The following is a 114,561-nucleotide window of genomic DNA, read 5'->3' as shown; positions in this document are numbered from 1 at the left end:
AGATCCGAGGGGGAGCTGTGCCGTTGCCGCCGGAAGCGTTGGCGAACCTGCGCCGCGCCGCAGAGCGTGGTGACGGTACCGCTATGCACAACCTCGCCCACTTCTACCATGACCACAGCGATTTCGAGGCTGCCGACCACTGGTTTCGGCGCGCCGCCGCCGCGGGGCACACGCGCTCGATGAACAACCTCGCCGTCCTGCTCGATCAGTTCGGCGAACTCGACGAGGCCGAATCCTGGTACCGCCGTGCGGCGGCCGCGGGCAACTGCAACGCGATGTTCAATCTGGCCACCATGCTCTACCAGTGTGGCGAGGGCCGCGACGCCGAAACCTGGTACCACCACGCCGCGATGGCGGGCCACGTCGACGCCATGTACAACCTCGCCCGCCTGTTCGAAGACCAGCACCGCCTCGACGATGCCGAAGCCTGGTACGGCGAGGCCGCCGACCACGGCGATATCGACGCCGTCAACAACCTCGGCATCCTGCTGCGCCGGCGTGGCGCCACCACCGAGGCCCGCCGCTGCTTCCGTCGCGCGGCCGACCTCGGCCATCCCCGCGCCATGGCCAACCTCGCCGCGCTCCTGGAATCCCAAGGCGCGCACCGCGAAGCGGAGGCCTGGTACCGCCGCGCCGCAGGCTGACCAGAGCTGCCGAGTGCCCGTCCCGGGCGCAGTTCCCCGACCGGCACCGGAACGGGTAAACGCCGTATGTCTCTGCCCAAAGGGGCCCGCCCCGATCTGGACTGACCGGAGGGTGCGACGAAGGAGTGCCCGGAGGGAGGGAAGATCGGGGCCACCAGGGGCCCCGCTCGAGCGCGCCAGCGCTCCAAAAATCCAGCGAAGTCTGCGAAGACGCTGATTCGGATATTCGCGCGATGATCGCTGGCTACCGGAATAGGCGAGTGATCACCTGTTATAGCGGTATGCAGCGAATGGGTTCCCAGGTTACTGAAAAGTAGTGATACCGAGCGGTTTTCCAGCAACCATCAGCAAACATATTGTGCGGCAGCAATTTTCCGGCGCTCGAGATGCGAAGGATAGCCGAGAGGTATAACGTCACGTTTCGATCAATAGTCGATGACGGTCGGGGGGCTCGGTGAATTCGCTGGATGGGTGTCTGAAACGCATCATGGATATTCCCGGGGCGCGCAGTGTGACGCTGGTGGACGGGGCGAGCGGGTTGGCTGTCGCCCGTGCCGGGGAGCATCAGGGCGTCGACGAGCACGAGGACGCGGCGGGGACCACCGATGTGGTGCGGGCCGCGCTCGGGTGCCGGGCACTGGGGAGTGCCGATGACGACCTCACCGAGATCGTGGTGTGCCGGACCAGCGGGTTTCACCTCTTACACCTGGTCGACGGTGACTTCGACGGCAGGTTGTTCATGCATGTCGTATTCGACGGCGGCACCGGAAATCTCGGGATGGCGCGCTATCAACTCAGGTCGGCACTGGAAGAACTGACGGGCGGGGATCGATGAGTGTCGCGCTCGCCGATGCATTGCATCGGCTCGGCGAAGAAGGCTCGACCGGGGTACTTCGCGCAGGCGATGGCGAATTCCATTTGGTCCGTGGCACTATCGCCTCGGTCGGTTGCGGACGCACCATCGGACTCGACCGACTGGTGGTCGAAGCGGGCGTAGCAACGGCGGAGGATTGGCGCCGCGCCGGGGCCGGTGACCCGGGCGGGTTGCTGGACCGACCGCAACTGGAAACCCTTGCGCTGCTGTCGGTTTTCGACGCTGCCTACTTTCTGCTGGCTTCCGCGGGCGAGCCGGAATTCCGCCCGGCACCCGAACATTGGCTGGCCCCGGTCTGCCACATCGCCCCGCGCGCACTTGTGCACGAATGCGAACGCCGCAACGACAACGAGCACGGTCCGTGGTCGGCCGACTTCGTCACCAAGGTCGCGGTGGTACCGGCCCGGCGCATCCGGCGAAACCAGGTGGTACTCACCGGAAGTCAGGCCGAGGTACTCGCCGCCGCCGACACCCGCCGCAGCATCGCCGAAATCGCGCGCGATCTGGGCCGCACCACCTACGGCTGCCTCGTCGCCGTCCGCGACCTGACCACAGCGGGCCTGATCGAGACACCGGAGCCCGTCCGGACCGAACAACCACAGCGCGGGCGCCACCTCGCCCTCGCGCCGGACTTGGCCGACCACCGAACCTCGACACCGTCGACAACATCCGTGCCCGCGCTGCCCAAACGCATTCCCGGCAGCGCGGGACCGACCCGTCCCCAACTGGAGACAGGTGCACGACAGGGCAGGCACGCGATCGAGGAGGAAGCGACCGCGACCGCCCGACACCGCGGAAATCGCTCCGGCACAGCGGAACCCGAACGCTGGCAACAGGTCGACCGCGAAATACTCATCCGGCTCAGGGCGGCGTTGGAGGAGCTTGCGTGACCGTGCGGAAGAAGCTGCTCGGTGAATGGAGGGGAAGGTTGACCAAGGTGCCGATGACCGCGCCCGAACCCAGGGCGTCCGAACACAGAGCGCCCGAACACTACCCGGCTGTGCAGGCCGAGCTGAAGTCGTTGCGCGAGCGGCTACCTCAGCTCACCGGGTCACTGGTGGCGTCCAGCGACGGACTGCTCATCGAACACGACCTGCCCTCCCATCTCGAACCCGCGGGCCTGGCCGCGCTGTCGGCCGCGCAGTTGTCGCTGTCGTATCGGCTGGCGCACACCGCGCACGGCGGCGGTTTCAGTGAGGTCGTCGTGCACGGCACGGAGGGGCAGGTGGTGATCTACGCCGCCGGCTACACCTCGCTGACCGTGCTCGCCGGATCAGAAGTGAACCTCGGCCGGCTCCATCTGGAGTCGCGACCGGTAGCTCGCGCCATCGCCGGCCATCTGGCGGCGGCGCACTCGCCTGGAAACGACCAGGTGAAGATCGACGAATGAAAGGCAGAACATGTCGAATATGGATCTGGCTCTGAAGGACATGATGGTGATCGAAGGCGCGGTCGGCGCCGCGATCGTCGACTACAACAGCGGGATGGCGCTCGGAATGCTCAGCAGCAGCAAGGCGCTCGACTTGCAGGTCGCCGCGGCGGGCAACACCGAGGTGGTGCGGGCGAAGATGCGCACCATCGAGCAGCTCGGCCTCAACGAGGAGATCGAGGACATCCTCATCACCCTCGGCTCGCAGTACCACGTGATCCGTCCGATGACGGGGCGCAAGTCCAAAGGGCTTTTCCTCTACCTCGCCCTCGATCGCGGCCGGGCCAATCTGGCGCTGGCGCGGCACAAGCTCAAGGGCATCGAAGAAGACCTGGAGGTGTGAGTTACGCGAACGGGGGCGTGTCGGCGGTGTCGTGCCGCCGACATCTAGTCACTCCAGTGCGGCACCCGGTGCGAACGGTCACCAGAATCGAGAGGTTGTGTGGCGCGGGATGACTAGTACGCCTATTGTGATTCGCGGCGAGGTCTGGGGCCACAACGTCCGTAATCGGGGTTGCTCTCACATCGACGAGCAAGGGTGAACTGGAGCGGTATGCAGTTGAAGAAGGTTGTCGCGGCTCTGGGAGCGTCCGCGGCAATGATGTCCGGAATTGTTGTCGGCAGCACGAGCGCCAGCGCGGCGCCCGCCTGCCCGAGTCTGTATGTGGTTGCCATTCCCGGCACTTGGGAAACCGGCCACGAGAAGGAAACCGGCCCCGGCATGCTCGCCGGTGTCACCAGAGGACTACCGGGGAACACCGACGTCGACTACGTCACCTATGCCGCCACCGCGTTCCCCTGGGAGGGCGATGTCTACGGCAATTCCAAGAAGGAAGCGGTGGATGCCGCTCGCGGACTGATCAGCGCGAAGCTGGCTTCCTGCGGCAACACCAAGGCCGCCCTCGTCGGCTACAGCCAGGGTGCCGACGCCGCAGGCGATCTGGCCGCCGAGATCGGCACCGGCATCAGCCCGATCGCGCAGGACCGGATCGCCGCCGTCGGCCTCATCTCCGATCCCCGGCGCTCGCCGACCGATATCCAGGTGGGCCCGCATGCCACGGGCGCGGGTGCCGGTGGCGCTCGGCCGGGCGGGTTCGGCTGGCTCAGTGACCGCACGCGCACGATCTGCGCGGTCGACGATCTGTACTGCGCCACCGCCAATGATGATTTCGTGACGCGGTTCGCGGGATTCCTCGCTCAGAGTTCGGATGCGAACCCGGCCAATCTGTGGCGCTACCAGCTCGAGGCCGGGGCGATCATGAACGACCTGATGTCGGCCGGTGGATTCCCGACGCTGGGGGCGCAGCTCACGGATGCGGCCAACCAGCAGCGGGCCAAGGATCTGGAGCAGTTCTACCGCTCGCAGGCGCACACCTTGTACGGCAGTTACTCGGTGGGTGGCGGGCAGACGGCTATCAGCTGGATGCACAACTGGATCGCTCAGCAGGCCTGAGTAGGTTCGTGAGAGCCCGGTATCGCTTCGGCGGTGCCGGGCTTTTTTGTACTCGCCGAACAGCTGTCATGGTGTGGATCGGGAAAGCGACCTCGGCAGCAGGTTCCAGACGTGGCCGTTCTCGTTGATGGTGGCGGCTGTGCGGGTGCCGGTGCGGGAGTACAGGATTCGGGTGATCGAGCAGTAGTCGATGGGGAAGGTGAGGGGGCGGGGGAGGCCGAGGATGTCGGCCAGCAGGACGTTGACTACGCCGCCGTGGGCGAAGGCTACGACGGTGTCCGCGGGTGCTGTGGTGGCCACGAGGCGCTCGACCGCGGCCAATACTCGCGCGGTGAACGCCGGGCCGTCGATCTGGTCGGGGAGGTGGCCGGCCTTGATGCGGGCGTAGGCGTCGGCGAGCTCGGTTTTCGCGTCTTCGATGGGGATGTAGGCGGGCAGGTCGCGGTCGTATTCGGCCAGGTCGTCGATGACGTCGACGGGCAGGTCGCGGGCGGTCGCGGTGGGGAATGCGGTGTCGCGGGCGCGGCGCTGGGGGCTGCTGACTATGCGGGTGATGTCGTGCGCGGCGAGCGCGGCGGGGACGCGGTCGGCTTGGAGTTTGCCGATCGCGGTGAGGCCGGGGTCCGCGGCGGCGGTGTCACCGACTACGCGTTCGGGTTGGGCATGACGCACGAGTATCAGCTGCACGCTCACACTCTGCCGTATCCGCACCAGCGGGAACAGCCCGAGGACCCGCGGGATCGCCTCGTCGAGGCGAGGGGTATCCCCGCGAGTCCTCCGGTCAGCTCAGGACTGGCCGTAAGGCGGCTGCCCGTACGGCGGCTGACCACCCTGCGGGCCGTTGAACGGCGGCTGACCACCGTTGTACGGCGGCTGGTCGTCCTTCTTCTTGTTCTTGAGCAGGTAGATGCCACCGACGATGAGCACCACGATGACCAGGCAGCAGATGCCGCCGATGATCAGGAAGCTGCTGTTCTTCTTTTTCTTCTTCGCCGCGAGTTCCATCGCGGTGTTGACCGCGTCCGAACTCGCCAGGGTGTCGAAGCTGCTGGTGAGCATGTGCGGATCGACGAGTGCGGCCGTGGTCAGCAAGTCCAGATACATGTAATCCCCATCCGATGTGTTGTGGCCCGACATCCTCCCGGTGCCGGAACTCCGAGACTAGCCGTCTCGCTGCGGCTTTCGGTACGAAAGCCTTACGCGCGCCAGGCGGAGTAACTATTGATCGCGAACGCGTCGCGATCCGTATACATCTGTACCCGTTCTCACCGCGGTTTCACCAAGGGGAACGGAAGTGTCTCGCGGATGCTGCGTCCGGTGATCAACATGACCACCCGGTCCACGCCCATTCCGAGGCCGCCGGTGGGCGGCATCGCGTGTTCGAGTGCGGTCAGGAAGTCCTCGTCGAGTTCCATCGCCTCCGGGTCGCCGCCCGCGGCCAGCATCGACTGCTCGGTGAGTCGGCGCCGCTGTTCCACCGGGTCGGTGAGTTCGCTGTAGGCAGTACCCAATTCGACGCCCCAGGCCACCAGATCCCAGCGCTCGGTCACCCCGGCGATGCTGCGGTGTGAGCGGGTGAGCGGCGAGACCGAGGTGGGGAAGTCCAGGTAGAAGGTGGGGTAGGTGGTTTGCGATTCCACCAGGTGCTCATACATTTCCAGCACCACCTGGCCCGCGTCCCAACCGTGTTGGTAGGCCACGCCCGCCTCGTCGCACAGTTCGCGCAGCCGGGCCAGTTCGGTGCGCGCGGTCACCTCGGTGCCGATCGCCTCGGAGACCGCGCCGTGCACGGTCTTGACCCGCCACTCGCCGGAGATGTCGACGGTGTCGTATCCGCCGTCGTCGTTGGGGCGTAACGCCACCTCGGCCCCATTGGCGGCCATCGCCGCGTGCTGGATCAGCCGACGGCACAGGTGCATCATCTGCAGGTAATCGCTATGGGCCTCATAGGCTTCCAGGATCGTGAACTCGGGATTGTGGCTGAAGTCGACGCCTTCGTTGCGGAAGGTCCGGCCGATCTCGAACACCTTCTCCATGCCACCGACGCACAGCCGTTTGAGGTACAGCTCGGGAGCGATGCGCAGGTAGAGGTCGAGATCGTAGGCATTGATGTGAGTGCGGAACGGGGTCGCGTTGGCACCGCCGTGCACCTGTTGCAGGATCGGCGTCTCCACCTCGAGAAAGCCCCAGACAAAGAGGGAATCGCGCAGCGAATGCAGTACCGCGCTGCGCTTGGCCATCACCTCGCGCGTCTCGGGATTGATCGCCATGTCCACATAGCGCTGCCGGACCTTGGCCTCCTGATCGGCCAGCCCACGCCACTTGTCGGGCAGTGGATGCAGGCACTTGCCGTTCATCCGCCAGTCCTGCGCGAGCAGCGAGAGCTCACCGTTGCGGCTGGTGCCGATCTGCCCGCTCACCTCGATGAGATCGCCGAGGTCGAAGAATTCGGTGAACTCGTTGCTGCGATCGGCGCCGACCCGCTCGCGATCGATCACCAACTGGATCTCGCCGGTCCAATCGCGCATCAACGCGAAGATCACGCCACCGTAGTCGCGAATCCGCAAGAGCCTGCCCGCGATGCGCACCGTGGTGCCCTTGGGGCAGCGCCTCGCCGCGGCGATGTCGTGGGTCGGCGGGTAGGCAACCGGATAGGGGTCGATGCCGGCCGCGGTGAGCCGGTCGAGTTTGTCCAGGCGCACCCGCACCTGCTCGGGCCTGCGCGGACCCTGCTCGGCGTCGTCGCCCTCGGGTGCTTCCGGCGGGCTGCCGTCGGCGTGCAGGCCGGTGACGGTCGCGGGAACAGCCGACTTCGTGCCGGTGTGCACGCCCGCGTCGGGCGCCTTGCCGATGCGCGGCAGGAAACCTTCGGCCAGCCCGCTCGCCGTGGCCACCCGCGGCAGCTGCCTGCGTTCCTCGAACAGGAAGAACCGCGGCACCCAGCGCGGGTGGTACTTCACATTCGACCGGTACAGCGCCTCGAGCTGCCACCAGCGCGAGAAGAACAGCAGCACACCGCGCCAGGCCCGCAGGATCGGACCGGCGCCGATCCGGCCGCCCTCCTCGAACACCGAACGGAACACCGCGAAGTTCAGCGACACCTTGGTGATGCCGTACTGGTCGGAGTTCAGGGCGAGCTGCGAGATCATCAGCTCCATCACGCCGTTCGGGCTCTGCGGGTCGCGGCGCATCAGCTCGAGCGAGACGCCGGTGCGCCCCCACGGGACGAGCGAGAGCATGGCGTGCACGCGGTCATCGTGATCGACGGCCTCGACCAGCAGGCAGTCACCGTCGAGTGGATCGCCCAGGCGGCCGAGCGCCATCGAGAAGCCCCGCTCGGTCTCGGTGTCGCGCCAGGCATCCGCGCGGGCCACGATTTCGGCGAATTCGGCGGCGGGGATGTCGCGGTGCCTGCGCACCCGCACGCCGAAACCGTTCTTGCGCAATCGGTTCGCTGCCTGCCGAACCTGCTTCATCTCCGGGCCTGCCAGCGAGAACGTGCGGGTATCGAGGATCGCCTCGTCGCCCAGCCGCAGCGCCGACAGTCCCGCCTTGCGGTACGCGGTGGCACCGACCTCGCTCGCGCCCATCACCGCGGGCTGCCAGCCGAACCGGTCGGCTTGCTCGAGCCACGCCTGAATTGCCTGCGGCCAGGCCTGTTTCGCGCCGATCGGATCGCCACTGGCCAGGCACACACCCAATTCGACGCGATAGGTGATCCCCGCCTTGCCGTTCGGCGCGAACACCACCGCCTTGTCGCGGCGGGTCGCGAAGTAGCCGAGCGAGTCCTCCACATCGCTGCTCGCCAGCAGCCCGCGGATGGCCGACTCGTCCAGACCGGTCATCGCGTTGTCGGCGCGTTGCGAGCGCAGCAGCACGATCACCGCGGCCAGCAGCGCGAGGGCGCCGAACAGGCCGAGCAGGAAGTTCACCCAGGCCCGCGGATGCCCGTCGAAATGCTCGTTGTTCACCAGCACGGCCGCGGTGACCCGATATACCGCCCACAGCGGACGCTGCACGCCCGCGGGCAGCGAACCGGGGAACAGCTCGACCAGTCCCCAGCCGAGCAGGCAGCCGAGCGCGAGCCCGGACACCAGCACGCCGAGCGCCTTCCACAGCGCGCCGGGCCGAACCCGGGTGTAGAACTCCTTACGCGCGGCCAGCAGTATCCCGATTACCACCACCTGCACGATGAAGGCGACCAGCGCGTCGACATCGTCTTCGGCGAAGAACTCCAGGATGTTGGCCACCGCGTACAGCAGCAGGTACGCGACCAGCAGCCACCAGGCGATCCGCTTGCGGGCCGCGGTCGCCCCGGCGAGCAGGCCGACCACCAACGCCCACACCAGGCTGGTGTCGGGGGCGTCGAAGTAGTAGGTGTCGACATAGTGCCGCGGCACCTGGGTGAGGATCCGCAGGCTGGGCGAGAGGCTCCACAGGAACAACAGCACCGCGAACACACCGAGAACCAACCCGGCGATGTGCGGTACCTCGGATAACCGGCCGTGCGCGCGATGGGGCACCGGCGTGCGGTCCTCGACGGTTGGGTGCTGCTCGGCCTGTGTGGGAGTCACCGATCCAGTGTGCGTCCAAACGCGCCGGATCCATACGGCGGTGACCGCGGCGTGTTCGTCACCGGCCGCAACGCCGGGGCCGGTGGTGTCCGGTTTCGCGCGACGGGGTAAGTATTAGTGCATGTCGGAACCAGTTGATGTGCCGATCGATGACGTTGTCATCCGGCTCGGGCAATTCCTGAAACTGGCCAACCTGATCGATTCGGGTTCCGAGGCCAAGACGGTGATCGCGCAGGGGTTGGTGCGCGTCAACGACGAAGTGGAGTTACGCCGGGGCAGGCAGCTCGAGATCGGCGATGTTGTTGTGCTCGCGGGGAACAAGGTACGGGTGTCTCAGTAGATGGCGGCTGGCGCCGCTGGTTCTCGGCGCTTAACTCCGCCTCTTCCCTCCCTACGGGCACTCCTTCGTCGCACCCTTCGGTCAGTCCAGAGGCGGAGGCGCGCCGAGAACCTCCGGGGCGCTCAGTCCTCGGCGCGTACGACCACGCCGTCGGAGTCGCTGTAGAGCATCTCGCCGGGGATGAAGGTGATGCCGCCGAATTCGACGGGGACGTCCTGCTCGCCGCTGCCGGTTTGGGTGCTCTTGCGGGGGTTGGTGCCGAGCGCCTTGACTCCGATGTCGAGGGTGCGCAGGATCGCGGAGTCGCGTACGGCGCCGTTGACGATCACGCCGGCCCAGCCGTTGTCCACGCCACGGCCGGCGATGATGTCGCCCACCAGTGCGGTGTGCACGCTCGCGCCGCCGTCGACGACGAGCACCTTGCCCTCGCCCGGCCCGCTCAGGGTCTGCTTGACCAGCAGGTTGTCCTGGAAGCAGCGGATCGTGGTGATCCGGCCCGCGAATTCGGCGTGGCCGCCGAACTGGATGAACTGCGTATCGCAGCTACGAATCTCGGGGCCGATCTCGTCGGCCAGATCGGCGGTGGCCACAACATTCGCTGATTCGGTCATGATCAGATTGTGTCAGGCCCGCCCGGACGCGCCATTCGTAGGTTCTCGGCGGTGCGCTCGACCTGTCAGGCCTGCTGTTCGCGGTAGGACTTCTCGATCTCGTTGATGAGGGCGTCGGTGGTGTGCTTGACCGCGATCTTCACGAACGGCTCGATTGTCTTGCCGAGCATCTTGCCCGCGATGCCGCCACCGACGGAGTAGTCGATGACCGCGTCGACCGTGCAGGTGTCCGCGCTCTTGGGGATGAACTTGAAGGTCGCGACGATCTCGAAGCCCTTGATCGACTTGGTGGCGATCAACCGGCCCTCTTCCCAGCCGACGACCTCGATGCGGGAGGTCAGCGACGCGGGGCCCAGTTTCATCTTCCCGTCGAACTTCGCGCCGATGCCATCGGTCTGCGCGGTGACAGGAGTGAAGGACTCGATGCCGTACCAGAATTTCGGCAGGTTGCGGTAGTCGTTCATGAAGGCGAACGCCGCCTCGGCGGGCGCGGCGCCACCCTCAACAATCCTCACTTCGGTCATAACGATCACTCTAATCGGTGCCTATCGGCGTCGAATGGCACTCGATCCCGAACGTGACCGAGGTGACTATGCGGTGACGGCCAGCGTCGCTGCCAGGCCGAACGCCACCGCCATCACCAGCACCTCGGCTGCCGCGTTGCGCAGGGAGATCTCGGCGGTGACGCGGTGATCGGCGGCCTTGCGGACCCAGGTTCGGCGCCACCACCAGCCCAGTGCGACGAGGCCGCACGCGATGGTGAGCTTCGCCAGCAGGATTCGTCCGTAGCCGCTCGTCAACAGCCCGGTGATGCCGCCGAGTCGCACCACCCCGTTGACCAGGCCGGTGAGCGCGACGACGCACACCAGGGGTGCGGCGAACGTGGAGTAGCGGGGCAGGGTCGCGGCCCATTCGCCGCGGGTGCGCAGGACCAGGACCATGGCCAGCAGCAGGCCGAGCCAGCAGGCGGCGGCCAGTGCGTGGATGGCGGCCAGTACCGAACCGAACATCTGCTGGGACATGTGCCCGGTGATCGGCCGCAGCGACAGCGCGACCGCCGCGAACACGAGCACCAGATCGGCCGACGCGGTATCGGGCCGACGGAAGGCCAGCGCCGCGTAGCAGGCGATCGCGCCGGTGCAGAACAGGATCGCGATGCCGATCTGACCGCCGCTGAGCCTGCCGAGGAAGGTGATGAAGTCGCTCGCGCCGAGCTGGGCCACAGGGACACCGACGATCTCGGCGGCCTCGCACACCAGCACGGTGAACTCCGCGGCGAACCAGATACCGGCGAGGGCGGCCAGTGGTCGCCAGGTGACCGTCAGCCGGTCGTTGAGCCGTGGCAGCGCGGCGAGGCCGATCACGACCGCGCCCGCGCAGTCGGCGAGCACACGCGCGAGCGCCACCCACGCGAACCCGCCGGATCGGCGCAATATCAAGGCCAGCGCCACCCCGACGAGCGCGGCGACGACGACCGGCACCAGGACACGCCACTGCCGCAGCGCGGCGCCGGGTGCCCGGCGACCGGTCGTCATCGTCGATTACTTCTTGCGACCGGATCGGCCGCCGAGCAACGCCACCGCGAGGCCGGCGCCGAACAGCACCACGCCGCCGACGATGAACACCCACACGGGCACACCGCCGTCGCCGCCGCCGTCGGCCTTGTCCTCACCCGGGCGCGGGCCCGGCGTACCGGTGCCTGCCTTGCTCAGCGTGAAAGTCCTTGTCCCGCTGACAGGGTGACCGTCAGCTGAGGTGACCCGGAACGCGATCGTGTACTCACCGACCGGCCCGAGCTCACCCACTTCCACACTGACACTTCGCCCTTCGACCAGCGCCTTGCCTTTGGACCACAGCCTGCCGTCCGGACCGACCACGGTCAGTGACGGAAAGTTCTGCTGCAGTTCCTCATTGAAGGTAACGCTGACCCGCGCTGGTCCGGCCTCGATGGTCGAACCGTTCTCGGGAACGCTGCTCACCGCGCCGGAATGCGCACTCGCCGTGCCGGCCGCGGCGAACGCGCAGGCGAAGAGCACGGCGAACAGCGCGACGAGCATCCGCCGGGGCCGACGCGATGAATTACCAACGGCGAGTGGATCGATCGCCGAGGCGCGCGTCACGACGACCGCCGGGAGCGGAACACCAGGCCGAGGCCGAGCGCCGCGGCGAACAGGCCGAGGGCCAGGCCGATGCCGCCCATCCAGCGGGCCACGGTGTCGGTCTCCGATGCGGCGGTCGCGCCCGAAGCGACCTGGTGATCGCCGCCCTCGGCACCGCCCTTCGCGGTCAGCGTGATCGCCGGCGCGGGGTGCTCGGGTTCGGCACCGTCGGTGGACGGCTGGTCCCAAGCCACGACCTTGCCGTCGCTGTAGGTCTGCTGGGTCGGGAAGTTCACGGTGTCCTGCGAGGGCAGCGGCCCGAGCGAGAGCACGAACCGCTGGAACTGGCCGGGCCCGACGCCGGGGTTACCCGGATCAGCCGACCATGCGACGGCCACCGCTTCGCCCTTGTCATTGCGTTCGACCTTCGACGTCCAGCCCGGCATCGGCTCGGTCCGAACACTTTTCAGGTTCGGCACGGTGACGCGCAGCGCGGTGGTTGACGCGGTTTCGGATTCGGTCGGCACCTTGAAGGTGGCGACGGTGTACTTGCCCTGGGCGGCGCCCGGCGCGTCGACGGTCACATGGGCGGCCGCCGAGCCGCAGGCCGCGAGCACCAAGCCGGCCGCGAGTGCGGCGGTACCGGTGCCGCGGGTGATGAAGTTGTGCATGGAATGCCTTCTGTCCGAGTTGTGCTGATGTCGTGGCGAATCAGGCCAACAGCGGCGGTGCGCGCGGACATCGCGCACCCCTCGGACGAGCACCGCGCGCGACGGGGACCGTGGCGAACCAGCCGACAGCACGGTGGGCGACAGCAGCGGGACTGCTGAGCACCGCCCGAACCACCGTCGACGCAATGAGATAGAGCCGCTCGGCAACGAGAATCAGTGCGGCACAGGCAAACGCCGCCACCAGGTGCGCGGCGATCATCGGCAGACTCGGCAGATGCAGCAGCCCACCGTGATGGTCGAGCGTGGCCGACAGCGCGAAGTGCCCGGCCCACTGACCACCGATCAACGCCGCGGCCGTGCGCACCGCGGCGGGCCGACGTGAATTCGCGGACGAGTGCGGCCGTAGCGCAGCACCTGCGCCACCATGGGCGAACATCCCGGCCGTCAGCGAAACCAGCAGCAGCAGTGCGATTTCCGCCGACCGAGGTACCCCACCACCGCCGAGCCCGTGCGCGGCCACAGCCAGCCCACCCACGAGTACGCCGCAGCCACCACCGCGCAAGCGGGAGGTGAGCTGCGGCGTGGTCACGACAGGATCAGCGAACGCCCAGGCGGGCGAGCACGTCGTTCTCGAGCACGGCCAGCTCGGCCGAGATCGACGCGTGCACAGCCTTGCGACGCGCGGCGGGCATCTGCTCGGCAGTGCGCACCGCCACGGTCAGATCGGCCAGGCGCGAGCGCGCCGCGTCGATGAACTTCTTGGTATCGACATCGCCCGCCTTGTCGGCGGCGATCTTGTCGAGGGCGTCCTCGGTGTTGGTGATGCGGGCCTGCAGGCGCGCACCGTGCCCGCTGAACTCGCTCAGCTGGTCCATGCCGATCCCGAGCTGCTGCGCCTTGCGTGCGTCGAGCTGCCCGCGGACCATCGTGGCGCCGCGGTAAGCCAGCGGGGCGAGCACGGGGATCAGGACCCGGGCGACCCCGATGTACTTGCGGATCTGACTCGCGCTGAACAGTTCACGGTCGGCTTTCGCGGCGGCTTTCTGGGCGGCCTTCTCCTCGGCCTGCAGGGTCGCGATCTGTGCCTTGGCTACCTTGTCGGCCGTGCGTGCCTGTGCCTTGGCCGAGCGGCGGGTCACGCGCTCGCCCGCCTTTGCTGCCTTGCGCTCGTTCTTGGCGCCCAGCTTCGCCTCCACCACGGCTTTGTGCTTGAGTGCTTTCGCCTCAGCGCGTCGGCTCGGCCGCCGCTTCCGCTTGCTGAACAACCCCATGGGATCAGGCCCTCCGTCATGCTCGCCAAGTCATGAGGCAGCACCGCCTCCAAGCGGCCTGCCGTTCTTCGTAGCGTAGTGCGATCAGGGTAGCGATTGGGCATTGTGTCGGGGGTAAGGCCCATACTGCTTGCGTGCGTGCAGCCGAGGACAACTTCGACGGCGGGCCGGTGCGTAGCCCGGTCCCCGCTTCCGCTGCGGATTTCCGCACCGCCTTCCTGGACGCGCGCTCGCTGATCGGATGCAGGCACCGCCTGCGCCTCGATGCCGAGAATCCGGGCGTGCTCGCCGAGGTCCGGGAGGATCCGGGCGTGCAGCAGCGTCGCGACGCCGCCACCGCCCATCGCACCAAGATCCGCGACGAACTGGTCGCGGCCGCCCCCGCCGACTGGGTGGTGATCGACCCGGACTTGCGTGGTGGGGCCAAGGCCGCGGCGACGATGGCCGCCATCGAGGCGGGCGCCCCCCGGATCTGGGGCGGACTGCTGCCCCAGGAAGCCGATACCGGTCGACGCGGCGGTGTCGAGATCCTGCTGCGCGACGACGATCGCGGCGGCTATATCCCCATCATCGTGGTCAACCACAAGGTCACCGACCCGCGCAGGCCAGACCCGGCCGACTTCCACCCACTGACCTCGGACCTGTTCCGCTGGCAGCCCCGCCGCGACAAGCACGTGAAACTGCGTCCGCAGCCGCGCGACCAGCAGCGCCTCGCCCACCTGTACCGCATGTTGCAGCGCTACGGCATGGCCAGTCCCGCGCTGATCGGCGGCGCGATCGGCCTGGTCGCCGACCGCATCCTGGTGCACGACCTGACGAGCGTGCTGGCCGATTACGACCTGCGCTACGCCGACCGCATCGCGGTGGTGCGCGGCGAACTGCCGACCCAACCGTCGAAAGTGCCCGAGTGCAGGCAGTGCCCGTGGTGGGTGCGTGGACCTGATGGGGAGTCCAGTTGTGAGGCCACGCTGACGCAGATGCGCGATGTGAGCCTGGTCGCACCGGGTTCGCGTGCCGACGTACTGCGCCTGCACGGGATCGAGACAGTCGACGAACTGGCCGCTTGGGAGGGTGCTGACCCCGACGATTGGCAGCACGGCCCGTTCACCGAAACCGTCGTCACCGCCCGCGCCTGGATCGACGGTGCCCCGCTGGTGCGCCGGTTCGAGCAGGTGAGCGTGCGTCGCGCCGATGTGGAGATCGACGTCGACCTGGAGAGTTACCAGGAAGACGGCGCCTACCTGTGGGGCACCCTGCTCGACGACGTCTACCGCCCGTTCGTCACCTGGGATCCGCTGCCGACCGAGGACGAGGGCCGCTCGTTCGGCGAGTTCTGGACCTGGTTGATGGAGCGGCGCGCCGAAGCCCACGCCGCGGGCAAAACCTTTGCCGCCTACTGCTATTCGCGCACCGCCGAGGACAAGTGGCTCTACGAATCGGCCCGCCGGTTCGCCGGGCGCCCCGGTATCCCGACCCACGAACAAGTGCGTGCCTTCGTCGACTCGAAGGAATGGGTCGACATGTTCCAGGCCGTCACCGAGCAGTTCATCTGCCCGAACGGTAAGGGACTCAAGAAGATCGCGCCCGTCGCCGGCTTCGGCTGGCGTGATCCGGAAGCGGGCGGCGAGGCGTCGATGGGCTGGTACCGCCGCGCCGTCGGCTACGACGACGCCATCGACATGTCCCAGCGCACCCGCCTGTTCGTCTACAACGAAGACGACGTGCGCGCCACCCAGGTGCTGCGCGATTGGATGTCGAAGCGGGCCGTTGCCGAGGTGCCCTCACTGGCAGATTTCGGCGCGGTGTGACCGGCGGGCCCGGAGGAGGTAGCGGAGCGTAACCACGCAGGGTCCTCGGGAGCACCGCAATAGCTGCCGTAATACCATCGGGGGCGTGACTGAGCAGCACGTCGAAACCCTCGAGTTCCAGGCCGAAACCCACCAGCTCCTCGAGCTGATGATCCATTCGGTCTACTCCAACAAAGACACCTTCCTCCGGGAGCTGATCTCGAACGCTTCCGATGCGCTTGACAAGCTCAAACTGGCCGCCTACCAGGACAAAGACCTGGGCGCGGACACCTCCGACCTGCACATCGAGCTGGAGGTCGACCAGGACAAGCGCGTCCTGACCGTCCGCGACAACGGCATCGGCATGTCCCGCGCCGAAGTGATCGACCTGATCGGCACCCTCGCCAAGTCCGGCACCGCCGACCTGCGCCGCAAGCTGACCGAAGCCAAGTCCGATGCCGCCGCCGAGGAGCTGATCGGCCAGTTCGGCATCGGCTTCTACTCCACCTTCATGGTCGCCGACCGGGTCGTCCTCACCACGCGCAAGGCAGGCGAGACCGAAGGCACCCGCTGGGAAGCCGCCGCGGGCAGCTCCACCTACTCCATCGACACCGTCGCCGACGCACCGCAGGGCACCTCGGTGACCCTCGAGCTCAAGCCTGCCGACGAAGAAGATCACCTCTTCGATTACACGCAGGAATGGAAGCTGCGCGAGATCGTGCGCAAGTACTCCGACTTCATCGCCTGGCCGATCCGCATGCAGGTCGAGCGCACGGTGACCGAGGGGGAGGGCGAGGACAAGGTCGACAAGACCATTGTCGAGGACCAGATCCTCAACTCGCAGAAGGCGTTGTGGACGCGGCCGCGCAGCGAGGTGAGCGAGGAGGAGTACAAGGAGTTCTACCACCACGTCTCGCACGCCTGGGATGAGCCGCTCGAGATCATCCCGATGAAGGCCGAAGGCACCTTCGAATACCAAGCGCTGCTGTTCATTCCGTCGATCGCGCCGTTCGACCTGTTCACCCGTGAGCACAAGCGCGGTGTGCAGCTCTACGTGCGTCGCGTGTTCATCATGGACAACTGTGAAGAGCTGATGCCGGAGTATCTGCGCTTCGTCAAGGGAGTCGTCGACGCGCAGGATCTTTCGCTCAATGTCTCGCGCGAGATCCTCCAGCAGGACCGCCAGATCCAGATGATCCGCAAGCGCCTGGTGAAGAAGGTGCTCTCGACGGTCAAGGATATGCAGGGCGCCGAGGATCAGACCAGGTACCAGACGTTCTGGGGGCAGTTCGGCCGAGTCCTCAAGGAGGGCTTGCTCTCCGACACCGACAACCGCGAAACCCTGCTCACCGTCTCGTCTTTCGCCTCCACCGCCTCCGAATCCGAACTCACCACGCTCGCGCAGTATGTGGAGCGGATGAAGGACGGCCAGGACTCGATCTACTACATGACCGGCGAAAGCCGTGCGCAGGTGGAGAATTCGCCGCACCTGGAAGCCTTCACGGCCAAGGGTCGCGAGGTGCTGATCCTCACCGATCCCGTCGACGAGATGTGGGTCGGTTCGGTACCCGAATTCCAGGGCAAGAGTTTCCAGTCCATCGCCAAGGGCGAGGTAGACCTGGAAACCGAGGACGAGAAGAAGGAAACCGAAGCCCTGCGCGAACAGCAGGACAAGGACTTCGGCGACCTGCTCGGTTGGCTGGGCGGCACGTTGACCGATGTCGCCAAGGAGGTCCGCCTCACCAACCGCCTCACCACCTCGCCCGCCTGCCTGGTCGGTGACGTCTACGACTTCACCCCCATGCTCGAGCGCATGTACCGCGCCTCGGGTCAGGCCCTGCCGGAGTCCAAGCGCATCCTCGAGCTCAACCCGACCCACCCCCTGGTGACGGGCCTGCGCGACGCCTACGACGCCCGCAAGTCCGACGCCGACGAAGGCAAGGTCCCCGAACTCGCCGAGACCGCCGAGCTCCTCTACGGCACAGCGGTTCTCGCCGAGGGCGGCGAACTCAAGGACCCCGCCCGCTTCGCCCAGCTCCTCACCGAACGCCTGACCCGCACTGTCTAATAGACCGACGTTTCCGCCTCCCCACGACCGGCAAAAGTCGTGGGGAGGCGGAACAGTTCACCGGAATTCAGGTGTCGAGGCTCTGGGTTCAGGTCACCATTGGGGGATGGTGGGGCACGAAATCCGTCGGGCGAGACCCGACGACTACGACAGCATCATCGGCGTAGTCGACAGCTGGTGGGGCCGAGCCGCCGTCCACCACCTCCCGAGGATGTTCCTCGACCACTTCCACCGCACCAGCCTCATAGCCGCCGACGGCGACGGAATCTCTGGCTTCCTGGTGGGCTTCGGCTCACCGTCCGACCCGTACACGGCCTACATCCACTTCGTGGCCGTCCGCCCCGACGCCCGCAAATCCGGCCTCGGCCGAACCCTCTACGAAGCCTTCTTCACCATCGCCCGCTCCGACAACCGCACCACCGTCACCGCGATAACATCCCCCGCCAACTACACCTCGATCGACTTCCACCGCAGCCTCGGCTTCACAGTCACCGGCCCCATTCCCGACTACAACGGCCCAGGCCGCGCCCTGATCACCTTCACCCGCCCGGTGTGAGGACATCCGCACCCTCGACCACCGCGACTTTCGCGTGTTGACCACCTGCCGGCACCCGGTATGAATGTTGTTATGTCAGAACAGTTGTCGTCCGGTGTCAGCCCATGGGATCTCGTCGCCGAGGGATACGCCGCGACCGGCGCGACCGTGCTCGCTCCCTTCGCCGCTCACGCACTCGAATACGTCACCATCAGCTCGGAATCGAAGATCGTCGACGTGGCGGCGGGTACCGGGTTGTTGAGCATCGCGGCCGCCGAGCTCGGGGCCGAAGTGCGAGCCGTCGATCTCTCGGCGTCGATGATCGACCACCTGGTCGCGGCCGCCGCCGACCAGCCCACGATCACCGCGCAGGTCGGTGACGGACAGGCATTGCCCTACGACGACAACCAATTCGACGCGGCCTTCTCCCTGTTCGGCCTGATGTTCTTCCCCGACCGGGCCAAGGGCTTCGCCGAATTGCACCGCGTCCTGCGCCCCGGCGGCACCGCGGTCGTCGCCGCCTGGGCGTCTGCGGCCGAATCCTCCCTCATGCGCGCGTTATTCGGCGCGCTCGTTGCGACTGATCCGACAGCCGCACTGCCACAACCGAATCCGCGCAGCCTCGAGAACCCCAGAGTCTTCGACGCGGAGATGCGCGCGGCAGGCTTGCTCGACGTGCGGATCGAGCAGCACACCGTCGAGGTGCACTACCCGGATGCCACCGCCCTGTGGGAATCGCTGACCCGCAGCAGCGCCAACCTCGCCGTCGTGAGAGACGAAGTGGGCGAGCAGGAATGGCAACGTCGCACGGAAGCGGCCGTCGACCATCTCACCGTCACCTACCGCCCGAACACTCCACTGCGCACCACCGCACTCTTCGGCATCGGCACCGCGCCCTGAGACGCCGACGGCGCCCTGCCCGGGTGGACAGGGCGCCGTCGATCGGCGTACCGCGTGACTAGCGCGGTGCCATGCGCAGGGCGCCGTCCATGCGGATGGTCTCGCCGTTGAGGTAGTCGTGCGCGGCGATGTATTCCACCAGCTGGGCGTATTCGTCGGGGCGGCCGAGGCGGGAGGGGAAGGGGACGCCGGCTTCGAGGCCCGCGCGGTATTCGGGGGTGACGCCGGCCAGCATCGGGGTGTCGATGATGCCGGGGGCGATCGTGTTGACGCGGATGCCGAACTGGGCGAGGTCGCGCGCGGCGGGGACGGTCATGCCGTGGACGCCACCCTTGGAGGCGGAGTAGGCGATCTGGCCGATCTGGCCTTCGAACGCCGCGACCGAGGCGGTGTTGATGACCACGCCGCGCTGGCCGTACTCGTCGACCGGTTCGGTCTTGGCGATCACGTCGGCGGCCAGACGCATCACGTTGAACGTGCCGAGCAGGTTCACGGTGATGACGGTGCGGAACAGCTCCAGGTCGTGCGGGCCGTTCTTGGACAGGATGCGACCCGCCCAGCCCACACCGGCACAGTTGACCACGATGCGCAGCGGCGCCGGGCCCTCGGCGATCGTGGCGATCGCGGCGGCGACCTCGTCACCGCTGGTCACGTCGGCCGCGATCAGGGTGACGCCGGCGGGGACGTTGTCGCCCGCGCGCTCGATGGACTGGGGGACATCCAGGCCGAAGACGGTGGCGCCCGCGTCGGCGAGCCGCTTGGCGGTGGCGGCACCGAGGCCGGACGCGCCTCCGGTGACAATGGCGGCGGAACCCGAAATCTCCACTGATGGTCCTCTCTGTGTTGTTTTGCGGCTGGTGCCGCTGTTCTCGGCGCTTAACTCCGCCTCTTCCCTCCCTACGGGTACTCCTTCGTCGCACCCTTCGGTCAGTCCATCGGCGGAGGCGCGCCGAGAACGTGCTCCTTCGTCGCACCCCCAGGTAGGGCGGGGTACGTCGAGAACATGCTCTTTCGTTGCACCCCCAGGTAGGGCGGGGTACGCCGAGAACATGCTCTTTCGTCGCACCCCCAGGTAGGGCGGGGTACGCCGAGAACATGCTCTTTCGTCGCACCCCCAGGTAGGGCGGGGTACGCCGAGAACGTGCTCCTTCGTCGCACCCCTGAGTGTTCGCGGGCGGGGGTACGCCGTGAATTCTATGGGTTGCGGCTTATTGTGCCGCTTGCCAATAAGGGCACCTTAGCGCGTGGGGGGTGTGGTCTGGAACACCCATATCGGGCAGTGCGGAAATCGTCGTGAACACCGGTGTTTGCCGGTGGTAGCGTGCCGTCATGAGATCGTTCGCCGGTCCTTCTGTGGCCGGACGCAAGGTCCTGATCACCGGGGCCGCACGTGGGATCGGTGCCGCGCTGGCTCGGCGATTGGCCGCTCGCGGCGCCCATGTCGCCCTGCTCGGGCTCGAACCGGAACTGCTGGCCGAAGTGGCCGCGGAATGCGGTGATGTGCCCTGGCGGTATTGCGATGTGGCCGATCGGGGGCAGGTCGAGCGGGTGGTCGAGGCGCTGGTCGCCGAACTCGGCGGGCTCGATGTGCTGGTGGCCAATGCGGGGGTCGCCAAGCAGATGGCGATGATCGGCGGGGATCCGTCGGTGCTCGAGGAGACCCTCGCGGTGAACGTGCTCGGGGTCGCCTACGCCGTGTCGGCGGCGGGCGCGCATCTTTCGCATCCGGGCGGGTATGTGCTGATGATGTCGTCGATCTCCACGTCCGTGCAGTTACCGCTCGGCGGGGCCTACAGTGCCTCGGCCGCGGCGGTGGCCTCGCTCGGCGCCACGCTGCGCGCGGAACTGCGGTCGAGCGGGGCGAAGGTCGGGGTCAGCTATTTCGCCGGGATCGACACCGACATGACGGTGCGCGGATTCGGGACAGCCGCCGCGCACACCGTGCTGGGGGAGACCAGCCTGACCGGGATCTCGCCGGTCGGACCCGCGGTCGAAGCGCTGGAACGAGCCATCGCGCGACGACGCAAGACCGTGGTCTCACCCTGGTGGGTGGCGCTGGTCCGGCCGTTTCGGCTGCTGGCCCAGCTGGTCGTGCAGCGGGTGCAGGGCGACCGCCTGGCCCGCGCCATCGACATCGCCCGCACCGAGGACGCTCCCTTCACCACCGAACAGCCGGCCCGACCCCGCAGAATGGAACGGCAACCATGAGCGATTCGACTCTGCGGCAACAACTTCCGCGTGGCCGGCACCACCTGTCGCGTGCGGAAGTCATCGCCTCTCAGCGTGAGCGCATTCTCGTCGCGATGGGCGAGGCGATGACCGTCGGCGGCTATGTCGGAACGCCGGTCGCGGCCGTGCTCAAGCGGGCCGGGGTTTCACGGGAAACGTTCTACGAGTTGTTCCGCTCGAAGGAGGACTGCTTCAACGCGGCCTTCGATCGGGTGTCGGGCGCGCTGGCCGAGAAACTCCAGACGGTGATCGCCGACTGCGCCGACACCGACGCGCTCACCAGGATGGACCGCATCCTCACCGCCTACTTCGACCACATGATCGACGACCCGGCCTCGGCCCGCCTGTTCCTGGTTGAGGTCTACGCGGTCGGCCCGTCGGCCATCGAGGCGCGGATGGCCTTGCAGCATCGTTTCGTCGACGTGGTCGCCACCATGCTCGGCGCCGAATCCTCCGACCAGCAGTTCGCCTGCGCCACCCTGGCGGCCGCCATCGGCGCCATGGTCACCGGCCGGATCGCCGCCGACGACCCGGACAGTCTGCGCGGCATCAAGGACCAGCTGATCGCACTGGCCGAGCGTTCCGGCACGCTCTACGGCAACGCCTTCGCTTAACCGAGGTCAGCAGGTTCGCGAGGTCTGCCGCACGTACTCAGCCCGCGATTTCGGCGAGCTCGCTGTCGGCGGACTTCACCCGCTTACGCCAGACCGCGACACCGAGCCCGAACAGGACGGGTGCGATCAGGGCGACTCCCACCGAACCCCAACCACCCAGCGAGGGCACGAACGCGTCGAGCACGGTTTTGCCCGCGAAGAACAGGAACAGCAGGCCCGAAGCGATGGCGATGCCGCGCTCGGGCAGGTGCTTGCCCGCGATCTTGCCGACCAGGATCGCCAGTCCACCCGCGGCCACCATGCCGGCGACCGAGCCGATCCAGACGGCCAGCCAGTTGTTGTTGGAGGCGAGGGCGGCGGCGGCGAACATGGTGCGGTCGCCGAGTTCGGCGAGGGTGAAGGCGGAGATGACGACCAGGAAGGCGTTGCGAGCGCTCGGCGCCGCAGGAGCTTCTTCGGAGTCGTCAGTGCTGGTCAGTGCGTCACGCAAGGTCCAGAGGCCGACCACCAGCAGGGTGAGCGCGGTGATGACGGCGATCGCGTTCGCGGGGAGTGCGGTGCCGAGGAAATGGCCGACGCCCGCGGCGATGAGGTTCACGGCGACGCTGGCGACGCTGATGCCTGCCAGCACCACCCACCAGCGGTAGCGCAGCGAGAAGGTCAGCGCCATGAGTTGCGATTTGTCGCCGAGCTCGGCGAGGAAGAGCACGCCGAAGCTCAGCAGGATCGTGGCGATCATGAAGTCAGCTCCCAGGAAATACTCCGGCCTGTGGCTGAAAGACGGGTGCGCCTCCAGCCACACCGGTCTACGGATCGGTTCGTGGCCGAAGGTCTCGCCCACCGGTGATGGCCGGTTCGCGCAGCCGGACCGCACCGAGTTCCGGCGGACGATCAGTATGTCGACTGGGCGATTGCGGGCTACTCCCCTTCGCTGTTGTCCACTGTAGCCCGGTTGCTCCGGGTATGCCAACTCCTGGTAATCCAAATCTCAATGGGCACAATAAGTTTGGCTATGCGGCGGTGATAGTTCGGTTTCCCTGATTTCAGTCGCACGCAGACCCGTTGCCGGCCGTTCGCCGACCGCGATACGAGCGAAAGATTCAGGCCGCCAGCAGCATCGCGAGCACGGCGGTGTCGGGATCGCTGATCAGATCCATCCCGACCCGGCTCACCAGCGAGGTGATCGTGCCGTCGAGTTCGGCCTCGGCCCACGCCGCGCGGTGCTCCAAGCCGAGATGCGGCACGCCCGGCAGCAGCACGCAGCCCGAGGCCGCGCCCGCGCATTCGGGCAGCGACGGACGGGTCTCCGAAGGCGGATGCAGCATCAGCAGCGCGGGTGGCACGTGCGCGGCGAACCGGCCGGGTTCGATCGCCTCGTCCCCGATTACCGGCCCTTCCGCCATCACCAGCCCCACCGTGCCGGGTTCCGGGTCGTCGGGCAGCTCCTCGCGCACCCCGAACACCGTGGTGGTCACCAGCAGCCCGGGCATCGACGCCACCCGCACGGCCAGCACCAGCACCTGCGCCCATTCCTTGGTGGTATCCGGCCACCGTCCCGAAACCACGAACCCGCTCAATCGCCCACGCGCCTGAAAGGGCGTGATCCCGATCGGACCCTGTGTATTCATGATGGCCTCCCGACTAACGGGGGCGACTGTGCCCGTATATGACAGGAATAGCCCCTAACCCGTCTGGCACACAAGTACCAAAGAGTGCTAATCGGGCAAAACGACAACGGGCCCGCATGCGAAAGTCGCATGCGGGCCCGTTGAAAAGGCTTAGATCACCCGAAGATGAGGCCCTTGCCCTGCGAGACTGCGCGGGAGAAGCGGTCCTGCACGTCGGCCCAGTTGACGACGTTCCAGAACGCCGTCACGTAGTCGGCCTTGACGTTCTTGTACTGCAGGTAGAAGGCGTGCTCCCACATGTCGACCTGCAGCAGCGGGATGATGCCGATCGGCACATTGGCCTGCTGGTCGTACAGCTGGAAGGTCAGCAGCTTCTGGCCGAGGGTGTCGTAACCCAGGACGGCCCAGCCGGAGCCCTGCAGGCCGTTCGCGGCAGCGGTGAACTGCGCGCGGAACTTGTCGAACGAACCGAACTGGTCGTCGAGCGCGGCGGCCAGGTCACCGACCGGCTTGTCGCCACCGTTGGGCGAGAGGTTCTTCCACCAGATGGAGTGGTTGGTGTGGCCACCCAGGTGGAACGCCAGGTTCTTCTCGTTCAGGAAGATGGCGGCGTGGTCGCCGGCCTCACGGGCGGCTTCCAGCTTCTCCAGTGCCGCGTTGGCGCCGGCGACGTAGGCGGCGTGGTGCTTGGTGAAGTGGATCTCGTTGATCTGTCCGGAGATGTGCGGCTCCAGTGCGCTGAAGTCCCAATCGAGTTCGGGCAGTGTGTAGACGGCCACGATGTCCCTTTCCGTGTGTCGGGCTGTGTGCGCCCAGTTCGGACGACAACACCAACCATCATTCGTACACCCGCCCGGTGCAACCCGCGCACCTTGCCCCCGCATTCCCCAACCTGGGTAGGTAATCCTGATGTGTCTCTACCCGGAGGGGCCCGCCCCGATCTGGACTGACCGGAGGGTGCGACGAAGGAGTGCCCGGAGGGAGGGAAGATCGGGGGCCCGAAGGGCCCCGACTCGAGCGCGTCAGCGCTCCAATAAACACAGCAAGGTTCACCGCCCCGGGCACGGTGAACCCCGACGTCTTTCTACAGCGGCGGCGCGATATCGGCCTTGGTTGTCCTGGCATCACCCGCGGCATGCGCATCCCACCAGCGCCGCCCGCCTTCGATGAACTCCTTCATCGGGATCTCGCTCCCCGCGGTGTCGGTGACAGCCATCTTGTCGAACCACACCCGCACATCGAGCTCACGCGGATCGATCCCCTCTTCCTGCGAGAACTCGATGACATGGGCGGCGATGCGCTGATCGAGCACGGTGTCGAAGCTGAGCAGCTCACTCCACAGCGTCCACCCGCTGTCGTCGAGGTCGATGAACTCCCACCCGTGCAGCCCGCCGCCGCCGAAGCTCGCGATGGCCTCGTCGAGCTGGTCGAGGGTCAGCGGAAGCACGCGGGCGTCGACATCGTCCCAGCGCTGGATGCGCAGGGAGGCCGCCACCCGGGTGACTCCGGTGAAGGTGAGCAGGACTTTCGTGTCGATCGGCGTTGGTCCATCCGTTGGTAGCGTCAGCACCTCCAGAGCGAGTTGCAGCCGGCCCGCCGCGGCATCCACTTCTACCCCTAGACACGTGGATTCAGACAAAGCGGTATTCAAGCCGTTGATGTCGAAACTGTCGAGTAGCCCCCTGCTCACGTTCATGCGCCCAGGCTACCGATCTGGCCGCCCAGATCCCAGGATTTAAGATTTTCTCTAGTGTTCTCGTTTTTATGGAACCGAATCGGTCCCGCTTGCGTCCAAGTAGATGTCGGGACAGAACGCACTCCACGAATCCCGACGTCAGCGGCGAACGACCGCTCCGGGATGACATGGAGGGGAGTCCCGGATCGGTCGTTCTCGGCTGGTTCCACCCGGGGAGTCGGCGTCGCCGGCAGCCGGTCCCGTTGAATGTGTGCTGACCGATAGCTGGACCCCGTGCGACACCTCGTCCTCGCACAGGCTCGCCCGGCGATCCGCGCGGCATGGCAGGATCGAGGCGTGACGAGCTCCGATGTCCCCACGGTGCCGGTGGGTGCGGTACCCGCCGCGTTCGACCACGCGGCCCCGGTGCCGGGCGCGCAGCTGCTCGACGTGCGCGAACCCGACGAATGGAACCTAGGGCACGCGCCGGGCGCGATCCACATCCCGATGGTCGACGTGCCTGCCCGCCTCGACGAGCTCGATATCGACGCCGAGCTCTACATCGTGTGCAGACAGGGCGGCCGGTCCATCGAGGTCGTCCGGTATCTCGCCCACATCGGGTACGAAGCGGTCAATGTCGCGGGGGGCATGGTGGCCTGGCAGCAGACCGGCCGCCCGGTGGTCGCCGACGGCGACCACGAAGCCAAGATCTACTAGTCCGGAAGCGGGGTGCGCGGGTGAGTTCGGTGGTGCAACCATGTGCACGCTGTGGTGCGCGGTGGGCCGTGCAGGGCGCGCCGATGCACTGGTGCCCGCGCTGCCGAGGGGTGCTGCTCTCGCCCGGCAAGGTCGACGCACCGGCCACCCAGCGCAACTACCGCTGGGTCGCGCGCAGGCCCGACCACCGCACCCGTAAAGCGGGCGCGACCACCTCGGCCCCGCTCGGGCCGACTCCCCGCTACACCCAGACCCCGCGCTGGGGCCTGCTCGATCCGCCGCCGTCCGCGGCCCGCACGCCCGAGCGCCCCCTGCGTGGCATCGCCGCCCACCGCGACCGGCTGCTGATCGGCACCACGATCGCGTTCCTGCTCGCCGGGCTGGCCGAGTACGGCCGCTACCTGATCCTGTTGCAGAACCGCGTCCGGCTCATCCCCGGCTGGCTGCTGTCGATCTCCGACGCGACGGTGCTGGTGTTCGGCATCATCGCGCCGATCTACGCGCTGGTGACCGCGGTGGCGCTGGTCGCCTGGCTGATCGAAGCGCGCACGATCGTGTTCACGGCCTACGGCAGGCGCGACCCGCGCACACGGTGGTCGCTGATCGCGGGATGCCTTGTGCCGGGCGTCAATCTGATCTGGCCCGGCGTGTTCATCACCGAATTACTCGGTGCCGACCCCGATCCGCGTTCGCACCGGGCCGTGCGGATCTGGTGGGCCGCTTGGGTATTGAGCGGGCTGCTGTTGGTCGCGGCGACGCTGTGGCGTGACGCGTCGACCTTGCAGGCCGAGGCCGACGGCGTCTCGTTCACCGGGTTCACCAACCTGTGCGCGGCCGGGTTCGCCGTGCTCACGCTGTGGATGGTGCGCACGCTGGAAGGTCGTGACCTGCGCGGGGAGATCAGGTCGGCGCATCGCTGGGTGATGGCGGCCGATCCCGCCGAGGTCGTCATCGCGCCGGTCGAGCCGGGAGCTGTCGCTGTGCGCGATGCGGTCGGGCACGATGAGGTCGAACGCGCGAATTCTGACCGGACAGGCGAGAATACGCAGGAGGAGGTCGTGGCCAAGTGAGCCAGAGCAATCGCCCACCCTTCGTGGTGGCGCATCGTGGCGCGTCGGCGGCACGACCCGAGCACACCCTCGCCGCGTACGAGCTAGCGCTGCAGGAGGGTGCCGACGGTGTCGAATGCGACGTCCGGCTCACCCGTGACGGCCACCTGGTCTGCGTGCACGACCGCACCGTCGACCGCACCGCCGACGCCACCGGCCTGGTCAGTGAACTGACGCTGGACGAGTTACGCGACATGAACTTCGGCTCCGACGAAGAGCCGCAGGGCGTGCTCGCGCTGAGCGACCTGATCGGACTCGTCCTCGACTGGCGCACCCGCCCGACGAAACTGTTCATCGAGACCAAGCACCCGGTGCGCTACGGCGCCCTGGTGGAGAACAAGGTGCTCGCCGAACTCCAGCGTTTCGGCATCGCCACGCCCGCCTCGGCCGATCATTCTCGCGCGGTGGTGATGTCGTTCGCGGCGACCGCGGTCTGGCGGATCCGCCGTGCCGCACCGCTGTTGCCCACTGTGCTGCTCGGCGAATCGTCGCGGTTTCTCGGCGGGGGCGCGGCCACCACGGTCGGCGCGACCGCTGTCGGCCCTTCGGTGAAAACCCTGCGCGAGCATCCCGAACTCGTCGACAAGGCCGCCGCGGCGGGACGGGCCACCTACTGCTGGACCGTTGACGATCCCGAGGACGTGACGTTGTGCGCCGACCTCGGCGTCAGCTGGGTCGCGACCAACCACCCCGGCCGCACGAAAGCGCTACTGGCCGGAGTCTGACACCGACGCGGCCTCCGGCGAGCCTGGACAGGGGGCGCGGTAAGCGAACTCGCTGCTCGGCCATAAACTCCACGCGTGGGTAAAAGCAAGCGGAACAGTCCGAAGCCCGACAGTAATCGGGCTCAGCGTCTCGCGCAGCGGCGTGCGGCGCAGGAGCAGGCATCCGCGGCCGTGACACGGCCGTTCGAGGGTCTTGCCGCCGAATGTGATCTGGTGGCGCTGCGGGAGTTCGTGCCGTCGGCGACCGCGACCTTGAAGCTCGCGCCCGGTGTGGCCGCGCAGCGTGAGGTCACCCTGGCGACGGTGCTACCCGGCGCGGTGGCCGCGCTGGTGCGGGCAGGCGACGAGCCGGTCGGCTTCGTCGGCACGCAGATGCAGTTCCGCGGCGACGACCCGTCGGCCGATATCGCGGCGGCGATCCTGTGGACCCAGTCAGCCGAGCCCGGTGAATCGCTGAACTCCGCCGACGCCATCGACGGCGGTCCGCGCCTTGCCGATGTCATCGATCCCGGTGCCGACCTCGAGCTCACCGTGCACCAGGACTTCGACTGGTGGGTGCCCGAGGGTGTCACCCCGGATCCGCAGGTGGCGGCGACGATCGAGCAGGCCAAGCAGGCCATCATGCCCTCGGCACGCCTTGACCTCGGCCCGGATTCGATCGGCGCGGCCTGGTGGGTCGACGCGGGCGAGAAGGCACACGTGCGCTGGGTGCGTCCCGAGGACGAGGACGCGCTGATGCTGGCCCTGGCTCGCGTGCACGCCACCGGTGGCCTGCACCTCGGTGAGGGTTCGCGCTTCGCGGGTTCGTTCCGCACGCACGGTCTGCTGGTGCCGGTGTTCGACCTCGATCCCGAGCGGCACCCGGCCGAATGGGAAGCTCCCGCACGGGAATTCGGTGCTCGCCTGGCCGAAGCGCTGGCGTCGGATGCGCCGATGACCACCGAGGAACGTCGTTCGCGTGATGGTCTGCGTTCGCGTCAGGTCACTCTGCGCTGAACTTAATGAAACATGCTTCTTTCACAGATGCGGTCGGCTAGGTTCACGACTCAGCCGACCAATCGGTGATGACGAAAGAAGAGGCATCGTGGAATTTCTCGGATCAATCGCCGGTCTCGCCCAGATTCTGATCGGCACTGTGCTGGCCAACACCGGCTCGGGTGGCTCCGGCTCCGGATGGTAGACGCGCAGGAAGGATTCGGCTCGCTGCCCGCGAGCCGAATCCTTCCGCGTTCGAGCTAGACGCTGCCGCCCGCGACCGACGGTGCGCCGGACGCCTCCTTCGTGGTGCTCAGCTCACGCCACATGAACGCCTCCAGGTCGAACAGGTTCGACCCGGCGCGATCGGCGATCGTGAGCAGCGTGGTCATGTGCGCCACTTCTTCGACCTGTTCCTTCAGGAACCACTGCATGAACTGCTCGCCGAGGTAATCGCCCTCTTCGCGGGCGGTGCTCGCCAGCTGCACGATCTGGTCGGTGACCGTCTTCTCCTGGGCCATCGCCAGCTCGATCGGCTCACGGGCGGACTCGAACTTCGACTTCGCCGCATCGATGCCCGAGATTTCTACGGAGAGGTCACGGTCGACGAAATACTGCACGATCATCATCGCGTGATTTCGTTCTTCCACCGACTGTGCGTAGAAACGCTTGGCCAGCTGCGGCAGGTCGTTGTTGTCGAACCACACCGCGATCGCGATGTACTGGTGCTCGGCATTGAACTCATGCCGGATCTGATCTTGGAGCAGAGTATGGAACTTGCTACGCGGGGCTTCCGGATGAATCGACATGTCGGCAACATTAATGCTGGTCATAGGGGGTTGTCATCCAAGTGCAGCCTTATTGAGGACAGTATTCCCTAACCAAGCATTTCCTAAGTCGCACCGGCCATTCGGGGTGCGGTGGTATCTACGCGCACCGTGCCACGCAGTTCGCGGCGAATGAATTCCTCGACGTCGAACAGGTTGTCCTGGCGGTCGAGCACGGTAAGCAGTGTGGTCATTCCGGCGACATCGTCGACCTGTTCACCCAGGAACCACTGCATGAATTGTTCGCCGAGGAAATCATTCGTGTCGCGCGCGGCCGCGGCGAGCGCGCTGATCTGCGCGGTGGTGGCCTGTTCACGGTCGAGCAGAAAGGCGATCGCGGCGCGCGGGGAATCGAATTCCGAGCGCACTTCGTCGAGCCCGCCGATCATGATCGGCACATCGCGGTCGAGTAGGTACTGCACCATGCGCATCGCGTGCCCGTGGTTCGCCGTCGAGCGCGCGTAGGTTTGCCCGGCCAGCTCGGGTAAATCCTTGGCGTCGAAATAGACGGCGGCGGCCAGATACTGATGAGCCGCGGTGAGACCGGCTCTTACCTGGTCACGCAGGAGTTCGGTGAACGACAGGTTCTCGGACATACCTCGACGTTACCGCGTGAGCAGCTCCTCCGGAATCTGCTGATCGGTGGCGAGCGCCTCGAAGAACCCGGAGGCCTTCGACTTGTCCCAGAGCAACACGTTGCCCACGTCGGTGTCGTCGAATCCGCCGATCGGGACGCTGGTGGTAACGGTGTCGCCGCGCATCGCCCAGCCGAGCGCGGCCAGGTTCCAGATGTGGTCGCCGTCATCGACCTTCAGCGAAGCCGCGACCCCGGTTGCCATGGGCCACAAGGCGAACGGATTCACGAGGGTGCCCACGCTCGTGGCCTTCTTCAGTAGCGCCGCCATGAACTTCCGCTGGTTGTTCATCCGGTCGACATCGCCCATCGGGGTGGCTCTGGTGCGAACGAAACCGAGTGCTTGCGGGCCGGTCAGCTCCTGACAGCCCGCGGGCAAGTCGAGCCCGGCCAGCGGGTCGACGATCGGATCGTCCAGGCACATCTCGAGCCCGCCCAGCGCGTCGACAACGCCGGCGAAACCACCGAAGCCGATCTGGGCGTAGTGGTCGATCCGCACGCCCGTCGCTACCTCCACAGTCTGGACCAGCAGTGACGCGCCACCGATCGCGAACGACGCGTTCAGCTTGTCCTTGCCGTGGCCGGGGATGCTCACGTAGGAATCGCGCGGGAGGCTGACCATCGTGGTCGGGCCGGAGGACGGGATGTGCACCATCATGATCGTGTCGGTGCGTTCGGATCCGGTGTCGCCGCCGGTCGCCAGTTCCTGTTCCTGCTCGGTCGAGAGGTCGCTACGGCCGTCGGAGCCGACCAGCAGCCAATTGGTGCCGGGGGTATCGCCCACGCGGTCGCTGTAGGAGGACAGCGCGGTGATGCGGGTGAGCGAGTTGTCCAGGTGCACGACCGCGGCGATGAGGCCGGCGATCAACAGCACCACGATCACCGTGAACCACCGGAACGGATGACGTCTGCGCCTGCGCCGCGGCGGCCGCGGCTGCCTGCCCCCGTTGACCGGCGGGGGAGTGCGCCGGGGTGGCACACCGTCGTGATGGGGGACCGGTCGCTGGGTCGGCGCGTGTCTGACCTGCTCACGTGGTCTTTGCGGCGGTGACTGACGCGGCTTCTCGCGCTCGTACGGCATCTGCGAATAGGCCAGCGGCTGGTCGCCGGAATTGCGGTGCAGCACCTGGGTGGGTTCCACGTGCGACGCGCCGCGCCGAGGTGCCGGGTTGTAGCGAACCGTCGGCCCATCCTCGGGATGCGGACGCCGATCGTTGCCGGGCGGACGGCCGTATCGCGGATCGGGTGGCACCGCGCGACCCTGGGGTGGCACAGGACGACCTTGTTGGGGCACCGAGGGACCGCCGGGGCGGCCGGACGTCGGCGGCACCCGGCGTCTACGGGGGTCCTCGCGGGGATCGTCGCCGTTCATCACCGTCAAACTCTACTGATCGTGGGGAGCGCGAGTCGGTTCTGCGCGCTCGGTCACTACTGGGATACCCCGCGTGCGGGCCATTGTTAGCGCGAAACGCGGTGATGTGGTGAAACTCGCCGCGACACGCCGTTCAGGTCATGGCCGCAATGGCGTGTCGGGGCAATTGCTGGTGCGCCCAGCTTCACTCACGGCAGCCAGCCGACGCGCCCGCGCAGCACGTTGTAGCCGAGATAGGCGACAGCGTCGATCGTCGCGTGGGCCAGGATCAGCGGCCACAGGCGGTTGGTTCGCTGCCAGTAGCGGCCGAAGATCAGGCCCATCACGATATTGCCCAAGCCGCCGCCGATCCCCTGGTACAGGTGATAGCTGCCGCGCAACAGCGCCGACGCGGCCAGCGAGGAGTTCTCCGACCAGCCGAGCCTGCGCAGCCGGGTGATCAGATAGCCGACCACCAGCACTTCCTCGGCGACGGAATTCGCACACGCCGACAGGATCAGCACCGGCAGCCGCCACCAGTGTTCCGACAGCGAACTCGGCACGATGGTGACGCTCACTCCCATCGCGTGCGCGACCAGATACAGCGCGAGTCCCGGCAACCCGATCACCGCGGCCAGCGCAAGACCCGCCACGATATCGCCACGCCGGATCCGTGCCAGCCCGATCAGCCGCGGCCCGATCCCGCTGCGCCACAACAGGTACAGCCCCAACGCCGCCCACGCCATCAGCCTGGTCACCCCGACGAGCTGGAACAGCAGATCGAGGAACGAATTGTTCGACCGCGACGCGTTCAACGCCACCGTCCGCCCACCGACCCCACCCGGCGCCAACGCCGAATCGAGCAGGGACAACCCGGCACTGATCCCACTCAACCCGAAGGTCACGAGCAGCACGACCGCGATCTCGACGCGCAGCCCGAACCTGTCGCGCTCGCTCAGCTCGGTCTGGGGAGGATCGACACGCATGCCGCGCAGTGTAAACAGCGAACACGCCGCAGTCTGTTCCCGCCGGGCCCGGCGACCCGAAGTGAGACGCACCCCCCACGTGATCCAAAGTCACCCGAGCCCGCAGGGCAGACGGCGTCCACAACCTGGGCCGGGTAGCCCCGAACTGTCACCACCTACGTAGACAGCCTGGGCCGGGCGATCCTGATGTGTCTCTACCCAAAGGGGCCTCAGGGGCCCCGCTCGAGCGCGCCAGCGCTCCAAAAACACAGCCGATCAGATACGCCGCATACCGTTCAAGAACGGGCAGCCCGCCAGCACGCGAACCGCGCGGCTCAACGATTCGACGCTATCGGCAGGGGTGGGAAAGGGAAGGCGCACATCATGATCGCCATCGTTGCTCTCGACCCGCAGCGTGAGCCCGTAGCGGTCGATGGCGAGCGGATGCACGAGCCCCCCGCGCAGCCGGGTCGGCAGATGACGAGCCAGCTGGGCGACGATGTCGGCGTGATCCTCCGACATGTGTTGCAGCCAGGCGCTTTCCAGCTCGCAGAACGGATCGGCCGTCGCGGCGCGCAGGTCCGCGTGGTCGACGGATTCCGCGCCTGCGGTGTCGGCCAGTACCGCCGAATTCACCACGATCCGCAGCAGCGTGACGCCGTGCCCGACATCGAGCAGCCCCGGATGCGGGAACTCCTTGGCGATTTCGACGGCGAGCGCGCGCTGCGCCTGCTCGGGTACCTGGCGCACCCATCCGCGCAACCACACCAGCGCCCGGACCGGCTCACGCAGCGGTAGCGGCGCGTGATCGGTGAGTTCGAGTACCGCGGAGGTCTCGTTGGCGGTGGCGGCCAGCGCCGCCGCGAGTGAGGACGCGGGCACCGCGATCACCGCGTCGCCGCAGCGGCGCAGGTGGTGCAGCGTAGTGGGAACCGGGTCGATACCGGGGAGCGCGAGCACCGCTGTCTCGGCGTGAGCGCACGCGCTTCGCACCCGCTCGGCGGTGGTCGGCGCGAGGATCGTGGTGGGGCTCGACATGACAACCTCCGCGAACGTTTGATTAGGTAAACCTAAGCTAAGTTACAAACGCCCGACGCGCAAGAGGACACCACGATGAATCGAGCCGATACGGTGGACGGATGACGCACGACGACCACGGCGACGACCATTCCGCCCCCGCCGAACCCGTCCTGCTGAACCTGTCGGCCCCCGCCCGCCGCAGCCTCGTGGCCGACCTGGTCCGCCCCGACGGCAGTTCCCCCACCCCCGTCGACGTCGACATCCCCGACCCCGAGCTCACCGCCTTCCTGGCCGGCATCGCCCACGCCGACCACGGCTTCACCGCCCGCACCACCAGCGGCCCCCGCGCCCTGGCCGTGGTCGCAGGCACCGTAGCGGCCCTCTGCGGCGAAGACATCCCCACCGCCCTCACCACCCCCGACCTCCCCTTCCTGAAGGCACTGAAGCCCGCGGCGATCGAGGCCACCCGCACCGTCCTCTTGGCCATCGAAACCCCCAACGAACAGGCAATCACCGAAGCATTGCGCGTACTGGGCCACTAATCCCAAGCCCCGATTGGGTAGCCCTGATGTGTCCCCACCTGCGTGCACAGCCTGGGCCGGGTAACCCTGATGTGTCCCCACCTGCGTACACAGCCCGGGCCGGTAACCCTGATGTGTCTTCACCCGGAGGGGCCCGCCCCGATCTGGACTGACCGGAGGGTGCGACGAAGGAGTGCCCGGAGGGAGGGAAGATCGGGGGCCCGAAGGGCCCCGACTCGAGCGCGTCAGCGCTCCAATAAACACAGCAAGGTATACCGCCCCGGGCCCGGTTTTGCCTGAGTGGCAAGGTCCACCGCCCTCCGACCACCACTCGTTTCCCGCCGCACCATATGCCTGACCTTCGAGTCCGAAACCCAGCCGACACCAGCCGCTAAAGTTGCTGTGTGCCGCGTATTGCGTATTTCGGGCCGTCCGGGACCTTCACCGAGATGGCGCTGGCTAAGTTCGAGAACTCGGGGGCCTTCGACGGGCCGGTCGAGCGGGTCGCCGCGCCGAGCCAAGGGGCGGCGCTCGACCTGATCCGGGCCGGGCAGGTCGACGGTGCGGTGGTGCCGATCGAGAGTTCGGTGGAGGGCTCGATCCCGGCGACCCTGGATTCCCTCGCCATCGGACCGCGTTTGCAGATCATGGCCGAGACCGAGCTCGAGGTGACCTTCACGGTCCTGGCGCGACCCGGAACCTCGCTGGCCGATGTGCGCACCCTGGCCGCCTATCCGGTGGCGGCGGCGCAGGTCAGGGAATGGGTGGCGCGCACTATGCCCGATGCGCGCCCGTTCACCTCGGCATCCAACGCGGCCGCCGCTGAAGACGTGGCGGCCGGAACAGCCGACGCCGCGATCTCGACCGCACTGGCGGGCGAACGACTCGGCCTGGTGACCTTGGCGGGCGGCGTGGCCGACCACGACCAGGCCATCACCCGCTTCGTTCTGGTCACCCGGCCGGGTGTGGCACCCGGCGCCACCGGCGCCGACCGGACCTCCGTCGTCCTGGAACTGCCCAACGAGCCTGGTTCGCTGATGCGCGCGTTCGCCGAATTCGCCACGCGTGGAGTTGATCTCACGCGCATCGAATCGCGACCAACCCGCACCGGCATGGGCACCTACCGGTTCTATCTCGACTGCGTCGGACACATCGATGACCCGGCGGTGGCCGAAACTTTGAAAGCCTTGCACCGCACCGCCCATATCCGATTCCTCGGATCATGGCCCGCGGCAGCGGCCATCGGCTCACCGCCGCCGTCGGACGAACCGGCCGCGGAATGGTTGACGCAATTGCGAAAGGGGGTCGCGGACCTATGACTACCCGCGCGAAACTGATTCTGGTGCGCCACGGCGAGACCGAGGGCAATGTCGCGAAGATCCTCGACACCGCGGTGCCGGGCCTGCCGCTGACCGAACGTGGTGTGGCGCAGGCGAAAGCGTTCGGCGCGGGCTTGACGCGAGCGCCCCAGGTACTGGTGTCGTCGGATGCGCTGCGCGCGCGACAGACCGCGAGCCACATCGAAGAAGCCACCGGCACACCGGCACACGTCCTCGACGGCCTGTACGAAGTGCAGGTAGGCGAGCTGCACGGCCGCTCCGACCGGGAAGCGCACGAACTCTTCCAGCAGATATATCGTGGCTGGCACCTCGGCGAGCTCGACGTCAGAGCCCCCGGCGGCGAATCCGGCCACGAAGTGCTGGCCCGCATCCTGCCCGTCCTCGACGGCCTGCGCGAGGAATTCCTCACCGACGACGCCGACGGTGACGTAGTGGTGGTGAATCACGGCGCCGCCATGCGCCTGATCGGCAAGGCACTGGCCGGGGTGGCGCCGCCGTTCACGACGAACAACCACCTCGACAACACCGAGACCATCGAACTGCTCCCCACCGAAGACGGCGGCTGGGAATGCCTACGGTGGGGCAAATTCACCCCACCGTTCACCGTCCAGGCAGACCCATCCGCCGACGACCCCATGGGTTAAACCAGGTTATTAGCTGTCGCGGTGGGGAATTCGGTGCGCACCGGGAGCGACTCGATGAGGTCGGCTACCGCGGTGCGCAGGCGGGCGTTGGTGCCGCTGGCGATGGACGACCACTTCACCCCGTCGTCGGCGACGCTGGCGGTGATGATGAATCTGCCTGCGCGCGTGTTGAAGACGGCGATGTGGTTGTCCTGGATATCGCGGGTGCCGTCGCCGTAGGCCACGCCGACGATCTCGGCGTAGGAATGGATCTCCACCAGTGCCGAGGACAGTGCCTGCGCGTCGGTGGCCGGATTGCCCACCTTGTTCAGGCGCTGCGCGGTGGCGGCCGCGTCGCCGGTGTCGCCGAAGATCGGCGCCAATTGTTCGGTGGGAGCGTTCATTCCGTACAGCTCGAGCGCTTCGACCGGCCCGAGCGCCTGCAGCACCGCGCCGGGTAGATCGAGACCGGCGTCGTCGATGACGTAGGACTCCGGCCCGCGCAAGGCGACGACCGCACGGTCGTCGCCCTGCGCCAGACAGAATCGGTTGACCTGGCCCGCCACCACCCACCGCAGCGCGATGATCCACTGCGGCCGGTAGAGCACCCGCAGCCGTTCGGCGAGCTCGGGTGCCACCACCTGGCCGAACAGCAGCTCGCGTTCGGCCAGGGCGGCCTGCGCCACGTTCATGGCGGCGTCGTGCGCGGTGACGTTGTCATAGCGGCCCATGGCGTCGAGCACCACGGGCATCTCGTCGAACTCCAGTTTCTCCAGGAGGAACTGCATGTCGTCGAGCGAGAGCACGACGGCGCCGAGCAGCGAACCTCCGCTGCCCGTGCCGAGAACCGTCACTTGGCCGATCCGGTGAGGTCGGCGCCGATCACGCCTTCGGCCGCGTAGCGACCATCGGTGAACTCGTCGGAGCGCACGTAGTCGACGCCATCGTGCTCGTCGTCTTCCTCGCCCTTCTGCCGGCTGCCCATCAGCGGGTTGCCGCCGGTGCTGTTGTTGCGCACAGGTGCGCTCTCGACCCGGTTGATGACCGATTCCGAGACCGGCGCGCTCGCGGTCGCGGCAGCCGGCGCACCCCAGCCATCGGGCATCTTCAGCGAGCCCGCGCTGACGCCGCCGAGACCGGCCGACGTGGTCGCCATGCCACCCATAGCGGCGCCTGCGGCACCGACACCTGCCATGGCGGGCGCGACGGCAGCGGTACCAGCGGGCGCGGTGACCGCGGAGATCGCGGAAGCGCCGATGTTGCCGACCGTGCTGACGCCGCTGGTGAGCACGCCACCGGCGGTGTTGGCCGCCTGGGTGGCCGCGCTGACCACACCGGGGTTGGACACGAAGGCCTGCGCCGCGGCGACCGCGGTCTGCAGCGGATCGCCACCACCGAAATCACCCTGCGACGCGGAGCCCGCACCGCTGGCGATGGCGGGCGGCATGGTGAATTCGCTGGGGACGGCGACGGTGGCCGACGTGGCGGCTTCGTAGGTCTCCATCACCAGTGCGGCGCGGATGTCCATGGCGTGGCGCGCGACCTCGGCGACCTCGAAGGCGCCGGAGACGACACCGGGCGGGTTGGCCGAAGCCGCGACCGCGGCGTTGGTGCCGACGATCTCGGGCAGGCTCGGCATCGCGATCGAGGCGACGGTGTAGGCGGTGGCGTTGGCCGCGCACTTGGCACTGGCCGCCGCGGACGCGATGCCCTGCTGGCTGGCCCAGCCCGCGAACGGGGCCAGACGCGCGAGCACGGCGATACCGTTGACGCCCTGGAGGCCGACACCGACCTCCGCGATCACGCGGGTGACGGTGAAGGCGGCGTCGCCCCACGCGGCCGCCAGCGTGCCCCACGAGGTGGCGGCGGCGCTGATCGGGATCGCGTGTGCGCCCGCGTTGAGGGTGGTGGAGTTCATTTCGGCCATACGAGGCAGCCAGAACACCCCGGTGATCCCTGCGGTCATGCTTGTTTCTCCCCTGAGTAAATGATCGTCGACGAGTTCGGTGCGACTACACCTGGACGGCGTTGATCGTCGCCGCGCGAGCTACGTCTTCCCCGATATGAGTGGTCAGCTGCGAGCGCAGGGTCGCGGCCGCGTGATGCAGCTCGAGGATTGCCTGGGCGACCGAACCGTCGTGCTTGGCGGCTGCGGTGTTGAAGTGCGACGCCGCGAGCAGCGACACCTCTTCGGCGCCGGACGGCAGCACATGCGTCGTCGGCCCGGCGAGCCCGGCCGCGATGGCGAGGCGCTCGGCGAGCAGATCCAACTCCGCGGACGCGGCGAGGACGATTTCAGGTGCAACGAGAACGTGTCCAACCATGACCCGACTCCTTCTGGTGGCGGCTATCGGGAACCACGAGAATTCCCCCTACGAGTACTAGGACGCGAGAGCGGGTCATTCGGTTCCCCCGATTCCCCACCCAGTTTCGCTAACCCCATCCCAGCTCATGCAACCGGTCGTCGTCAATCCCGAAATGGTGTGCTATTTCGTGGATCACGGTGATCGCGACTTCCTCGACCACCTCGTCGTCGGTGTTGCAGATGTCGAGAATAGCTTCTCGATAGATCGTGATGGTATCCGGCAACGATCCGGCGTAGTAGCTGTCGCGCTCGGTGAGGGCGATCCCGTGGTACAGCCCCAGCAACGAGGGTTCCTCGTCATTTCGGGGCTCCACCAGCACAACAACGTTGTCTATGGCACTGGACAGCTCCGCCGGGATCTGGTCGAGGGCATCGCCGACCAACTCCTCGAAACGCCACTGCGGCATCCGCTCGGACAACATCACCGCGGCTGGGGCTGGGGCGGCAGCGGCGCGGCGCCCGGCAGCGGAGCCGGCGTGGAGCGTCCGGAGTTCGGCGGGGGCACCGGTGCCTGCCCATCGATCAGGATCTCGCCGCGGGCCGAGCCGACGATCGGCGCGAAACCCTCACGGTCGGCACCTTTTCCGAGCCAGCAGTCCAGTTTGTGGCTGCCCGCGAGCCAGCTGGCCGGCTCCAGGTAGTCGAAGAACAGGGTCAGCGTCTTGTTGCGGATGGCGTCGGGGCTGCCGAGGTAGTCGCCGGAGAGCCGGTTGCATTCGGCTTCGACGAACTTGTCCTGTTCGGCCTCCGACGGGGGTCCGCCGGTGAAGGCGGTGGCCAGGTCGACGGTGCCGACGATCTCCACCGAGTGCGGTTGGGCACAGTCGACCGGGTCGGTCGGCAGATTCTGATTGATGCCGAGGCAGGTACCGGTGGCATGAATCTTGGACTGATCGCTGTCGGCCAGGCTGCCGATGCTGGCCGGGCTCGTTGCGGTGGCGGCGACCTGGACACCACAGCGCAGCGTCCGGTCGCCGTGCTGCCAACCCGCGGGGCTCGGCGACATCACATTCACCATGAACTTGCCGCGCGGATCGAATCGCCCGCCCAGATACTTCTGGACGGCGGTCACGCAGTGTTCGTCGCGCAGTTCGGTCATGCGCAGCGAATCGGGGTGACGGGTGCCCTCGGCGAACTCACGCCCGGGATAGGCACTGAGGTCGATGACACCCGCCACCTCGAAGAGGTGCTTGTCGGCGCAGCCCACCTTCACCAGGTCGCTACGGTCGGGCTTGGACCAGGTCAGACAGTCGCCCTGCGCCGCGCTGCTGAACTCTTTGTCGCGCACCACCGGGGCGGCACCGGGCTGGTGCGCTTCCACCTTGTCGGTGTCGAAGCCTGTCACGGCCATGGTGACCATGGCCGCGACGACCGCCCCGAGGGCGCCTATCAGCAGCCCCCAACGCAGTTTCGTCGCGGACAGGTGCAGGGCGCCGCCGCGATTGGGCGCGGCGGGTCCCTCGGCTGGGTTGCTCTGCTTCTTCGACATCGACGACGAGTGTATTTGTCGTGGCGGACTGCCGGGTCAGCCCCGCAGAGCTGACACGAAGATGCCCGGAATGCGGCGCAGTTTGCCGTCGCCGTAGAAATCGGTCAGTTTGCGGCCGGTGGCGGTGCCGGTCTTGTTCGAGACGAACCACGGCGGCTTCGGGGTGAGGGCGAATTCGCCGCGCAGAATCGAGCGCGGAGCGGGGCGGAAGGGCCCGCGGACCACCGTGCGTTCGACGTCGTCGAGGAGGAAGGCGTTGTGCACGACGCCGATGCCGCTCTGGATGTCGTCGATGGTGTGGCCGGGGTAGGCGCCCCAGCTGGCACGCGGTGTCAGGAACGCGAGACCGGTCCACGCGTTGAGGGCGACGGTGCCGTACCGCAGGTTCTCGATCGCGGTGTCGAGCTTCGCGCCGAGCTCGGCGATGGTCGCGGGAGCGGCGACGATGTTGGCGCCCAGGGTGCCCATCAGCTCGTCATTGGCGAAGTCGACCGCGTTGCTGAGGAATTCGGCCCCGGTGCCGGGCAGTTCGACCACGCCGAGAACGGGCGAGAAGTACTCGGTGCGCAGCAGGGGAGTGTCGCCGGCGGGCAGGTTCTCGACCAGGAGGCGGCCGTTGGCGCGGGCGGCGTCGGGGTAGGACTCGAGTGCGCCCGCCACGCGGTTGTCGCTGCCCGGGTAGTAGGCGGTGCGCGCGGGAGCGTTGTCGATCGCGGCGCGCAGTTCGGTGAGGAACTGCTCCTTGAGCGGCCAGTCCGCGGCGAGCACCACGGTCTGCGCGGCGACACAGTTGTAGCCACCGTTGTGCAGGCGCTGGGTGGCCACGTGCTCGGCCTGGAACTTCAGATCGGCGGCCGCCCAGTCACCGGGAACCACGATGCACGGCGCGACTCCGCCGAGTTCGCTGGTGATCGGCTTGTCCAGGATGGGCTCGCCGGTCTTGTCGGCACCAGGGCCCCACACGATCGCGTCGTGGGTCGGCGCGCCGCCGGTCATGTGCACGTGCGCCACCAGCGGATGGTTCACCAGGTAGCCGCCCTCGGGGGCACCGCCGGTGAGGATGCGCACCACGCCGAGCTCGATGAACGGCGCGAAGATCGCCTGGAACACCGGCAGCAGCGGATCGGTGATCGGGTTGAGCTTGAGCGCGACGACCCGGTTGTTGGCGTAGAGCTCGTAGAGGGTGTCCAGCGGCGCGATCGACATGATGTTGCCCGCGCCGAGTACCGCGCCGACACCATTGGTCTTCGCGGGGTCGCGCTGGGCCAGGCCCGCCTTGCGACGCGCGGTCGCGGCGTCGACACCGGGCTTCAGCCACACATCGGCGCTGAACCCGCTCAGCAGCAGCTTGTCGTAGATGCCGTGCGGCAGCGCGGGCACCGCTACCCGGCCGCCGGGCGCGGTGGTGAGTTCGACGCCGTCGAGCGGGCTCGCGCCCTTTTCGAGCGCGGCCATCGACTCGCTCAGCGCCTGCGCGCCCGCGAGCATCGTCATCGGGCCCGACATCCACTCCTCGCCGAGCAGCGGGCTGTCGGCATCGAGCTTCTTGATGGTGCGGGCGGCGGCGACCCAGGCCTCGGCATCGCGGGCGGTGAGCGCGTGCAGTTCGTCGAGCAGTTCGCGGCGGCGACGCAGGTCTGTCGCGGCCCAGGTCTTTTCCCCTTGGGTGAGATCGTCGAGCGCGGTATCGATGACGGCGGTGTCGAAAGAGGTACTCACACCGTAACTATGCCCCTGTGATGCCCGATTGGCATAGGCCGAGAGATGAAGACTTGCGTAAACAACTAGGCTGTTTTCTCATGATCGACCTCCGATTCCTGCGCGAGAACCCGGAAGCTGTCCGTGCCTCGCAGCGGACCCGCGGTGAGGACCCCGCACTCGTCGACGCCCTACTCGAAGCCGACGCCGCGCGCCGGGCCGCCGTGGCCACCGCCGACAACCTGCGCGCCGAGCACAAGGCCATGGGCAAGGTGATCGGCAAGGCGAGTAAAGAGGAGCGCCCCGCGCTGCTGGCCGCCGCCACCGACATGTCCGCCAAGGTCAAAGAGGCCGAACTCGCCCAGCACGCCGCCGACGCCGATCTCGACGCCGCCCAGCGCGCGATCTCCAACGTGGTCCAGGAAGGCGCGCCCGCGGGTGGCGAGGACGATTACGTCGTGCTCGAAACCGTCGGCACCCCACGGGTTTTCGACTTCGAGCCCAAGGATCACCTCGAGCTCGGCGAGGCGCTGCACCTGATCGACATGGAGCGCGGCGCGAAGGTGTCGGGCTCGCGGTTCTACTTCATGACCGGTTACGGCGCGCTGCTGCAGCTGGGCCTGTTGCAGCTGGCTGCGCAGAAGGCCGTCGCCAACGGCTTCACCATGATGATTCCGCCGGTGCTTGTTCGCCCGGAAATCATGGCGGGTACCGGTTTCCTCGGCCAGCATTCGGCCGAGGTCTATCACCTCGAAGAAGATGATCTCTACCTCGTCGGTACCTCGGAGGTGCCGCTGGCCGGCTACCACTCGGAGGAGATCCTCGATCTGAGCGGCGGCCCGAAGCGCTACGCGGGCTGGTCGTCGTGCTTCCGCCGCGAGGCCGGGAGCTACGGCAAGGACACCCGCGGCATCATCCGCGTGCACCAGTTCGACAAGGTGGAGATGTTCGTCTACACCACCCCTGACCAGGCCGAAGCCGAGCATCAGCGGCTGCTGGCGTGGGAACGCGAGATGCTGGACGCGATCGATGTGCCCTACCGGGTGATCGATGTAGCCGGTGGCGATCTGGGTAGCTCGGCGGCGCGCAAGTTCGACTGCGAGGCCTGGGTGCCCACCCAGCAGACCTACCGCGAGCTCACCTCCACCTCGAACTGCACCACCTTCCAGGCCCGCAGGCTCTCGGTCCGCTACCGCGACGAGAATGGAAAAGCGCAGGTCGCGGCCACATTGAACGGCACGCTGGCCACCACGCGCTGGATCGTGGCGATCCTGGAGAACCATCAGCAGGCCGATGGTTCGGTGCGCGTGCCCGCGGCGCTGGTCCCGTTCGTCGGCACGGATGTACTGACGCCGTAGGATGCTCATTGTTTGCTGAGATCCATTTGTCGGATGTGGCAAACACCCTGACCCATCAACATCTAGGCTGGTGCTCGTGCGAGGAATCGGGGCGCGCGGCGATACCCGAACCCGGGTACGGGCGGCATCGGCGTTGGCGACGGCAAAGGTCATGGCCAGGACAACGGGGGCGTTCTACGTTCTCGGTGGTGTCCTCGGCCTGACGATCACTGCCGTCGCGCCGGGCGAGGACGGTAATCGCGCTGTGGTCGGCACCGCGGCGGCCATCTCGGTTCTGCTCGGGCTCACGATGCTCGCGTGGGGCCCGCGGATGCCGCACCGCCTGCACCACGCCTACCTCGCCACCGCGGCCGTGCTCGTCGCGATCGCGGTCTACGACTTCCCCGATGTGGTCGGCGCCATCACCCTGGCCTCGTTCTTCGTGTTCGTCGCCTGTGACGCGGCGCTGTTCTTCGCCTGGCCCCAGGCCGCCGCGCACATCGGTTTCGCGATGGTGCTGTGTTTGCTGGTGTTGCCGACGCGCGGGTTGCCGTGGTGGTCCGGGTTGATCCCGGCGGGTGTCACCTTCGGCGCAGGCGTAGTGGTCGGCATCCTGACCAGGATGGCGTCGGAAGCCGATATCGATGTGCTCACCGGCCTGCTCAACCGTCGCGGTTTCGAGAAGCAGCTCAATCCGGCGATCGATGCGGCCGGTCGTGGCGGTCAGGGCATGGCCCTGGTGCTGGTCGACCTCGACCGATTCCAGAAGATCAACGACCACCTCGGCCACCGCGCGGGCGACGCCGTCCTCCAGCGGGTCGCCGATACCTGGCTCGACCTGCTCGCTCCCGGCCAGGCGCTGGCCCGTTTCGGCGGCGATGTGTTCGCGCTGCTGTTGCCGGGGACCACCGAGCAGGCCGCGATCCTGCTCACCGAGCAACTGCGCGCCGCGGTGACCATGGGCTGTTCGGCCGGTGTCACCTCCTGGCAGCCGGGCGAGTCCGGTTCGCTACTGGTCAGCCGTGCCGATGTGGGCCTGTACCGGGCCAAGCAGGCGGGTCGCAACCGCACGGTGCTCGAATCGTCGCGTCAGCTCCCGCTGGCGGTGGAGCTGCGCGAGGCCATCGACCGCGGCGCGCTCGACGTGCACTACCAGCCGATCGTCAGCCTGACCGAGGACGGCGGCCAGGCGGTCGGCGTCGAGGCGCTGCTGCGCTGGTCGTCGAGCGCGCAACCCGAGGTCACCACCGAGGGCCTGATCCGCGTCGCCGAGGAATACGACCTCATCTCCGACCTGGACGAGCTGGTCCTGCGCCGCGCCTGCGCCGACGCCGCGCGCCTCCAGGAGAGCTTCGCCTCGCTGAACCTCACCCTCAACGTGAACGTCTCCGGCCTCGAACTGGCCGAAACCGAATACGCCGAGCGGGTCGCGACCATCCTGTCCGATACCGGCTGGCCCGCCGACCAGCTCGTCCTCGAGGTGACCGAAAGCGAACTGGCCGCGGAATCCCAGACCGCGATCACCAACCTGCACACCCTGCGCGACCGTGGCGTGCGCATCGCCATCGACGATTTCGGCACCGGCTACTCCTCGCTGAGCCGCCTGGCCACCATCCCCAGCGACATCCTCAAGGTCGACCAGTCCTTCGTCGCCGCCATCCGCTCCGATTCCCCCGCCCCGCCGCTGCTGAGCGTCATCGCCGCACTCAGCAAATCGCTCGACCTGCAGGTCATCGCCGAGGGCGTGGAAACCGAATACCAGGCCGCCGTCCTCACCGAACTCGGCTTCGCCCTGGCTCAGGGCTACCACTACAGCGACTCCCATCCGGTGTCCGAACTCATCAACGACCTCAACGACGGCCGCCCCCTGGTTGGCGCCACCGACGAAGACGATTCCCTCGCCGCCAACGGCTGGATCCCGCTCGGATAGCCGGATGCTCGCCGTACAGTAAACCTGTACAGTTTGTACTTATGAGGCAGATCAGCTACACCGAAGCACGTGCGACTCTGGCCAGCGTGCTCGACGCTGCCACCGATGACCTCGAGGAGGTCGTCGTCACCCGAGCGGGCCACGAGGCGGCGGTGGTGGTGTCGCTGCGTGAGTACGAAGCGTTGAAGGAGACCGCGCATCTGCTCGGCACGCCCGCGAATGCCCGACACCTTCAGCGTGGCTTGGAAGAGTTCGCGGCCGGTGGTTTCGCTCCGCGGGAGCAACTCGAAATCCCTGACGACGACGGGACCGGCGAGACGGCCGGTGTGGCGTGAAACTGGACTTCTCCAGCGAGGCATGGTCCGACTACGCCTGGACGGTCACCAACGACCGTGCGGCCGCTCGAAAGATCAACCGCCTGTTCGATGACATCGCGGTCAACGGGCAAGCGGGCGGAATCGGCAAACCCGAGCCCTTGCTGCACAACCTCGCCGGCTGGTGGTCACGCCGGATTACGCAGGAACACCGGTTGGTCTACCGCGTCGACGAGGGGGTCATCCGCGTACTGTCGTGCCGTTTCCACTACGAGTGATCGCGTGCGGATAATCGCTTGACGATGGCTCGTGCGCGGCGAAATATTGGCTGCATGCGGATGCTCTACTACGGCTGTTGACCTTCCCCGCTCCGGCACGCGGTGGCCTGGTTGAGGCGTGAACCGACCGGTGTCCGCGACCTCACGGTGCGCGCGGTCCTGTTCAAGGGCACGCGCGACCTGTTACCGATCTATGCGCTCTACGGCGTTCTCTTCGCCGACCACGGGCTGAGTACCGCACAGATCTCGCTGCTGCTGGCGATCTGGTCGGTGACCGCGTTCCTGCTCGAGGTGCCATCGGGTGCTTGGGCCGACACAGTGTCCCGCCGCCGCCTGCTTTTCCTGAGCTCGCTGTTGCAGACCGCGTGTTTCGTCCTGTGGATGCTGGCACCGTCATTCGCCGGCTTCGCGCTCGGCTTCCTCGTCTGGGGTATCGCGGGCGCCCTGGAATCGGGGACCTTCGAAGCGTTGATCTACGACGATCTGGTCGCGCGTGGTGAACCGTCCGCCTATGCGCGAATCATGGGCTGGGCGCGCGGTGCGCAGGAGAGCACCGTCCTCGTGGCGATCCTCGCCGCCGCACCGCTGTTCGCCGTCGGTGGCTATGCGCTGGTCGGTTGGGTCAGCGTCGGTGTCGGTCTCCTGCACGCGCTCACCGCGCTGGCTCTGCCCAGCGCGCCGGTCGCTATCTCCGCCACCGCCGTCGACGATCTGGACGATGAGCCCACCCCCGGACCGTTGGGTCCGCACGTCAAGTCAGGAGCGGTGTCGGGCGTCGACCCGGGAACCAGCGGTTCCACACCGTCCCGATACCTGTCGATGCTCAAAACCGGTATCTCGGAGGCATTCCACGTCCGCCGGGTCCGCCGCGGTGTGCTGCTCGGCGCTCTCCTCTACGGCGTCACCGCCTTCGACGAGTACTTCGGGCTGCTCGCAGTGTCCGGTGGAGCGTCTACCAGCACCTCGGCCCTGCTGGTCGGCGTCACCGTCGCGGGATCGCTGATCGGTTCGCTGCTGGCGGGCCGCACCGAATCCCTCTCGTCCCGAACCCTGGCAGCCGCCCTGTTCCTGGCCGGAATCCTTTTCATCGCAGGTGCACTCGCCGTCGGTGCGACTGGGGGACCGGCCATGATATGGATCGGATTCATCAGCATCGGCGTCGCCTACGGAATCGACTTCAACGCTGAAGTCGTCGCGGGCGCGCGCCTCCAAGACGCCATCGAAGGACCAGCCCGAGCCACCGTGACCTCGGTCTCCGGCTTGCTCTCCGAGATCGTCGCCCTAGCTGTCTTCGCGTTCGTAGCGGCTGCGACCCACTACCTTTCGATGTCCACCACCATCGCCCTGCTCGGCACGGTCCTACTCGCGGCCGCTCTACTGACCCCCACCTGGATGCCGCCGCGGCGACCCGAGTAGCGGGGTCCGGTGTTAGATTCGGGACGCACGGCCGGTGAGCGGTAACCCTGCCGTGGTGAGCGCGATCGGGGGAGTCGGACAGCAGTGATCAAGGCGCTATCTGTCGATGACCCGAATACGGTGTCCCACTACCGGATTCTCGGATTGTTGGGTGCGGGCGGAATGGGGCGCGTGTTACTCGGCCTCGGTCCGGACGGTCGCTTCGTCGCGATCAAGCAGATCCATTCGAGACTGCTCGACGACGGCGACTACCGGGCCCGATTCCATCGCGAGGTCGCCATCTCGACGCGGGTTTCCGGTGCGTTCACCGCCGCTGTGGTTGATTTCGACACGACCGGCGAAATTCCCTGGCTCGCTTCGGTATTCATTGCCGGCGTACCCCTCGAAAGTGCGATTCAGCAGTACGGTGCGCTGCCCGTCGCCAGCGTACGAATCCTGGCCTCCGGGCTCGCTTCGGCGCTGCATTCGATTCATACGACAGGCCTGATACACCGAGACCTCAAGCCCGCCAACGTCATTCTCGCGAAAGACGGCCCTCGGGTGATCGATTTCGGCATCGCGCGAGCCGCGGAATCGGATGAGTCGCTCACCGAGGTAGGCAGCGTCCTCGGTTCTCCGGCGTTCATGTCGCCAGAGCAAGCGGGCGCCGACTCCATCACCGCCGCCAGCGACGTCTTCTCCCTCGGTTCGCTGCTCTACATGGCGGCAACCGGCGTGAGTCCCTTCGCCGCGGCCTCGGCGCCGTTCACCCTGTTCAACATTGTTCATGCCGAACCCGACCTCGCACCGGTTCCCGAGCCACTGCGAGAGCTCATCGCGGGCTGCCTGCGCAAGGACCCCCGCAATCGTCCGACCGCTGCTCAAATCCTGGATTATCTAGGCGTTCTCGCCATCCACGCCACCCCGTGGCCGGTGCCGATACATCGGGACATCGAGGCGCAGGTAGCAAGGATGCGGGAGCTGACCGCCGATCCGGAACGCACCCAGATAATCTTGGCCGGACCGCGACGTGGTGGGGTGCCAGTCGATCAGCCGAAACGCCGCCGTGGACTCGTCATCGGCACGGCTTGCGCTGTCGTCATGATGATTCTCGCCGCCTCCGTGGCGGTGGTGCTGTTTCGCGGCACCACACCCGCATCACCGAAGGTGGCAGGCCCGGCGGCGGTCATGCCCACGTTGGCGCAATTGCGTGAAGTCGATGCCTGTGCGTGGTTGCGACAATCGCTCGGCCCGACACTGCCTGAAGCGGTCGCCACCGGTGTTCGCCGGGAAACCAGCGCTTGGATGTGGACGACGACATCGTCATGGGGATGTGATGGCAGTTCGGGGACGGGTCGAATGACCATCGAGATAGGTCGAACCCTCACGGGGTTCCTGTCGACACAGCGCGAAGTCGGCCAACTCGACCTACTCAGACGCGGTCGCGACTGCGCGTTCGCCGTCGCCGGAAGCGGGCCCGCGTCATGGGGAATCAGTGTCGATACCGGCGTGGCCGTCGACTGCGCACTGGCTGAATACTCCATCGAGCGCCTGGTCGCGGCACTGCCAGCTCTTGTTGTGGATCAGGCCACCGCACGCTCGTTGGCATCGGTCGACCCCTGCGCCCTCGTCACCGAAGACGAGATCAGGGCCGCAGGCTCATCGGGGCCGGGCGTGCCGACGGCGCATAGCTGTACGTGGGGCGGGGCTGGGCGAGTCCAGGTGGACCTCGGTCGGCCGAATGACATGGACTCCGGCACGATTTCGTCCCACAATGCGGTCGATATCGGCGATGGCACAGTGGTTTACAACGCGGACCTATACCAGGCAGGCAGTGATCGAGGCTGTGCCAGCACCTACCGGTTCCGCGCGGTCGACTCGAACCATCACGAGTCGGTCACCGTGCAGGTATCCGGTGCCCTGCCCAAGGACCGTCGGTGCCCGGCGGGTGAGGCGATCATCGCGGCATTGATCACCCGGCTGCCGAATCGGTAGCCGGCTCCGGCGCGAGATGCTAACTTTCGCAACAGGTTTGACATGGCCAGTTACGTTTGACCACTGGTTATAGGGGGAGCGATCGTGCGGTTCGAGCTGCACCGCACAGCGGTGCTGTCACTACTCGTGGTCGGCTTGCTTGTCGGGTGTGGTGACGCTCCCGTCCAGCCGGATCATGGCAGTTACTCGACGGAACATATCCCGGCTGACTACGACGCGGGCACGAGCCGTGCCCGCGGAATCTTGGTGGAGTCGCTGCGACTGGGTGAGCGAGTGAGCTTCGCCGACCGGATAGATCCCGACCTCACCTGGACGCGTGGTGGTGGGGTGCTGGGCGATCACCGAGGCCTGGTGCCCGGCATGAACATTCTCTCCGGTGTCCAGAGCAATGCGGCGGGCAAGCACGGCGTACTCGCCTCGTTCGGTGCGATCGCCAGCAACGGTCAAGCGGCAGGTATGAACGAGAAGCTCGTCTCGATTTCGCTGCTGGCCTTTTCGAGTGAGGACGTCGCACGAGCAGCCGCAGCGGACATGGCCCGCGCGGACTTCGAGCAGGGCACCGATAATGTTCCGATCGCGGTTCCGGATTACCCCGGGGCACTGAGTCATTGGCGTCCATCGGTGCCGACCGTCGGCAGCTGGCTGACGTGGAAGAACCTGGTGATCCGCGTGTATGCCAAGGTCCTCGAACCACGCGCCGAGCTCCTGGTCGACGTATTGACCAGGACCTACCGGACCCAACTCGCCGATCTCGAAGGGTTCGTCCCCACCGCCGAGGCAGATCTGCCGAATCTGCACATCGATCCGGACAAGCTGCTCACCCGAATCGTGCAGACCGGGGAACCACAACTCGATGGCAAAACCGGACCCGACACCTTCTCGGTCTACGGTCCGCGCGCGTTCGCGTTGCTATCGGAACGCCCGGCCGCGTTCTTGGCGGCGCTGCGTGCCGCCTCGGTGTCGCAGATCGCGGTGGCACACAACCAGTACCTGCGTCGCACGGCCAGCGCTGAGGCCGCGGCAGCGGAAGCTGGCCGACTGGCCAGCGAAGGTGAACGCGACTACGCCTCGATACCAGGCATAGCCTCGCTGCCGAAAGTCTCCTGTTGGCAGGCGAAACTTCCGAACGCCCGCGGTGTTCTCCCGGACCGCTTCAAATGCATTGTCTATCGCGGCGCTGACGTGGTTGTCGTATTCAGCTACTTGGAAGCCGACGTCCGACACCTCGCCGCGGCTCAATACGCGCTACTCGCCCAGGATCGGTGACCGGCCATGCAACTTCGCGATCGGACAGACCCCGAGCTGCTCGGCCGGTATCGCATCCTCGCGGTGATCGGCAGCGGCGGGATGGGTCGAGTGTTTCTCGGTCAGGCACCCGACGGCCGACTCGTCGCGGTGAAGCAGGTCCATGCCGATTTGACCGACGACGCGGAGTTCCGGGCTAGGTTCGAACGCGAAGTCCTCGCCACCGGTAGGGTGACCGGCGCCTACACCGCCGGCGTCGTCGGTCATGATGTCGCTACCGAAAAACCCTGGCTGGCTTCGGAATACGTGCCCGGTCCGTCGCTGCAGGAGGTGATGAACGACTTCGGGCGACTCACCCCGAGCGGACTCAAACTGCTGGCCATCGGGCTGGCGATGGCTCTGCTCGAGATCCATCGCACAGGGTTGGTACACCGTGACCTCACACCGAGCAATGTGTTGCTCACCAACGAGGGGCCACGACTCATCGACTTCGGCATCGCGCGTGCCCTCGATGACGACATCGGCTTGACGGCCACCGGTGCGGTGATCGGATCACCGGCCTATATGTCACCGGAGCAGGCCGAGTGTCGCACGCTGACAACGGCATCCGATGTGTTCTCGGCGGGTGCGGTCCTCGCGATGGCCGCGACGGGGTTCAGTCCGTTCGCGGCGGGGTCGACCCCGCAGACGCTGTACAACGTGCTGTACATCGAGCCGGATACCAGCGCGGTGCCACAGCCGATTCGCGGCATCGTCGATGCCTGTCTGGCCAAGGATCCGGCCGAGCGCCCGACCCCGAGCGAATTGCTGGCCGCGGCGCAGCAGCTCGAGACCGAACCGGTGTGGCCGGTGCGGGTACGTCGGCGGGTGGCCGAGTACGAGCGCGATGCGATCGCCTGGGCCGCGGGCAACGCCGTGCTGACACCGGAGTTGCCGCAGAAGCCTCAGCGCGACAAACGCGCGAGGGGGATCCTGGCAACCGCTGCCGTCGCGATGGTTTCAGTAGCGATATTGATCGGTTCGATGCTGGTTGGCATCGGCGTGCGGGGGAACGCGGTCGCGATGGCCGATCCGCCCCTCGCGCTCACCGAGCGGGAGTCGATGCTGCTCGACATGTGCGCGCTGTTGGGCCCCGAAGTGTTGGGCGACCTCGGGACGTATCGGTCGGCCCCGAATGGGATCTATGAGAGCACTTGCTCGGTGGGGATGACCGATCCCGCCGGAATGAAACTGAGTCTCGAGCTGTCCATCGGGTACGGGTGGGCATTCGACGACCCGTCTCCGATGGGGAGCACGATCGCGTGGCTGCCGGTTCAAGGAAACCGTAAGGAGGGCAAGTCGTGTGACCGCTTCGTCGAGACGCAGGTCGGCCTGCGGATGCCGCTGAACATGCAGGCATCAGGCCTGACCGACAGTTGCCCGCTGGCGGAGCGCGCACTGGCCGCGGTCGTCCGCCGCCTCTCGGTCAACCCACCGCTGCGGAAGGTCGCTGCCGGCTCCATCCACCTGCTGAACGCCTGCGCGATCATGGACCGCGACACGAACCTCCGGATCGTCGGTGACCCCGCGAAGAAGAACCCAACCGGCAGTAGTAGTTGCTGGGTCAGCGGGGCCAACGGAGAATTCCACCTGAACCTGCACGAACAGACTCGAAACGACAACCAGATGCCGAACAACAGGTTCGAGAAGCTGACCACCATCGACGGTTGGCCAGGCACCATCGACGACCGTGACGGCTGGTGCGAGTTCACGCTCACGATTCGGCCGACACGTGACGACCTGGCCGAGGTGGCCCGCGCTACCTACATCCCTTACGACAAAACAGCGACCGGCGGCTGTGACCGTCTACGGACTCTGCTGACCCCGGTCCTCGCGAAGTTGCCGAAACCATGACCCGGCCGTCGTCGACCGATCCAACCCAATTGGGCCGCTACCGAGTGCTCGGCCTGCTCGATCCGCAGCCGAACTTCCGCCTGCTGTTGGCCGCCGCGCCGGACAATTCGCTGCGGGTGGTCGAGCAGTCGTTGCCGCGCTTGCTCGAATTGCCCGATCTGCGGCTGCGCCTTCGACACGGTGCGGTATCGGCGATGCGGGTCAGCGGTGCAGGTAATGCCACGGTGCTCGACGTCGATGCCGACGACGAATTACCTTGGCTGGCACGCACGTACGAGCCGTCATTGCGGCTCGACCGTGCTGTCGCGGATTTCGGTCCGCTCCCGATCGAGGCCGTTCGCGGGCTGGCGACGGCGCTCGCACATGCGCTGCAAGGCGTGCACGCGGCCGGACTTGTCCATCAGCGGGTGCGACCCGACACGGTGGCACTGACCAAGGACGGCATCGAGCTGGCCGGAATCGATGTCCTCGCCGGTGAGCGCGGCACACTGCTGGCGCCACCCGACTACTTGTCGCCCGAACAGTCCGTGCACGGTGAGTTGACTGTCGCGTCGGATATTTTCTCGCTCGGATCGGTGCTCGCCTTCGCCGCGGGCGCGAGCGCACCGTTCGCTGCCCCGTCGGTTCCGTACACGCTGTTCAATATCGCGCAACGGGACCCGGATCTGTCCGCGGTCCCCCAGGCGTTGCGCGAACTGATCGCAGCGTGTCTGCGCCGGGACCCGGCCGCGCGACCCTCGCCCGCGCAGATCGTCGCCTACGTCGGTGCTCGGCGCCAGCCCTGGCCCCCGGCAATCGTGGACGAGATCGACCGTACGGAACGGGCAGCGGCGGCACTGCTCGCGGCTGCCCCCGCCGCTGCCTCCGTCGCACCCGTGCGCCCGCCTTCAGTCGGTTCCGCGCTCGCGGTGGCGGCCAGGTTCGGTCGCGACCGGTGGATGGGCCTGCGTAGCCGGGTCGAGGGTTCCTCGGTGCGGACTCGTGGAGTGTTCGCGGCGGCGCTCGCCGTTGCCGTGGTCGCGTCGGGATCATTGTGGTTGTCGAGAACCGGCGACCTCGTCGACACGGCGCAACCGAAGGCCCTTTCGCCGGCCGAGATCCGCCAACTCGATTCCTGTGCGTGGCTGCGGTCGGCACTGGGCGAGAGCGTCGCATGGCGAGAAGGGCCGACTCGGACCGAATCGTGGCAGTTCGAGCTCGATAAGAACTGGAATTGCGAGGCGGATCAGCAACAACAGGTCTACGGCGACGGAATCCGGCTGAGCCTCGGCGTCGACCTGGGGGAAATCCCACCCAATCGCAAGCTCGTCGAGGGAATCGCTGTGCTCGAAGGCGATGCCGAACACTGCCGCCGGGCGATCGCGAGTGCCGACAGTGGCGGCAGAACCGGAATTCTGATCGAGTTCGACACCGGCCTCGCCGAAAAGCAAGGGTGCGCCGTCGCGGATCACGTGGTCGCGCAGCTCGCTCGGACTCTCCATACCGCACCGCGCAGGCCGGACGCCGCGATCTCGCTCTCGTCGATAGACCCGTGCGCGATCTTGGTCCGCGCCGAATTATCGGCGGCGGTCGCTCGATTGACCCCGGAACCGGCCACCCCGGAATACACGCACGCCTGTGAGTGGTACGGCAGCGCGCGAGTGACATTGCAGGTCGTGCGGACGTCCTTCGAGCCGGTGAGGTCTGTCACCGTAGACGGCATAACGCTGCTCACGGGAAAGGAACCAGATGGTCCGGTACTGGGGTGTTCGCGGATCTATCGACACCGAACGATCGATGAAAAGATTTATGAAGCAATGGAGTTGGTGATTCAGGGCCCACATGTCGACAGTGACTCGATCTGTCGGACCGTGGAATCGCTGATCGTGAAGGCGGTGCGGCAACTGCCCGAGGCGTGAGGCGCGGCTGGCATGCTCTTACCGACATGCGGGACGTGGATCGGGGTGAGGAGCGGGCAATCGGGCGCAGTGGTGTCGGGCTGGTGTTCGGGTTCTGTATCGGGGCAGGTGTCGCGGTGCAGGGTCGGATCAATGGGGCGTTGGGGGCCCGACTGGCTGATGGGATCGCGGCAGCGACCATCAGTTTCGGTACGGGTCTCATCGTCTTGCTGGTTGCGTTCGCTCTCAGCCCCGCGCTGCGAGCGGGTGTCACGAAGGTGCGTTCCGCGGTGTCAGAGCGCAGGTTGCCGCCGTGGCAGTTGCTCGGCGGGTTGTGCGGCGCGTTCTTCGTGGCGGCGCAGGGGCTCACGATCGCCGCGATCGGTGTCACCGCCTTCACTGTCGCGGTGGTCGCGGGTCAACTGCTGAGCAGCCTCGTTGTCGACCGTCTCGGCCTCGCTCCGAACGGCCGAACCCCGATCACCGGGTGGCGGATCTTCGCGGCTGCCCTCGGCATCACCGGGGTCGTGCTCTCGGCCGGCGGCAGTTCGATCCCGACCACGGTCGCCACCGGCGTCCCGGACATCCCCGCCCTGCTCATCGTCCTTCCTGCCCTCGCGGGTATCGGCCTGGCCTGGCAACAAGCGATCAACGGCCGCGTCGGCGCAACCGGCGGTCCCTTCACCGCCACCCTGATCAACTTCGCGGTGGGCCTGACAGCCCTGCTCCTCCTCGACCTCTACACCCTGTTCACCACGGGCCTGCCCACCGAATTCCCCACCGACCCTTGGCTTTACACCGGCGGCCTGATCGGCGTGGCTTTCATCGCCCTGGCTGCCGTCACAGTCGGCATGATCGGCGTTCTGCTACTCGGCCTCACCTCGGTGGCGGGCCAGCTCGTCGCGGCGATGCTGCTCGACGCGGTCGACGCAAAGCTCTCGCCCATTGCGATGATCAGCTGTGCGATCGTGCTGTGCGCTGTGGTCGTAGCGAGCAGAGCGGGCCGCTAGCGCCTTCCCGCCAATCGGGAGACCGCGCCCGCTCGTCGCCGACCGAGTACGGAGACGTCGACCGGCAACCGGAACCGGGATGCTAGGTTGCTGGCGGACCGGGCGCTCGTCGGATGAGCGTCTCGGGCACGCCCGCCGTGGTGGGTATGGACCGGGGGAGTACCGCATTGATCGAGCCGCTGTCGACGAGTGACGCGCCGATGATCGGGCGCTACCGGGTGCACGGTGTGCTCGGTGCGGGCGGGATGGGCCGGGTTGTGCTGGCCACCGGGCCCGACGGGCGGTTCGTCGCGATCAAGCAGATTCATTCGCATCTGCTCGACGATCGGGAATTCCGGGCCAGGTTCGAGCGTGAGGTGGCCATCTCCGCCCGGGTGTCGGGGGCGTTCACCGCGGCGGTGGTCGACTTCGAGACTACTGGCGAAACGCCCTGGCTCGCTTCGGTATTCATTGCGGGGGTTGAGCTGGACAAGGCGGTGCGCGAGCTGGGTCCGCTGCCGATGCCCGCGCTGCGCACACTGGCCTCGGGAATGGCCTCGGCACTGCATTCGATCCACAGCACCGGCCTGGTACATCGAGATCTCAAGCCCGCCAACGTGATTCTGGCCGCCGACGGGCCGCGCGTGATCGACTTCGGTATCGCGCAGGCAATCGGCACCGGTGCGCAGCTCACCGAAGTGGGTGCCGTGGTCGGCTCGCCCGCGTACATGTCACCGGAACAGGCGAACGGCCAACCGGTGACCTCGGCGAGCGACGTTTTCTCCCTCGGCTCGCTGCTGTGCATGGCCGCGACGGGAACTGCCCCGTTCGCGGCCTCCTCCGCGCCTTACACCCTGTTCAATATCGTCCACAGTGAGCCGCAACTCGATCAGGTCCCCGCACCGCTGCGCGATCTGATCGCGGGCTGTCTGCGCAAGGATCCGATGGCCAGGCCCACACCCGCGCAGATCCTGGACTACCTGGGGGTTCTGCCCGTTCAGTCGCAGCCGTGGCCCGCACCGGTGCACGCCGAAATCGCCGACCAGACCCGGAAACTTGTCGCGCTGACCTCGGATCCTGAAGCGACGCAGATTATTCCAGCGCACACCCCGATCGCAGCGCCGCCCGCCGGAGCGCCGGTCGAGAAACGGCGGACCGCGCTCCGGGTGGGGATCGCCGCGGCGACCGCGGTGGTGATCGCGGGAGCGCTCACGGCCGTTGTGTTGCGCGGCGGCGAGTCCGCGACAGGACCTGAGGACACCCCGCAGGCGATCCCGACCGCGACCCTCCCCGGTCTGGACCGGATGCGTGGCACCGACGGATGTACCTGGGTGCCAAAGGCTCTCGGCGAGACACTACCCACCGAGGTCGCTGAGAAGGCATCGACGGACGTCTCGTCCTGGCGCTGGCAGCCGACCTCGAGCTGGGGGTGTGACGGCAGCTCGGGTGGCGCGCGCGTCGTCGTCGAAATCGGCACCGCGCTGGATGGATTCGAGTCCGGCAAGCAGGTCGTCAACGGCTATGCGGTCGCGCGCCGCGGCGATGACTGTGCATTCGCTATCGAGGGCGGCGACCAGGGTAGCCGCTGGGGGATCATCGTTGACACCTTCTCCCGCGCCGAGTGCCCGCTCGCCGATCACGTCGTCGAACGGCTCACCACCGCACTCGACGACCTGCGCCCCGACCCCGCCGCACAGCAGTCCCTGTCGTCGGTAGATCCCTGTGCCCTGGGGGACAATTCGGCCTTCGCTGCCCTCGGCCCAGCCGTCGCGAAGTCCGCGCACACCTGCGAATGGGCGGGAGATTCCACCGTGCGGATCACCTTGTCGCAGCCACGGCAGCGGGCGACCTCCGCGTACCAGAAGATGATCGACATCGGCGATGGCGTGATGGTCGAGGAACTCGGTATCGGCATGGTGGGAGCGCACGAATGCCGCCGGGTGTATTGGTTCCGTAAGGTGGGCGAGACGTATCGCGAGGAGGTCGAAGTGCTCGTCAGCAACCCAGCACAGCGCGAAGACCAACTGTGCGCGATCGCCGATCCGCTCGTGAAACAGGCGGTCGCACGATTGCCCGCGCGGTAGCGGCGCCGAACAGGCAGGTGATAGTTTCACGGCAGAGTTCGGGAGGGGCCCGGCGTTTCACGCCGTGGTCGGAGGGGAATGTTCGTGCGTAACCGGTTGTGTTGGCTGGCGGCGTTGGTGTCGCTCACCCTGCTCACCGCGGCATGTGGTGACAGCGCCGCCCTCGATCACGGCGACTATGCCCTCGAACCGGTGGCGGGCGATTACGACGACGCACCGAACCGGGTGCGGGGAACGCTGGCGGAATCGGTGCGCATCGGCGAGCGGTTGCTGTTCGCCGACCGCATCGACCCGGAGCTCACCGAGGGCAACGGCGGCGGCCTGATCGTCGGGGTGCGTGGCGTCGACGACATGCTCTCCGGCGTACAGCGGACCGCGCTCGCGCCGTTCGACGTGCTGGCAGGCTACGGCGCGATCGCCGGCAACGGCCAGCAGGACAACGAGCCCAAGTACAAGCTCCTGTCGATCTCGATCCTGTCGTTGCCCGATGAGGCGCAGGCGACGGCCGCCGCGCAGGCGATGGCTGCCGCCGACTTCACCGCCAACACCGAGAACGCGCCCCTGGCGATCCTGGAATACCCTGCGGCGCTGACACATTGGCGACCCGGCGTGCCGACGGTCGGGAGCTGGCTGGTGTGGAAGAACCTGGTGATCAGGTTGTACGCGAAGATCATCGATCCGCGCCCTGAACTGTTGACCGATCTGCTCGCGCGCACCTACCGCGCGCAACTGGCCGAACTGGATACCTTCGTTCCCACGCCCGCCGCCGACCTGCCGAAGTTGAAACTCGACAGCGACAAGCTGCTCACCCGCGTGGTGAAGACCGGCGACTACTGGCCGGACAAGTGGGATTTCATGGTCTACGGCCCCCGTTCCTTTGCCCTGCTGCGCGATAAGCCCTCGGTCGACATGCGCGAGTTCGAAGCGAGCTCGATCGATGCGATCGCGGTGTCGTACAACAAGTTCCTGTACCGCGCGGGTAACCACGATGCTGCGCGGATCTTCGCCGACGCCGAGGAAAAGCTGTCGCTGGCAGCGGATTACACGCCGATGACGGGAGCACCGGAACTCGCCGGTGTTTCCTGCTATCGCGCGGCCAGGCCGAACAACACGTCGGTTCCCGCCCGGCGGTTCTCCTGCCTGGTCCGCCACAACGAATTCGTGGTCCGCCTCTACAGCAACCAGGAAATCGATATCCGCCAGCAGGCGGTCGCGCAGCATGCGCTGCTGAGTGGGTCACAGTGAGTGCGGGAGACGCGACGATGAAACCGCTTGGTCCGCAGGATCCCGATCAGCTGGGCCGCTATCGCCTGCTGGCAGTGATCGGCCGCGGCGGAATGGGGCAGGTGCTGCTCGGCCAGGGGCCCGACGGCCGGCTGGTCGCGGTGAAGCAGATCCACCGCCAGTTCACCGGAAACCCGGAGTTCCGCGCGAGGTTCCGGCGGGAGGTGCTGGCATCACAGCAGGTCACCGGTGCCTACACCGCGGGTGTGGTCGACCATGACGCGGAATCCGAAACACCCTGGCTGGCCTCGGAATACATCGCAGGCCCCGGCCTGCAGGACATGATCGGCGAGTTCGGGCGCCTGAATCTGAACGGGCTGAAACTACTCGCCACCGGCTTGGCGATGGCGCTGCTCGAGATCCACCGCACCGGCCTGGTGCACCGCGACCTCAAGCCGAGCAACATCCTGCTCACCAATGACGGTCCACGGGTGATCGACTTCGGTATCGCCAGGGCGCTCGAGGACGACGTCGCCCTCACCGCGACCGGCACCGTGATCGGCTCGCCCGCGTACATGTCGCCGGAACAGGCCGAATGCCGCACGCTCACACCGGCTTCCGATGTCTTCGCGGTCGGCGCGATCCTCGCGATGGCGGCTACCGGAGCGAGTCCGTTCGACGCCGCGTCCACCCCGCAAGTCCTCTACAACGTGCTCTACAGCGCCCCGAACACCACCGGCATTCCCGAGCCGATCCGCACTCTGGTCGATGCCTGCCTGGCGAAGGACCCGTCGGCCCGCCCGACTCCGGAACAGCTGCTCGATGCGGCGAGCCGGATCCAGGCCGAACCCGTCTGGCCGGTCCGCATCCGCAGGCGCATCGCCGAGTGCCGTGCCGAGGCGGGTCGCTGGGCCGACGGGACTGCCTCGGCCGCACCGGCGGTCGTGCCCGAGCGGCCGAAGAGTCTGTGGTCGCGCCTGATTCCCGCCGCCGCGGTCACCTCGACGCTGGTGCTGGCCGCTATCGCGTGCTGGGGGATCGGTGTCGAGGGCAATGCGGTGGCGATGGACGACCCGCCACTCGCGCTGACCGACGACGAATCCCGCCGACTCGACATCTGCGCCTTGCTCGATCCCGCGGTGCTCGGCGAGCTGGGCACCGCGACAGCTGAATTCGTGCCGGGCGGGGTCGGCGGTTGCGCCATCGCCTACCGCGATCGGGCGGGTCGCAAGGTGTCTTTCAACTTGGACACGAGTTCGACGGTCGCCGAGATACGTGATGACAAACTGCCGTTGGGCAGCACCATCAACTGGATGCCGGTGCTCGGCACGTACAAAGAGGCCGACTCCTGTGACCGCATGGTGGTGACGCAGAGCGGCCTGCCGATGGTGGTGAAGATGAATGCGAGCGCCTTCCCGCAGGTGGGCGACCTCTGCCCGTTGTCCGAGCGCGCACTCGCCGCGGTGGTCCGGCGGCTGTCGGTCAACCCGCCACTGCGAACCTTCCAGCAAGGCTCACTGCTCGGGCTCGACCCCTGCACGCTGATCGACGTCGCTGCCACTCGTTCGGTGGTCGGCGACCCGGTGCGCTCCTCGAGGCCACACGGCTGTGCGTTGACCGGTGCCGATGGTTCGTACACGATCGATATCGACGAGCGCATCCGGCCGGACAGCCTGGCGGGCGGAAAGATCCGCCCGACGAGGAAGGTCGCGGATCGCACCGTCTACCTCGACGGCAGCGGCCCCAACTACTGCACATTCGTCGTCATGGTCCAGCCGACCGTCGACGACGAGGCCGAGCAGGTGCGGGCCACGTACTTCTCGGGCCGACCGCAGGCCCGTGACCACTGCGACACCGCAGCCACTCTGCTCGAACCCGTACTCGAGAAGTTGCCCCCATCATGACGATCCATCCGCCCGGTCCCGGCGATCCGTCTACCATCGGCCGCTACCGGGTGATCGGTACGCTCGAAGCCGAGGCCGGATTCCAGTCGGTGCTCGCCATCGGCCCCGATGACTCGTTGGTCGTGGTGCGGCAGCCGCAGCCGGAACTACTCGACGAGCCGGAGTTCCGGATCAGGATGCGGCACAGCGCGATTGCCGCGATGCGCGTCTCCGGTTCTGCCAACACCACCGTGATCGATGTCGATGCTGACGCCGAAAGGCCTTGGCTGGCTTCGGTATTCGTGCCGAGCGTGCGACTCGACGTCGCGGTAGCCGAACACGGACCACTGCCCGGGCCGGCCGTTCGCGCCCTCGCCGCGGCACTGGCCTCCGCGCTGCGGACCGTGCACGGTGCGGGTCTCGTGCATCAGCGCCTGCGCGCCGACAGCGTGCTGTTGGCAAGGGACAGTGGCCGTCTCGGCGAAATCGGTATCACGCCGGTCGCCGGACCCGCGACCACCGGCACCGCGGCAACCCTCGGCACGCCGGACTTCCTGTCACCGGAACAGTCGCTCGGGCACACTGTGACGGCTGCTTCGGATGTGTTCTCCCTCGGTTCCGTTCTGGCCTTCGCCGCCTCCGGCGTCGCACCGTTCGCCGCGCCGTCGGTGCCGTACACGCTGTTCAACATCGCCCAGCGCGAACCTGACCTGAGCCGGGTGCCCGAGCCGCTGTTCGAGATGCTCGCCGCCTGCCTGCGCAAAGATCCGGCCGCTCGCCCGACGCCCGGGCAGATCCTGGACTATCTCGGTGCCCAGCCGAGCGGACCGCCGCCGTGGCCCGCCCCGGTGCTCGACGACATCGGACGGCAGCAGCACGAGGTCTCGGCGCTGCTCGCCGCCCTGCCCGCGGTCACCGCGCCCGCGCCAACGCCCGGACGCCCGGTGCCGGAGGTCATTGCCGCGGCTGCGCGAGCGGCGATCGAATATGGCAGGCGCACACTGGAGTCCGGCCGCAGTCGGTGGAGCGCGGCAAGCCCGCGGGCACAGCGCGGCCTGGCGGGTGGGCTGGCGGCGTTGCTCCTCGCGCTCGCCGGCATCACCTACTTCGCGACGCGTGCGGGAACCGAGCCCGAACCGGTCACCGGGTTGACGCTCGCCCAGTTGCGGCAGCTCGACTCCTGTGCCTGGCTCACCTCGGCCATCGGCGACGCGGTGCCTGTCGCCCCGACACCGCTGGCCGCCGATGCGTGGAAGTTGAATCCGTCCCTGAACTGGGGTTGTATTGCCAGCTCCAAGAAGTACAGCATCAGGTTGGACCTGGGGCAGGAATACGAATACCTGACACCGAATCGCACGATGGTCGATGGCGTCCCGGTCACCGACGGCAGCTCGGCGGGCTGTACGCGAGCCATCGCCAGTCCGGGAGCCGAGCGTGACGCGGGCATTGTCGTTGTCCTCAGCAACCCGTCCGAGGTGAAGGAATGCGCGGGCCTCGACTACCTCGCGGCCAATCTCGCCCGCTCGCTCACTACCGCGCCACGCGCTGAGCGCCGGGAGTCTTCGCTGGCACTGCTGGAACCCTGCGCCCTGCTCGACCGCGCTGCTGTCGCCGAGAAGATCGGCATACTTGCGCCCGAACCCACGATCGCCGACGCGCATACGTGTCAGTGGGACGCCCGCGTGCGATTGAGCGTGAAACTGGTGCGTACCAGCACGATCACCAAGGGCAAAGCCCTGGAGATCGTCACCGTCGACGGGCTTCAGATTCACCTCGGCAAGGATGGTTCGAAGGCGATGTGCACCCGCGCCTACCTGATGCCCGATGAAGGGGAGGAGACCATCGAGGTCGAGGTGTACGGCTCCGAGGCTGCCCGCGACGAGAACTGCGCCATCGCCTCGGCCCTGCTGCGCCATGCGGTCGGGAACCTGCCCAACAGCTGACCGGCTACGGAGCGAGCGCCTCGACCTGCACGGCGACCACACCGGTGAGGATCGCCCTGGCCACCGCGAGCAGTTCGGCGACCTGCGGCGAGGTGAGCGCATAGGTCACCGCGAGCCCTTCCCGGCGGGCGGTGACCAATCCGGCCCGGCGCAGCACCGCCAGCTGCTGGGAAAGGTTCGCCGCCTCCACGCCCACCTCGGGCAGGATCTCCGAGACCGCGTGTTCTCGCTGGCTCAACAGCTCCAGTACCCGGATACGCACGGGGTGCCCGAGGGTTTTGAAGAAGTCGGCCTTCATGTGATAGAGCGGCTGCTGTGTCCCCGGCATTCCGGCTGGCACTTCCCTTCCCCGACTTCACTTCTCGCATCGACATCGGTGGCGGGACCGGCCGAGTGCGACCGAGCCTAGTTGAAACCCCGTGCGGGAAGAGATGATACGAGCGTCTAGATTTCCAGCTGGGCGTCGATGTCGGCGAGGCGGCGGCGCGCGAGCGCGAGATTGCCGCGAGTGCGGTCCAGCGCGAGGTAGAGGAACAAGCCCTTGGCCCGGCGGGCCTGGGCGGGCCGGATCAGGTGGTACTGCTGGCCCAGGGTGATCAGCATGTCCTCGATGTTCTCTTCGAGTCCGAGCTGCTCCATGGTGCGCATCTTGGCCCGCAGCACCTCGGTATTGCCCGCGGCGGCGATCTGCAGGTCCAGATTCTTCGACCCGCCGATCGCGCCGAGCGTCATTCCGCTGGTGTAGTCGACGATGCAGGCCCCCAGCGCGCCGTCCAGCAACATCATTTCCTTCAGCGCGATATCCATGTCCGCCATGGGTTTTCCTCTCGAGTTCAGATCCCGTTGATCGTCGATCGTGAGGTTACCGAGCGCGATGGTCCCCATCGCCGGAATCGATCCGGAATTCTCCGAAGATTGGCAATTTGCAAGTTATGCAAACAGTGAAGACGAAAAAACGGCCGGTACGAAAGGCGTACCGGCCGTTCTGTTCTGGGTGTCAGAGCTTGCGCGAGCGCAGCTCGTGTCCCTTGGACGTCTTGCAGCGACCCGATTCCAGGTCCCACTGCCAGCCGTGCAGGTTGCAGGTGAGGTTATTTCCTTCCACCACACCGAATGTGGAGAGGTCGGCCTTGAGGTGGGGGCAGCGGCGCTGGACTTCCCAGCCGTCGAGTTCGGTGACGGCGGAGTCGTCGTGTGCCTCGGAGAACCAGCCGTCGGCGTAGGCGATCCGCTCGTCGGTGAGGCACTTGAAGAAGGTGTAGAGGAACTCGTTGTAGCCGCCGATGCGCCATGCCTGGAAGCGGGTGGACAGGAAGATCGTGTTCACCCAGTCCGGCTCGTCGTCACGCAGCACGGTGCGCACCAGTTCCGGGGCGATCCGGAAGCCGTAGCGGTAGCGGCCTTCGCTCTCCAGCGGCGCGCGCACGGTGCGGTGCGGGAAGTCGAGAACGATGGTCTCCTCGCCGATCACCAGGCCAACCGGGTAGCCGATGCCGTCGCTGATCAGCGCGCTCTGCTTCATGATCGGCTCGAACAGCTCACGCAGCGGCTCGAGCAGCGAACCCTCGCCGGTCTCCCACGATGCCTTCTCCGCGGCGAGCACCGGCGCGAAACGCTGCGCCATCTCCTCGATGTAGGCGGCCTTGTCGCCGTAGATCCGATCCGGGTCGAACGGGTGCGCGAGGTCGAGCTCCTTGCCACGCACGTCGGCGACCGAACCGGGGATCATCAGGATCCCGCCGTCGTTGCCGTGGATGTTCATCTGGTCGAGGAACACCATCTGATCAGGGAAGATGTTGCCTTCGTCGCCGCGATCGTCGTTGAGATAGCGCAGTTCGGCGTCGAGGAACACCGGCGGACCGGCCGAGGGCACCACCCAGGTCGCGCCGACCTGCTCGATGTAGGAGCGCGCGCGATCCATCCCGCGCTGACGCTTCTGCTTGCCGAAGTTGGCCTTGGTCCGGGCCGGGATGTCGTACACCGCCGGGTACCAGATCGCGCCCGAGTACTGCAGCAGGTGGATGTCGATATCGCCGAACGCGTCGTGGATGACGTCCATATCCACCGGTCGGGCGTCGTTCATGTTGAAACAGGTGGTCTCACCGTCGGAGATGAGAATGCCGGAGTCGCCGATCGGACCGTCGGCGGGCGCGCGCAACGCCACGATCATGATGTCGACGGACCCCTTCGGCCCGGTGATCGTGTGCTTGACCGAGTCCTCGGTCTCGAAGAACTTGGTGAACCCCAGCGCCTCGAGCTCACGGCGCAGGTCGAGCACCGGGTAGTCGGGCAGCAGGATCGTCGCGTCCTTGTTGACGTACTTCGCCAGGTGCGCGGCGTCGAAGTGATCGCGGTGCAGGTGCGAGACGTACAGGTAGTCGACATCGCCGAGGGACTCCCAGTCGAGCTGAGAGTTGTCCGGGAACGGGAACCACGACGCGAAGTACGCGGGGTTGACCCAGGGATCGCACAGGATCGTCCCGGCCTCGGTTCGGATATGGAAGCCGGCATGTCCGACGCTGGTGATCTGCACGAGCTGTTTCCTCCTACCAGGATCTGATTCGCCGGATCAATGGCGAGCTACCGCCTCAGGCCCCCTGACTGCTTCGGCGTACCAGCCAACCAGGGTAGTGGCTAAATCGTTACGTCACCGATGCAATAGCCCTCAGCGGTCGCGACAACCGTGAAAGTGCGTGTCCGCGTGCCCCCCGGTGAGGTGGTCACCGGGACGTGAACTGCCAGGTAGTCGCCACGAACCTGCTCGGATCGTAGCTCCTCGCCGGTGTAGGAGGTGACATTGCCTACTTTGCCCGAGTCGCCTGTCAAGGGGGCTGCTGTGGGGTTGCCGGTGCCCTCTGGATCCCAGTTGGCGGGCGAGGCCTTGCAGGTCAGTGGATGGTCTGCTTCGATGTCGGCCGGGTCGAGGGGTTTGCCGGTGGCGCGAGCGAGGTAGCGGCGGACGGTGTGGCGCGCGTCCGCGTCGTCGTAACCGGGCTCGACGCCCGCCGCGGACACCCGTCCGCAGGCATATCCGGACGCGACGGACTCACGGTCGACGGTGACAGTGACGGTTCGGTTACGCCAGGTCACGGTGTCGGCGGTCGCGGTGCCCGGCGCGGTGAGGGCGGCCAGCACCGACTGCGGATCGGCGTACATCTCGGCGACGGTGGCCGGTGGGATGGTCCAGCATTTCGCTTGGAGTTCGGCGGTGGTGCCGGTGGCTAGGTCGGCGGCCCAGCGGCGCACGGCGGTGACGGCGTCGGCATGCCCCGCGACTGTGCCGACCTGCGGTGCGTCGGCGGGGAGCGGGCTGGTCGGTGCCGGTTCGCCCGGTGCGATGGCCTGGGTCGCCGTAGTCGTCGGCGCGGTCGTCGTGGTCGGCGCGGCGGTGGTCGCCTCGACCGGATCTCCCGGGATGCCCGACACCGAGTCACACCCGGTGACCAGGGCCGCGGTCACGGTGAGTCCGGCAACCAGCGCGTAGGCGCGGCGCGGACGAGCCGCGGCGATCGGGGTCGACTGAGCGCGTTCCACTTCGACGTTCCTCAATTCCTAGGTCGTGGCACCCGCGGGCGATGCGGGCGGTGACTGTCGGGGCGAGCGGACTCGCCGGGTGTAGACCGGTGTGCGCGAAGCGGATTGGCTGCGCGGGCGAACGCCGCGATTCTACGGTGACCGCGCCCACCGGGCGCACCCCTGCCGACGAGGGGATCTAGGACTACGCTTGCGTAATTGTGGAACCCCTCTACTTCTCGATCATCGGCGTGGCCCGAACCCTGTTCTTCCTCGAAGGTCTGAAGTTCACCGTCAAGGGAGCGGAAAACATCCCCGCCACCGGCGGTGCCGTGCTGGCGGTCAACCACACCGGCTACATGGACTTCACCTACGCGGGTCTGCCCGTTCGCACCCCTCGTCGCTACATCAGGTTCATGGCCAAGCAGGAGGTGTTCGACAACAGCATCTCCGGCCCGATCATGCGCACCCTCAAGCACATCCCGGTCGACCGCACCGCGGGCGCCGACTCCTACCAGTCGGCGGTGCAATACCTGCGCGACGGCGAGCTGGTCGGCGTGTACCCCGAGGCCACGATCAGCCGCAGCTTCGAGATCAAGGAATTCAAGTCCGGCGCGGCCCGCATGGCGCTGGAAGCCGATGTCCCGATCATCCCGATCACCATCTGGGGCGCCCAGCGTGTCTGGACCAAGGGCTTCCCGAAGCGTCTCGGCCGCACCAACACCCCCATCTCGATCGCCGTCGGCACTCCCATCCAGCCCTACGAACCCGCCACCGACCTCACCGCACAGCTCCGCTCCACCATGCAGGAAATGCTCGCCGACCTCCAGGAATCCTACGAACACGAGCCCGGCGCCTACTGGGTCCCGAAGCGGCTCGGCGGCAGTGCCCCGTCCCTCGAAGAGGCAACCGCCCTCGACGAAGCCGAAGCCGCCGAGCGTTTCGCCCGCAAGGCCGAGAAAACACAGGAGTCCGAGGGCTGACTCCGGCAGCATTTGCACGGTGCGGATCTTCGCTGGGCGGGTTCGCTCGCGAAGGTCCGCCGCTGTCCCGAGCGGCCGATCGCTGAGCCCCTACTCAGCGTGGCAGCTGGCAGCGGGTCGGTGCGGGCAGCTTGCCGCGGAGGTAGGCGGCGGGTGGGACGCCCATGAGGGTGCGGAAGTCGGCGGTGAGGTGGGATTGGTCGTAGTAGCCGGTGTTCGCGGCCAGGTGCGACCACGGGCTGTTGCCCGCGTACGCCAGGACGCGGCGCAGGCGTTGGATGCGGGCGAAATGCTTGGGGGACAGGCCGATTCCCGCGGTGAACAGGTTGCGTAGCTGGCGTTCGCTGACGGCGAGGCGAGCGGTGAGTTCGGGGAGTGCCGGGGCGTTGTCGGCGGTGAGCGCGGTGATCGCTTCGCGCAGCACGATCCGGTGCGCGCGATCGGTGTCGGTCTCGGAAAGGCGCTGCGGCAGTTCGTCATCCAGATAGCCGATCGCCTGTTCGGCGGGGAGCTGGGTGAGTTCGGATGCGAAAGTTCCCAGTGGGCCGGGCAATTCGTCGAGGCGGACTGCGCGGTCGGTGAGTTCGGCCGCGGCCACACCGAGAAGTTGGCGTGTCACACCGGGTTCCAGTCGCAGTCGCACGCATCCGGCAGGCTCGTCTGGCCGCGAATAGGAAGCCTTGGTCTGCGCGCCGACGACGAATGCCGTACTCCTGCCTGACTGTTCGGTGCGCAGCACCACCGTGGTCGTCGCCATGGGTGGGTGCGCGAACGGCTGGGCGAGATCGTCGAACACCGGCGTGCTGGTGAGTTCGGTGAGCCATGGGCGCAACGATTCCGGCGTCGTCATGGGAGTCTCGAGCTGCGCCGAGGTCAGGTACCGCACCCGATCAACAGTAGGCGTCGCGGGCCGCGATGTCCGTGCCGATTTCTCCTATATTCGCAGGCCGCGCGCAGTCAATGCTCATTGCATGATCCTGATCACCGGTGCGACAGGCACCATCGGAAGCGACATCGTTCGACAGCTGGTAGCCGAGGGCGTCGCCGTCCGCGCGGCCACCCGCGACCCGCGGCAGGCCGAGTTTCCGGCCGGCGTGGAGGTGGTCCGGGTGGACTACCGTGACCCGGCGACTTTCGGTCCCGCGATGGCTGGGATCGAGGCCGCGTTCCTGGTCGGCATTCCCGGCCCGGACGACACCGGCACCGACGCCGCGTTGGTCGCTGCCGCGCGGGCAGCCGGGGTGCGACGCGTGGTGAAGCTGTCCGCCGTCGGTACCGGCGACCCGCGTTTGGGCGTGCCGGGTTCCTGGCATGTGCCGGGGGAACAGGCTGTGCGCGACTCGGGCCTGGAGTGGACGATCTTGCGCCCCAACACTTTCGCCTCGAACACGTTCAGCTGGATCGAACCACTCGGCAGCGGACACCCCGTCCCGAACCTCACCGGCGACGGCCGACAGGCCGTGGTCGACCCGCGCGATGTCTCGTCGGTCGCCGTAGCGGCGCTGCGCTCCAACGACCACCACGGCCGCACCTACACCCTGACCGGCCCCGATCTGCAAACCGGCCGCGACCAGGCCGCCGTCCTCGCCGAGGTCATCGACCGGCCGATCACCGTCACCGACATCCCCGAAGCCGACGCTCGCACCTTCATGGTCGCCGCGGGCCTTCCGCCCGCCTTCGTCGACGGCTCACTGACCGGCCAGGCCTTCATCCGCGGCGGCCACAACGAACTGATCACCGACGACGTCGCACGCGTCCTCGGCCGCCCACCCCGCAGCTACGCCACCTGGGCCGCCGACCATCGCGCCGCCTTCGGCGGAAGTCGGCCCAGCTGACCGTGGGTCCGGCGCGTGGCGGCGCACCGGACCCGACCGGCTCAGTTCATCGTCAGCACCCACGACCCGTTGCAACCCCGGCGGGTGTTCATGTTGGCGTCATAGACCCAGTTGAACCTGATCGGCGGGTTCGTCCGCACGTTCCAGTTCCCGGACGGCGAGGTCACCACCTTGCCGTTGCGCGTGAGCACACCGACCTGGTCGTGGTTGAACTGCCACTTTCCGCCGCTGGTCGGGTAGTTCAACCGCACCGTCACCCGACCGCCTGTGTGGTTCTGCACCACCAGGCACGACCTCGGTTCGGCCCGGTTGACCGCGTACTCCCCGAACCCGTCGTCTTCCACGTTCTCCCCGCTGTCGGTGAACTCCACCGGATCGGTGAAGTCGGCATGCGCGGGGCCGGCCCCCAGGACGGTCATCGCCGTTACCGCAACGCCAGCCGCGATCATCCCCAGAGTCTTCACGTAGTTCCTCCCGTAGTCCCTGCGGCTGCAACCGCCCTATGAAAAACCCTCTCCCGCAGCCACTTACACAACCTTGTCGCTCACTTAACGGCGCTCGCCACCGCCGCGTCTCACCGCGGTCGCGGTCGGTCGGTGAGTGCGGATTTCGTAGTTCGGGAGTTTCGCGCTAGAGTTCCTACTCGCACGACGAAGTCACCGGCGGTTGCCGGATCGGCCTCGGAAGGCACGCGGATGTGGCGCAGTGGTAGCGCATCACCTTGCCAAGGTGAGGGTCGCGAGTTCGAATCTCGTCATCCGCTCAACGAAAAGCTCGGCCGACACTATGTCGCGCCGGGCTTTTCTCGTTGTCAGCGACGTTTGACCTGTTCGCGCGTCAGCGGCGGCAGGAATTCGCCGACCAGGGTGCGGCGCCACCATATTCGCTCGTGGAACAGCTCGTGGGCCGTGCTGAAGTGGTATTCGTACAGGCGGGCGCGCAGGTAGTGCGGCGGTGCGTCGGGGAAAGGGCAGTGCCGCAGCAGGCGCAGCGTATCCGGGTCGTTGCGGAGCAGGCGCGCGACCAGCGGCAATGCACACCCCCGCGCGTAGGAAGGCGATAGCGCCGCGAACCACAGCAGCCAGTCCAGCCGCAGGTGGTAGGGCGCCCACTGGCGTGGGCGGTACCGGGGGTCGCCCGGTTTGCCTTTGAACTCGTATTCGCGCCACCTGGTGTCGCCGGTGAGGTGGGTGTCGTCGGTGCCCTCGATCACGATCTCCTGCCGGACCCGGGTGATACTGCCGAAGGCGCCGTAGGTGTTGACCAGGTGCAGCGGGTCGAACGAGGCATTCATCGCCTGACGTGACGAGAGCAAGTTGCTGACCGGCCCATAGCTCAGCGCGGTGACCAGCGCGATGTAGGCGAGCACTGCCCCGATGAACCACACCGGTGGCGCGGACACCGGCGGCGCCGCGGGCAGCACCGCGTAGGTACGGGTATCGACGGCAGTGGTGGCGAGCAACAGTGTCACCCAGTTCAGCCAGGCGAAATTGCCGGAGAACACCAGCCACAGCTGGGTGGCGATGATGATGGCCGCGGCCACACTCGCCACCGGCTGCGGCGCGAACAGGCCGAACGGAACGACGAGCTGCGCGAAGTGATTGGCCGCGACCTCCACCCGGTGCAGCGGCCGGGGCAGCTGGTGGAAGAACCAGCTCAGCGGGCCGGGCATCGGCTGGGTCTCGTGGTGGTAGTACAGGCAGGTCAGGTCACGCCAGCACCGATCGCCGCGCATCTTGATCAGCCCGGCCCCGAACTCCACCCGGAACAGCAGCCAGCGCGCGGCCAGCAGCACCAGCAGCGGTGGCGCGACCGTGTCGTTGCCGAGGAAGATCGCCAGAAATCCCGCCTCGAGCAGCAGCGATTCCCAGCCGAACGAATACCACGTCTGCCCGACATTGACGATCGACAGATACAACACCCACAGCACGAACCACAGCAGCATCGATGCCCACAGCGGCACCAGATCCGCGACCCCCAGCGCGATGGCCACCGCTAGTACCGCCCCCGACCAGGCCAGGACGGCGTAGAACCGATCGGAGTAGTGCAGGTGGAACAGGCTCGGTGACCGGCGGAACGAGGTCCGGGCGAGGTAGCGCGGCACGGGCAGCATTCCCCGCTCGCCGAGCAGCGCGCGGAATTGCCGGGCGGCGGTCAGGAATGCGAGCGCGTAGACCACCGCCAGACCACGCTGGAAGATCAGCCTGCCCTGCCAGTACTCCGGTGCCGTGAACCACTCCATGCCTGTGCTCCCGGTGGTCGACGCCCCGCAACGAAGGGGTACCCGCGATCGCCCGACGAAATCTAGGGTTGCTCGAGTCCGGTGCCACCGAGCAGCGCGCCACGCAGGTCGGCCTCATCCCAGTGCCCGGCGATCCCGGGCCGCCCACGCAGGTACTCGACGACGCGATCTGGATCCCAGCCGTGTGATTCACGCAGCCCGGCGCCGATCATCGTCAGGTATCGCGCTGAGGGGCGTTGCAGAACAACGGTTTCCGGGTCCCATGGCGAGGTGAAGGTGAGGACGGGGATCCCGTCGCGCGTACCCGCGTGCACCACCGTCTCGTAGCGCCCGGGCCCGAGCCGCACCGAACCGCGGGCGAGGACCGGCGCCGGATCGAAGTCGGTCGCCGGCGTCCGGTACATCTCCTGAGCCAGCAGATCACCGAACTGACCGACGGTCAGCAGATACCCCCGCGCCGCCGCGCCGATCGGCCAGCCCGCCGCCGGACGCGCGGCATAGAACCCGACCCCACCCGTCCAGACCGGGCTCTGCCAGGCGAAATACAGGCTTCCGGGCAGGACGAGCGCGGCGACGGCGGCCGGTGCGGAGGGGTCACGGAATCCCGGATAGGTGTGGTCGGTTCCGGGCGGGGTGCCGCCCTCGCGGTAATAGGCGAACCGCTGCGCGTGCATGTTGGAGCCGTACGCGGCGTACCAGACGTGCTGAGCTGTGGTCACGGGCTCACCTCGGGTGGGTCACGGTTCATGAGCGCGGGAAACGATATCGCTCGTACTCGCGATTGTGATTCGACGGTCGGGTGGATACAGAGGGGACGAACTCATGAGATCAGCGATCATGGTGGCCGCGCTGGTGGCGCTCGCGGGAGGACTCGCGGCGTGTGACAGCTCCGGCAGCCCGGCTTCGAGCGGACCGACGGGCCCCACCCAAGCGGCCGGGACATCAGTACGCCAGAGCGACGAACCGACGGTCGTGCCCGGCCTCGACACTACGGACCCGACGCCCGCTCCCGGTCCCAGCCCGACCGGCCTGCCATCCCGCGACGACGCCACCGTCGACGCCCGCGACTATCAGCAGCGCGACAGCTTCTACTTCCAGTCGCCCACCGGCAACATCATGTGCGGGATCGTCAGCGCGACCACACTCGGTGTCGGTTGCCAGCTCGGCCACGCGAATGTCATTCCACCTCAGCTGCCCGACTGCACCGACGCCCCCGATCGCAAGGTCGCCGTGCACGTCTACGGCAGCAAAGCTGAGTTCCTGTGCACCAGCCAGGGCATCTTCGTCGGTGAATCGGTCGACGGCACGCGCAAGGGTGGCGGCAAGATCCTGAACTACGGCGACACCATCATCGCCCTCGGCGCCGCCTGCACCTCCACCCCGCAGGGCATGCGCTGCGACGCGGGCGGCCACGGCTTCACCATCTCCGCCGACGGCCAGACCCTGTTCTAAGTGGGCGTCAGTGCTCGCTGCGCGGAGTCAACTCCACGCAGCGAGCACGTCGTGCGCATCCCAGGTCACGTCGACCAGGTCAGCGCAGGACCCCTGCACACCGCCCAGCGACACCACCACCAGGGCGGATTCCTGCGGAATGAAGCCGGGAACCATACCTGCACCGCGAGTCAGGTCGGCAAGATCGTGCCGGTCGAACGCGCTTCCCAGCCATTTGATCGAACCGGCGAACGCGATCCGGTGGGCGACGGGGGAGCGGTCTGCGCCGATCAGATCGATTTCAGGATCGAACGCACGGTTCCACCAGCTCCCCACCGCGGCGACATTGTCGAACGGCAGCGAGCCCGCCAGCGCTGCCAGCTCGAGCGCCTCGCGCACGAGCGGCTCCACGGCTTTGCCGCGCCAGGTTGTCCATCGACGAGTGAACAACGCGTAAGCGGTATCCGGCCGACCGCGTCGAGTCAGCTCCTGAACGGAACGTAATGCGGCGAGATAGAGCCGCAGGTTGCTGTCTGCAACTCGATACAGCGCCGGCTTTCCCGATTTGATGGAAAGCGGAACATCCATGGCGAGGACGCGCTTCTCGGTGGTCTGCCGGTGCAATAAGGGCGATAACGTACCGGAAGGCAGCGCGCCACTACGACTTCCGGCTGCCGCAGCGATGGTGGCATTCGTTCGCTCGCCACTGCCGACCGCTTCGAGAACGCGCCGGGAGTGGTCGGGCGCCGGAAATTCGGCGAGCAGAGTCGATTCGGGCACGCTGAACAATGGCGCGGCCGGATCGTCGCACTCGCGTCGCACGAAGTCCAGCGGTGCCATTCCCTGCGGCCAGCTTCGCAGGATGCCGGGCAGTCCGCCGGTGATCAGGTGAGCGTCGATACCTGCCGCGGCGTCGAGGCCGAGCGACTGGCCGACCTCGGCGGGGTTCAGTGGGCCGAGGACGAGATTGTCGGCACGGCCGTAAAATGGCCGGTCGTATGCGGTGAGGCGCTCCATCATGTGGATATCGCTGCCGAGCAGCAGCAGTAATACGGGTCGTTGCTGCAGCAACCGATCCCATGCTGTCTGCAGTGCCCCGTCGAAGATCTCGTCCTGTTCGGTGAGCCAGGGAACTTCGTCGATGACGACGACGGTCGGCTCATCGCCGATCGCCTGGGCGAGCACTCGGAACGCATCCGGCCAGCCGCTGATGCTCTCGGGCACTGCTTCCGCCTCGCGGGCAATCCCTGACCTGCGGAGTTCCGAGAGGAAAGCCGGAAGCGAGTCGTTGACCGACATTCCCTTGGTGGCGGCGAAATAGAAGTACCGAACGTTCGCCCGATCGCAGAACTCCTGCACCAGCCGCGACTTTCCGACCTGCCTGCGACCGCGCAGTGCGACCGCGATGCCTCGCCCTGATTCGATGATCCGATCGAGGCGGGTCCTCAGCAGGCTGAGCTCGGTACCACGACCGACGAACCCGGAAGCCACAAGCCCTCCAAAAAGTAGAGGTGATCTACGTAGATTCAGTCTACATAGATCACCTCTACTCGATTGGCTACTGCGCCGTCGACTTGAACCGGCGCAACCGCAGGCTGTTGCTCACCACGAAGACCGAGCTGAACGCCATGGCGGCGCCGGCCAGCATCGGGTTGAGCAGACCTGCCATGGCCAGCGGGATGGCGGCCACGTTGTAGGCGAAGGCCCAGAACAGGTTGCCCTTGATCGTGGCCAGAGTGCGCCGCGACAGGCGGATCGCGTCGGCGGCGGCGCGGAGGTCGCCGCGGACGAGAGTGAGGTCGCTGGCCTCGATGGCGACATCGGTGCCGGTGCCCATGGACAGGCCGAGGTCGGCCTGGGCCAGGGCGGCCGCGTCGTTCACGCCGTCACCGACCATCGCGACGACCTTGCCCTCGGCCTGCAGCCGCTTGACGGTGTCGACCTTGTCCTGCGGCAGCACCTCGGCGATAACGTTGTCGATGCCGACCTCGTCGCCGATGGTGCGGGCCGCGCGGGCATTGTCACCGGTGAGCAGGATCGGGGTCAGACCGAGTGCGCGGAACTGGGCGATGGCTTGGGCCGAGGTCGGTTTCACCGCGTCGGCGACCACGAGCACGCCGCGCGCCTTGCCGTCCCAGCCGATGGCCACCGCGGTCTTACCCGCCGATTCCGCTTCCGCCATCGCGGTTTCCAGCTTCTCGTCGAGCGGCTGTGACCAGTCGGCCAGCAGTCGCGCCCGGCCGACGATCACCGCGTGCCCGTCGACCACACCCTGCACGCCGAGGCCCTCGACATTCGCGAAACCCTCCACCGGCAGCAGCGTGCCGGACTTGTCCCGCGCACCCTTCGCGATCGCCTGCGCGATCGGGTGCTCCGACGAATCCTCCAGCGCACCAGCCAGTTCCAGAACCCGAGTGTCCGATTCACCCTCGGCCGGGATCACCTCGAGCAGCGTCATCTTGCCGGTGGTGACGGTGCCGGTCTTGTCCAGCACGATGGTGTCGACCTTGCGGGTCGATTCCAGCACCTCGGGGCCCTTGATCAGGATGCCGAGCTGCGCGCCGCGTCCGGTGCCGACCATCAGCGCGGTCGGGGTGGCCAGGCCGAGGGCGCAGGGGCAGGCGATGATCAGCACCGCGACGCCCGCGGTGAAGGCCGCGGCGATGGAACCGCCTGTGCCGAGCCAGAATCCGAGCGTGGCAACGGCGAGCGCGATGACGATCGGGACGAAGATGCCGGAGATCCTGTCGGCCAGCCGCTGCGCCTGCGCCTTGCCGGTCTGCGCGTCTTCGACCAGCTGTGCCATCTGGGCGAGCTGGGTATCGGCGCCGATCCTGGTGGCGCGCACCACGAGTCGGCCGCCGACGTTCACGGTGGCACCGGTGACCGCGTCGTCGACGCCGACCTCCACCGGCACCGACTCACCGGTCAGCATGGACGCGTCGACCGCCGAGGTGCCCTCGGTGATCACACCATCGGTCGCGATCTTCTCGCCGGGACGAACGATGAACTCGTCGCCGACGACCAACTGCTCCACCGGAATTCGGGTCTCGACTCCGTCGCGTACCACCGCGACTTCCTTGGCACCCAGCTCGAGCAGCGCCCGCAACGCGGCGCCTGCCCGTCGCTTCGACCGTGCCTCGAAATACCGCCCGGCCAGGATGAAGGTGGTCACGCCCGCCGCGGCTTCGAGGTAGATGCTGCCCGTGCCGTCCATCCGCGCGATGGTCAATTCGAACGGGTGCTTCATCCCCGGCGTGCCCGCCGTGCCCCAGAACAGCGCGAACAGCGACCAGCCGAACGCGGCGAGGGTGCCGATCGACACGAGCGTGTCCATGGTGGCCGTGCCGTGCTTGAGGTTGGTCCACGCCGCCTTGTGGAACGGCAGCGCGCCCCAGATCACGACCGGTGCCGCCAGCGTCAGCGAGAGCCACTGCCAGTTGGTGAACTGCAGCGCCGGGATCATCGCCATCGCGATCACCGGAACGGTGAGCACCAGCGAGACCAGCAGACGGGTGCGCAGCGAGGCCGTGGGGTCGGATTCCGCGGGGGCGTCCGCGGCAGGCTCGGCCTGCTTCGGCGCGGGCAGTGCCGCGGTGTAGCCGGCCTGCTCGACGGTGGCGATGAGTTCCTCGGGGGAGACGTCACCGGTGAAGTCGACGCGCGCCTTCTCGGTGGCGTAGTTGACCGTGGCGGTGACCCCGTCGAGCTTGTTGAGCTTCTTCTCGATCCGGTTCGCGCAGGAAGCGCAGGTCATGCCACCGATCACCAGTTCTACCTGGCCGGTGCCCGGTGGGTGTGTCACGGTGGTCATGGGCTGCTCCTTTGTTCCTGATAGCAATTCTTGCTGAGAGTTCGCGGGCGGGCTAGACGGGTGTTCGGCGCTGGTCAGTGGCCGTGGCCGGGAGTGCCGTGGTCGGCGGGTGCGCTGGTCGGGGCGGGGTTGCTCGCGCCGGTGGCGTTCGGCGTGGCGACCCGTACCGTGAACTCGGCCGTGCGCACCACGCCCTGGTGCTGGAAGTCGAGGAACAGGCGGTAGTCGCCCGTGCTCGGCGCGTTCACCACGAAGTCGATGCCAGGCCCGGCGGGGGTGACCCCGTCGCCGGGCGTGCCCTCGGGGTGAACGTGCAGGTAGGCGAGGTCGGCGGCCCGGAGTGCGACCAGGTGACCGTAGGCGCCGAGGTAAGGCTGGAGGTCGGTGACCGGGGTGCCGTTGCGGCTGACCGAGAGTGTCACCTTCGACGCCGTGCCCGGGCTGACCGTGCCGTTCAGCGCCACCGTGTACTCGCCGACCTGCGCGGTGGCGGCCGGGGCGGGCAGGGCCTGCACGTCGTAGTTGCCCGCGACGCGTAGGTCCGTGCCGAGGGTCAGGTTCGACCCGCCCGCCGGGGTGAAGTCGGCGAAGACCCGGTAGTCACCGGCCCGGCTCAGATTCAGCGGGACGGTCCAGGTTCCGGCCGGATCCAGCACCGGGTGCACGTGCTGGAACCCGGCCATATCGCGCCGGACCACGATCAGGTGCAGGTCCTTGTCGTGGCTGGTCTGGTATTTCGTCACCGGGGCGCCGGTGGCGTCGAGGATGCGGAAGGTGATCTGCGATTGCGCCGCGGTGGTGGTGTTCGTCTTGTCCAGCGCCAAGGTGTAGCCCTGATCGGTGACCAGGAGGCCACCGGGCAGATCGGCGGACGGTGCCGCCGCGGTCGAGTGCTCGCCGTGCCCGGCCGGTTCGGAGGGTTCCGGACCGATCAGGGCGCCTGCGGCCAGAGCGATCCCGAAGACCGCCGCGAGGCCGAGGGTGAATCCGGCGAACTTGCCTGTTGCGTTCATCGGGATGCTCCGATCCGGTTCAGTCTGCGAGTTGGAAGCCGGCCGCGGTGACGGCGTCGGCGAGGGCGGTGCGTTCTGGTGTGGTTCCTGCGATGGCCACGGTGCCCGCGGCCAGGTCGACATCGACGCCGGTGACGCCGGGCAGGGCGCCTACCTTGTCGCGGACCTTGTTGACGCAGCAGCCGCAGGTCATGCCGTTGACGGTGATAGTGGTTGTGCTCATAGGACTCTCCTCGTTCCGCTCTTGGTCCTTACCATACCCCCCTAGGGTACTTTGTCAAACGGTCGCGCCGGTCTTGTCCGCAGCCGGTGTGCGCATGGTCGCCGCGGTGATGCCCGCGCCAGCCAGTGCCAGTACGCCCGCACCGAGGAAGGCGGCGGAATAGCCGTCGGTCAGCGCCGAGGCGTCGCCGAGTTGACTCGCGCCGAACGCGGCGGCCACCGCCGTCATGGCGGCCAGGCCGAGCGCGGATCCCACCTGGTAGCTGACGTTGACGATGCCCGAGGCCAGCCCGCCTTCCTCGGGACGCGCCGCCGAGATGGCGGTGCCGAGTGAGGGGATGAAGGCCAGCGACATACCCCCCGCCGCGATCAGCGAGGCGGGCAGCACGTCGACCCAGAAATTGCCGGTCGGCCGCACCAACGACATCACCGCGAGGCCGAGGCCGAGCACGATCAGGCCGGTGACGATCATCGGCTTCGCGCCGAACCGCTGCATCGCCTTCGGTGCCAGCACCACCATGCCGAGCATGATCAGCGTGGTCATCGGCAGCAGCGCGGCACCCGATGGGAAGGCGCTGTAGCCGAGCACCTGCTGCAGGTACAGGTTGAGGAAGAACCACATCGGCACCCACGCGGCGGCCAGTGCGAACTGGGCGAAGTTGGCGGCGGCCAGGTTCGGTGCGCGGAAGATGCTCAGCCGCATCAGCGGTTCGCGGCGCCGGGACTGGATGGCGACGAAGCCGGCCAAGAGCGCGGCGGCCAGTGCCAGCACACCCCAGGTCTCACCCGACGCCCAGCCGACCTCCGGTGCCTGCACGATCGCGTATACCGCGGCAGCCAAACCGGCTGTCACAGTGACAGATCCGGCGATATCGATGGATCCCTTACGCGCCGGGGCGGCGGGCATCAGCAGCGGCACGGCGATCAGCGCGAGCACGGCGATCGGAATGTTGATGTAGAAAACCCAAGGCCAGCTGATGTATTCGGTGATCACACCACCGAGAAACACGCCCGCGGTACCACCGGCGGGTGCGGCCGCGCCGTAGACGGCGAGCGCCTTGGTGAGTTCCTGTGGCGAGCCGCCGAACAACATCATCAGCAGCGTGAGTGCCGAAGGCGCGATCAGGGCGGCACCGCCACCTTGGATCGCCCGGCCCGCCAGCTCGACGCCGACATTGCCTGCGGCACCGGCGATTACGGAGCCGATGCCGAGCACCACCCAGCCCGCGGCGAATACCCGGCGAGCGCCGAGCAAGTCGGAGAGCCTGCCGCCGAGCAGCAGCAGACCGCCGAAGGCGACCACGTAGGCGTTGAACACCCACGTCAGATTGCCCGGCGTGAACCCGAGTTCGGCCTGCATCTTGGGCAGCGCGATCCCGATGATCGAGGTGTCCATGATGACCATGAACTGCGCGGCGGCGATCACCGCCAGCGCCCACCACTTCCGGGTGGATTGCGATTGCGTAGTCACGACTTTCGTCCTTTCGAGCGGAGTGCATCTCGTGCTCGGTACCATACCCCCCTAGGGTATAAATCTGTCAAGCCTTTCGGCCGGAAAGGATTTTCGTCGGTGGACATGCGAAAGCCCGGCTCGGGTGAGGATGCGAGCCGGGCCTGCGGTTCTCGGATCTAGTCGGCGTGGAGGTTGCGCGCCGTGGGAGATGTCGGCGTGGTGGCCGGATCGGGAGCGGTGCCGAGTAGTCGGTCGGCGGTGCCGGTGGTGGTCACGGTGAACCAGTAGTGCTCGTTCTTGTAGTGGTGGTGGCGATGATTGCGCCAAATCGCCTGGTACGGAGCATGTTTCGGCTTGTAGTCGGTGTGGATGAGGTAGTGGGTCCACTCGTAGAGCAGGCCGAGCGTGGTGATGGTCAGCAGGAAGGTGAGGCCGAGGCCGGTGCGGGGCAAGGCGAGCAGGGCGATCGCGACCAGGGTCACGATCGTGAGCAACAGCGACTTCGGCGGGATGAAGATCAGCGGGATGTCACGCGGGTCGACGTGATGCTCGCGGTGTTTGCGGGCCAGCTCACTGTCGAGGGTCAGTGGTCCGAAATGCCTTGGGCGCCAATGCAGGACAGTGACGTGAATGATCCACTCGACAACCGGGAATACGGCCAGAATCAGCACGGGGACAAGGGCGTCGGTGAGTTGCCAGTCGCCGATCACGAAGCGGGCTGCCAGCGTGGCGACGAATACCGTGGCGATCATCCATGGGGACGGGTGCCGAAGGAATTCGTGCGCCGCCGCAGGCAATGTCAAGCTGCGGCGCATCGGGCGGGGAGAACGGGTGGCATGGGTTGGTGCGGGAGCGGCTGAGCGCGCGGCCTCGGCGTGCGTGGGGTCGGTAGTCACCTGGTCGGTGGTCTGCGGGTGCTCGTCTACGGCATCAGGCGCGGCGGTGTCGTGCGACGTCGTTGTCGGACGGTCATTCATCATGGTGCTTCCTCGGGTGGATCACGCCCCGTTCAGGGCATGGATCAGGGCGGTGGTCGCCGGCTCGAGCAGTGCTCGCGCGGTCTCGGCGGCCCGTTCCGGCTCGCCCGCGGCGATCGCGGCGGCCAGGTCTCGATAGGCGTCGGCATTGCCCACCTCGGCGGACATGATCGGCGCCAGCGCGGCCAAGGCGGGTTCGTAGGCGGCGCGCAGCATGGAATACATCAACCGGAAGGCGATCGAGTCGGCGAGATCGAGGATGTGGTCCCAGAATTCGAGCGCTATCCGTTGCTGGGCGAGTGGATCCGATTCGGCGACAAGGGAATCGACGGATTCGTGCAACAGCGCCAATTCGCCGTCGATCCGCGGATCGACCGTCCCTCGTACCCGCGCTGCGGCGAGCTCGGCGATCTTCGGCCCATTGTGCAGCCGCGCCTCGAGAATGCTGCGAGCGACCGCGGGATCGATGGAATCGCCCCGAAGCAACAGCCGGGGAAGCACTTCCAGCCCCGCACTCCGCCGATAATCGAGCACAGTCGTCGCCTCACCTTGCCGAACGGCAACCAGCCCCGCCGCGGCCAACCGCTGCAACGCCTCCCGCACCGCGGGCCGCGAAACCCCCAACGCCTCGGCCAACTGCCGCTCACCCGGCAACGTGCTCCCCGCCACCAACTCCCCACCCAACACCTCGGCGGCGATCTGCTCGAACACATCACCGGAAACCGAGCGCTTCACCACAGGAGTCCATGCCATACCCCTGATGATGCGCCCTGAGTGGTAAGAGGTCAAGTGGTCAGACCAGTCAATTTTGAGCTGGACAATTGATGGCAGATGCCTGGTGATCGACTGCCCAGGTCAGCTGGGGTCGGAGCCTCGGATGGCGGAGAGCCAGGTGAAGGTGGTGGCGGCGACCGTGGTGGTGGCGACGAACGCGCCGAGGCCGCCGTTCATGACGTAGACCCAGAGCAGGCCGACGAGGGGAGCGCCGACCGCGGGTTGGCTGTCGAGGATCAGGCGGCGGGGGATGCCGTAGGCGGGTGGATCGGTGGGGCGGGAGGGGTTATCGATGAGCTTGCCCGGCGGCTCGACCGTACGGACCCGGCCCGAGGGATAGAAACGCGTGTTCCCATCATCGATGGATCGGCCGGTCAGCTCCAGATCGGTCGGGACGAGCGCCGACAGCGCCGGGTCATAGAACACCGGCTGCCACACCACGCGGTCCCCACTGCTGATCTCCAACCACGACCGGCTGACCAGTCGATGTTGCTGCCGAACCCGCCTACCGCGCACCGTGCCGGTCGCGACCAGCCCGCTCGGAAGAACACCGAAAGCAAGGCCCAATTGGTAAGCGGTATAAGCGAGTATGGCAAGAGCGACCACGGCGAGCGCGCTCAGCTGATCGATATCGGCGAACGGCACCCACGCGGCGATGATCGCGAGGGTGCCGCTCGTGACGAGCAGCGGATAGGTGAGTGCGCGCGCCGGGCCGGTACTCACTGTTCGAAGCCGACCTTCGGGCTCACTTCAGGAAACCGATCTTGGTGTAGTCGTAGGAAGCGAGGCCTGCCGCACCGAAGTTGGCGAGGTTGTCGCGAACTCCGAGATTGCCGGCGGACTGCATGAGCGGCAGGGAATGTCCCTCCTCGAATACCTTCCGATCGATCTGGTTGGCCAACTCCTTGGCCTTGACCGGATCGAGTTCAGAGATGGCCTGCTCGATGAGGGCGTTGAGTTCAGGAGAGCCGATGCGACCGTAATTGCCCTGGATGTCATCGGGGTACAAGCCGTAGATCTGCGTCAGGCTGCTGAGCGGGAAGGCATCGCCAGCATAGAACCACTGTCCTACATCGAAATTTCCCGGCTTGAGGACATCGGGGAACAGACCGGCGCCTGCCTTTGTCTCGATGGTCAACTTGACGCCGATCTGCGCGAGGTTCTGCTGGATGATCTGCGCGGTCTGAATATTGATCGGGTCGTTGTACATCACATCGCGGATCTCGAGCTTCCGGCCGTCCTTTTCGCGCACATCCCCGTTGAGCTTCCAGCCGAGGGCGTCGAGTTCTTTTGCCGCGGCCGTCGGGTCGAACCCGAGGCTGTTGTCCTGGTAGCCGTCCTGGCCCTGCAGGTAGACATGATTGTTCAGCGGTTCGGGGTCGAGGACGAGCCCGTTCTGGATCGCGTTGGCGATACCCTGCCGGTCGATCGCCTTCGAGATCGCGACTCGTACACCCTGGTCGGCGAGTATGGAACCGGGCGCACCATTGAAGGTGAAGTGACCCCAACCGTTACCGGGTGCTCGGCGGATCGCGATGCCGGGTGTATTGCTCACCGCCTTCAAATCGTCGCGGCTGGCTATTCCTACCGCATCGATCTCGTTGTTCAGGAGTGCGGGAGTGAACGCTGCACTATCCAGCATACTGAAGGTCATGGTGTCGAGTTTCGGTGTGTCACCCCACCATCGGGGATTGCGGCCGAGGACGACCCGGCCTTGTCCTCGGTCGACGGACTGGACGATGAACGGGCCGGACGACAGCGTCAGAGCCTCGACCTGGCTGTTGTTGAATGCTTCGGCGCTCGATGTGACGGACTTCGGAAAGAGTACCGAGTTGCCCGCGAATTGTCCGCGCCACTCGGCGTAGTGCTGCTTGAAGGTGATGACAGCCTGCTTGTCATCCACACCGCGTTCGACCTTGTCGACCCGATCGAAGCCGCTGTTGTTGGCGATCAGGAACGCCTTGTCGGCACCGCTGAGCGCTGCGGCCTGGGACCGAATATCCTCCCAGGAAATCGGCGTGCCATCGGACCAGACCGCCTTGGGGTTGATCGTGTAGGTGACCTGCTGCGGCTCGGTGTTGGTCAACGCGACGTCGGTGAAGAAATCGGTGTTCACCGAGAGATTCGCCGCTGCATCGGTTGTGAACGCACGCGGCATCACCGGACGCAGCATCGAGCCGGTGTTTCCGGTATTGCCGTCGGTGTGCAGGCCGTTCCAGTTCTCCGGCAGCGAGGTAATCGCCAGTCGGAGATTGCCACCGTCGCGCAGTTCGCTGACGTCGCGCGGGTTGATGTCGTTGGTGGTGCCGAGCGCGGCTTCGCCCTCCGCCGCGATGTCGTCGCCCGAGCCACACCCGGCAGCGATCAAACTGACGATGACGAGGGGGATTGCCAGGCGGGTGGTCATCGAACGAATTCGCATTGACCGCTCCTTTCCTCAGATTCGCTGCACGAGTGTGGCACGACGGGTTGTCTATTTGACGAAGCCGACCTTGGTGTAGTCGTAGGACGCCAGCCCCTCCGCACCATAATTGGCGAGGCCGTCCCGCGTAGCGACCGTGCCCGCGGATTGCACGATGGGGAGGGAGAACCCCTCCTCGAAGATCATCCGGTCGGCCTTGTTCGCCAGTTCGATCGCCTTCTCGGGATCGAGTTCGCCGATGACCTCCTCGATCAGTGCGTTGAGTTCGGGCGAACCGATACGGCCCTTGTTGCTCAGCGGGTTCGCGGGATCGTAGGCGTAGATCTGGGGCAGTGCGCCGAGTGGGAAAATGCTCTTCGCCCAGGAGAATTGGGCGATATCGAAGTTGCCGGGGTCGATGACGGTCGTGAACAAGCCATTGCCGGGGTAGGTCTCGATGATCAGCTTCACGCCGATCTCCGCCAGGTTCTGCTGAGCGATCTGCGCGATTTGGGTCCAGGTATCGGCCTGGTACATGACATCGCGGATCTCCAGCTTGCGGCCATCCTTCTCACGCACGTCGCCGTTGAGCTTCCAGCCCAGCTCGTCGAGCATGCGAGCAGCGGCAGCGGGATCGTAGGAGATCGATTCGGCGTTGTCCTGGTAGCCCGTCTGGCCGACCAGGAAAAGGTGGTTGTTCAGCGGCTTCGGGTCGGTGACCACACCGTTCTGGGTGGCCGTAGCGATCGCCTGCCGGTTGATGCCCTTCGAAATCGCGATCCGCAGCTTCGGATCGGACAGCAACGCGCCGGGGGCACCGTTGAAGGTGAAGTGCGAGAACCTGTTCGCGGGCGCGCGGCGAACCTTGATGCCGGGCGTATTCGTCGCGGTTTTGACCTCTTCGACGCCGGACAAGGTAGATACGTCGAGTTCGTTGTTCTGCAACGCATTCAGGCGCGCTGAATTGTCGAGGACGCTGTAGGTGACGGTGTCGAGCTTGGGAGTGTCACCCCACCATTTCGGGTTGCGGCTCAGCACGATTCGCTGCTGTGCCCGGTCGATCGAAGTGATGATGAACGGCCCGGACGACAGCGGCATATCGTTGCGGTACAAGTCGTCGAAGGCCTGCGGCGATGCCGTGAGTTGGTGTGGGTACAGCGGATTGAACAGGCCCTTCCACTCCGCGTAATGCTCGGCGAAGGTGACGATCGCTTGCCGGTCGTCGACGCCGCGTTCGACCTTCTCGACGCTGCTGTAGCCCTGGCTCGCCGCGATCTTGTAGGCGGTGTCGCGCCCGCTCAACACATTGGCTTGAGACCGCAGATCCTCCCAGGTGATCGGGGACCCGTCCGACCAGACCGCTTTCGGGTTGATCGTGTATTTGATCTGCTGCGGGTTGGTGTTGATGAGTTCGACATCGGAGTAGTAGTTGTGGTCAATCGTCAGATTGGCCGCCGCGTCGGAATTGATCGTTCCTGGCAGTGTCCAGGCGGTGAGGTCGCTGATCTCGCCGTCGGAATCGACGTGGAGGTTGTTGAAGGTTGCGGGGAAACTGGTCAGCGCCAATCTGAGATTGCCACCGTCACGCAAGGCGTCGCGATCCTGCGGATTGATGTCATTGATCGCGCCGATGGTGCTCGACCCCGACTGCACATCGACATCGGACCCACAACCACCCAGCACCAACGTCAAGGCGAAAACAGGCACCGCGATGCGGAAACCGGCCCGGCGCAACCGCCTGGCGTAAGTAGCTGTGGTCATTTCGTGAATCCGATCTTCGTGTAGTCGTACGTTGCCAAACCGGGGGAACCGATGTTGGCGAGGGTGGTGCGGGCGCCGACGCTGCCGTCGGACTGCATCAGGGGGAGCGAGTGTCCTTCTTCGAATACCTTGCGGTCGACCTGGTTGGCGAGGTCGATGGACTTCGCGGGGTCCAGTTCGGTGAGGGTTCGTTCGATGAGGGCGTTGAGTTCGGGAGAGCCGATTCGGCCGAAGTTGGACTGGAGGTCGGTCGGGTCGTAGTAGTAGATCTGGCGAATGCTGCTCAAGGGGAAGGGGTCGCCCTGGTAGACGTATTGGGCGGCGTCGAAGTCGCCGGGCTGGATCACGTCGGTGAAAAGGCCTGCGGCGGGCTTGGTGTCGATGGTGAGCTGAACGCCGATGGCGGCCAGGTTCTGCTGGATGATCTGGGCTATCTGGACCCAGGTGGGGTCGTTGTACATGACGTCGCGAATGACCAGTTTGCGTCCGTCCTTCTCGCGCACCTCACCGTTGAGTTTCCAGCCGAGATCGTCGAGTTGCTTGGCTGCGGCGGTGGGGTCGAAGCCGAGACTGTTGTCCTGGTAGCCCTTTTGGCCCTGGAGGAAGACGTGGTTGTTCAACGGTTTCGGGTCCTCGACCAGCCCGTTCTGCATCGCGTTGACGATCCCGATGCGGTCGATCGCCTTCGAGATAGCCACGCGCACACCCTCTTCGGCCAGGATCGAGCCGGGCGCGCCGTTGAAGGTGATGTGGCGCCACCGATTACCGGGAGCCCGACGCACTACGAGCCCTTCGGTTCCGCGCACCGTTTTCACGTCGTCGAGGGTGGTCAGGCGAACGAGATCGAGTTCGTTGTTCTGCAACGCCTGAACCCATGATGAGTGGTCGAGCACGCTGTAGGTGATGGTGTCGAGAACGGGTTTGTCGCCCCACCATTTCGGGTTGCGGCCCAAGGTGATCCGACCCTGAGCGCGGTCGGTGTCGCTGACGAGGAACGGGCCCGCGGTGAGGGTGATCGCGTCGGCGAGGCTGGTGTTGAAGGCCTCCGGTGTGCTGGTCACCGACTTCGGGTAGAGAGCGGAGTTGCCGGAGAACTGACCGCGCCAGTCGGCGTAGGGCTTGCTGAAGGTGAGGACGGCGTGCTGGTCGTCGGTGCCGCGCTCCACCTTGTCGACGAATTCGAAACCGTTGGTGATCGCGATCAGATAGCTCTTGTCGCGGCCGCTCAGCGCGTGCGCTTGCGAGGCGAGGTCTTCCCAGGTGATCGGCGAACCGTCCGACCAGACAGCTTTCGGGTTGATCGAATACGTCACCTGCATCGGATCTGTGCCGGTCAGCTGGATATCGGTGAAGAAGTCGGTGTCGACGCTGAGTTGTCCCGCGGCGTCGATCTCGAAGGAGCGCGGCAGCATCGCGCGCACGATTTCGCCGATCTCACCGTTGTTGCCGTCATTGGACAGGATGTTCCAGTTGGCGGGGTAGTCGGTGGTCGCCAGGCGCAGGTTGCCGCCCTCGCGCAACTCCTCGACGCCCTTGGGGTTGACGTCGCTGGTGGCGCCGATCGCATTGCTCAACCCGGCCGCCGACTCGTCACCACCCCCACAGCCCGCCACGATCATCCCGGCCGCCACCACCACGGCGGCACAGCGCAATCGGGTACTACGGCCTGCTTGCATTCGACGGGTTCGCATGGCGCCTCCTGTTTCGGCTCGTGATCAGCCGCTGACGACGGGTTCCGGTACGGCCGCGATGAGCGAGCGCGTGTATTCGTGCTGAGGATCGGCGAAAATCTGCTCGGCCGGACCGGATTCGACGATCTTGCCCTGCAGCATCACCGCGATGTCGTGGGCGAGATTGCGCACCACCGACAGGTCGTGGGAGACGAACAGGTAAGACAGTCCGTGCTCGGCCTGTAGGTCGCGCAGCAGGTTGAGCACGCCCGCCTGGATCGACACGTCCAACGACGAGACGGGTTCGTCGAGAACCAACAGCTGGGTGTCGAGCGCCAGCGCGCGGGCGATGCTGATGCGCTGCTTCTGGCCGCCGGAGAAGTCCGAGGGGTAGCGATCGGCGTGCTCGGGACGCAATCCCACCTGCCGCAACAACTCTGGCACCCGCCGGTTGACCTCTTCGCGCGACCGGCCGTCGATGCGCAGCGGCTCGGCGAGCACGTCGAAGATCGGCAGGCGCGGGTCGAGGGAGGAGCTGGGGTCCTGGAAGACGATCTGCATCTTGCGGCGGATCTCGCGGGTGCGCGCCTTGGTGAGGGTGGCGACGTCGTTGCCGAGCACTTCGATGCTGCCCGACTGTGGGCGGGCCAGGTCCATGATCTGCGACAGCGTGGTCGACTTGCCCGAACCGGATTCGCCGACCAGTGCGAGGGTGCGGCCCGCGCGCACCGAGAAGCTGATGCCGTCGACCGCGCGGACCTCGCCGGTGCGGCGGCGCAGCAGCACCCCGGAGGTGAGCGGGAAGGTTTTCACCAGGTCGGTGACGCGCAGGACCACGTTCTCGTCGGTGCGGTCGGGGTGCGCCGGGGTGGGGATGTCCTTGCGGTAGGCCTCGAAGAGTTGCTTGGAACTGACCTCGGCCGTGCGGATACAGGCGGCCGAGTGGCCGGGGCTCACCTTCTCCAGCGGGGGTTCGGCGGCGGTGCAGTCGCCGATCGCGACCGGGCAGCGCGGCGCGAACGAGCAGCCGGGCGGCAGGGCGTGCATGGCGGGCGGGGCGCCGAGGATCGGGATCAGCGGCGTGCGTGGCGGGCCGTCCATGCGCGGAATGGAGCCGAGCAGGCCGACGGTGTACGGCATCCGGGGAGCGGCGAAAAGCTCCGCGACAGGTGCGGTTTCGACGATCTTGCCCGCGTACATCACCGCGACCCGGTCGGCGACGGTGGCGGCGATACCCATGTCGTGGGTGATCATGATGACGCCCGCGCCGGTGATATCGCGTGCCTTACGCAGCAACGCGAGGATCTGGGCCTGCACGGTCACGTCGAGCGCGGTGGTCGGTTCGTCGCAGATGATCAGGGCTGGGTCGTTGGCGATGGCCATGGCGATCACCACGCGCTGGCGCATACCGCCGGAGAACTCGTGCGGGAAGGCCCTGGAACGAGCCCTCGCATCGGTGATGCCGACCAGTTCGAGCAGCTCGACGGCCCGCTCACCGGCTTCCTTGCGGCCCATCTTGCCGTGTGCGAGAAGGGCTTCCGCGATCTGGTCACCCACCCGGTACACCGGGGTCAGCGCGGAGAGCGGATCCTGGAAGACCATGCTGATCGAGGAACCGCGCAGCTTCGACATCTGCTTGTCACCGAGGCCGAGCAGTTCGCGGCCGCGCAGGCGCACCGATCCGTGTACCCGCGCCTGCTCGGGCAGCAGGCCGATCACCGCGAGCGAGGACACCGACTTGCCCGATCCGGACTCGCCGACGATGGCGAGCACCTCGCCGTCGGCGACGGTGTAGTTCACCCCGCGCACGGCGTCGACGCGGCCTTCCTCGCCGGGGAACGAGACTCGTAGGTCGGTGACCTCGAGCAGGGGTGCGGTCGACGCGGTCATCGCTTCTCGGCTTTCTTCAGCTCCACCTGCGCCTCGTCCTTGTGCTCGGCGACCTCCTTGCGTGCCTTGCGCGCGCCACGGGCGCCGGGGTCGAACGCGTCGCGCAGACCGTCGCCGACGAGGTTGGCGCACAACACGATCGTGATCAGCAGGCCACCGGCGAACAGGAACAACCACGGGTAGGTGAGCGCCGATTTGGTGCCCGCCGCGATCAGCGAACCCAGCGACACATCCGGCGGCTGCACACCGAAACCGAGGAAGCTCAAACCGGTTTCGGCCATGATCGCCGAGCCGACGGCCAGTGTGGTGTCGATGATCAGGATCGAGGCGATGTTCGGGACGATATGACTGAGAATCACGGTGCGAGTCGGCGCGCCCATATACCGTGCGGCGCGGACGAATTCGCGGTCACGCAGGCTCAGAGTGAGGCCGCGGATGATGCGGGCGGCGATCATCCAGCCGAACACGCTGAGCAGCACGATCAGGATCGCGATCGACCCGGAACCCTTGGTGCGCGGCGCGAACAGCGCGATGATGATGAAGCTGGGGACCACGAGCAGCAGGTCGACGAACCACATGATGGCGCGATCGGTCCAACCGCCGAGCAGCCCGGCCACCGCACCCGCGGTCGCGGCGATGACACTGGAGAACAGCGCCACGCAGAAGCCGATGATCAGCGACTTCTGGAGGCCGCGCAGGGTCTGGGCGAGGACGTCCTGGCCGATCTGGGTGGTGCCGAACGGGTGCTCGAGGCTCGGCGGCTGCATCAGCGCCTTGTAATCCATCTGCTGGTAATCCCACGGCAGCAGTGGCGGCAACGCGAAACTGGCCACGAGCAGCACCAACAGGATCACCGCGCCGACCACGGCGGGTTTGTTGCGCAGGAAACGGCGCCACACCAGTTTGCGGCGCCCGGCGGCGATGGCCTCCGGTGCGCCGACGACGATGAGTTCGGTTTCGGTCATGAGACACGCACCCTCGGGTCGAGCAGGGCAAGGACGACATCGGAGAGCAGGCCGGAGACCAGCACGACCAAACCGGCGAACGCCGTCACCGTCACCACGACATAGAGGTCCTGGGCATTGATCGCATCGATCAGCCATTCACCTACGCCGTGCCAGCCGAAGATCTTCTCCACGAAGGTGGCGCCGGTGATCAATCCGCCGAGGCTGTAGGCGAACAGGGTGGCCATCGGGATCAGCGCGGTGCGCAGGCCGTGCTTGTAGAGGGCCCGATTGCGCGTCAGGCCCTTGGCTCTCGCTGTTCGGATGAAATCGCTCTGCAGCACATCGAGCATGGCGTTGCGCTGGTAGCGGCTGTAGCCGGCCATGCCGCCCAGGGCGAGTGCCAGGGTCGGCAGGACCAAATGCTGTGCGCGATCGACCATCTGGTTCCAGAACCCGGTGATCTGAGTGGCCGAGGTCTCGCCGGTGTAGAGGAAGATCTGTGTGCCGGTCATCGTATTGATTTGCAGCGCACCGTATTTCAACAGCGTCGCCAGCAAGAAGATCGGCGTCGACAGGATCAGCAGCGACAGCACCGTCGAGAAATAGTCGCTGAACTTGTACTGCCTGATCGCGCCGGCGGCACCGATCAGCACGCCGAGCACGGTGCCGATGACCGAACCGAGAATCAGCAGCCGCAGACTCACCGCCACCCGCCTGCCCAGTTCCTCGCTCACCGGCTGCCCGGCCAGGGTGGTTCCGAAATCCCCTTGCACGACGCCGCCGAGCCAGGTGAGATAGCGCTGTGGGATCGGCTCGTCGAGATGCAACTGCTCGGCCTTCGCGTCGATCACCGACTGCGGCGGGCGCGGATTGCGCTGCTCGAGGCTTTCGAGGGGGTTGAACGTGAGGGATGCGAGGCTGAACGTCAGAAACGATGCCAGCAGAAGGAGCACAACGTAGTTGAGTGTGCGCCGCAACAAAAAGCCGGTCATCAGTCCCCTCTGGATCGGTATTCAGGCCCTGATCATAGGGACAGTCCGGCGTCCCCGTGTGGCGACGTGCGGCAGGATAGATGGGATGACGCACCTGCACCCGAAACCGCAGCTGGTGGCCAGCGACGTCGACGGCACGCTGATCGACGATTCCGACAAGGTCTCGGCGCGCACCAAGGCCGCCGTCGGGGCGCTCGTCGCCGACGGCGCCACCTTCGTGCTCGCCACCGGCCGCCCGCCGCGCTGGATCGAACCGGTCGTCAGCGAACTCGGGTACGCACCGCTCGCGATCTGCGGAAACGGCGCGGTTATCTACGACAGCGCCACCGACCGGGTGCTGTCCAGCCACACACTCGATACCGAGACCCTGAGCTGGTTGGCCGAGGTCGCCGAACACGCGTTACCCGGTTGTGGGCTGGCGACCGAGCGGGTCGGGGCCAGCGCGCACGACGCCGTGACCCAGCAGTTCGTGAGCTCGCCGACCTACGAACATGCCTGGCTCAACCCCGACGACACCGTCGTCTCGCACGCCGAGGTCATCGACTCTCCCGCGATCAAGATGCTCATCCGGCTCAGCACGGCCCGCAGTTCCGAGATGCGCGCCGCCCTCGCCCCCCTCATCGGCGACCGCGCCGAGATCACCTACTCCACCGAGAGCGGGCTGATCGAGCTGGCGGTGCCGCAGGTGACGAAGGCGTCCGGGCTGGCCGAGGTAGCCCGACGCATCGGCGTCGAGAATTCCTCGATCGTGGCATTCGGAGATATGCCGAACGACGTGCCGATGCTGGCGATGGCCGGGCACGGAGTCGCGATGGGGAACGCCCACCCGGAAGCTCGGGCGGCCGCCGATGAGGTGACAGGCAGCAACATAGACGACGGCGTCGCGATGGTCCTCGAGCGCTGGTGGCGATAGGCCCAACCACCCTGGGCTGGGTATCCCTGATGTGTCACCACCTGCGTGCACATCCTGGGCCGGGTATCCCTGATGTGTCTCTACCCGGAGGGGCCCGCCCCGATCTGGACTGAGTGGAGGGTGCGACGAAGGAGTGCCCGGAGGGAGGGAAGATCGGGGGCCCGAAGGGCCCCGACTCGAGCGCGTCAGCGCTCCAATAAACACAGCAAGGTCTACCGCCCCGGGCCCGGTTTTACCTGAGCAGCAAGGTCAACCGCCCGGGGCCCGGTAAACCTCGCATGTCACGCAAATAAAACAGCCGGTGCCCTCGCTCGGAGGTACACCGGCTGTTCTTCGCCGTGACCGGGGGTTAGCCGGTCGGGGCGGGTTCGGGGACCGGCGGGTCGGCCGGGGCCTGTTCGACGGGGACCGGTCCGGCAGGGATCGGCTGTGCCGTCGGGTCGGCCGGAATCGCGAGCCCGAGCGTCGGTGCGGTCTGCGTCTGGCCAGGCTTCGGCTGTCCGTTCATTTCCTGCTTGTAGGTCTCGTCGTAGGTCTTCCAGAACGTCGTGACGATGCCCGTGAGCTCGTTGAGCACCAGTGAACCGTGCTCGAAATCGGTGCGCGAACCGTTCGGGACCAGGTACGAGCCCGTGGTCGGCAGGCCGAGCACGCCCGAGTCGGCGCCCAGGCTCAGATAGCGGTCGAGAATCGTGCCGATCACCTCGAACACCTCACCGCCCTCGCCCGAATAGACGAAACCGTTGGCGAACTTCGCGTACTGACGGCCCTGCGCGCCCGAGATCAGGTCCGACTGCGGCGCGCCGAGCGGCCCGTCGACCCCGCCTTTGGCGACCCAGTGTTTGGCGATCGCGTTGTCGCCGGCCAAGCCCAGGAACTTGTCGACCATCGCGCCGAGTTCGGCCATATTGCCCTGCGGCGCGCGGGCCTGCTGACTCGGCGGACGATTCACCGTCGGGGGCGAGGTGTAGGTGTTGGAGTTACCCGCCGCGATCCCGCGGATGCGGTCCATCAGCGCGTAGGCGGCATCGCCGGGGCAGTCGGTGTTGCCGACATCGCGGTGCGCGAACACCACCGGCAGGTCGACCGCTTCGTCGTAGGCGTACGGGGTGAACTCGGTGCCCTCGGAGTACATCGTGGTCGTGCCCTTGGGATTGATCCCGGCGAGCTTGGACCGCCAGCCGATGAACTTGCCGATCGCGTTGATCGCCTCGTTGCTCGGCTCCTCCGTCTCGTAGTTGCCCATCAGCGCCACACCGGCAGTGTTCTCGTTGAAACCGCCCGCGTGCGCGCCCTGAACCGCCCGGTCGAGGCCGCCGTAGCGGCCCTCGAAAATCTGGCCGTACTGGTCGACCAAGGCGTTGTAGCCGACATCGCACCAACCGAGCGTTTCGGCGTGATAGGCGTAGATCGCGCGGACGATGCCCGCCGATTCGGAGCGGCTGTAGTCGTTTCGACCGGCCGTGTGATGCACGGTGATGCCGCCGAGGCCGTCGTCATAGGTGGGTTCCTGGCAGCGGATCGATTCGTCGGCACCCCACTGCGCGCGGGTGATGACCTTCGGTCCGCCACCGGGCAGCGCCGCGGCCACGTCAGTGAGCGCGGCATCGATCGCGGCCCGGCCCGGATTGATCAGGATGGCCTTGAGCGCGGCCTCGGTGAGGTGCGCCGGGTCGTGGTCGGGGCCCGCGGTTGGCTTGCGGGTGACCAGCATCTGCACCGCGGTGGTCTCGCCGACGTAGATCGGTTCGGTGCCGGTCGGTGCGCCCGCGGGGGTGTGATCGGTGGCCCTGGTGTCGAGTGGATCGGCGTCGTACCAGGGGCCCCAGTTGCCGTCGAGCTGGCGGGCACGGAGTTTGGTTGTGGTGTTCGCCAGGTCGCGAGCGGTGATGGCGACCATGCTGAACGGGGTGTCCTGGGTGAGTTCCTTGACCTGCGCGCCCACCTGGTCGATGACGTCGGGGCCGACCGCGCCCGGAGAGAGGGCGGGGGTGTCGGGGGTGGTGCCGGGTTCGAGGTTCTCCGGGTCAGCGATGAATTTCGCGCCGGCGGACCGGCTTTGGGAGACCGGGGCGCCGGTGGGAGGTGCGGCCGCGGCGGGTGGCTGGGCTGTGGGCGCGGGAGTCGCGGGCGCCTCAGGGGCCGGGGGAGCCGGGGGCGCGGTGGGGACCGTCGTGCTCGGGACCGGTGGGCGCGCGGGCGGGGCGGCGGCCCCGGGGGCGCCAGGTGTCGCGGCGCCCGGTGTGGCCTGCTGCGTCGGGGTCGGCTGCGGCTTCGTCGGCAGTTGCGGCAGCTGGATCTCGGCGGGCAGCGCCACGCCCGGGGGTACCGGCAATCCCGGGGGGATCGGGATCGAGGCAGGCAGGCCCAACATGCGCAGGTCCGAGAGGTGCAGATCGGGGAGGTCGAGACCGGTCAGGTCACGCAGCGGGACCGTGATGTCGGGAACCGAGGTCAGCGCGACCTCGGCCAGCTGCGTCGGCACGGCCGTGACCTGGGAATCGTTGGCGCTGCGGTAGTCGGTCGAGTCGCTGAGAGCGAACGCGCCGACCGGTGCGGCGACAACGAGGGTGGTGACCACCGGGAGCACGTAGGAACGTTTCGGCTTTCGGTATCGCACGTGCGACTCCTATCAGGGTCGAGCTCGTGTTTTTCCGCGCATGTGATGCTTGCTTCCTCTAACCTCACGCATCACACTAGTTAACATACGTCACACATCTCAACCTCAACTTGAGGATTATGTGATTGCTCGAATGTAGCCCTCGGATCCCGCTCGGCGACGACGACATGCCGACGCGAGCTCCGCCGGTCGAACCGCGAAACCGTGGGAGCGCAGTATGAGAGCGGACACCTTGATCGCCCGCAGTAGCGGCCGTGGCACCCGTCGCCGGGTTGTGCCGGTCATCTGGACCGTGCCGCTGCCGGTGCTGGTCAGCGGCACCGTGCTGGCCTTGACCGGTGCGATCGGCCTGTGGCAGATCCTGCCGGGCCAGATCACCCCGACCGTCGGCGCGGGACACGGTCGCGGCATGAGCCAGGTCGGTGCCTTCGACAACGCGCGGGCGGGCTGGTCGGCCGAGGAGATTCTCGGTCACTACTACCCCGGCGCAGATCTCGGGCAAATCGGGCCGACAACGATCGGTGTCCGGCTCCAGGCCCAGGACGACGCCACCCTCGATACCTTCGCCGCCGCCGGCGCGCAGGTCGCGGGCCGCACGATCGGCCCCGGCGACGCCGCCCATCTCACACCGCTGCCCGACGGCGGGGCGAATGTGGTCGTGACCGCGGGCTGCGACGGAGAAGTGTTGTGGCAGGCCTCGACCGACGATCCGTTCGTCTATCCGGTCGGCCCCGGTGCGGGCAGGCCTGCCGAGGAACACCTGACCCTCTGCGGGGGCACCGCCTATCGCGGCGCGCTCGGCGTGGCGCTCGAAGGCGAGTCCTATCGCACCGTCAACCAGGTGGACCTCGACGACTATCTCGCCGGTGTCCTGCCCGCGGAAATGCAGGCCAACTGGGCCGACCAGGGCGCCTTCGAAGCCCTACGCGCACAAGCGATCGCGGCCCGTTCCTATGCTCTCGCCGAAAGCCGGTACGACTACGCGCAGACCTGCGATACCACCGACTGCCAGGCGTATCCCGGTACGGTGAAAGAGGATTCGCGCAGTACCGAGGCCGTCGCCGCCACCACGGGCACGGTGTTGTTGCGTGACGGGCAGATTCTGCGTTCGGAATACTCGGCTGCTCCGGATGGCGGTAGGCCCGCCGATATCGAGACCTTCGCGGTCGGCCCGGCGCCCAGCGAACTCGTCGAATCCGCCCCGGCCCCAGTGGTTCCCGCCGCACCGGTGCAGCCGGATCTGACCATCGAGGCGCTGGCGGGTGAGTCGGTGATCGACACCGAGTACCGGCGCATCGGCGGTGCGAGTAGCGCGGTGGGCGAGCCGATCGGCCCGGAAATGCTGCTGCCGCAACGGGCGGGCACGTACCGGATGTACACGAACGGTGTGATCGTCGCGACGCAGACGCTCGGCGCGCAGGTCGTCGACTTCTCCACGCTGCTGCAGCTCGTTCCGGATGCGGGTGATCAGTTGCCTGCGACGGCATCGGGTCGACCCAAGCTGAAGACGCCGGAAGGCAGTGTTCCCCAGGCTGTTTCGCCTGGAGGTCCGCATGGTTTGCAGATTCCCTCGGATGCCGAGGTCAGGGGCGAACCCGTCCACGGGCCGGTGAATCCCGCCGCGACGCCCGGCGCGCACGCCGAGTACGGCCCGGTGAACCCCGGCGCAGTACCTGGCGTGCACGACGGCGAGTGACTGGAAACAGGCCGATTGCACGATTACGCCGGATCCTTCAGTCGAGCTTCGTGTCATCCAACCCGATAGCCAGGGTGCGCAGCAGGTCGGCGAGCTGCTCGCGGTCCGTGCCGCCGAGCGAGGCGAGCAAGCGCTGCTCGTTGGCCATGTGGAGCGGCAGCAGCCGGTCGACGAGTTCGCGGCCCTCGGCGGTGAGCTGCACGAAGACTGAACGGCGATCGTCGGGGGAGGGGACGCGCCGAACCAGGTTCTTCGCGGCTAGGCGGTCGATGCGGTTGGTGATGGCGCCCGAGGTGACCATCGCGGCACGGTTGAGCGCACCCGCGGTGAGGCCGGTCTCGCCGCCGGAACGACGCAGCGTCGCCAGCACGTCGAACTCCCAGAATTCCAGGTCGTGACCTGCGAAGAAGCGCTTCAGATCCTGCTCGAGAACGCGCGCGAGCCGGGTGATCCGGCCGACGATCGCCATCGGTGATACGTCGACATCCGGGCGCTCGATGTTCCAGTGCTCGGTGATCAGATCGACCGCGTCGCGCATCTCTTCTCCCTCTCGGTTGAAACTCTTAACGTTCATCTACTTGACGCGGAGATATCTCTGCGGGTAGATATTTCAATGTTGAGATTATCAATCAGGAGTGAACATGACGACCACAACCCGCTCCACCGGCTACGTGGGCACCCTCGCGCTCACCGCTCTCACCCCGATCGTGTGGGGCTCGACCTACGCGGTGACCACGGAACTCCTGCCCCCTGACCGGCCGCTGTTCACCGCGCTCATGCGCGCGCTCCCCGCCGGATTGGTGCTGATCGCGCTGACCAGGGTGCTGCCGCACGGCCAATGGCTGGGCCGGACCGCGGTGCTTGGCGTGCTCAATATCGGCGCGTTCTTCCCGCTGTTGTTCCTGGCCGCGTACCGGCTGCCGGGTGGTGTCGCCGGGGTGCTCGGTGCGATCGCGCCGATGTTCGCGCTCGGGTTCGCGGCGGTGCTGCTGGCCGAAGTGCCGACCAGGCGAAAGGTGATCGCGGGTGTTGTCGGCGTGTTCGGTGTCTCGCTGGTCGTGCTCCGCGGCACCGCCGAACTCGATCTGATCGGCGTGGTCGCCGGTCTCGCCGGTGCGGCCTCGATGGCGGCGGGAACCGTGCTCACCAAGAAATGGGGACGCCCCGATGGTGTCGGCCCGCTGGCGATGACCGGCTGGCAGCTCACCGCGGGTGGGCTGTTCATCGCGCCCCTGGCCCTGCTGATCGAAGGTGCGCCGCCCGCGCTCGACGGACAGGCCATCGGCGGGTACCTGTACCTCGGCGTCATCGGCACCGCGCTGGCCTACTGGCTGTGGTTTCGCGGAATCTCGCGCGTACCAGCGACTTCGGTCGCCTTCCTCGGCCTGCTCAGCCCGGTGTCGGCCGCGGTGATCGGCTGGATCGCGTTGGGTCAGGCGCTGACCGCTCCGCAGATCATCGGCCTCGGCGTCGCTCTCGCGGCTACCGTCTTCGGGCAGCTGCCGACCAAGCCGGTCGATGGTTCCGAACCGGTTGCAGGAGAACAAGCGTCGCCCGTCAATGCCGGATCCAATTCAGTCGAACGGCACAGTGACGCCGAGTCGAAGATGAATTCGGGTGCGCCGGAATTGGTTTCGGCAACGAACCGAGTCTGATTCGCTGACCGGTCAGCCGCGCATCGCCTGCATCAGTGGTCCTCGGTGAGGGCCGGAATCGGCAGGGGGTGCGCGGCTGTGGCGGATGTACACCGAGCGCGACACGGTGGAGGTCGAATTCGGGTTCGCGTCTTGACATTGACGTAGCGTCAACTTGCAGAGTGGAGGTACCGACGAGAAAAGGAGCAGGTCATGGTGGGTGAATGGTCCATCCAGGACCTCGCGAAGGCCGCGGGAACCACCAGTCGTACGTTGCGCCACTACGGGCAGCTCGGGCTGTTGGAGCCGAGCCGGATCGGGGCCAACGGCTATCGCTATTACGACCAGACCTCTCTCGTTCGACTGCAGCGAATTCTGCTGCTGCGCGAACTCGGCCTCGGCCTTCCCGTGATCGCCGAAGTTCTCGCCGGTGAACAGGACACCGCCGGTGCGCTGCGGACCCACCTGGAACTGCTTCGCCAGCAGCAGGATCGGGTGGCGCGGCAGATCGAGTCGGTGTCGACCACTTTGCACAAGACTGAAAGAGGTGAACCGCTCATGGCCGCAGAGGTTTTCGACGGTTTCGACCACACCGAGTACAAGGACGAAGTCACCGAGCGCTGGGGCAAGGAGGCCTACGAGAGCGGTGATCGCTGGTGGCGCTCGATGACCGAAACCGACAAGCATGCCTTTTTCCAGGCGCATCTCGACATCGCCGCCGACTACGGGAAGGCCCGCGCCGCAGGACTGCCCGCGGATAGTGATGTTGCGCAAGCAATTGTCGTCCGGCACCGCGACTGGATCAGCGGCGGGACGCAGGGCAAGCCGGTGACCAGCGAGTACCTGCTCGGACTCGGCGAGATGTACGTCGCCGACCCACGTTTCCGGAAGAACTACGACGTGCACGGTGACGGAACCGCCGAGTACATCCTCGAAGCCTTCCGGGCTTACGTCGCAGCCCATCCCGCCTGAGAGGTTGGTGGCCGCGCGACGGCCGAATAGCGAGAGAGGACAACCGTGCTCGGGCAGCCAGCGCCCGGGCGCGGTTGTATTCGATGGCACTAGGCTGCCGACGACCGACACGAATGATGTGATGCATGAGGTCGCAAGGGGGAGCGATGAATTACGAGCAAAGGCCGCAAGGTCATGTGCCGCCGAAGACCGAATCGGTGTGGAGCCCGCCCATCGCTGTTGTGCTCCTCGGCGTCGGGGCCGTCCTGATCGGACTGTTCGGACTGGGCCGAGCCGCGGTGGCACTCTCGGCTCTGCGCGCTACATCCACGCGTTGGAAACAGCCGGAACAACCAGTCGAATGGAATCTCCAGATACTGGAGCATCAAATCGACCTTGTGGTCGGGGCGGTGCTCGCGGTGCTGCTCGGGTTGGGTGGAGTGCTGGTGCTCGCGCGGCGTTCACGCGGACTGACCATGGTGATCATCGGTAGTGGGCTCGCGGTCTTCGCGCTCTGGGGCGGAGGTGCGCTGTCCGACAGCACCGGTGAACTAGCGGGATTCCTCGTGTACTCGCTGCTTCCGTGCGGTGTGCTGATCGCGGCGCTGCTCCCATCGAGTCAGCGCTGGTTTGATTCCGGGAAGAACGCCCAGCTCGCACCGTTGAACACCCCGCGCCCGCCGGTTCCGCCGTATAACTGACGGCGACGTCGACAAGTAGCGGGGGCAGTGGTGGAACAGGTGCGGCCCGAGCGGCCAACGCGGGCGGTGACCGCGCTGATCGCGGGCTGGCTCGGGGTGCTGGTCGGCGCGGCGGGAATCTTCGTCGGTACGGCGACCTCGGTGTTGCGCCTGGTTGGGCGCGAGATCGACCTCGATGACGTGGGCTCGGGGATCGTCGGTGGGCTCGGGGTGGTGTATCTGCTCGGGGCGGTGCTGTTGTTGCGGCGGCGGATGCTCGGCAGACGGGTGCTGCTCACCATGGCGGCGGTGATGGCTGGGGCGACCTTGCTGGTCATCGTGCTCAACGGGGCAAGTCACGGATGGCGGTTCGGACCGCTGGATTTCTGGCTGGTGGTCAATGTGGTGATCCTCGCGCTCAGTCTGAGCGAGCCGACGCGGCGCTGGACCACTACGCGCTAGGCGTACAGCGCTGGAACGCTGTGCCGCTGCGCTCATCAGGGCGGTTCGGGATACGGTCGGGGGATGGTCGTGCTGGAGACGAAGTCGAAGAGCGGTGAGGTGGCGGCGATGGTGGCCGTGTGCCTCGCGGGGATCGCCGCGGTGGCGAACCTGGTGGGGGCCGTGGTTCTCGTGCGGTCGTTTCTGAGCGAACCGGGCGAGCTCGACGATTCGCTGACGCTGTTCGCCACGCTCGGCGCGCTGGTGTCGGTGTTCGCCTTCAGCTACGGTGGCGTGCTTTTGGCGCGCCGGGACGAGGCCGGGCGATGGGTGATCATTGTCGCCGCGGGCACTCAGCTCGTCCTCGGAATATTCGGCCTGCTCGCCTCGCTCGTGAACTACGACTCCGGGTACGGGATCCACTGGTTCGCCGATGAACCCGTTGTCCGGTCGATTCTGACCGGTCTCGGTGGGGTACCCGGCGCGGTAACGGCGATCGTGAACCACAGTTGGGCGGCGGCACTTTCGGGCGCGGTGTTCGGTGGGCTCGTGTTGCTGGCCGCGGCCCTGCCGTTGACGGCGGCCCACACCCTCGCTCGACCGGAAGACGTTGTCGGACCGAACGTATAGTTTCAGCAGGTCAGCATTACCGCGGAAGGTGCTGCGAGGCCGGGACACGAGATAGCGGCTACAGGTACAGCTCGCCAGAGGGGGAACACCATGGGGTATCCGTACGGCCCACAACAGGGCCAAGACCCGTACGCGGGACAGGGCTATGCGCAACCCGGCTACGCACCCGACCCATACGGCGGCCAGCCGGGCTACGCGCAGCCCTACGGCGCGCCCGTCCAAAATGCTTACGGCGCACCGGCTTACGGTGCGGCGCCCTATCCGTACGCGCCCGGCTACGGTGAGCCGCGAGCTGGCGGCGGTACGGCGATCACCGCCGCGGTGATCTCGCTGCTCCTGTCATTGGTTGCGCTGGGCGGCCTCGGCATCGCCGCGGCGGTCCTGCTCGGCGAGGAAAACGGGCCCGCTGCCGGGAGCGAGGTTCGAATCGCGGCGACCGTCAGCCTGCTGATCGGAGCCGCGGTTGGCCTGCTGTGGTTGCTCGGCTCGATTCTGCTGTTCCGCCGTAAGACAGCAGGCCGGGTGATCCTCATCCTGCTGTCCACGATCGCCCTGATCTTCAGTGCGATATCGATCGTGGCGGCTGTCTCGAGCGGCTCGGAAGAGCCGGAGGTCACCCTGATCGGCGGCATCATCACCAGCTTGCTCCCCTTCCTGATCCTGGTCCTGGCCGCCGCCCCGTCCACGGGCCGCTGGATCCGTGCCGGTCGGCCGGGTGGCTATCAGCAATACCCGCAGTACTGACTGACGGCGGCACCAGCCGCCGGGCGCTGGATTCGAGCCGGACGGGCGGCGCATGGTGGCCTCGGGGCCCGGTCCCTTTCCTGGGTGATGGATCGGACCTGGTCAGGGCGTGGTTGGAGACTCCGCCGGGACAAACGGTGGTCTTCCGATACGCTGGGCACCCGTGACCGCCGCATCGCCCTCGGGTAACTCCGTCAACGCAGATTCCATGGCCCCGGCAAACCAGTACGACCTGATCGTGGTCGGCTCCGGTTTCTTCGGGCTGACCGTCGCCGAGCGTGCAGCGAACGTGCTGGGCAAACGGGTGTTGGTGATCGACCGCCGCTACCACCTGGGTGGCAACGCCTACTCCGAGCCCGAACCGGAAACCGGTATCGAGATCCACAAGTACGGCGCGCACCTGTTCCACACGTCGAATAAGAAGGTCTGGGATTACGTCACCCAGTTCACCGAGTTCACCAACTATCAGCACCGGGTGTTCGCGCTGCACAAGGGGCAGGCGTACCAGTTCCCGATGGGGCTCGGGTTGATCTCGCAGTTCTTCGGCCGCTACTTCAGCCCGGAAGAGGCCAAGGCGTTGATCGCCGAGCAGGCCGCCGAGGTGCAGACCGCCGACGCGCAGAACCTCGAGGAGAAGGCGATCTCGCTGATCGGCCGCCCGCTCTACGAGGCGTTCGTGCGCGACTACACCGCCAAGCAGTGGCAGACCGACCCCAAGGAACTGCCCGCGGGCAACATCACCCGCCTGCCGGTGCGCTACACCTTCGACAACCGCTACTTCAACGACACCTACGAGGGCCTTCCCAAGGAGGGCTACACGAAGTGGCTGGAGAACATGGCCGCTTCCGACCTCATCGAGACCAGGGTGAACACCGACTGGTTCGACGTGCGTGACGAGCTCGTCGCCGCGAACCCGGAAGCCCCGATCGTCTACACCGGCCCGCTGGACCACTACTTCGACTACACCGAAGGCGAGTTGGGCTGGCGCACCATCGATTTCGAGACCGAAGTGCTCGAGACCGGCGACTTCCAGGGCACCTCGGTGATGAACTACAACGACGCCGACGCGCCGTACACCCGCATCATCGAGCCGCGCCACTTCCACCCCGAGCGCGACTACCCGACCGACAAGACGGTCATCATGCGCGAGTTCTCCCGTTCCGCGAAGACCGGCGACGAGCCGTACTACCCGATCAACACCCCCGAGGACCGTGCCAAGGTGCTCGCCTACCGCGAGCTCGCCAAGAAGGAGACCGCGGAGAAGAAGGTCCTCTTCGGCGGCCGCCTTGGCACCTACCAGTACCTGGACATGCACATGGCGATCGGTTCGGCGCTGAGCATGTTCGACAACGTGCTGCGTCCGTACCTCGAGTCCGGCGCGACCCTGGTGGACCAGGCGTGAGCGGGCAGGGACAGGAGGCTGCACCCGGCGCCGGCGCCGGTCAACAGGAACCCGGCGTGAGCGAACAGACCCCGGTCGCGGCACAGAGCACCCGAACACGCAGGAAGTCCGGCGAGAACGGGCAGCGCGCGGCGGCCCCCGCGACCAAGCCTGCCACCGCTCCGAAGCGCCGCGCCGCGAGCGCGCCCGCGAAGGCCGTGGTGCCCACCGAGACGCGGGCCAAGTCGCTGCTGCAGCGGGTCATTCTGCCGCGTCCCGGCGAACCGCTGGACGTGCGGACCCTCTACCTGGAGGAATCCACGACCAACGCGCGTCGCGCGCACGCCACCAGCCGGACCGAACTGTCGATCGGCGCGGAGTCGGAGGTGTCGTTCTGCACCTACTTCAACGCGTTGCCCGCCAGCTACTGGCGTCGCTGGAGCGTGCTGAACTCGGTGGTGCTGCGGCTGGAACTGGCCGGACACGGCCGGGTCGACATGTACCGCTCCAAGGCGGACGGGTCGCGAATCCACGTGCAGGGCAAGGAGTTCGCCGGCGCGGGCGTCGACGCGGCGACGGAGACGGTGGTTGTCGAGTTCGAGGCCGATCTCGGTCCGTTCGAGGACGGCGGCTGGCTCTGGTTCGACATCACCACCGACACGGCCGTCACGCTGCTGTCCGGTGGCTGGCACGCCCCGCAGGAGGCGCCGGGCACCGGCACCATCGCGGTCGGCATGCCCACCTTCAACCGGCCGACCGACCTGGTCAAGACCCTCGCCGCACTGGGTTCGGACCCGCTGGTGCTCGGCAACGTGGCCGCGGTGATCGTGGCTGATCAGGGCAACCGCAAGGTCGTCGACGAGCCCGGTTTCACCGAGGCCGCCGCGACGCTGGGCGACCGGCTGAGCATCCACGACCAGCCCAATCTCGGCGGGTCCGGCGGGTACAGCCGCGTCATGTACGAGGCGCTGAAGACCGACGCCGAGTACATCGTCTACATGGACGACGACATCGAGATCGAGCCCGACTCCATCCTGCGCGCCCTCGCGTTCTCCCGGTTCGCGAAGTCGCCGCTGCTGGTGGGCGGGCAGATGCTGAACCTGCAGGAGCGTTCGCACCTGCACAGCATGGGCGAGGTCGTCGACCGCTCGATCTTCATGTGGTCCTCGGCGCCGAATGTCGAATACGACCACGACTTCTCGAAGTACCCGCTCAAGGACCGCGACAACTCCAAGCTGCTGCACCGGCGCATCGACGTCGACTTCAACGGCTGGTGGACCTGTGTGATCCCGCGTCAGGTCGCCGAGGAGCTCGGTCAGCCGCTGCCGCTGTTCCTCAAGTGGGACGACGTCGAGTACGGCCTGCGCGCGCGCGATGCCGGCTACCCGACCATCACCCTTCCGGGCGCGGCCGTCTGGCATATGGCCTGGTCCGACAAGGACGACGCGATCGACTGGCAGGCCTATTTCCACCTGCGCAACCGCCTCGTTGTCGCCTCCCTGCACATGCCCGGCGACGGCAAGCCGATGATCGTCAACACGATCAAGGCAACGCTGAAACACCTTCTCTGCCTTGAATACTCGACGGTCGCCATCCAGAACGAGGCGATCCGCGACTTCCTGGCGGGCCCGGAGGGTCTGTTCGACCTGCTCCCCTCCGCGCTGGGCAAGATCCACGGCATGCGCAAGGAGTTCCCGGACGCTGTGGTCGTGCCCTCGTCCACCGAACTCCCGCTGGCCAACCGCCACGGTGTCGGCGCGGTCGGCGAACCGGGCAACCCCATCGCGAAGGTCGCGCGCCTGGCCAAGGGTGTGGTGCACAACTTCCGCAAGGCCGACCCAGCCGCCTACGAGACACCGCAGCTCAATGTGCCGACGCTGGACGCGCGCTGGTATCTGCTCTCGCAGGTCGACGGTGTCACCGTGACCACCGCCGACGGCCGCGGCGTCGTCTACCGCAAGCGTGACCCGCGCCAGGCCCGCGACCTGCTCAAGGAAGCGATGCGCCTGCGCAAGGAACTCACTGCCCGCTTCCCGGAGATGCAGCAGCGCTACCGGGCCGCGCACGCCGAGCTCACCAGCACGGCGGCGTGGGAGAAGACCTTCGGCTTGAACGGAACCGCGAAGTGACCAACACCGAACTGCCCGAAGTGGAAATGGCCGAGGAAGGCTGCTGCGGCGGCTGCGATTGCAGCGGCGACTACGTAGAGGTCCCGGTCGAGGTCGCGATCCTCAACGCCGTGCAGGGCACCATCGGCACCAGCCCGGCCGTCGTCTCCGCCGCGCGCGGCATGTCGCACTTCGGCGAGCACGCGCTCGGCTGGGTCGGCATCGCCGCCGCGGGCTGGCTGGTCGACAAGCCGCGCCGCCGTCAGTGGGCCGGTGTCGCGGTGGGCGCGGTGGGTGCGCACGCCGCCTCGATCGTGATCAAGCGGATCGTCCGGCGCCCGCGACCCAACGATCCGTCGGTGCAGGTCAACGTGTCGACGCCGAGCAAGTTGAGCTTCCCGTCCTCGCACGCCACCTCCACCACGGCGGCGGCGGTGTTGCTCGGGCGCTTGACCGGGCTACCCTTGCCTGCGGTGATCGTCCCACCGATGCTGCTGTCCCGGGTTGTGCTCGGGGTGCATTACCCTTCCGACGTGATCGCCGGTTCCGCTTTGGGGGCCGCGTCGGCTGCTGCCGTGCTAGCCGCCGAGAAGAGACTCCGACAGTGACCGCAACCGAAAGAACTTTGGCCCAGATGAGCGAAGAACCGTCCGCCACCGTCCTTGACGAGGGTGCTGTGAAGGGCCCGCCGAAGACGCTGTTCGGTGGTGTCATCAAGGCCATGCGCCCACGTCAGTGGGTGAAGAACGTCCTGGTGCTCGCCGCACCGCTCGCCGTCGGGCCCGAAGCCGTCAGCGACGCGAGCGTGCTCGTGCATGTCGCGATCGCGTTCATCGTGTTCTGCATGGCGGCCTCCGGCATCTACCTGGTCAACGACTCACTCGACGTCGACGCCGACCGGGCGCACCCGACCAAGCGGTTCCGGCCGATCGCGGCGGGCGTCGTTCCTGTCAACCTGGCTTACGCCCTGTCGGCGGTGCTGCTGATCGGCTCGATCGCCGGTTCGTTCCTGGCGTCCTGGAATCTGGCCGTGGTGATGGCGATCTACATCGGCATCCAGCTGGCCTACTGCCTCGGCCTCAAGCACCAGGCCGTGCTCGATATCTGCATCGTGTCCTCGGGCTTCCTGCTGCGCGCCGTCGCCGGTGGCGCGGCCGCCGGGATCGCGCTGTCGCAGTGGTTCCTGCTGGTCATGGCGTTCGGTTCGCTGTTCATGGCGGCGGGCAAGCGCTATGCGGAACTGGCGCTCGCGCTGGACACCGGCGCGAAGATCCGTAAGTCACTCGAGTACTACACGCCGACCTACCTGCGCTTCATCTGGACCCTCGCGGCCACCGCCGTCGTGATCTTCTACGGCCTGTGGGCGTTCGAGCAGGCCGAGTTGCGCGACACCCAGTGGTACTCGATCTCGATGGTGCCGTTTACCATCGCAATCCTGCGTTACGCGGTCGACGTCGATGGTGGCGGGGCCGGTGAACCCGAAGAGATCGCGTTGGGGGACCGCATCCTGCAGTTCCTCGCTATTGCCTGGATCGGAGCGGTAGGTGTCGCTGTCTATCTCACCTGACGAGATGCTGGTAGCGGAGCAGGATTCAATCGAAAACGAGCAGCTACGCGACGACGAGTCGCCGCGTAGCGACGCGCGTTTCCCGGTTCTGTCCCGCGCCACCTTTGTCGGTGGGGTGGTACTCACCGCCGTGCTGTTCACGGTGGGTGCGTGGCAGCGGCGCTGGATCGCCGATGACGGCCTGATCGTGCTGCGCACGATCCGCAACCTGCTCGCGGGCAACGGCCCGGTCTTCAATGCCGACGAGCGGGTCGAGGCCAACACCAGCACCGCGTGGACCTACGTGGTCTGGTTCTTCTCGTGGCTCACCCAGGCTCGCCTCGAGTACGTGGTGCTCGGGGTGGCGCTGGTGGTTTCGGTGCTCGCGGTGGTGTTCGCGATGCTCGGCACCGCGCGGCTGTGGGGTGGAACCAGTGGTCAGCTGCTGATTCCGGCCGGTGTGCTGGTGTACATCGCTCTGCCGCCCGCGCGGGATTACGCGACCTCCGGGCTGGAGAGCGGTCTGGTGATCTGCTGGGTCGGGCTGCTGTGGTGGCTGATGATCCGCTGGAGTCAGGCCGCTGTCGTTCGCGTGCCGAGCCTGTTGGGTCTGGTCTTCCTGGCCGGGCTCGCGCCGCTCGTTCGCCCCGAGGCCGCGCTGATCGGCGTGCTCGCGCTCGGCATGATCTTCCTCGCGCCGATGCCGCAGTTCCGGTTCGGCCCGATCGTGTTGCGCGCGCTGATCGTGTTCGTCGCCGGGATCGTGCCGGTGGGGTACCAGATCTGGCGGATGGGCTACTACGGCCTGCCCTACCCGAACACCGCGGTCGCCAAGGACGCGGGCGGCGCCAAGTGGGGACAGGGCGCCACGTACCTGTGGGACCTGGTCGGCCCGTACTACCTGTGGATTCCGCTGCTCGTGCTGCTGATCGCGGGTGTGGTCGCGGGGATCGCGCGTGGCTTCGCGCTGCCGCGATTGACGGTGGCCGGTGTGCGGGCATGGCTGCGTTCGCCGAGCGCGGTGGTCGTGATGGTGCTGGCCAGCGGCCTGCTGCTCACCGTGTACGCGGTGCGCGTGGGCGGCGACTTCATGCACGGGCGAATGCTGCTCACCCAGCTGTTCCTGCTGCTGTTGCCGGTGGCTGTCGTCCCGATCCCGACGCGATTTCGACACAGCGACTGGTCCGTTGTTCTGCTGTTGACAGCGTTGCTCGGCACTGCGGGCTGGTCGCTGTACGCGGCGAGCACCACGGCGATCACGACCGGCACCAAGATCCGGTCTTCCGGCATCGTCGACGAGCGCATCTACTACGTGCTCAACACCGGCAAGGACCACCCGATCCTGGCCGAGGACTACCTCGACTACCCGCGCATGCGGGCCATGGTCAACGACATTGCCGACAACCCCAACGGTGGCCTGCTGCTCAACTCGCCCGCCTACACGTTCTGGTACCTCGACCCGCCCCCGCAGCCGATCCCAGAGGGTGGCTCCGGGCACACGGTCTACTTCCTGAACTTGGGCATGACGAGCATGAATGTGCCCCTCGACGTGCGAGTGATCGACCCGATGGGCCTGGCCTACCCGCTGGCCGCGCATTCGGACCGGCTCGCCGACGGCCGCATCGGCCACGACAAGAGCCTGCTGCCGGACTGGGTGGTCGCCGACTCGGGCATGGTCGACCTCCACCCATGGATGCCCTGGTACATGGACGAGGAATGGGTCACCCAGGCCCGCACGGCCATGTCGTGCCCGCAAACGCAGGCGCTGATGATCTCCACCCGCGCTCCGATGACGTTCGATCGTTTCAAGCACAACCTTCGTCACGCCATGTCGTTCGCGAAATATCGCATCGACCGGGTGCCCAAGTACGAAATCCAGCGGTGCGGACTCGTGGACCCGTTCCCGGAACCGCCTCGCTGAAACCCCTCGGCCTGGGTTTTCACAGTGGCGTTCGCCGCTAAATCACTTTTCGGTAACGCCAGGCTATCGATGTAGCGATATGGTCACTGAGGAACGAGACCCGTCGGCGCACTGGTGTGCCGGTATCTAGTCGGCGGTCATTGCAACCGCGGTTCCGCGCGAACCGCTCGAGGAAAGGCCCATAACAGAATGCGTGGCGGACGTCTCAGAGCCCGGGGAGCCGGCTGGCTCAAACGATCGGTGCTCCTCTCCCTGGCTGTAGTGCTGCCGATCGGTGCGGCGGTGGCTGGTCCCACCGGCACCGCGACGGCGGCCTTCGATCCCACAGCTTTCGACTTCTGGGTCGACTCGGAGATGGGCCCGATCAAGTCGCGGATCTTCCGCGCGGCCGATGGCAACACCAATCGGGTCGTGTACGCGCTCGACGGTATGCGTGCGGGCGACGACCTCAGCGGCTGGGAAAAAGACACCAATGTCGCCCGCGCGCTGATGAACGCCAACATCAACGTCGTGATGCCGGTCGGCGGCCAGTCCAGCTTCTACGCCGACTGGAACGCACCGAGCAGCTTCTTCGGCCTCGACGCCGGTTCGGGTGGTAGCTCCACCGGTTCGGCGGCGACCGGTTCGGCGATGACCGGTTCGTCGGTCGCGCCCACCCAGGTGGCAGGCAAGAAGAACACCTACAAGTGGGAAACCTTCCTCACGAGCCACCTGCGCAACGCGCTGTCGGCCCGTCTGGGCTTCAACCCCAACAACAACGGCGTGTTCGGTCTGTCGATGGGTGGCTCCGCCGCGCTGACGCTGGCCGCCTACCACCCCGACCAGTTCAGCTTCGCGGGCTCGTTCTCCGGGTACCTGAACATCTCGGCGCCCGGTATGCGTGAAGCCATGCGCGTGGCGATGGTCTCGGCCGGCGCCTTCAACATCGACGCGATGGCGCCGCCGTGGGGCCAGCAGTGGTTCCACATGGACCCGTTCGTGTTCGCTCCGCGCTTGGTCGCCAACGGCACCCGCATCTGGGTCTCCGCGGCCAGCGGTATCCCCGGTGCGGGCGATGTGTCCAACCCGATGGAGATCGTCCAGGGCGTCCCGCTGGAGCTGCTCGCGATGGTGAACAGCCGCGCGTTCCAGGTCCGCATGGCCACCCTCGGCGGCGGCAACGCCCACTTCGACTTCCCGATCACCGGCGTGCACAACTGGCGCAACTGGGAAACCGAAGTCAACCGCATGATCCCGGACCTTTCCGCGAACATCGGCTAGTAAACCCCGCTAGACCCTGAAACCCGCTCGGTGCCTCGTCAGCACCGGGCGGGTTTTCTCGTCTTTTCGTCACGATCCGAGAGATCCTCGGTGACGAATCATGTGCGACAGATCGCCAGGAGTTGTGCTCGGGGTCACTTTCCAGCAACATGTACACCCATCGTCACCGATTGATACACAGTGAGCATGCGTCGAGGTTGAATCGTCCGTTTTGCCCTGGATTGGTTTCTCTCGACGTCCGATGAGGGATCCGATTGCGTAGCTCGGTATTTGCGCGTTCGGTCTGCGAGAAAGGTCTAGTCGAATGCGAACACTGCGCCGCAAGCGTGGGCCCGTGAAGACCGCAGCCCCTGGTTCCTGGGCTAGGCGTTGGGCCGCGGGCGTATCCATGGCTCTGCTCGTTCCGATCGCGACGGCCGTCACCGGGGGGATCGCGCCCGCTTCGGCCGGCTTCAACGGCAATGCCTTCGACTTCTGGGTCGACTCCGGGATGGGCCCGATCAAATCGCGCGTGCTACGCGCCGCGAACGGCAACCTGGACCGCGTTGTCTACGTCCTCGACGGTATGCGCGCACCGGAGCACCTCAACGGCTGGGAGATCGAAACCGATATCCCCAATGCGCTGGCCGCGGCCAATATCAATGTGGTGATGCCGGTCGGTGGCATGTCCAGCTTCTACGCCGACTGGAACGCACCGAGCGATTTCTTCGGCATTCCTGCCAACGGTGCACCGACCTCGGGTTCCGGTGCGGGCAACGCGCTGTCCGGCGGGCCAGGAAAAAGCTACCGATACCAGTGGGAATCGTTCCTCACCGGCGACCTGCGCAACGCACTCGCCGACCGGCTCGGCTTCAACCGCTTCCGTAATGGCGTGTTCGGGCTGTCGATGGGCGGCTCGGCCGCGCTGACGCTGGCCGCCTACCACCCGGACCAGTTCTCCTTCGCCGGTGCGTATTCGGGCTACCTGAACATCTCGGCCCCCGGCATGCGCGAGGCCATCCGGCTCGCGATGATCGACGCTGGCGGCTACAACGTGGACGCCATGGCGCCGCCGTGGGGCCCACAGTGGTTCCACATGGACCCGTTCGTGTTCGCCCCCAACCTGGTAGGCAACAACACCCGGCTGTGGATAGCGGCAGGCTCGGGGTTGCCGACCAGTGCCGATGGCCCGAACATGGCCACCGTCAACGGGATGGCGCTGGAAGCTTTGGCGCTGGCCAACACCAAGGCGTTCGAAGTCCGGATGGCGACACTCGGCGCCCGCAACGTCACCTACTCTTTCCCGGCCTTCGGCATCCACGCCTGGAACACCTGGAATGACGAGGCCCTGCGGATGATCCCGGATTTGTCGAACAACATCGGCTAGCCGATCTCCCACAAACGCCCGGCGCATAAGTGCGCCGGGCGTTTATTTTCTCCCGGTAACTCCTCGCCCCATAGGTCTACCGGGGTCGACCCGCCCAGACCGACACGCCGCCCATACGGGTATTTCACAGCCGAGTTCTGTTGGCCTTGCGGTTAATTGGTGGGTGGAATATCCTCCAGCGAGCGTAAGTGTGACCAGATCGTTGTTTCATCCGTCTGATCGACCGGGCTGTCGGGGCCGTGTCGGGGGGCGGCAGACGCGTCTGGCACGCCACAACAGCAGAAAGAGAGCGGAATTCACATGCGTTTCGGCAAGGCCGTCGCGCCGGCATCTCGTGGTTGGCGTAATCGAATTCTAGCTGTCGGCGCTGCAGCCCTTGTGCTGCCGATCGCCGCGGGAGCGGCCCCGACCGCGCTCGCCGCACCGGTGTCGGCACCCGCGCTGCGCGCACCGGCCGGTGGCTACGAAGAACTCATGGTGCCCTCGAAGATGGGCCCGGTGAAGGTCCAGGTTCAGTGGGCGCGCAACGGCGGCAACGCCGCGCTCTACCTGCTCGACGGCCTTCGTGCCCGGGACGACCGCAACGCCTGGTCGTTCGAGACCAACGCGATGCAGCAGTTCGGCAACGACAACGTCACCCTGGTGATGCCGGTGGGTGGCCAGTCCAGCTGGTACGCCGACTGGACCGCCGCGAGCAACACCAACGGCCAGAAGACCACGTACAAGTGGGAGACCTTCCTGACCGAAGAGCTCCCGGCCTTCCTCGAGGGCTACGGCGTTTCCCGCAGCAACAACGCGGTGCTCGGCCTGTCGATGTCGGGCCCGGCCGCGCTGCGCCTGGCCGCGCTGAACCGCAATCAGTTCAAGCACGCGTCCTCGCTCTCGGGTCCGCTGAACTGGGGCGCCCCCGGCATGCGTGAGGCCATCCGCGTGATGATGCTCGACGCGGGCCGGTTCAACGTCGACGCCATGGCCGCTCCGTGGAGCTCGGCGTGGCTGCGGATGGACCCGATGGTGTTCGCGCCCGAGCTGCGCGGCCTGCCGATGTTCATCTCCTCGGCCAACGGCCTGCCGTCCAAGCACGACAACCCGGCCGGCCTCGGCGGTGTCTACAACACCGGCAATGCGATGGCCATCGAGGCCATCTCGTTCGTGAGCACGATGGCCTTCCAGCGTCGTCTCAACACCCTCGGCATCAATGCCGTCTACGACATCGGTGCCCCCGGCACCCACTCGTGGAAGTACTGGGAAGACGAGCTGTGGAAGGCGCGTCCGCATATCCTGAATGCGCTGGGCGCCTAGTAGTTTCCGCTCAGCAACAACTCGAAGACCGGCTCACCCCCAGGGTGGGCCGGTCTTTTTGGTGTGCGCGCCCCTCGCGTGTCGTCCCCAGTTATCGCTGCCGGTTGCGGTACAACCGACGGTGAGGCTGTGTCCCCATTCCGGGATGATGGAGGGTCGCGTGTGATGAAACATCGTGTCTCGGTTCAGAGTGTTTCAGCGCCGATGCGGCGGATCCTCGCCATCGCGGCCATGGCCGCGGCCCTGCTCGCACCAGCCGTCAGCGTTCCCGCGCAGGCGCAACCGGCGGTGTCCGGGGTGCAGCGGGTGGATTGGCTCTCGGATCGGCGGGTGGCGCTGTGGGTGTACTCGGCCGCCATGAAGACCCCGATCCAGGTGCAGATGCTGTTGGCGCGGGACTGGAATGTGCGCCCCGACGCGAAGTTCCCGATGATGCTCATGCTCGACGGTCTGCGCGCGCAGGACGACGAGAGCGGCTGGACCAAGGACGCCGACGCCGAGGGCTTCTACGCCGACAAGAATGTCAACGTGGTGCTGCCGGTCGGCGGCCAGTCGAGCTGGTATTCGGACTGGCTCTCGCCCGACAACGGCTTCAACTACAAGTGGGAGACGTTCCTGACCAAGGAACTCCCGCCGATCCTCGAGCGTGATTGGCGAACCACGGATGTGCGTGGGGTGCAAGGACTTTCGATGGGCGGAACGGCCGCGATGAATCTCGCGGGCCGCAACCCCGGGCTGATGAAATACGTGGCCTCCTACTCGGGCCTGCTCACTACGACGACACTCGGGATGCCGCAGGCGATCACGTTCGCCGTCAAGGACGCGGGCGGTTTCGACTCGAGCGCGATGTGGGGCCCTCCCGGCAGCCCGGAGTGGGATGCGCACGATCCGTATCTGCTGGCCGACAAGCTCGAGGGCATCAGCATGTACGTCTCCAGCGGTAGCGGGCTGGCGGGCACCCACGATCAGCTCAGTGGAGTGCCGATGATCGCCGAGAACTGGGCGGGCACCGGCCTGGAGATCCTCTCGCGCCTGTCCACCCAGAACTTCGTCGCCAAGCTCGAGAAGCTGGCGATCCCGGTGCAGGCGAATTACCGCCCCGCGGGCACCCACACGTGGCCCTACTGGGATTTCGAGATGCGTCAGTCCTGGTCGCAGGCGGCCGCGGCGCTCGGTACCGATCCCGGCGGCGCCACCTGCACGCTCGGCGGTGCGATCGCCGGGGTCGCGCAAGCGGTGAACTGGCTTGGCAACTGCCTGACCGCGGAGTACCCGGCGGGCACCGGAATGGTGCAGGACTTCTCGAACGGCCGCGTGTTCCATTCCGCCGCGGCGGGCACGCACGCGGTGGGCGGGCGCATCGGAGGTACCTACGCCGGTATCGGCGGCGCGTCCTCGCCGCTCGGCATGCCCACCGGAGGCGAGCACGGCCTACCCGACGGGCGCGGCCGCATGCAGACCTTCGAAGGCGGCTCGATCTACTGGACCCCCCAGACCGGCGCGCAGGTGATGCGCGGCGCGTTCCTCGAGGAGTGGGCCAAGCAGGGCTTCGAGGGCGGTCCCGCCGGCTACCCGGTGGCCGCCGAGGCGCGCACACCCAGCCGTGACGGCTCGGTACAGGCCTTCGAACACGGGCCGATGTTCTACAGCCCGGCCACCGGCGCACACCGGGTGCAGGGCTTCATCCTGGACAAGTACAGCCAGCTCGGCTTCGAGAACAGCCCGCTCGGTTTCCCGGTCGCCGAGGAGGCGCCGCTGAAGGATCTCGGGCGCTACAGCCGGTTCGAGGGCGGCAATATCTACTGGAGCCCGCTCTCGGGCGCCTGGTCGGTGCGCAACGGCGCGCTCGCCGACGCCTGGGGTGCGCAGGGGTTCGAGAACGGCAGGCTCGGGTATCCGGTGAGCGACGAATTCGCAGTTCCGGGCGGAATCCAGCAAAACTTTCAGACCGGGTTCATCGTGGTGCGAGATGGCAAATCCGAAGTCCACGGGGTGTGAGCTCGGGCTGAGAACTCTCTGAGCTTCGCCGCGTGGTGCCCGTCAGCGCCGATTGTCCGGCTAGCCTGGTCTGCGACCGCTTCCCTGACGAACGATCGAGGAAAGACATCTTCATGCATCGGATCCCTGGCAAGGTAGCCGGATCGGTCGCGGCCCTGGCTGCCGTCGCCCTCTTGTCCGCCTGTGGCGGCAACGACTCGACCGCGTCGCAGACGCCCACCCTCTCCAGCAGCGCAGCCGCGAAGTCGACAACGACGCCGCCTGTGGTCATCGAGCCGCCGGCCGAGGCCCCGTCGAGCACCGCGGTGGAGCCGAGCGCGTCTGCCGAGGAGCCGACGCCCATCCCGCAGACCAGCGCCCCCGCGCCCGCGACCGGCAAGGACAAGGCGTTCCTCGACGAGCTCGCCAAGAACGGCATCACCCCGGCCGACACGACGAGCGCGCTGACCGCCGCCACCTACATCTGCTCGACCAAGGGCACCGGCGCCAGTGAGGCCGATGTCGCCACCTTCGTCGCCGCGATGGCGGGCACCGACCCCGCCTTCGACGCGTCGAAGATGGACGTCAACAAGGCAGCTCAGATCTACATCGCTGCCGCGAACTCGACCTACTGCTAGTGACGCCCCGACCGACGCGACGCTCCCGCAGGTTCTGGCCTGCGGGATGCTTCACCGTGCTGGCGCTGCTCGTCCTGGCGATCATCGTCATCGTGCTGCTCTGGTACCTGCTCGCCGGCCGGTTGAAAGAGCCGCCACCGACGCCGCCCGGTCCGCCGCCGCCGACGTCGCAGTCGGCGGAGTGCCCCGATGTGATGCTGCTCTCGATCCCGGGGACCTGGGAGTCGTCGAGCACCGACGATCCGTATAACCCGCACGCGAACCCGATCTCGTTGATGCTCAGCGTTTCCGGGCCGCTGCGCGCGCAGTTCCCGGACAACCGGCTCGAGGTGTACACGGTCCCGTACGTGGCCCAGTTCTCGAATCCGATCGCGTTCCCGCCCGACGGCCAGGCGTCCTACAACAACAGCCGCACCGAGGGCACCGCGCGCGCCACCGACGTCCTGGCCCAGCGCCACCAGGAATGCCCGTTGACGAACTTCGTCATCTCGGGCTTCTCCCAGGGCGCGGTGATCGCCGGTGACGTAGCCGCCCAGATCGGCGCGGGCAACGGCCCGATCCCGGAAGCCAACGTGCTCGGCGTGACAGTGATCGCCGACGGCCGCCGCACCGCGACCGGTCCAGGACAGCCCACCGAGATCGGTGACCCCCCGCCGACGGGTGAGGGTGCCGAGGTGGCGCTCAAGG

At 67.0% G+C, this 114,561-nt stretch carries 106 protein-coding genes and 1 tRNA gene (1 of these 107 only partly in view); 57 read left to right on the top strand and 50 right to left on the bottom strand.

Translation table 11 applies throughout. The features are described from left to right. The first annotated feature begins 17 nt into the window (after positions 1–17). From ACFWO8_RS09915 to ACFWO8_RS09890, 6 genes are all read left to right on the top strand, one after another. A complete protein-coding gene (locus tag ACFWO8_RS09915; RefSeq protein WP_378947088.1) occupies positions 18–644 on the top strand; it encodes a tetratricopeptide repeat protein in 627 nt (208 codons plus the stop codon). A 487-nt stretch (positions 645–1,131) separates the two neighbouring features. Further along, a complete protein-coding gene (locus tag ACFWO8_RS09910; RefSeq protein WP_378947084.1) occupies positions 1,132–1,479 on the top strand; it encodes a hypothetical protein in 348 nt (115 codons plus the stop codon). After that, positions 1,476–2,408, top strand: coding sequence for a hypothetical protein (locus ACFWO8_RS09905; RefSeq protein ID WP_378947081.1), 933 nt, complete (start codon positions 1,476–1,478; stop codon positions 2,406–2,408). Before ACFWO8_RS09910 ends, ACFWO8_RS09905 begins: the two co-directional genes overlap by 4 nt. Next, positions 2,405–2,908 (top strand): roadblock/LC7 domain-containing protein, encoded by a 504-nt coding sequence (locus ACFWO8_RS09900; protein WP_378947078.1) that lies wholly within the window; start codon positions 2,405–2,407, stop codon positions 2,906–2,908. Before ACFWO8_RS09905 ends, ACFWO8_RS09900 begins: the two co-directional genes overlap by 4 nt. Positions 2,909–2,918: 10 nt before the next feature. Next, positions 2,919–3,290 (top strand): hypothetical protein, encoded by a 372-nt coding sequence (locus ACFWO8_RS09895; RefSeq protein ID WP_378947075.1) that lies wholly within the window; start codon positions 2,919–2,921, stop codon positions 3,288–3,290. Between the two features lie 210 nt (positions 3,291–3,500). Beyond that, positions 3,501–4,400 (top strand): cutinase family protein, encoded by a 900-nt coding sequence (locus tag ACFWO8_RS09890; RefSeq protein WP_378947072.1) that lies wholly within the window; start codon positions 3,501–3,503, stop codon positions 4,398–4,400. 66 nt (positions 4,401–4,466) lie between these two features. Here ACFWO8_RS09890 and ACFWO8_RS09885 read toward each other — a convergent pair whose 3' ends face one another. The 3 genes from ACFWO8_RS09885 to lysX form a co-directional block, all read right to left on the bottom strand. Next, the gene (locus ACFWO8_RS09885) at positions 4,467–5,087 is read right to left on the bottom strand and encodes a histidine phosphatase family protein (RefSeq protein ID WP_378947069.1); all 621 of its coding nucleotides are present in this window, start codon (positions 5,085–5,087) and stop codon (positions 4,467–4,469) included. A 99-nt stretch (positions 5,088–5,186) separates the two neighbouring features. Further along, complete coding sequence (locus ACFWO8_RS09880) at positions 5,187–5,504, bottom strand: hypothetical protein (RefSeq protein ID WP_378947066.1); 318 nt, start codon at positions 5,502–5,504, stop codon at positions 5,187–5,189. A 161-nt stretch (positions 5,505–5,665) separates the two neighbouring features. Next, a complete protein-coding gene (lysX, locus tag ACFWO8_RS09875; RefSeq protein WP_378947063.1) occupies positions 5,666–8,974 on the bottom strand; it encodes a bifunctional lysylphosphatidylglycerol synthetase/lysine--tRNA ligase LysX in 3,309 nt (1,102 codons plus the stop codon). Positions 8,975–9,095: 121 nt separating this feature from the next. Here lysX and ACFWO8_RS09870 point away from each other — a divergent pair, with 121 nt between their 5' ends. Further along, positions 9,096–9,314 carry an RNA-binding S4 domain-containing protein gene (locus tag ACFWO8_RS09870; protein WP_378947059.1) on the top strand — a complete coding sequence of 73 codons (219 nt, stop codon included), beginning with the start codon at positions 9,096–9,098 and terminating at the stop codon, positions 9,312–9,314. Between the two features lie 122 nt (positions 9,315–9,436). Here ACFWO8_RS09870 and rraA read toward each other — a convergent pair whose 3' ends face one another. The 7 genes from rraA to ACFWO8_RS09835 form a co-directional block, all read right to left on the bottom strand. Then, entirely contained in the window at positions 9,437–9,925 is a 489-nt protein-coding gene (rraA, locus tag ACFWO8_RS09865) for a ribonuclease E activity regulator RraA (RefSeq protein WP_378947056.1), read from the bottom strand. Positions 9,926–9,990: 65 nt separating this feature from the next. Further along, the gene (locus tag ACFWO8_RS09860; protein ID WP_378947053.1) at positions 9,991–10,449 is read right to left on the bottom strand and encodes an SRPBCC family protein; all 459 of its coding nucleotides are present in this window, start codon (positions 10,447–10,449) and stop codon (positions 9,991–9,993) included. A 66-nt stretch (positions 10,450–10,515) separates the two neighbouring features. After that, positions 10,516–11,460: a copper resistance D family protein gene (locus tag ACFWO8_RS09855; RefSeq protein WP_378947050.1), complete on the bottom strand. Its 945-nt coding sequence runs from the start codon at positions 11,458–11,460 to the stop codon at positions 10,516–10,518. A gap of 6 nt (positions 11,461–11,466) precedes the next feature. After that, positions 11,467–11,982, bottom strand: coding sequence for a copper resistance protein CopC (locus tag ACFWO8_RS09850; protein ID WP_378948181.1), 516 nt, complete (start codon positions 11,980–11,982; stop codon positions 11,467–11,469). A gap of 59 nt (positions 11,983–12,041) precedes the next feature. After that, the gene (locus ACFWO8_RS09845; RefSeq protein ID WP_378947046.1) at positions 12,042–12,695 is read right to left on the bottom strand and encodes a YcnI family protein; all 654 of its coding nucleotides are present in this window, start codon (positions 12,693–12,695) and stop codon (positions 12,042–12,044) included. A 40-nt stretch (positions 12,696–12,735) separates the two neighbouring features. After that, positions 12,736–13,284 carry a hypothetical protein gene (locus ACFWO8_RS09840; protein WP_378947039.1) on the bottom strand — a complete coding sequence of 183 codons (549 nt, stop codon included), beginning with the start codon at positions 13,282–13,284 and terminating at the stop codon, positions 12,736–12,738. A 7-nt stretch (positions 13,285–13,291) separates the two neighbouring features. Next, the gene (locus tag ACFWO8_RS09835; RefSeq protein ID WP_378947036.1) at positions 13,292–13,966 is read right to left on the bottom strand and encodes a DUF6474 family protein; all 675 of its coding nucleotides are present in this window, start codon (positions 13,964–13,966) and stop codon (positions 13,292–13,294) included. Positions 13,967–14,136: 170 nt separating this feature from the next. Between ACFWO8_RS09835 and ACFWO8_RS09830 the strand changes: the two genes are divergently transcribed. From ACFWO8_RS09830 to ACFWO8_RS09815, 4 genes are all read left to right on the top strand, one after another. Further along, positions 14,137–15,774: a TM0106 family RecB-like putative nuclease gene (locus ACFWO8_RS09830; RefSeq protein ID WP_378948178.1), complete on the top strand. Its 1,638-nt coding sequence runs from the start codon at positions 14,137–14,139 to the stop codon at positions 15,772–15,774. A gap of 85 nt (positions 15,775–15,859) precedes the next feature. Continuing rightward, on the top strand, positions 15,860–17,821 hold the full coding sequence (htpG, locus tag ACFWO8_RS09825; protein WP_378947033.1) for a molecular chaperone HtpG: 1,962 nt from the start codon (positions 15,860–15,862) through the stop codon (positions 17,819–17,821). A 106-nt stretch (positions 17,822–17,927) separates the two neighbouring features. Beyond that, a complete protein-coding gene (locus ACFWO8_RS09820; RefSeq protein WP_378947029.1) occupies positions 17,928–18,377 on the top strand; it encodes a GNAT family N-acetyltransferase in 450 nt (149 codons plus the stop codon). A gap of 72 nt (positions 18,378–18,449) precedes the next feature. Continuing rightward, on the top strand, positions 18,450–19,256 hold the full coding sequence (locus ACFWO8_RS09815; RefSeq protein ID WP_378947024.1) for a class I SAM-dependent methyltransferase: 807 nt from the start codon (positions 18,450–18,452) through the stop codon (positions 19,254–19,256). Positions 19,257–19,314: 58 nt separating this feature from the next. Here the strand turns inward: ACFWO8_RS09815 and ACFWO8_RS09810 are convergent, their stop codons facing one another. After that, positions 19,315–20,082 (bottom strand): SDR family NAD(P)-dependent oxidoreductase, encoded by a 768-nt coding sequence (locus tag ACFWO8_RS09810; protein ID WP_378947021.1) that lies wholly within the window; start codon positions 20,080–20,082, stop codon positions 19,315–19,317. 503 nt (positions 20,083–20,585) lie between these two features. Between ACFWO8_RS09810 and ACFWO8_RS09805 the strand changes: the two genes are divergently transcribed. Then, the gene (locus ACFWO8_RS09805) at positions 20,586–21,464 is read left to right on the top strand and encodes an SDR family NAD(P)-dependent oxidoreductase (RefSeq protein ID WP_378947017.1); all 879 of its coding nucleotides are present in this window, start codon (positions 20,586–20,588) and stop codon (positions 21,462–21,464) included. Beyond that, positions 21,461–22,099 (top strand): TetR/AcrR family transcriptional regulator, encoded by a 639-nt coding sequence (locus ACFWO8_RS09800; protein ID WP_378947014.1) that lies wholly within the window; start codon positions 21,461–21,463, stop codon positions 22,097–22,099. The genes ACFWO8_RS09805 and ACFWO8_RS09800 overlap by 4 nt, the downstream gene beginning before the upstream one ends. A gap of 37 nt (positions 22,100–22,136) precedes the next feature. On the opposite strand, the gene ACFWO8_RS09795 is transcribed toward ACFWO8_RS09800, so the two are convergent. The 4 genes from ACFWO8_RS09795 to ACFWO8_RS09780 form a co-directional block, all read right to left on the bottom strand. Further along, on the bottom strand, positions 22,137–22,838 hold the full coding sequence (locus tag ACFWO8_RS09795) for a TMEM165/GDT1 family protein (RefSeq protein WP_378947011.1): 702 nt from the start codon (positions 22,836–22,838) through the stop codon (positions 22,137–22,139). 361 nt (positions 22,839–23,199) lie between these two features. Then, positions 23,200–23,727 (bottom strand): peptidase, encoded by a 528-nt coding sequence (locus ACFWO8_RS09790; protein ID WP_378947008.1) that lies wholly within the window; start codon positions 23,725–23,727, stop codon positions 23,200–23,202. Positions 23,728–23,882: 155 nt separating this feature from the next. Beyond that, positions 23,883–24,506: a superoxide dismutase gene (locus tag ACFWO8_RS09785; RefSeq protein WP_378947005.1), complete on the bottom strand. Its 624-nt coding sequence runs from the start codon at positions 24,504–24,506 to the stop codon at positions 23,883–23,885. Between the two features lie 305 nt (positions 24,507–24,811). Then, on the bottom strand, positions 24,812–25,423 hold the full coding sequence (locus tag ACFWO8_RS09780) for a hypothetical protein (RefSeq protein ID WP_378947002.1): 612 nt from the start codon (positions 25,421–25,423) through the stop codon (positions 24,812–24,814). 336 nt (positions 25,424–25,759) lie between these two features. On the opposite strand from ACFWO8_RS09780, the gene ACFWO8_RS09775 reads away from it, so the two are divergent. The 4 genes from ACFWO8_RS09775 (at position 25,760) to ACFWO8_RS09760 (ending at position 28,949) form a co-directional block, all read left to right on the top strand. Beyond that, on the top strand, positions 25,760–26,119 hold the full coding sequence (locus ACFWO8_RS09775) for a rhodanese-like domain-containing protein (protein WP_378946999.1): 360 nt from the start codon (positions 25,760–25,762) through the stop codon (positions 26,117–26,119). A gap of 20 nt (positions 26,120–26,139) precedes the next feature. Beyond that, positions 26,140–27,189 (top strand): DUF4328 domain-containing protein, encoded by a 1,050-nt coding sequence (locus ACFWO8_RS09770; RefSeq protein WP_378946996.1) that lies wholly within the window; start codon positions 26,140–26,142, stop codon positions 27,187–27,189. Beyond that, positions 27,186–27,953, top strand: a complete 768-nt coding sequence (locus tag ACFWO8_RS09765) for a glycerophosphodiester phosphodiesterase (protein ID WP_378946992.1) — start codon at positions 27,186–27,188, stop codon at positions 27,951–27,953. Before ACFWO8_RS09770 ends, ACFWO8_RS09765 begins: the two co-directional genes overlap by 4 nt. A gap of 75 nt (positions 27,954–28,028) precedes the next feature. Continuing rightward, positions 28,029–28,949, top strand: a complete 921-nt coding sequence (locus ACFWO8_RS09760) for a DUF5926 family protein (RefSeq protein WP_378946989.1) — start codon at positions 28,029–28,031, stop codon at positions 28,947–28,949. A gap of 239 nt (positions 28,950–29,188) precedes the next feature. Here ACFWO8_RS09760 and ACFWO8_RS09755 read toward each other — a convergent pair whose 3' ends face one another. The 5 genes from ACFWO8_RS09755 to ACFWO8_RS09735 form a co-directional block, all read right to left on the bottom strand. Then, a complete protein-coding gene (locus tag ACFWO8_RS09755) occupies positions 29,189–29,737 on the bottom strand; it encodes a ferritin (RefSeq protein ID WP_378946986.1) in 549 nt (182 codons plus the stop codon). 83 nt (positions 29,738–29,820) lie between these two features. After that, positions 29,821–30,351 carry a ferritin gene (locus tag ACFWO8_RS09750; RefSeq protein WP_378946982.1) on the bottom strand — a complete coding sequence of 177 codons (531 nt, stop codon included), beginning with the start codon at positions 30,349–30,351 and terminating at the stop codon, positions 29,821–29,823. Between the two features lie 9 nt (positions 30,352–30,360). Further along, positions 30,361–31,761: an LCP family protein gene (locus ACFWO8_RS09745; protein WP_378948175.1), complete on the bottom strand. Its 1,401-nt coding sequence runs from the start codon at positions 31,759–31,761 to the stop codon at positions 30,361–30,363. Between the two features lie 188 nt (positions 31,762–31,949). Further along, positions 31,950–32,726 (bottom strand): type II CAAX prenyl endopeptidase Rce1 family protein, encoded by a 777-nt coding sequence (locus tag ACFWO8_RS09740; RefSeq protein WP_378946979.1) that lies wholly within the window; start codon positions 32,724–32,726, stop codon positions 31,950–31,952. A 255-nt stretch (positions 32,727–32,981) separates the two neighbouring features. Beyond that, entirely contained in the window at positions 32,982–33,743 is a 762-nt protein-coding gene (locus tag ACFWO8_RS09735) for a DUF2470 domain-containing protein (protein ID WP_378946974.1), read from the bottom strand. Between the two features lie 101 nt (positions 33,744–33,844). Between ACFWO8_RS09735 and ACFWO8_RS09730 the strand changes: the two genes are divergently transcribed. The 3 genes from ACFWO8_RS09730 to ACFWO8_RS09720 all read left to right on the top strand — a co-directional run bounded on the left by ACFWO8_RS09730 (position 33,845) and on the right by ACFWO8_RS09720 (position 36,230). Beyond that, positions 33,845–34,267, top strand: a complete 423-nt coding sequence (locus tag ACFWO8_RS09730) for a hypothetical protein (protein WP_378946971.1) — start codon at positions 33,845–33,847, stop codon at positions 34,265–34,267. A 383-nt stretch (positions 34,268–34,650) separates the two neighbouring features. Next, positions 34,651–35,565 (top strand): prephenate dehydratase, encoded by a 915-nt coding sequence (gene pheA / locus ACFWO8_RS09725; RefSeq protein ID WP_378946968.1) that lies wholly within the window; start codon positions 34,651–34,653, stop codon positions 35,563–35,565. Further along, entirely contained in the window at positions 35,562–36,230 is a 669-nt protein-coding gene (locus tag ACFWO8_RS09720; RefSeq protein ID WP_378946965.1) for a histidine phosphatase family protein, read from the top strand. The genes pheA and ACFWO8_RS09720 overlap by 4 nt, the downstream gene beginning before the upstream one ends. On the opposite strand, the gene ACFWO8_RS09715 is transcribed toward ACFWO8_RS09720, so the two are convergent. The 6 genes from ACFWO8_RS09715 to ACFWO8_RS09690 form a co-directional block, all read right to left on the bottom strand. Then, positions 36,227–37,063, bottom strand: a complete 837-nt coding sequence (locus ACFWO8_RS09715) for an ESX secretion-associated protein EspG (protein ID WP_378946962.1) — start codon at positions 37,061–37,063, stop codon at positions 36,227–36,229. The two genes, ACFWO8_RS09720 and ACFWO8_RS09715, sit on opposite strands and share 4 nt — an antisense overlap. Beyond that, complete coding sequence (locus ACFWO8_RS09710; RefSeq protein WP_378946959.1) at positions 37,060–38,175, bottom strand: PPE family protein; 1,116 nt, start codon at positions 38,173–38,175, stop codon at positions 37,060–37,062. Before ACFWO8_RS09710 ends, ACFWO8_RS09715 begins: the two co-directional genes overlap by 4 nt. 46 nt (positions 38,176–38,221) lie before the next feature. Continuing rightward, on the bottom strand, positions 38,222–38,533 hold the full coding sequence (locus ACFWO8_RS09705; protein ID WP_378946956.1) for a PE family protein: 312 nt from the start codon (positions 38,531–38,533) through the stop codon (positions 38,222–38,224). A gap of 109 nt (positions 38,534–38,642) precedes the next feature. After that, positions 38,643–38,996: a metallopeptidase family protein gene (locus ACFWO8_RS09700; RefSeq protein WP_378948172.1), complete on the bottom strand. Its 354-nt coding sequence runs from the start codon at positions 38,994–38,996 to the stop codon at positions 38,643–38,645. Then, on the bottom strand, positions 38,996–40,063 hold the full coding sequence (locus ACFWO8_RS09695) for a septum formation family protein (RefSeq protein ID WP_378946953.1): 1,068 nt from the start codon (positions 40,061–40,063) through the stop codon (positions 38,996–38,998). Before ACFWO8_RS09695 ends, ACFWO8_RS09700 begins: the two co-directional genes overlap by 1 nt. Positions 40,064–40,099: 36 nt before the next feature. Beyond that, positions 40,100–41,782, bottom strand: a complete 1,683-nt coding sequence (locus ACFWO8_RS09690; RefSeq protein ID WP_378946949.1) for an aldehyde dehydrogenase family protein — start codon at positions 41,780–41,782, stop codon at positions 40,100–40,102. A gap of 80 nt (positions 41,783–41,862) precedes the next feature. Between ACFWO8_RS09690 and serS the strand changes: the two genes are divergently transcribed. The 14 genes from serS to ACFWO8_RS09620 all read left to right on the top strand — a co-directional run bounded on the left by serS (position 41,863) and on the right by ACFWO8_RS09620 (position 62,148). Then, positions 41,863–43,119, top strand: a complete 1,257-nt coding sequence (gene serS / locus ACFWO8_RS09685; RefSeq protein WP_378946946.1) for a serine--tRNA ligase — start codon at positions 41,863–41,865, stop codon at positions 43,117–43,119. A 76-nt stretch (positions 43,120–43,195) separates the two neighbouring features. Continuing rightward, complete coding sequence (locus ACFWO8_RS09680; protein WP_378946943.1) at positions 43,196–45,028, top strand: putative bifunctional diguanylate cyclase/phosphodiesterase; 1,833 nt, start codon at positions 43,196–43,198, stop codon at positions 45,026–45,028. A gap of 41 nt (positions 45,029–45,069) precedes the next feature. Continuing rightward, entirely contained in the window at positions 45,070–45,363 is a 294-nt protein-coding gene (locus tag ACFWO8_RS09675) for a type II toxin-antitoxin system Phd/YefM family antitoxin (RefSeq protein WP_378946940.1), read from the top strand. Continuing rightward, positions 45,360–45,620 carry a Txe/YoeB family addiction module toxin gene (locus tag ACFWO8_RS09670; protein ID WP_378946937.1) on the top strand — a complete coding sequence of 87 codons (261 nt, stop codon included), beginning with the start codon at positions 45,360–45,362 and terminating at the stop codon, positions 45,618–45,620. The genes ACFWO8_RS09675 and ACFWO8_RS09670 overlap by 4 nt, the downstream gene beginning before the upstream one ends. A 102-nt stretch (positions 45,621–45,722) precedes the next feature. After that, the gene (locus ACFWO8_RS09665; protein WP_378946934.1) at positions 45,723–47,036 is read left to right on the top strand and encodes an MFS transporter; all 1,314 of its coding nucleotides are present in this window, start codon (positions 45,723–45,725) and stop codon (positions 47,034–47,036) included. 84 nt (positions 47,037–47,120) lie between these two features. Further along, entirely contained in the window at positions 47,121–49,010 is a 1,890-nt protein-coding gene (locus ACFWO8_RS09660; protein ID WP_378946931.1) for a protein kinase, read from the top strand. An 84-nt stretch (positions 49,011–49,094) separates the two neighbouring features. Further along, positions 49,095–50,276: a hypothetical protein gene (locus ACFWO8_RS09655; RefSeq protein WP_378946926.1), complete on the top strand. Its 1,182-nt coding sequence runs from the start codon at positions 49,095–49,097 to the stop codon at positions 50,274–50,276. Positions 50,277–50,282: 6 nt separating this feature from the next. After that, positions 50,283–52,148, top strand: coding sequence for a serine/threonine-protein kinase (locus ACFWO8_RS09650; protein ID WP_378946923.1), 1,866 nt, complete (start codon positions 50,283–50,285; stop codon positions 52,146–52,148). Next, on the top strand, positions 52,145–54,046 hold the full coding sequence (locus tag ACFWO8_RS09645; protein ID WP_378946920.1) for a hypothetical protein: 1,902 nt from the start codon (positions 52,145–52,147) through the stop codon (positions 54,044–54,046). The genes ACFWO8_RS09650 and ACFWO8_RS09645 overlap by 4 nt, the downstream gene beginning before the upstream one ends. A gap of 26 nt (positions 54,047–54,072) precedes the next feature. Next, positions 54,073–55,035 (top strand): DMT family transporter, encoded by a 963-nt coding sequence (locus ACFWO8_RS09640; protein ID WP_378946917.1) that lies wholly within the window; start codon positions 54,073–54,075, stop codon positions 55,033–55,035. Positions 55,036–55,148: 113 nt separating this feature from the next. Beyond that, positions 55,149–57,098, top strand: a complete 1,950-nt coding sequence (locus ACFWO8_RS09635; RefSeq protein ID WP_378946913.1) for a protein kinase — start codon at positions 55,149–55,151, stop codon at positions 57,096–57,098. Positions 57,099–57,176: 78 nt separating this feature from the next. Beyond that, positions 57,177–58,343, top strand: coding sequence for a hypothetical protein (locus tag ACFWO8_RS09630; RefSeq protein ID WP_378946910.1), 1,167 nt, complete (start codon positions 57,177–57,179; stop codon positions 58,341–58,343). 17 nt (positions 58,344–58,360) lie between these two features. Then, the gene (locus ACFWO8_RS09625; protein WP_378946906.1) at positions 58,361–60,226 is read left to right on the top strand and encodes a serine/threonine-protein kinase; all 1,866 of its coding nucleotides are present in this window, start codon (positions 58,361–58,363) and stop codon (positions 60,224–60,226) included. Further along, on the top strand, positions 60,223–62,148 hold the full coding sequence (locus ACFWO8_RS09620; RefSeq protein ID WP_378946901.1) for a protein kinase: 1,926 nt from the start codon (positions 60,223–60,225) through the stop codon (positions 62,146–62,148). The genes ACFWO8_RS09625 and ACFWO8_RS09620 overlap by 4 nt, the downstream gene beginning before the upstream one ends. Before the next feature lie 4 nt (positions 62,149–62,152). On the opposite strand, the gene ACFWO8_RS09615 is transcribed toward ACFWO8_RS09620, so the two are convergent. The 4 genes from ACFWO8_RS09615 to ACFWO8_RS09600 all read right to left on the bottom strand — a co-directional run bounded on the left by ACFWO8_RS09615 (position 62,153) and on the right by ACFWO8_RS09600 (position 65,682). After that, positions 62,153–62,476, bottom strand: coding sequence for an ArsR/SmtB family transcription factor (locus ACFWO8_RS09615; RefSeq protein ID WP_378946898.1), 324 nt, complete (start codon positions 62,474–62,476; stop codon positions 62,153–62,155). Positions 62,477–62,592: 116 nt separating this feature from the next. After that, on the bottom strand, positions 62,593–62,964 hold the full coding sequence (locus ACFWO8_RS09610; protein ID WP_378946895.1) for a hypothetical protein: 372 nt from the start codon (positions 62,962–62,964) through the stop codon (positions 62,593–62,595). Between the two features lie 181 nt (positions 62,965–63,145). Then, a complete protein-coding gene (locus tag ACFWO8_RS09605) occupies positions 63,146–64,681 on the bottom strand; it encodes a Rieske 2Fe-2S domain-containing protein (RefSeq protein ID WP_378946892.1) in 1,536 nt (511 codons plus the stop codon). Between the two features lie 101 nt (positions 64,682–64,782). Further along, positions 64,783–65,682 carry a hypothetical protein gene (locus ACFWO8_RS09600; RefSeq protein ID WP_378946889.1) on the bottom strand — a complete coding sequence of 300 codons (900 nt, stop codon included), beginning with the start codon at positions 65,680–65,682 and terminating at the stop codon, positions 64,783–64,785. Between the two features lie 200 nt (positions 65,683–65,882). Here ACFWO8_RS09600 and ACFWO8_RS09595 point away from each other — a divergent pair, with 200 nt between their 5' ends. Further along, positions 65,883–66,644, top strand: coding sequence for a lysophospholipid acyltransferase family protein (locus tag ACFWO8_RS09595; RefSeq protein WP_378946886.1), 762 nt, complete (start codon positions 65,883–65,885; stop codon positions 66,642–66,644). A gap of 94 nt (positions 66,645–66,738) precedes the next feature. On the opposite strand, the gene ACFWO8_RS09590 is transcribed toward ACFWO8_RS09595, so the two are convergent. Beyond that, a complete protein-coding gene (locus tag ACFWO8_RS09590) occupies positions 66,739–67,530 on the bottom strand; it encodes a helix-turn-helix domain-containing protein (protein WP_378946883.1) in 792 nt (263 codons plus the stop codon). An 85-nt stretch (positions 67,531–67,615) separates the two neighbouring features. Here ACFWO8_RS09590 and ACFWO8_RS09585 point away from each other — a divergent pair, with 85 nt between their 5' ends. Further along, entirely contained in the window at positions 67,616–68,479 is an 864-nt protein-coding gene (locus tag ACFWO8_RS09585) for an NAD(P)H-binding protein (protein WP_378946880.1), read from the top strand. 41 nt (positions 68,480–68,520) lie between these two features. On the opposite strand, the gene ACFWO8_RS09580 is transcribed toward ACFWO8_RS09585, so the two are convergent. After that, entirely contained in the window at positions 68,521–68,898 is a 378-nt protein-coding gene (locus tag ACFWO8_RS09580) for a hypothetical protein (protein WP_378946877.1), read from the bottom strand. A 272-nt stretch (positions 68,899–69,170) separates the two neighbouring features. On the opposite strand from ACFWO8_RS09580, the gene ACFWO8_RS09575 reads away from it, so the two are divergent. Then, a tRNA-Gly gene (locus ACFWO8_RS09575) sits at positions 69,171–69,242 on the top strand. A 48-nt stretch (positions 69,243–69,290) separates the two neighbouring features. Here the strand turns inward: ACFWO8_RS09575 and ACFWO8_RS09570 are convergent. Then, positions 69,291–70,721, bottom strand: coding sequence for a lipase maturation factor family protein (locus tag ACFWO8_RS09570; RefSeq protein ID WP_378946874.1), 1,431 nt, complete (start codon positions 70,719–70,721; stop codon positions 69,291–69,293). 62 nt (positions 70,722–70,783) lie between these two features. Beyond that, positions 70,784–71,440: a histone deacetylase gene (locus tag ACFWO8_RS09565; RefSeq protein ID WP_378946871.1), complete on the bottom strand. Its 657-nt coding sequence runs from the start codon at positions 71,438–71,440 to the stop codon at positions 70,784–70,786. 103 nt (positions 71,441–71,543) lie between these two features. Here ACFWO8_RS09565 and ACFWO8_RS09560 point away from each other — a divergent pair, with 103 nt between their 5' ends. Beyond that, on the top strand, positions 71,544–72,173 hold the full coding sequence (locus ACFWO8_RS09560) for a DUF6636 domain-containing protein (RefSeq protein WP_378946868.1): 630 nt from the start codon (positions 71,544–71,546) through the stop codon (positions 72,171–72,173). Between the two features lie 27 nt (positions 72,174–72,200). Here the strand turns inward: ACFWO8_RS09560 and ACFWO8_RS09555 are convergent, their stop codons facing one another. From ACFWO8_RS09555 to ACFWO8_RS09490, 14 genes are all read right to left on the bottom strand, one after another. Next, positions 72,201–73,643 (bottom strand): ATP-binding protein, encoded by a 1,443-nt coding sequence (locus ACFWO8_RS09555; RefSeq protein ID WP_378946865.1) that lies wholly within the window; start codon positions 73,641–73,643, stop codon positions 72,201–72,203. 67 nt (positions 73,644–73,710) lie between these two features. Further along, a complete protein-coding gene (locus ACFWO8_RS09550; protein ID WP_378946862.1) occupies positions 73,711–75,966 on the bottom strand; it encodes a heavy metal translocating P-type ATPase in 2,256 nt (751 codons plus the stop codon). Positions 75,967–76,040: 74 nt separating this feature from the next. Continuing rightward, entirely contained in the window at positions 76,041–76,979 is a 939-nt protein-coding gene (locus ACFWO8_RS09545; RefSeq protein ID WP_378946859.1) for a hypothetical protein, read from the bottom strand. 19 nt (positions 76,980–76,998) lie between these two features. Continuing rightward, on the bottom strand, positions 76,999–77,202 hold the full coding sequence (locus ACFWO8_RS09540; RefSeq protein ID WP_378946856.1) for a heavy-metal-associated domain-containing protein: 204 nt from the start codon (positions 77,200–77,202) through the stop codon (positions 76,999–77,001). 54 nt (positions 77,203–77,256) lie between these two features. Then, a complete protein-coding gene (locus ACFWO8_RS09535) occupies positions 77,257–78,672 on the bottom strand; it encodes an MFS transporter (protein ID WP_378946853.1) in 1,416 nt (471 codons plus the stop codon). A 158-nt stretch (positions 78,673–78,830) separates the two neighbouring features. Continuing rightward, positions 78,831–79,469, bottom strand: a complete 639-nt coding sequence (locus ACFWO8_RS09530; RefSeq protein WP_378948168.1) for a sterol desaturase family protein — start codon at positions 79,467–79,469, stop codon at positions 78,831–78,833. A gap of 183 nt (positions 79,470–79,652) precedes the next feature. Beyond that, a complete protein-coding gene (locus ACFWO8_RS09525) occupies positions 79,653–80,384 on the bottom strand; it encodes a FadR/GntR family transcriptional regulator (protein WP_378946848.1) in 732 nt (243 codons plus the stop codon). Between the two features lie 102 nt (positions 80,385–80,486). Next, entirely contained in the window at positions 80,487–81,128 is a 642-nt protein-coding gene (locus ACFWO8_RS09520; RefSeq protein ID WP_378946845.1) for a hypothetical protein, read from the bottom strand. 22 nt (positions 81,129–81,150) lie between these two features. Beyond that, complete coding sequence (locus tag ACFWO8_RS09515) at positions 81,151–82,827, bottom strand: ABC transporter family substrate-binding protein (protein ID WP_378946841.1); 1,677 nt, start codon at positions 82,825–82,827, stop codon at positions 81,151–81,153. A gap of 51 nt (positions 82,828–82,878) precedes the next feature. Then, entirely contained in the window at positions 82,879–84,567 is a 1,689-nt protein-coding gene (locus ACFWO8_RS09510) for an ABC transporter family substrate-binding protein (protein ID WP_378946838.1), read from the bottom strand. Beyond that, entirely contained in the window at positions 84,564–86,258 is a 1,695-nt protein-coding gene (locus tag ACFWO8_RS09505) for an ABC transporter family substrate-binding protein (protein ID WP_378946835.1), read from the bottom strand. Before ACFWO8_RS09505 ends, ACFWO8_RS09510 begins: the two co-directional genes overlap by 4 nt. A gap of 24 nt (positions 86,259–86,282) precedes the next feature. Next, positions 86,283–88,127: an ABC transporter ATP-binding protein gene (locus tag ACFWO8_RS09500; RefSeq protein ID WP_378946832.1), complete on the bottom strand. Its 1,845-nt coding sequence runs from the start codon at positions 88,125–88,127 to the stop codon at positions 86,283–86,285. Continuing rightward, positions 88,124–89,092, bottom strand: a complete 969-nt coding sequence (locus ACFWO8_RS09495; protein ID WP_378946829.1) for an ABC transporter permease subunit — start codon at positions 89,090–89,092, stop codon at positions 88,124–88,126. Before ACFWO8_RS09495 ends, ACFWO8_RS09500 begins: the two co-directional genes overlap by 4 nt. After that, positions 89,089–90,066, bottom strand: a complete 978-nt coding sequence (locus ACFWO8_RS09490; RefSeq protein WP_378920022.1) for an ABC transporter permease — start codon at positions 90,064–90,066, stop codon at positions 89,089–89,091. Before ACFWO8_RS09490 ends, ACFWO8_RS09495 begins: the two co-directional genes overlap by 4 nt. 85 nt (positions 90,067–90,151) lie before the next feature. Between ACFWO8_RS09490 and ACFWO8_RS09485 the strand changes: the two genes are divergently transcribed. Continuing rightward, positions 90,152–90,979, top strand: a complete 828-nt coding sequence (locus tag ACFWO8_RS09485) for an HAD family hydrolase (protein WP_378946825.1) — start codon at positions 90,152–90,154, stop codon at positions 90,977–90,979. A 349-nt stretch (positions 90,980–91,328) separates the two neighbouring features. On the opposite strand, the gene ACFWO8_RS09480 is transcribed toward ACFWO8_RS09485, so the two are convergent. Next, positions 91,329–93,599, bottom strand: a complete 2,271-nt coding sequence (locus ACFWO8_RS09480; protein WP_378946821.1) for an N-acetylmuramoyl-L-alanine amidase — start codon at positions 93,597–93,599, stop codon at positions 91,329–91,331. A 217-nt stretch (positions 93,600–93,816) separates the two neighbouring features. On the opposite strand from ACFWO8_RS09480, the gene ACFWO8_RS09475 reads away from it, so the two are divergent. Continuing rightward, entirely contained in the window at positions 93,817–95,295 is a 1,479-nt protein-coding gene (locus ACFWO8_RS09475; RefSeq protein ID WP_378946816.1) for a SpoIID/LytB domain-containing protein, read from the top strand. Positions 95,296–95,332: 37 nt separating this feature from the next. Here ACFWO8_RS09475 and ACFWO8_RS09470 read toward each other — a convergent pair whose 3' ends face one another. After that, positions 95,333–95,833 (bottom strand): MarR family winged helix-turn-helix transcriptional regulator, encoded by a 501-nt coding sequence (locus tag ACFWO8_RS09470; RefSeq protein ID WP_378946813.1) that lies wholly within the window; start codon positions 95,831–95,833, stop codon positions 95,333–95,335. A gap of 103 nt (positions 95,834–95,936) precedes the next feature. Between ACFWO8_RS09470 and ACFWO8_RS09465 the strand changes: the two genes are divergently transcribed. The 17 genes from ACFWO8_RS09465 to ACFWO8_RS09385 all read left to right on the top strand — a co-directional run. After that, on the top strand, positions 95,937–96,950 hold the full coding sequence (locus tag ACFWO8_RS09465) for a DMT family transporter (RefSeq protein ID WP_378946806.1): 1,014 nt from the start codon (positions 95,937–95,939) through the stop codon (positions 96,948–96,950). A 192-nt stretch (positions 96,951–97,142) separates the two neighbouring features. Next, a complete protein-coding gene (locus ACFWO8_RS09460) occupies positions 97,143–97,901 on the top strand; it encodes a MerR family transcriptional regulator (protein WP_378946803.1) in 759 nt (252 codons plus the stop codon). A 146-nt stretch (positions 97,902–98,047) separates the two neighbouring features. Then, positions 98,048–98,581 (top strand): hypothetical protein, encoded by a 534-nt coding sequence (locus tag ACFWO8_RS09455; protein WP_378946800.1) that lies wholly within the window; start codon positions 98,048–98,050, stop codon positions 98,579–98,581. A 30-nt stretch (positions 98,582–98,611) separates the two neighbouring features. After that, complete coding sequence (locus ACFWO8_RS09450) at positions 98,612–99,022, top strand: hypothetical protein (protein WP_378946797.1); 411 nt, start codon at positions 98,612–98,614, stop codon at positions 99,020–99,022. Between the two features lie 63 nt (positions 99,023–99,085). Next, on the top strand, positions 99,086–99,631 hold the full coding sequence (locus ACFWO8_RS09445; RefSeq protein ID WP_378946794.1) for a hypothetical protein: 546 nt from the start codon (positions 99,086–99,088) through the stop codon (positions 99,629–99,631). Between the two features lie 90 nt (positions 99,632–99,721). After that, complete coding sequence (locus tag ACFWO8_RS09440; protein ID WP_378946791.1) at positions 99,722–100,375, top strand: hypothetical protein; 654 nt, start codon at positions 99,722–99,724, stop codon at positions 100,373–100,375. Positions 100,376–100,583: 208 nt separating this feature from the next. Further along, positions 100,584–101,777 (top strand): UDP-galactopyranose mutase, encoded by a 1,194-nt coding sequence (glf, locus tag ACFWO8_RS09435; RefSeq protein WP_378948165.1) that lies wholly within the window; start codon positions 100,584–100,586, stop codon positions 101,775–101,777. A gap of 197 nt (positions 101,778–101,974) precedes the next feature. Next, positions 101,975–103,885: a glycosyltransferase gene (locus tag ACFWO8_RS09430; protein WP_378948160.1), complete on the top strand. Its 1,911-nt coding sequence runs from the start codon at positions 101,975–101,977 to the stop codon at positions 103,883–103,885. 26 nt (positions 103,886–103,911) lie between these two features. Then, positions 103,912–104,472 (top strand): phosphatase PAP2 family protein, encoded by a 561-nt coding sequence (locus ACFWO8_RS09425; protein WP_378948156.1) that lies wholly within the window; start codon positions 103,912–103,914, stop codon positions 104,470–104,472. A 26-nt stretch (positions 104,473–104,498) separates the two neighbouring features. After that, positions 104,499–105,431, top strand: a complete 933-nt coding sequence (locus ACFWO8_RS09420; protein WP_378946788.1) for a decaprenyl-phosphate phosphoribosyltransferase — start codon at positions 104,499–104,501, stop codon at positions 105,429–105,431. A gap of 4 nt (positions 105,432–105,435) precedes the next feature. After that, a complete protein-coding gene (zomB, locus tag ACFWO8_RS09415) occupies positions 105,436–107,331 on the top strand; it encodes a flagellar motor control protein ZomB (protein WP_378948153.1) in 1,896 nt (631 codons plus the stop codon). Positions 107,332–107,520: 189 nt separating this feature from the next. Next, complete coding sequence (locus tag ACFWO8_RS09410) at positions 107,521–108,591, top strand: alpha/beta hydrolase (protein WP_378946785.1); 1,071 nt, start codon at positions 107,521–107,523, stop codon at positions 108,589–108,591. Between the two features lie 304 nt (positions 108,592–108,895). Beyond that, complete coding sequence (locus ACFWO8_RS09405) at positions 108,896–109,957, top strand: alpha/beta hydrolase (RefSeq protein ID WP_378946782.1); 1,062 nt, start codon at positions 108,896–108,898, stop codon at positions 109,955–109,957. A 300-nt stretch (positions 109,958–110,257) separates the two neighbouring features. Further along, positions 110,258–111,259 carry an alpha/beta hydrolase gene (locus ACFWO8_RS09400; protein WP_378946777.1) on the top strand — a complete coding sequence of 334 codons (1,002 nt, stop codon included), beginning with the start codon at positions 110,258–110,260 and terminating at the stop codon, positions 111,257–111,259. Positions 111,260–111,463: 204 nt separating this feature from the next. Further along, complete coding sequence (locus ACFWO8_RS09395) at positions 111,464–113,257, top strand: alpha/beta hydrolase-fold protein (protein WP_378946774.1); 1,794 nt, start codon at positions 111,464–111,466, stop codon at positions 113,255–113,257. A gap of 113 nt (positions 113,258–113,370) precedes the next feature. Further along, the gene (locus ACFWO8_RS09390; RefSeq protein WP_378946769.1) at positions 113,371–113,874 is read left to right on the top strand and encodes a DUF732 domain-containing protein; all 504 of its coding nucleotides are present in this window, start codon (positions 113,371–113,373) and stop codon (positions 113,872–113,874) included. Next, a protein-coding gene (locus tag ACFWO8_RS09385; protein WP_378948150.1) for a cutinase family protein crosses the window boundary here: on the top strand, positions 113,868–114,561 show its 5' portion. It continues 299 nt past the right edge of the window; only the first 694 of its 993 coding nucleotides appear in the window; the start codon lies at positions 113,868–113,870; its stop codon lies beyond the right edge, outside the window. Before ACFWO8_RS09390 ends, ACFWO8_RS09385 begins: the two co-directional genes overlap by 7 nt.

It is taken from the genome of Nocardia sp. NPDC058480 (assembly GCF_042720495.1).
Lineage (GTDB): Bacteria > Actinomycetota > Actinomycetes > Mycobacteriales > Mycobacteriaceae > Nocardia.
This window is presented reverse-complemented; position numbering and strand designations above follow the sequence as displayed.

What these genes read in the sequence shown, in the direction of transcription:
- ACFWO8_RS09845 (WP_378947046.1), bottom strand. Translation starts at nt 12,695, where the DNA reads ATGCACAACTTCATCACCCGCGGCACCGGTACCGCCGCACTCGCGGCC.
- ACFWO8_RS09735 (WP_378946974.1), bottom strand. Translation starts at nt 33,743, where the DNA reads ATGTCGAGCCCCACCACGATCCTCGCGCCGACCACCGCCGAGCGGGTG.
- ACFWO8_RS09525 (WP_378946848.1), bottom strand. Translation starts at nt 80,384, where the DNA reads ATGGCATGGACTCCTGTGGTGAAGCGCTCGGTTTCCGGTGATGTGTTC.
- ACFWO8_RS09610 (WP_378946895.1), bottom strand. Translation starts at nt 62,964, where the DNA reads ATGGCGGACATGGATATCGCGCTGAAGGAAATGATGTTGCTGGACGGC.
- ACFWO8_RS09425 (WP_378948156.1), top strand. Translation starts at nt 103,912, where the DNA reads ATGGCCGAGGAAGGCTGCTGCGGCGGCTGCGATTGCAGCGGCGACTAC.
- ACFWO8_RS09490 (WP_378920022.1), bottom strand. Translation starts at nt 90,066, where the DNA reads ATGACCGGCTTTTTGTTGCGGCGCACACTCAACTACGTTGTGCTCCTT.
- ACFWO8_RS09710 (WP_378946959.1), bottom strand. Translation starts at nt 38,175, where the DNA reads ATGACCGCAGGGATCACCGGGGTGTTCTGGCTGCCTCGTATGGCCGAA.
- ACFWO8_RS09390 (WP_378946769.1), top strand. Translation starts at nt 113,371, where the DNA reads ATGCATCGGATCCCTGGCAAGGTAGCCGGATCGGTCGCGGCCCTGGCT.
- ACFWO8_RS09870 (WP_378947059.1), top strand. Translation starts at nt 9,096, where the DNA reads ATGTCGGAACCAGTTGATGTGCCGATCGATGACGTTGTCATCCGGCTC.
- ACFWO8_RS09475 (WP_378946816.1), top strand. Translation starts at nt 93,817, where the DNA reads ATGAGAGCGGACACCTTGATCGCCCGCAGTAGCGGCCGTGGCACCCGT.
- ACFWO8_RS09820 (WP_378947029.1), top strand. Translation starts at nt 17,928, where the DNA reads ATGGTGGGGCACGAAATCCGTCGGGCGAGACCCGACGACTACGACAGC.
- ACFWO8_RS09640 (WP_378946917.1), top strand. Translation starts at nt 54,073, where the DNA reads ATGCGGGACGTGGATCGGGGTGAGGAGCGGGCAATCGGGCGCAGTGGT.
- ACFWO8_RS09630 (WP_378946910.1), top strand. Translation starts at nt 57,177, where the DNA reads ATGTTCGTGCGTAACCGGTTGTGTTGGCTGGCGGCGTTGGTGTCGCTC.
- zomB (WP_378948153.1), top strand. Translation starts at nt 105,436, where the DNA reads ATGCTGGTAGCGGAGCAGGATTCAATCGAAAACGAGCAGCTACGCGAC.
- ACFWO8_RS09465 (WP_378946806.1), top strand. Translation starts at nt 95,937, where the DNA reads ATGACGACCACAACCCGCTCCACCGGCTACGTGGGCACCCTCGCGCTC.
- ACFWO8_RS09800 (WP_378947014.1), top strand. Translation starts at nt 21,461, where the DNA reads ATGAGCGATTCGACTCTGCGGCAACAACTTCCGCGTGGCCGGCACCAC.
- ACFWO8_RS09495 (WP_378946829.1), bottom strand. Translation starts at nt 89,092, where the DNA reads ATGACCGAAACCGAACTCATCGTCGTCGGCGCACCGGAGGCCATCGCC.
- ACFWO8_RS09855 (WP_378947050.1), bottom strand. Translation starts at nt 11,460, where the DNA reads ATGACGACCGGTCGCCGGGCACCCGGCGCCGCGCTGCGGCAGTGGCGT.
- ACFWO8_RS09850 (WP_378948181.1), bottom strand. Translation starts at nt 11,982, where the DNA reads ATGCTCGTCGCGCTGTTCGCCGTGCTCTTCGCCTGCGCGTTCGCCGCG.
- ACFWO8_RS09860 (WP_378947053.1), bottom strand. Translation starts at nt 10,449, where the DNA reads ATGACCGAAGTGAGGATTGTTGAGGGTGGCGCCGCGCCCGCCGAGGCG.
- ACFWO8_RS09470 (WP_378946813.1), bottom strand. Translation starts at nt 95,833, where the DNA reads ATGCGCGACGCGGTCGATCTGATCACCGAGCACTGGAACATCGAGCGC.
- ACFWO8_RS09580 (WP_378946877.1), bottom strand. Translation starts at nt 68,898, where the DNA reads ATGACCGTCCTGGGGGCCGGCCCCGCGCATGCCGACTTCACCGATCCG.
- ACFWO8_RS09635 (WP_378946913.1), top strand. Translation starts at nt 55,149, where the DNA reads ATGAGCGTCTCGGGCACGCCCGCCGTGGTGGGTATGGACCGGGGGAGT.
- ACFWO8_RS09755 (WP_378946986.1), bottom strand. Translation starts at nt 29,737, where the DNA reads ATGTCGATTCATCCGGAAGCCCCGCGTAGCAAGTTCCATACTCTGCTC.
- ACFWO8_RS09615 (WP_378946898.1), bottom strand. Translation starts at nt 62,476, where the DNA reads ATGCCGGGGACACAGCAGCCGCTCTATCACATGAAGGCCGACTTCTTC.
- ACFWO8_RS09410 (WP_378946785.1), top strand. Translation starts at nt 107,521, where the DNA reads ATGCGTGGCGGACGTCTCAGAGCCCGGGGAGCCGGCTGGCTCAAACGA.
- ACFWO8_RS09815 (WP_378947024.1), top strand. Translation starts at nt 18,450, where the DNA reads ATGTCAGAACAGTTGTCGTCCGGTGTCAGCCCATGGGATCTCGTCGCC.
- ACFWO8_RS09570 (WP_378946874.1), bottom strand. Translation starts at nt 70,721, where the DNA reads ATGGAGTGGTTCACGGCACCGGAGTACTGGCAGGGCAGGCTGATCTTC.
- ACFWO8_RS09905 (WP_378947081.1), top strand. Translation starts at nt 1,476, where the DNA reads ATGAGTGTCGCGCTCGCCGATGCATTGCATCGGCTCGGCGAAGAAGGC.
- ACFWO8_RS09805 (WP_378947017.1), top strand. Translation starts at nt 20,586, where the DNA reads ATGAGATCGTTCGCCGGTCCTTCTGTGGCCGGACGCAAGGTCCTGATC.
- ACFWO8_RS09750 (WP_378946982.1), bottom strand. Translation starts at nt 30,351, where the DNA reads ATGTCCGAGAACCTGTCGTTCACCGAACTCCTGCGTGACCAGGTAAGA.
- ACFWO8_RS09405 (WP_378946782.1), top strand. Translation starts at nt 108,896, where the DNA reads ATGCGAACACTGCGCCGCAAGCGTGGGCCCGTGAAGACCGCAGCCCCT.
- ACFWO8_RS09500 (WP_378946832.1), bottom strand. Translation starts at nt 88,127, where the DNA reads ATGACCGCGTCGACCGCACCCCTGCTCGAGGTCACCGACCTACGAGTC.
- ACFWO8_RS09700 (WP_378948172.1), bottom strand. Translation starts at nt 38,996, where the DNA reads ATGTTGTCCGAGCGGATGCCGCAGTGGCGTTTCGAGGAGTTGGTCGGC.
- ACFWO8_RS09910 (WP_378947084.1), top strand. Translation starts at nt 1,132, where the DNA reads ATGGATATTCCCGGGGCGCGCAGTGTGACGCTGGTGGACGGGGCGAGC.
- ACFWO8_RS09795 (WP_378947011.1), bottom strand. Translation starts at nt 22,838, where the DNA reads ATGATCGCCACGATCCTGCTGAGCTTCGGCGTGCTCTTCCTCGCCGAG.
- ACFWO8_RS09455 (WP_378946800.1), top strand. Translation starts at nt 98,048, where the DNA reads ATGAATTACGAGCAAAGGCCGCAAGGTCATGTGCCGCCGAAGACCGAA.
- ACFWO8_RS09510 (WP_378946838.1), bottom strand. Translation starts at nt 84,567, where the DNA reads ATGACCACAGCTACTTACGCCAGGCGGTTGCGCCGGGCCGGTTTCCGC.
- ACFWO8_RS09395 (WP_378946774.1), top strand. Translation starts at nt 111,464, where the DNA reads ATGCGGCGGATCCTCGCCATCGCGGCCATGGCCGCGGCCCTGCTCGCA.
- ACFWO8_RS09515 (WP_378946841.1), bottom strand. Translation starts at nt 82,827, where the DNA reads ATGCGAATTCGTTCGATGACCACCCGCCTGGCAATCCCCCTCGTCATC.
- ACFWO8_RS09440 (WP_378946791.1), top strand. Translation starts at nt 99,722, where the DNA reads ATGGGGTATCCGTACGGCCCACAACAGGGCCAAGACCCGTACGCGGGA.
- ACFWO8_RS09745 (WP_378948175.1), bottom strand. Translation starts at nt 31,761, where the DNA reads ATGAACGGCGACGATCCCCGCGAGGACCCCCGTAGACGCCGGGTGCCG.
- ACFWO8_RS09780 (WP_378947002.1), bottom strand. Translation starts at nt 25,423, where the DNA reads ATGAACGTGAGCAGGGGGCTACTCGACAGTTTCGACATCAACGGCTTG.
- ACFWO8_RS09460 (WP_378946803.1), top strand. Translation starts at nt 97,143, where the DNA reads ATGGTGGGTGAATGGTCCATCCAGGACCTCGCGAAGGCCGCGGGAACC.
- ACFWO8_RS09545 (WP_378946859.1), bottom strand. Translation starts at nt 76,979, where the DNA reads ATGAACGCAACAGGCAAGTTCGCCGGATTCACCCTCGGCCTCGCGGCG.
- ACFWO8_RS09895 (WP_378947075.1), top strand. Translation starts at nt 2,919, where the DNA reads ATGTCGAATATGGATCTGGCTCTGAAGGACATGATGGTGATCGAAGGC.
- ACFWO8_RS09890 (WP_378947072.1), top strand. Translation starts at nt 3,501, where the DNA reads ATGCAGTTGAAGAAGGTTGTCGCGGCTCTGGGAGCGTCCGCGGCAATG.
- glf (WP_378948165.1), top strand. Translation starts at nt 100,584, where the DNA reads ATGGCCCCGGCAAACCAGTACGACCTGATCGTGGTCGGCTCCGGTTTC.
- ACFWO8_RS09540 (WP_378946856.1), bottom strand. Translation starts at nt 77,202, where the DNA reads ATGAGCACAACCACTATCACCGTCAACGGCATGACCTGCGGCTGCTGC.
- ACFWO8_RS09420 (WP_378946788.1), top strand. Translation starts at nt 104,499, where the DNA reads ATGAGCGAAGAACCGTCCGCCACCGTCCTTGACGAGGGTGCTGTGAAG.
- ACFWO8_RS09505 (WP_378946835.1), bottom strand. Translation starts at nt 86,258, where the DNA reads ATGCGAACCCGTCGAATGCAAGCAGGCCGTAGTACCCGATTGCGCTGT.
- ACFWO8_RS09835 (WP_378947036.1), bottom strand. Translation starts at nt 13,966, where the DNA reads ATGGGGTTGTTCAGCAAGCGGAAGCGGCGGCCGAGCCGACGCGCTGAG.
- ACFWO8_RS09625 (WP_378946906.1), top strand. Translation starts at nt 58,361, where the DNA reads ATGAAACCGCTTGGTCCGCAGGATCCCGATCAGCTGGGCCGCTATCGC.
- ACFWO8_RS09695 (WP_378946953.1), bottom strand. Translation starts at nt 40,063, where the DNA reads ATGTCGAAGAAGCAGAGCAACCCAGCCGAGGGACCCGCCGCGCCCAAT.
- rraA (WP_378947056.1), bottom strand. Translation starts at nt 9,925, where the DNA reads ATGACCGAATCAGCGAATGTTGTGGCCACCGCCGATCTGGCCGACGAG.
- serS (WP_378946946.1), top strand. Translation starts at nt 41,863, where the DNA reads ATGATCGACCTCCGATTCCTGCGCGAGAACCCGGAAGCTGTCCGTGCC.
- ACFWO8_RS09550 (WP_378946862.1), bottom strand. Translation starts at nt 75,966, where the DNA reads ATGACCACCGTGACACACCCACCGGGCACCGGCCAGGTAGAACTGGTG.
- ACFWO8_RS09675 (WP_378946940.1), top strand. Translation starts at nt 45,070, where the DNA reads ATGAGGCAGATCAGCTACACCGAAGCACGTGCGACTCTGGCCAGCGTG.
- ACFWO8_RS09645 (WP_378946920.1), top strand. Translation starts at nt 52,145, where the DNA reads ATGACCCGGCCGTCGTCGACCGATCCAACCCAATTGGGCCGCTACCGA.
- ACFWO8_RS09880 (WP_378947066.1), bottom strand. Translation starts at nt 5,504, where the DNA reads ATGTATCTGGACTTGCTGACCACGGCCGCACTCGTCGATCCGCACATG.
- ACFWO8_RS09445 (WP_378946794.1), top strand. Translation starts at nt 99,086, where the DNA reads ATGGTCGTGCTGGAGACGAAGTCGAAGAGCGGTGAGGTGGCGGCGATG.
- ACFWO8_RS09650 (WP_378946923.1), top strand. Translation starts at nt 50,283, where the DNA reads ATGCAACTTCGCGATCGGACAGACCCCGAGCTGCTCGGCCGGTATCGC.
- ACFWO8_RS09400 (WP_378946777.1), top strand. Translation starts at nt 110,258, where the DNA reads ATGCGTTTCGGCAAGGCCGTCGCGCCGGCATCTCGTGGTTGGCGTAAT.
- ACFWO8_RS09720 (WP_378946965.1), top strand. Translation starts at nt 35,562, where the DNA reads ATGACTACCCGCGCGAAACTGATTCTGGTGCGCCACGGCGAGACCGAG.
- ACFWO8_RS09530 (WP_378948168.1), bottom strand. Translation starts at nt 79,469, where the DNA reads ATGCGCCGCAGCTTGACATTGCCTGCGGCGGCGCACGAATTCCTTCGG.
- ACFWO8_RS09730 (WP_378946971.1), top strand. Translation starts at nt 33,845, where the DNA reads ATGACGCACGACGACCACGGCGACGACCATTCCGCCCCCGCCGAACCC.
- ACFWO8_RS09560 (WP_378946868.1), top strand. Translation starts at nt 71,544, where the DNA reads ATGAGATCAGCGATCATGGTGGCCGCGCTGGTGGCGCTCGCGGGAGGA.
- ACFWO8_RS09790 (WP_378947008.1), bottom strand. Translation starts at nt 23,727, where the DNA reads ATGAATACACAGGGTCCGATCGGGATCACGCCCTTTCAGGCGCGTGGG.
- ACFWO8_RS09705 (WP_378946956.1), bottom strand. Translation starts at nt 38,533, where the DNA reads ATGGTTGGACACGTTCTCGTTGCACCTGAAATCGTCCTCGCCGCGTCC.
- ACFWO8_RS09620 (WP_378946901.1), top strand. Translation starts at nt 60,223, where the DNA reads ATGACGATCCATCCGCCCGGTCCCGGCGATCCGTCTACCATCGGCCGC.
- ACFWO8_RS09485 (WP_378946825.1), top strand. Translation starts at nt 90,152, where the DNA reads ATGACGCACCTGCACCCGAAACCGCAGCTGGTGGCCAGCGACGTCGAC.
- ACFWO8_RS09740 (WP_378946979.1), bottom strand. Translation starts at nt 32,726, where the DNA reads ATGCGTGTCGATCCTCCCCAGACCGAGCTGAGCGAGCGCGACAGGTTC.
- ACFWO8_RS09585 (WP_378946880.1), top strand. Translation starts at nt 67,616, where the DNA reads ATGATCCTGATCACCGGTGCGACAGGCACCATCGGAAGCGACATCGTT.